We start from the raw sequence: 112254 nt of genomic DNA on the forward strand, positions 1-112254 counted from the left end.
GTAATTTTGGGGGCCCCTGGTTTAAAATATATACCCCCCCCCCCCCCCCCGGGCGGTTACCGACCCTTTTGATGTTACCCGCCCGTCGTCGTTGCCCACCCCATCCATTGCTCCGTTGCTGCCCTTCTGACCGGTCAAAAGGGCACATACAGAGCAGTCAATGGGGGGGTTAAAGTGTAGGTGCGCTGAACGTGTCGCACTGGTTGATGTCCCCGGTCTTGTAGCCCTGGTAGAACCACTTCTGCCGCTGCGCGCTGGAACCGTGCGTCCAGCCCTCAGGGTTCACGCGTCCTGTGGCGGCCTTCTGGATCCGGTCGTCGCCGACCGCGGAGGCTGCCGAAAGCGCGTCGTTCAGGTCCTGCTGCTTGAGCGGCTCAAGGAAGGGCTTGCCGGTTTTCGGGTCCTTCTGCGTGGTGGCGTACCGGGTCCAGAGCCCCGCGTAGCAGTCGGCCTGCAGCTCCACCCGGACAGCGCCGGACTCCGCACCCTGCGGATCCTGCTGCGCCTTGTCCAGGTCGCCCAGGAGGTTCTGCACGTGGTGGCCGAACTCATGGGCCACCACGTATTCCTGGGCCAGCGGGCCGCCTGATGAGCCGAAGCGGGTCACGAGGTCCTGGAAGAAGCCGGGATCGAAGTAGGCCGTGGTGTCTGCCGGGCAGTAGAACGGGCCCACCTCGGACGTGGCCGTGCCGCAGCCGGTGCGCGTGGCACCCTGGAACAGCACAGCCTTCGGCCGCGGGTACTTGACTTTGTAGTCGGCGAGATACGCCGGCCAGAACGCGTTGAGGCTGTTCACCGTCCCGGCAATCCGGCAGTCGAGGTCCCTGTCGGCGTCGGAGCCAAGCTTGCACTGGGTGAGGGGTGTTCCCGTGCTCTGGGCGGGTTGCTCCTGCCCGCTGCCCAGGAGCGGGCCAAGCAGCTGCGGGTTGATGCCGAACAGCGCCGCCAGAAGCAGGACCACTCCGCCCCCGATGCCTCCGCCGATCTTCGTGCCACGGCCCATTCCGCCGCCGCGCCGGTCTTCTACCTGTGATGGGTCCAGCTCGACCCCGTCATTGAAGCTCATGTTGTCACAATAGCCCCGGCCACAGGGCAGCGCCGGGTTTTGGCCGGTAAAGTTGATCCGATGCCTTTTCTCAACAATCTCCAGCGTTGGGCCGATGAACGCCCCGACGACACCGCCGTCGTCGTGGCCGGAAAACGGCTCAGCTGGGCCGAACTGCGCGACGGAGCGCAGGCTGCCGCAGCCGCCAGCACGGCTCCGATTACGGTCCTCGCCCAGCCCAATTCCACGCGCTTTGCGGTGGACTTCGCCGCCGCGGTTGCCGGTGACCGTGAGTGCGCGGTCCTTGACCCCGCTTGGCCGGAGCAGCTTCGGGACGAGATCGTCCAGCGCCTGGGCAGCGGCGTTGATCCGGTTCCGGGGGATGCCGGCATAGAACTGGCGGATGGGGACCCGGCGTCCGCGTTCCTCATCGGCCTGACCTCCGGCACCACCTCCGTGCCCAAGGCGTTCACGCGTTCGAGGCGCTCCTGGCAGCAGTCCTTCGATGCGTCGACGGAGTTCTTCGGGCTCAGCCAGCAGGACAGGACTCTCGCACCGGGCCCTCTGGCCGCGAGCCTCAACCTGTACGCCCTGGCCGAGTGCCTCTACGCCGGTTCGGAATTCCACACGCTTGAATCGTTCGACGTCGGCGACGTCCACGCGGCCATCACCCACGACGGCATCACCCGCCTGGTGCTGGTTCCCACCATGCTGCGGCTGCTCAGCGAACGCGGGCTCCTGGGATGCGTGGACGCGTCGGGCGTGCGGACCATCATCTGTGCCGGCTCGAAGCTGGACGCGCGCACCCTGGAGGCCGCCCGGCGGTGGGCGCCGCATGCCACCATCTACGAATACTACGGCGCGTCGGAGCTGAGCTTTGTCTCCGGCGCCGGCCTGGCAGCGGGGGAGCCGTTCGCCGCCGGCAGCACCGCGATCGGCAGGCCGTTCCCGGGCGTCGAGGTGCGGATCCTGGATGACTCCGGCACGGAGCTTCCCGACGGGGCTGCCGGCAACATCAGCGTCCAAAGCGGGATGGTCAGCAACGGCTACCTCTGGGGCGACGACGGCCAGGCGCTGCGATGCTTCGACGGCTGGTTCACCGTGGGCGACCAGGGCTACCTGGCCGACGGCGTGCTGCACATCCTCGGCCGCCGCGCCGACATGATCATCACAGCAGGCAAGAACGTTTACCCGCATGAGGTGGAGCTGGCCCTCTCGTCGGTGCCCGGGGTCGCCTCAGCCATTGCCGCCGGTATGGATGACGACCTCCGCGGCCAGCGCGTGGTGGCCGGCATTGTTCCCTCGCACGGCGGGGTCACCGCGACGCAGCTCAAGACCGGCCTGGAGGACGTGCTGGCCAAGGACAAGCGGCCGCTGCAGTACTATGCCCTCGACGAGCTTCCGGTGACGGACCGCGGGAAGGTCAGCCGGCGCCTCCTGCTCGACTGGATCGCGGCCCGTGACAGCCGGGTCCGGCACCTTGTCTAGCGTGTCATCCGGGTCGGTGCCCGGGCATCCGGGACTCCGGCTGCCGGACGACCGGCAGCCGGTAATCATTGCGGCGCTGCGCACACCCGTCTGCCGGGCCAACGGTGCGCTGAAGCACCTCCGCTCCCACGAACTCCTGGCTCCGGTCCTGACGGCGCTGCTCGCCGAGGCGAGGGTAGAAGCCGGCGAGGTGGCGGACGTGGTCATCGGCAACGCTGTGGGCGCGGGCGGCAACGTCGCGCGCCTCGCGGCCCTCGAGGCCGGACTGCCCGTCACCGTCCCGGGCCTCACCGTCGACCGCCAGTGCGGCTCCGGCCTGGACGCCATCGTCCTCGCGTCGCGGCTCGTCGCGGCGGACGGCGGCACTTACCTGGCGGGCGGCGTCGAAAGCATCAGCACCGCGCCGCTGCGTGCGCACCGGAATGACGACGGCGAACCGGCCTTCTTCAGCCGCGCCCAGTTTGCGCCGCACACCCATGGCGACCCGGATATGGGCGTCGCGGCCGAGAACGTTGCCCGGGAGTACGGCATCAGCCGCGCCCGGCAGGACGAGTTTGCGCTGCGCAGCCACCGCAGGGCGGTGACCGCACAGGCCGGCGGGGCGTTCGCCCATGAGACGGTGCCGCTGCCGGGCGCGTCAGGAACGGTTCCTGAGACGGTGACGGCCGACGACGGTCCCCGGCCCAAACTCAGCGAAGCCCTGATGGCGCGGTTCCCCGCGGCATTCGTGGACTCCGGCACAGTCACCGCCGGAAACTCGTGCTTCGACGCCGACGGGGCCGCCGCCGTCGTGATCACCTCACTGGCCAGGGCCCGGGATCTGGGTGCTGCCGACGGGCTGGCCGTGCTGGGCACTGACACGGCTGGGGTGGAACCGCAGCTGCTGGGTATCGGTGCGGCGGCAGCCGCTTCGCGCCTCCTGGCCGCGCAGTCGGTGGACGCGGCGGGCGTGGACCTCGTGGAGTTCAACGAGGCTTTCGCTTCGCAAACCCTTGCGTGCCTGGACCTTCTGGGGATCGATCCGCTGCGGGTCAACGCCGACGGCGGGGCGCTGGCTTTGGGTCACGCGTATGGCGCGTCCGGCGCGGTGCTGGTGACCAGGCTTCTGGCGCAGGCCCGGGAGGCACCAGCCGCGGCTTCCGATGGAAAGCTGGCCTTGGCCATGATCAGCATCGCGGGCGGCATGGGCACTGCGGCGCTGTTCCGCCACGTCCGGCTGTAGGCAGGACGAACCTCGTTCTCCCGACGCTCTATCAGCTGCTGCAGGTTTTCCTCCAACGCTTCCTCAGTTCCTGCAAGTTTCCCGCGACGCTCGATCAGCTCTTGCCGCTTGGGGCGAAACCCTCTCGCAGATCCTTCCGATCGACGTGATCGTGGTCGCGCTCTATATCGTGAGCAGCCGCGAGAAAGAATGAAGCAATTGGGCTACCGCGGCGCACGCTGACGCCCGGTGACTGACAGATCCACACCAGAAGAGCCACCTGGCATGTGTCCAGGAAGAAATTTAGAACGGGATCGAAACAACCACTGCAAGCACTGCAAGAACTCCGACGGCGGCTGCAGGCATGTTCCAGGTTGACGTGACGCGGGCCTGGCCGCGGGCGATTCCGGCATGGCGCGCGTTCTGCCAGGTGGCCACAATGGCGTCACGCCCGGTTTGCGCCTCCGGCTGGCTGATCCGCTCGTTGCTCGGCAGGATGGTGTACGGGCGGCTCTTCAAGTCGCTGAGCTGCTGGAACCCGGACCCAACTATGGACGGGGGCGTGGGCGCACCCCAACTGACATACCTTTTGCCGGCGGCACAGATGACCGTGGTGTAGCGAACCTCGATGTCCTCTATCGCTCCGAACGGTATCCGGTGATCGCGCATCCCGTTGATCACTTCGAAACCGTGGCCGTCCACGCGCAGACACGGCCGCCACTGGGAGACGTAGGCCAACCAGGAAACAAGGACCAGCCAGGGCGTTGCGTCCGCAGTGGGTTTGGTGGCGCCGGCAACCAGCAGCCAAGCGAGCGTGCCGGCGGCAAACAGCCACAGGGCCACAGCCAGTGGGCGGGCCGATGCACTTCGGTGGGTGACGGCCGGGCGCTCCTCCCGGGTCCCCGGAACCCGGCCGTCAGGACGAGCCGGGCGCACCGCAGAAGTATCCTCTAACGCCATGACGGTCCCGAACCTTCCCCGTCGGTCCGCCCCTTGGCCATCCGCAGAATCCAGCGGGCGATGAAGACCACCGCGACGACGGCAACTGCCACTAACACCAACGCCAAAAACACGACGACGTGCCAACCCTCAAGCCTCATCGGTTCCCCCATTCCCAATCCGACGCTTGCACCGACCCTACCCCTGCCGAGGTCCATCTCGTAGCCTTTGTTGAATGACGGGGGAGAACGCGGGCCGGGTAACAGTGGGCGGCGCGGAAATCTACTGGGAGACGTCGGGAAACCCAGAGGGGATTCCCGTGCTCTACCTCCACGGCGGCCCCGGCGCTTCTCCGGGCCAGGGCTACCGGACCCGCCATGATGCTTCACGATTCTGGACCGTCGGCCTGCACCAGCGCGGCTGTGGGCAGAGCACGCCAGCCGTCCGGACGACCTTGCTTCCCTGCCGGCCAACACCACCCAGGCCCTGATCGAGGACATCGAGGCCGTGCGCCAGCATCTCGGCGTAAGGAAATGGGTTGTCATAGGGGCGTCGTGGGGGAGCACCCTCGCCTTGGCATATACCCTTCAGCGGCTGCCCTCGCATGGGACCGGTGGGAATCGACGCACGTCTCACTGGATCCGCTGTGGCAGCCCGGCCTGATGTTCGACGACGACCGCATGGCCGGAGAGACGTGAGCGGGCCCGTGATCACGCCCTGGACGCTTCATCAGCGCTGGGAAGGGAGCCGACTCATCGTCGTCGAGAACGAAGGGCACGGCGGCCCAGAATCGCTGGCCGCACTGGTCGGCGCCGTCGAAGACATCGCGGCTGGGCTGTCCTGAGCGGGTAGACGGAGGGCATGAAAGCGGGGCATACCTAGAAGCGCACATCGTGCTTTAGGCTTACTCCACATCTCGCTGCCGCCCGTCGCCAGCTGAGCATGGAGCTGAATGAAGGGAGGCAGGGCCAATGCAGCCAGACCTCGGCCAGCGCGCCGCGAACGAGCACGCCGACATCGCCCGGTCCCTGCTCGCCGCTGCAGAGCAAGCACTTTCAGGCGCCGATGTCGACGCCGAACTCCAGATCAGGCTGGCCCAGGCCCATGCCACCCTAGCCCTCGCATTCGAAACCCGCGCCGCCGCCTACGACACCCGGACGGCCGCGTACGTCGCATATCTGGCCACGCTCAAATCGGAAGCCCGCGCGGACAAGAACCAGCACGCCGCCGTCGTCGCGAAGCTTGTCCGCGACCGCCTCGGCTTCGAAGCCGAGTAGGCGGAAAAGCAACAGAGGCCCCGTCAGCTCCACCGCTCCCAGTAATCGTCTGCGGCCTGCAGGAATCTGCGCCGTCGGACTTGTTCTCCCAGCAGCGGGTAGCTGTCGGCCCTTCCAAGCGGTCCTGAGGCATCACCTACGGGTGAAAAGCTGATCGCGGCCAGCACGGCCAGTGCGGGCAGGGAGCCAAGATTGCCGGTGGCAAGCGCCAGGCCATACCTCCGCCCCGGCGCCTGCCGCCGCCGTGTCCGGAGACGGAAGCCGCCGAGATACGTGCCGAGCGTCATACCGCGGGAATAGAGCGCCCAGTTCAGTGCCCAGAAAACCAGCACAATAGCGATGGTGGCAGGGACCTGGTGTCCGGGCACGAGGTAGTAGACGGCGGCTGCCGGCCCCCAGACAAGAACAGAGTCGCTAAGGAAAGCGAAGAGAAGCGAAGGCCAACCGACTAACAAGACCTCCGGATCGTTCATCCGCCGATTCTTGCATGAGGGGCCGGCGGGGTTCCGGGCCGTGCCGTTTGTTACTCGTCGATGCCCGTGCTGAGGCTGAGGTCGCGCCACCGGTCCAGTTCTGCGCGCTGCGCGTCAGCGACGGCGGCAAACGCGCTGTAGGCGTCCTGGCCGAGAACCAGCAGCGACGGCGGGGTGGGGCTTTCGACGACGGCGATGATCGCCTCCGCTGCCTTGACCGGGTCGCCGGGCTGGGTGCCGTGGATGGTGTCGTGCTCCTTGCGGCGCTTACCGGCCGTCTCCGCGTAGTCCGGAATCGCCGTCGCCGATTGGGTGAGCGAACGTCCGGCGAAGTCGGTGCGGAACGCGCCGGGTTCGATGGCCGTGACACTGATGCCGAGCGGCTGGAGTTCCTTGTGCAGCGAACCCGAAAGGCCCTCCAGGGCGGCCTTGGTGGCGGAGTAGTAGCCGGAACCGGCAGGCGAGATGCGGGCGCCAATGGAAGAGATGTTCAGGATCGTGCCCGCCCGCTTTGCACGCATGTCCGGCAGGACTGCTTTGATCATGTCGACGGCGCCGAAAAGGTTCGTGTCGAACAGTTGCCGGATATCGGCGTCGTCGGCTTCTTCCACGGCGGCACGGTAGCCGTAGCCGGCGTTGTTGACGAGGACATCGATACCGCCGAACCGGGCCTGCGCCTGCTGCACGGCCGAGCTGATCTGTTCCTTGTCGGTCACGTCGAGGGGGAGTGCCAGTGCAGTGTCCGGGTAATCGGCCGCGATGTCCTTCACTGCGTTGACGTTCCGTGCGGTGACCACCGCGTTGTGGCCATGGGCGAGTACGGCCTGGGCCAGGGCGCGGCCAAGCCCGGTGGAGCAGCCTGTGATGAGCCATGCGGTCATTTCGATTTACCTTCCGTCGGTCATTCGGGACTAGCGAGTCACATGTCCAGAAAGCCGTACTGCGGGCGGGCATGGCAGTGGCTGCTGGTACAGGTAACGCCAATGCCTCCCAAGGCGGCCCGAACGGACGGATTGCCTAAGTCAAACCGTCAGGACACGCCGAGCGCGGTCAGGACGATCAGCACGCAGTTCAGGCCGACGATGAGCGTGGCGCTGGTCCAGCCTGCGATCTTCAGCGGCGTCGAATCAGTGTGGATGCCCATGACTTCGCGCTTGCCGGTGAGCCGGATCAGCGGAATCAGCGCAAACGGGATGCCGAAGCTGAGGAGCACCTGGCTCAGGACCAGGGCCAGCGTCGGCTCGATGCCGGCTCCGAGGATCACCAGCGCCGGAATCAGGGTGATCACCCGCCGGGTCAGCAGCGGAATCCGGACCTTCAGCAGACCGCCCATGATCGTGGCGCCGGCGTAGCAGCCGACGGAGGTGGAGGCCAGGCCCGAGGCGAGCAGGCCGATGGCGAATACGACGCCGATCGCCGGGCCCAGTGCCTGCGTCACCGCTGCGTGCGCACCGGCAATCGTGTCGGTCCCTTCCACGCCGCGCAGGCTGGACGCTGCCAGCAGCAACATCGCGATATTAACGACGCCGGCCAGCAACAGGGCTCCTGCCACGTCAAACCGGGTGGCCCGGATCAGGCGGGTCCGCACGGCGGGGTTTTCGGAGAAGCCGTGCCGGTCCCGGGCCAGGGCGGAGTGGAGGTAAATGGCGTGCGGCATCACCGTGGCGCCGAGCATGCTCGCTGCGAGCAGGATGGTGTCCGTTCCTTCGAAGCGCGGCACCAGGCCGGTCAGCGCGTTGCCGGCGTCCGGCGGATTGACGAACAGGCCCGACACAAACCCGACGGCGATGACGCCGAGAAGGGTCAGAATGGCCACTTCGAAGGACTTCTGGCTCCGGTTCGACTGCAGCGAGAGGAGTGCCATCGACGCGAGGCCGATGATGATCCCGCCTGCCAGCAGCGGAAGTCCGAACAACAGGTTCAGTGCGACGGCACCGCCGATTACCTCGGCCATGTCGGTCGCTCCAGCCACGATTTCCGCCTGGGCCCAGTACGCGCGCCGGCGGCGGGTCCCCAGGCGCTTGCCGAGGATCTCGGGAAGGCTCATGCCGGTGGCCAGTCCCAGCTTCGCGGACTGGTACTGCACCAGCACGGCCATGGCATTGGCTGCCACGAGCACCCAGACCAGCAGGTAGCCGTAGCTGGCCCCGGCTGTCAGGTTCGCCGCAACATTGCCCGGGTCGACATAGGCGATGGCCGCCACGAACGCCGGCCCCAGCAGCAGCAGGCGCGACCACACCCGTGCCGGTGCGGTGCGTTCTGAAAGGGTCGAAACAGCCATCATTCATCCTCGTCATTGGGGGTACCGATAAGACGAGGATAACCGAGATTTAGGTGTACCGAAAAGTAGGGATTAGGCGGACAGCTGGACGCGGGTTCCGGTCAGTAGGCAGCCCCTTCCATTGACCTTAAGAGGAGAGTGCCCCGCACACCTCGTGAGAGGCGGTGCGGGGCCTTCCTAGCGGCAGTCCCACGAATCTGCGTGGCAACTGGGGACAAGGTTCCAGAGCAATCCTTCGGACAGGCTTGTTAACGACTGGGAATTCCCTGGGAATCACGCAGCCGCCAGGCCTAGGCGGCTCCAGTTGCGGAAAGCCCCGGCAGGGCCGGCCGTTCGAAGTGGATTGCCCCCCTGATCTGGGGGAGGTTGTTGCCGCCGCAGGGTCGAAACCCCCCTGTAAGCACCGGGCGCATGCCTCGCCTGCGGTGCAATCGGCGTCTTTACCGGCAAAAACGGCCCAAGGTTTCCGCAAGGCATCCTCCGCAATCTTGCACCGTCCAATGCAACGTTCAATCAGAGCGTTCAATCAACAAAATAGGCAGGTACGTCATGAAAGCGTTCCACCCAATAAAAGCCATCGGAGGTGATCGGACGGCATCCCGTGGAGCGCCTCGGCGCCCGAAGCAGGCACATGGGAGCCGGCGGCACCTCTTCGGCGCCCCTAACCGCGTCGTCGCGGCCGGCGTGGTCATCTCCCTGGTGGCGGCCATCGGCCAGTCAGCAACCATCGCGGCCAACGCGGTGACCGCCCCGGTGGGCCAGGGCTTCACCGTCACGGCATCGGACCTGGCGTTCATCCTCAAGCAGATCAAGATCGCGGAAGCCCATGTGGCCAACACGACGTCGGCCACCGGACCCTGTGGCGCCCTCATCGGCACCGGTCCCAACCAGATCCCGGACGCGCTGACCTCGTATGGCCTCCGCACTGTCGACGGCTCCTGCAACAACCTCCTGGCCGGGCGCGAAACCTACGGCGCCGCTGATCAGAAGTTCCCCCGCTACACCACGCCGGTCTTCAATGATGCAGACCCCGTGCCCGCCGGTTTCGGTCCCGCCGGCCCCACCTCTTACAAGCAGAAGACCGGCAACGTTTTCGACAGCAAGCCGCGCGACATCAGTAACCTGATCGTGGACCAGACCTCCACCAACCCTGCAGCCGTGGCTGCTGCCGGCTTCCCGGTCCGCACCCAGGGCAACGTGGGCGTCCACCCCTGCACCACCGACCCGGATCCGCTGGCCACCCCGCCGGTGGCGGGTGTTCCCGCCGGCTGTGTGCCGTCGCACAACACCCTCTTCATCCCGAACGTCACCACCGACGTCGGCCTCTCGCCACCCTACAACTCGATGTTCACGCTGTTCGGACAGTTCTTCGACCACGGCGTGGACCAGACCGTCAAGAGCGGCGGCAACGTGTTTGTGCCGCTCCGCTCTGACGACCCGCTGGTGGCCGGACGGGACCACATCTTCGGCAACGCCGACGACCTGCCCGCCAACCAGCGCTTCATGGTGCTGACCCGTGCGCAGAACCTTCCCGGCCCTGACGGCATCATGGGAACTGCAGACGATGAGCAGAATGCCTCCAACACGGACTCCCCGTACGTGGACCAGTCCCAGACGTACACGTCGCACCCGTCTCACCAGGTCTTCCTGCGCGAATACGTCAACGACCCCGACGGCAAGCCGGTTTCCACGGGCAAGCTGCTCGGCGGTGTTGCAGGCACCAACGCGGAGAAGGGCATGGCCAACTGGGCCAACGTCAAGGAACAGGCCAAGACCCTGCTCGGCATTCAGCTCCTGGACAAGGACGTCCTGAACGTGCCGCAGCTCGCCGTCGACCCCTACGGTAAGTTCATCCCCGGTCCGGCCCGCGGACTCCCGCAGTTCGTCACCGCTGGCGGTCTCGTCGAGGCGAACCGCGCCGACAACGGCGGGCTCGGCACCCTGGTCCCGTCGAACGTCCGGTACTTCGACACCCCGTTCCTCACGGACATCGCACACAATGCGGACCCGTCCCCGCAGGACACGGACCACAACCCGTCAACCCCGCCGGTTGCGCCGACCCCGGACGCCGACACGGTCGCCTCGGCTGACTTCGCCAGCCAGCCCCCGGGCACCTACGACGACGAAATGCTGAACGCGCACTTCATCGCCGGCGACGGCCGTGTCAACGAGAACATCGGCCTCACCACCATCCACCAGATCTTCCACTCGGAACACGACCGGCTGGTGGACGATTTCAAGAACACCCTGACCAACGACACGTCGGTCGCCGGCATCGCCGCACTGGCCGAATGGAAGCTGGCCGCCGGCGCAGACGGATGGAACGGCGAACGCCTCTTCCAGGCCGCCCGGTTCGTCACGGAGATGGAATACCAGCACCTGGTCTTTGAGGAGTTCGCACGCAAGGTCCAGCCCGCAGTCCAGCCGTTCCACGTCTACCACACGGACGTCAACTCCGCGATCCATGCCGAGTTTGCGCATGCGGTGTACCGGTTCGGCCACTCGATGCTGACCGAGACCATCGCCCGCACCAACCCCGACGGAACGGACAACTCGATCCCGCTGCTGAACGGCTTCCTGAACCCGCCGTCGTATACCGATGACGGCCACGGAAACCAGCTCACCTCCGAGCAGGCCGCAGGCGCCGTCGTCATGGGCATGAGCGACCAGACGGGCAACGAGCTCGATGAGTTCGTCACCGACACGCTCCGCAACAATCTGCTGGGCTTGCCGCTTGACCTCGCGACGATCAACATGACCCGTGCACGTGAAGCCGGCGTTCCGCCGCTGAACGAGGTGCGCCGCCAGCTCCACGACTCCACCGGTGATGGACAGCTTGCCCCCTACACCAGCTGGGCTGACTTCGGCCAGAACATCAAGCACCCCGAGTCGCTGATCAACTTCGTGGCCGCCTACGGCACCTACCCGTCGATCACCAGCGCCGCCACCCTGGCGGACAAGCGGGCAGCCGCGAAGGCCATCGTTGATCCGGGCCCCGGGGCCACGCCTCCCACGGCGGACATGATCGACTTCATGAACAGCTCCGGCGCCTGGGCGAACCAGGAAACCGGCCTGAACAAGGTTGACCTGTGGGTCGGCGGCCTGGCGGAGAAGACCAACCTCTTCGGCGGCCTCCTCGGCAGCACGTTCAACTACGTGTTCGAGAACCAGCTGACGGACCTCCAGAACGGCGACCGGCTGTACTACCTGGCCCGCACGCCCGGCATGAACCTGCGCACGCAGCTCGAAGGCAACAGCTTCTCCGAGATGATCATGCGCAACACCGACGGCGTGAACACGCTCAAGGCCGATGTGTTCGCAACGGCTGACTGCAAGTTCCAGCTGGGCAACCTCTCCGGCACGCCAGCCGGGTTCACGTCATTCGGCCCGACGGTCGCAGACGACACCACGACCACCGACTGCAACGAGAACGCGCTGCTCCTGCGGAAGCCTGACGGCACCATCCAGTACCAGGAGAAGAACACCGTCGATCCCTCCGGCATCAATGGCCAGTCCGTGTACAACGGCACTGACGGCGTGGACCGGGTGACCGGCGGCAACGACAATGACACGTTCTGGGGCAACGCCGGAAACGACGTCATTGAAGGCAACGGCGGCGACGACGTGGCGCTCGGCGGCGAAGGCAACGACAGGATCACTGACCTGTCCGGTGCCGACGTGCTCAAGGGCGGTCCCGGCAACGACTACACCAATGCCGGCATCGGCGACGACATCATGATGGGCGGCGACGGCCAGGACTTCATGAACGGCGGCGCCAATGACAACGAGACGTTCGCAGGTCCCGGCAACGACTTCGTCCGGGCCGGCGACGGTGCAGACGCAGTGTTCGGCGACGGCGGCGACGACTGGATCGAAGGCGGCTCGGGGCAGGATCTGCTCCAGGGCGACCACGGTGCTCCGTTCTTTGATGACCCGGCACAGACCAAGCCGGGCAACGACATCATGGTCGGCCAGGTCGGTGAGAACGACTACGACGCTGAAGGTGGCGACGACCTCATGGCTGCCAATGCGGCGATCGACCGGTTCGCCGGTGCGGCCGGGTTCGACTGGGCCATCCACCAGTACGACACGGTGGGCGCCAACGATGACATGAAGATCAACCAGAACCTGGGCGGCCTGCCGCTTCAGATCGTGGTCAACCGCGACCGCTGGCAGGAAACGGAAGCCAATTCCGGATCCGCGTTCGACGACGTGATCAAGGGTGATGACCGGGTGCCCAGCACCGTGGGCGGCGCCGGCTTCAGCGGCTGCGACGTCCTCGACCAGGCAGGCATCGACAGGATCGCCGGCCTGGGGAACATCCTCCCCGCACCCAGCACCCCGCTGGAACCGATCGCGGCAGCTTCGGCAATGGGGGCCTGCCCCCTCACCGGACCGGTCTGGGGCGACGGCAACATCCTCCTCGGCGGCCTCGGCAGCGACCGGCTGGAAGGCCGCGGCGCCAACGATGTCCTCGACGGCGACCGCTACGTCCAGGTCCGGATCAGCGTCCGTACCAACCCGAGTGACCCGGCAACCGAAATCGGCAGCACCGACCTCATGGAGCACACCTACCAGGCGGGCAACCCCCACACCCTGGAGGCCGACGTCGCCGCTGGCGTCATCGACCCGGGCAACCTGGTGGCAGTCCGTGAAGTCATCACGCCGACGGCGGCCCAGACCGCGGGCAACGTCGACACCGCAGTGTTCTCCGGTCCGACGGCCAACTACACCGTCACCACCACCGGCGGCGACGGCACCCTCGGCTCACCGGGTTCGACCACGACGGTAACCGACAACGTCGGCGCCGACGGCACCGATACGCTGCGGAATATCGAGCAACTCGCCTTCGCCGACACGGTGGTTACCAGCGCTCCGGTCATCGGCGTCGCAACCGCCGGCAACGCCCGGGCCACGGTTACCTGGACCGCGCCGACCGTCGGCATCGCCAGCAGCTTCAATGTGAAGACGCTCGATGTGACGACGAACGCGGCCGGTGTCCAGGTGGGCGGACTGCTCACGGCACTGGGTACGGACACCAGCCTCGTGGTGCCGGGCCTGACCAACGGCAACAAGTACGTGTTCCAGGTTTCGGCAACGAACGCCCAGGGCACGAGCCCGTTCTCGGCAGCATCCAACGTGGTGATTCCTTCGGCAACCGTCGAGGTTCCCCCGCCGCCTGCGGCCACCGCGCCCGGTGCTCCCACGGGACTGACCGCCACGGCGGGCAACGCGGCAGCCACGCTGGCCTGGACCGTTCCGGCCTCTGACGGCGGTGCGCCGATCTCCGGCTACGAGGTCCGCACGTTCATCGGTTCCGCAACCACCCCGACACGGACGCTGAGCGTCGGAACCGGAACGGGCGCCGTTGTGGACGGCCTGATCAACGCCACCGGCTACACGTTCGACGTGGCGGCGATCAACTCGGCCGGCACCGGGACCAGGTCGGCCCGGACGGCGGTGACCACCCCGCGCACGGAGTTCGTTGCCCCGACCATCACGGCACGGACCCCGGCAGCCGGAGCGAAGTCGGTCAGCCAGGGCAACAACCTGGCTGTCACCTTCAGCGAGCCGGTGGCCAACGTCACCAGCGGTACAGTGGTCCTGCGGCTCGGTACCACCGTCATCCCCGCCGCGGTCACGTACAACAACGCGACCCGGACGGCAACGGTGAACCCGAACGCGAACCTCCTGGCTGACCGGACCTACACCCTGGCGGTCTCCTCCGTCCGGGACACGGCCGGAAACTCCATGGCGTTCACGTCGTGGCAGTTCACCACAGGGCCCGCCCCCACACTGGTCTCGCTAAGCCCCGGGATCTCGGCACGGGGCGCGTCCCGGACGGCCAACGTGACGGCGCGCTTCAGCGAACCGATCACCGGCTTCGGCACGGGAACGGTGGTGCTGCGGCTCGGCACAACGGTCATTCCCGCAGCGGTGAGCTACAACAACGTCACCCGTACGGTGACGCTGAACCCAACGGCCACTCTTTCGGCGAACCGGACCTACACCATGTCGATCTCGTCCTCGATACACGACCTGGCCGGCAACCCGTTCGTCGCCCGGAGTTGGACCTTCACCACGGGAACGCGGTGATCGAGACTAGCCACTAATCCGCAATAACCAAGGAGCGGGGACCGTCTGTTGCAGACGGTCCCCGTTCCGCTGTGCTGCGCTGGTGAGCGCCGGGCTGTGGAGTGTCGTGCCTTTCTTCCCGGGGGATCAGCGTGACTGATTCCTCGGGCGCCAGCGGGGGCCGCCGTCGTTCTTCTGGAACGTGCGTCCTGTGTGTTGCCGGTGGAACCCCTGACCATCAGGCGGTAGTTTTCCTGCGGGCAGCCATCGGATCTACGCGTGCTTGCCGGCCGATACCTGGGCCGCTTTGATCTTTGCCCTGATGAAAGACTGCTCCGCCGCTGACAGCTGGTGTTCGCCGTGCTGGTCCTGGGCGAGGTGACCGCCTGAGGCCTGGTGAACCACGTTTGCCACGGTCCGCGGAAGAACCACGCAACCGGGATTTTCGATAAGCCACTTCTTCGTGACTTCATCAAGCTCATCCCACCACTCAACAACCGGCCGTTGGCCCATGAGGTGCTCCTCGGATTTGAGACCCTACATACATTGAAAGCGGCCGCCGGAGTCAGCGCCTCGGTGCACCGCAGAACTCGCCAAACGCACACAGCCTAGGTATTCATGCCCACCTGCCCCCAATCGCGGCACCGGCCGGTCAACACCCTGCTCCGGCCACGGCGCCGTGCATGGGGTAGTACTGGCAGGAATTCACGAATCTCTAAATTGTTAATCAGTAATGAGTGTGGTCCCGATGCCGGGAGGGGTCAAGAGGCACCCGTGACCTCGCACGAGCGGGGGCAAAGGGCCTTCCTGATGCTCAAACACTATGCGGGTGAAGTGGCCGTGGAGTACCTTTTACACGCCCGGACGGCCCTGCGGCGTCCACCGGCATCGACGCTGCCCCCGGCGCAAGGAGGATCGGATGACAGGCGGAACAACCCGTCCCCTTGGCGACTTCGGCAGCGGGGACCTTGCGGCCGCCGGAGGGAAGGGCGCAGCACTGGGCGAACTGTTGCGGCACGGGTTTCCGGTGCCTCCGGGATTCGTCGTCACCACTGACGCCTACCGCTCGCTCCTCACCGAGACAGGACTAGGAGCGGCCCCGGACGGCATGGATCAAAACATGCCCGACGGCGGCGCCCTCCGTGCGCTGTTCGCCCGCTTTGGCATGCCGGCTGCCGTGCGGACGGAGATTGGCGAAGCGTATGCGGCCCTGGGCGGGGGAGCCGTGGCAGTCCGTTCCAGCGCCACCGCCGAAGACCTGCCCGGGGCGGCGTTCGCCGGCCAGCAGGACACGTTCCTGAATGTCGTCGGCGAGGAAGCGGTGGCCCAAGCGGTCGCCGACTGCTGGGCGTCGCTCTGGACGGACCGGGCCATTGCCTACCGCCAGCGCCAGGGGATTGACCCCCGCGAGGTGGCGATCGCCGTCGTCGTCCAAAAGATGGTGCCGGCCGACGTTGCAGGCGTTCTGTTCACGGCGAACCCGGTCACGGGTGAGCGCGGCGAGATCGTGGTGGACGCCAGCCCGGGCCTGGGTGAGGCGGTGGTCTCGGGGCGGGTGACGCCCGAGCACTACGTGCTGGACAGCGTAGGCAAGGTCCGCCGCTTCACTCCCGGCGGCGGCGAGCTGGTGGTCAGCCCGGACGCAGGCGGCGGTACGCGGCAGCAGCCCGGCAGCCGGTCATCCGTAGCGTCCCTGGCCGGGGCGCACCTGCGGGAGTTGGTTGACCTGGGCCGCAGGGCGGAGGAACACTTCGGCCGGCCGCAGGACATGGAATGGGCGCTGGCCGGCGGCCTGATCCATGTCCTGCAGTCCCGGCCCATGACGGCGCTGCCGCCGCAGCCGTTGCGGCTCAATGCGGTGCAGCGGCGGGTGGGACCGTTCTTCGTCGAGATGTTCCAGGAGCGGCCCTACCCGCTGGATGTATCCGGCTGGATGGAGCGGGGGATTCTCGCCATGCTGCACCGGATGGCGGGCAGCGTCGGAGTGCGGTTCCCCCGGGTCGGGGATCTGCTGCCCGAGGAGGACGGGGTGGTGGTGCAGCTGGTGCCGCCGGTCCCGCGCCCGACCCTCCGTACCCTGGCTGCACCGCTGACCTTGGCCCGCCTTGTGAGGCAGTTCAGAATGGCCGACTGGAAGAACGATCCCCGGTTCATCACCTTCCTGGAGCAGGTGGACCAGCTGGACACACGGGACCCGGGAGCCTTGCGCTGGTCCGAAATTGTGGGCGTAGCGCGGGAGTCCTTCGCCACGATGCAGGGCATCACCGACCTGCGAAGCTCTTACATGCCCGGCATATTCCTGCCCGTGCTTCGGCTGCGCCTGATGCTTCTGCTGCTGGGGCGCCTGAGGCTGGCGTCTGCCCTGGTGGCGGGTGCGGAAACCATGACGAGCCGCGCGAACCGGTCCTTGGAGCAGCTGGCCGTAATGGTCCGGGCGGATCCCGGTCTGGCGGAAGCCTTCGCGTCATCCGACGGCCCGGCCCTGCTGCGGCTTGTGGAACAGGACCCTGCGCATGCAGCCTTCCGCGAGGCGTTCGCCGGGTTCCTGCGCGAATATGGAAACCGCGAAACTGTCAGCGTGGTGTTGAGCAGTTCGCCCACTTGGTCCGACGCCCCAGAGGTTGTGCTGGGTTTGGTGAAGGCGCTGCTGGGCCAGCGGCCAGCCACGGCTGACCAGACCGGCGCAGCGCTGGCGGAGCTGAGGGGCCACCCGTTCCTGCGCATCGGGCCTGTCCGTCGCCAGGTGCTGGCCGCGGTCAACGACGCCCGGGCCGGCATGGCGTTCCGCGAGGACAGCCACTTCTACGCCACCAAGGTCATCCCGCCCATGCGCCGGGCGTACCGGGAGCTTGGCCGCCGCCTCGCCGCCGTCGGCGTGATTGACGACGTCAGGGACATCTACCACCTGCGGTTCGAGGAACTGGAGGCGATAACGGACGACGGCGGCGCGCTGCCGGCTTCCGTCCGGAAGCGTTACCGGCCACTCGTGCGGGCCAGGGCCGCCAAACGTCGTGAGCTCGAAGGGCTTCCGCTGCTGGACACGGCGTTGCTGTTCAAGAACCGCCGCCACGCGGAGGGCGTTCTGGTTTCCGGCACGCCGGCCAGCCGCGGCCGTGCGGAAGGGCCGGTGCGGATCATCAGCGGCCCCGACGGGTTCGGCCGGCTGCGCAGCGGCGACGTCCTCGTCTGTCCGTACACGAACCCTTCCTGGACGCCGCTGTTCCAGCGCGCGGCCGCCGTCGTCGTCGACATGGGAGGCCTTGGCTCCCATGCGGCAATTGTGGCTCGGGAGTACGGAATCCCCGCCGTCATGGGGACCGGCACAGGCACCGGCATCCTGGCCGAGGGGCAGCGCGTCATGGTGGACGGCAATGCCGGAACTGTCGTGGCGGCAGCCGCCGACTGAGTGCGCACCCCCAGTAGAGCCGCTACTGGGGCCTGAGCTGTCATACTTTCGCTATGCAGGTGACGGGGCGGCTTGCTATAGGTGAATGGGATCTCGGCAGCAGCCCGTCCGCGGCTGTGAGCCTTGTGTATGGTCCAGGCGAATCCGGCCCCATGGTCCAGGTCACGACCACTAGTGAGGATCGAAGTATGGCGCGAAGCCGGCCGCTGGTGGGCCGCCGGCCAGCATGACCGCAAGAGCCTGGTCCTGGAAGGGACGACGTTACTGGACGTCAGCACGGTCTCGCTGCGCCGCGTTTCTGAGATTGAGCCGTATCTGCGGGGGCGCCGGGCACAGTTCCGCGCGGTTGGCGGCGGGCTGTAGCCGACGGTAGCTGGTGACAAGTCCTTCGCCGATCTTGCCCGAAACTTTCGCCGATCTTGCCCGAACGGGGTGAGCATAAAAACGAGGCTGAAAGGGGTGAACATAATGGCTGACGACAAAGAAATGCTGGACTGGGTCTCTCCCCGCAGGCAGCGGGAAATCGACAACCAAGCCGCCTTCCTGCGCTTCCTTCTGGAGCGTGAAGAAACGATCGCCCAAGGGGGCGAGAAATTGTATGGGTGATTGCCTGCCCCAAGGCGGTCGCCCGCTGTTTCCATAAATCCGCCGACGGGGGATGACGATTTCGGCCGAGTAACTGTGGAGCCTGTGATCTTAATGGCGTTGATTTTTCCGCGCTGCTCGTGCGCCGTGGAGCGGAGACTTACTCATGTGGAGGCGCACAATTGCCGCGGGCAAGCTAATCGCCGGCCCCGTCGTTGTGCCTACTGGCTGCACTGCAACCACCCATCCAGGTAACCGCCCGCCGCCTAGGCACTAGGGCACGGGCTCCGCGACCAAGCCCGCGGTAGAGCCGGTGCCTGCCAGGGATCTTTAGGGCAGACTGGTGGCGTGAGCGGAATCCCGTGGGTACTGCACGTCGATCTCGACCAGTTCATCGCGGCGGTCGAGGTGCTTCGGCGGCCGGAGCTTGCTGGCAGGCCGATCATTGTCGGCGGCCGGGGCGACCCCACGGAACGGGCTGTGGTGTCCACGGCGTCCTACGAAGCCCGGGCATTCGGCGTCGGTTCCGGCATGCCCCTGCGAATCGCGGCCCGGAAAGTGCCGGACGCAGTGATCCTGCCCGTCGACCATGAGGCTTACCTCGCGGCGTCTGAAAGCGTGATGGCTACCCTGCGGGAACAGCCCGGCGCCACAGTGCAGGTGCTGGGCTGGGACGAAGCCTTCGTAGGCACTGAAACAGAGAATCCTGAGGCCTACGCACGGCAGGTGCAGGCCGCTGTCCTGGAGCGAACGCAGCTGCATTGCAGCGTGGGCATCGGCGACACCCTGGTCCGCGCCAAGGTCGCCACCGGTTTCGGCAAGCCGGCCGGCGTGTTCCGGCTCACTTCAGCGAACTGGCTCGACGTTATGGGCACCCGGCCCACCAAAGAACTGTGGGGCGTCGGAACGAAGGTGTCCGGCCGGTTGGCCAAACTCGGCATCAGTACAGTGGCTGAACTCGCTGCGACCGACCCCCAGGACCTGGTCCCGGAGTTCGGCCCCAAGATGGGCCCTTGGTACGCATCGCTCGGACGAGGGGACGGCCCGAGCGTTGTGGACGACACCCCGTGGGTTGCCCGCGGGCACAGCCGGGAGACCACCTTCCAGCGGGACCTGACCGAGCCTGCCCAGGTGGACGACGCCATGAGGGAGCTGACAGCGCGCGTTCTTGAGGACGTTGTGGCCGAAGGACGGCCCGTGATTGGGCTGACCCTCAAGGTTCGGTATGCGCCGTTCTTCACCACAACCCACGCGAAGAAGATCCCCGAGACATTCGACCGAAGCGAAATCCTCGCGAGGGTCTTGGACCTCGTAGCCACAATCGAAGCCGGCCGCCCGATCCGGCTCCTGGGCCTGCGGGCCGAAATGGCCATGCCCGACGATGCCCGAAAGGGGCATACGCCAACACGCGGCGGTTGGTGACGCCCTCGTTAGGGGAGTCCGAATGCCTGATGGTGGTGGACAGCACCCTTGCGCGTCGGGTTAGGTTTTGAAAAAAGGAGATTTGAATGAGCGAGAAACTGCGTTGGGGCATTCTGGGCACTGCCCGCATCGTCCGCAAGACAATTCCGGCGTTGCAGGAAACCAAAAACGGCGAGGTCGCAGGCATCGCTTCCCGCACCGAGGAAAAGGCCAAGGAATACGCGGACAGGTACGGCATCCCACAGGCGTTTGGCTCTTATGAGGCGCTGCTGGCATCCCCGGACATCGACGCCGTCTACGTTCCGCTGCCGAACGCACTGCATCTCGAGTGGATTCTGAAATCCCTGGACGCAGGCAAACACGTCCTCTGTGAAAAACCTCTGGCGATGACCGTGGCCGAATGCGAGGTGATTGCGCGCAAGGCCGATGAGACTGGCCTCAAAGTCCTTGAGGGTTTCATGTACCGTTTCCACCCGCGGTTCGAGAAGCTGCAGGAGCTGCTCGCGGCTAATGTGCTGGGGAAACTGACCTTCATCCATGTCGCCCACTCCTTCGACGCCGGCGGGGACGACAACATCCGCTGGTACACCGGGCTGGGCGGCGGCGCGCTGTTCGACACCGGCGGCTACTGCGTCAACATCAGCCGGATGGTCACGGCACAGGAGCCGGCGCATGTCGCGGCCTTTGGCAACTACCGTGACGCCAACGACAGCGGTCAAGTCGACACCAGTATTGCGGGCATGCTGCGCTTTCCCGGCGGCGCCACCGCACTGTTCGATACCGGGGTGAACCTCGAGCGACGCAACTTTTTGGAAGTCACGGGCACTGAGGGCCGCTTGTACCTGGACAATCCGTTTGGGCTCCTGGAGGAGGACTCGGTCCTGGAGGAGCACCACTTCGGGCAGGACACGATCTATCACAAGGTCAGGGGCGAAAACCACTTCGTTCGGATGGGCGAACACTTTGCGGACAGTGTCCTCAACGGTACGCCTCTGCGCTACGACCTCGCGGATGCGGCCAACAACACGAAGGTGCTGGAGGATCTCGACGGCGAGGCACGGGCACACGAGCGCCTGCCGGGGGAGTGAAACGACATCGAATCGAACCGGAAAAGTCGGGTGCGGGCCGAGGCTGATCAGCAGACTTAATGCTGAAAGGGAAAACCGTGATCGCAGTCCTCAACCGGCTCGTCGAAGTCATCGAGGCCCATCTATCGCAGAGCAACCGGCGTTCGGCTCGTCGGCCACTCTGCCCGCGTGCCGCTCATCCACCATGGCGTCAATCCGCACATCCAAACACAATCGCCTCGATCCCCGAGGCCGAACGCCTGCGCCTTAAAGACTTGAGCAATACCGAGCCGGCGGGCCTGCTCCAGGTGAGTGCCGACGTCGACCCCGACTATCCGACATCGTCTCGGGACCTTTGCGCGGAAGGATGGCATCGGCGAGGATGAACGCAGACCTGCTGGTGTGAAGAAGGAGTCGACGCGATGACCAAGTATCTGATCTCGTTTCCGAGTGCCGCCATGGTCCTCCCTGAAGGAGACCTGCAGGCCGTTTCGGATGCGACGCACGCTGTTGTTCAGGAGGCGAAGGACGCCGGTGTCTGGGTGTTCGGCGGCGGCATCGACGAGAGCATCCCGCCCGTGATGGTCGACGGCGGTGGGACAGTCAGCGGCGGCACGTATCCACAGACCGCGCACCTCGAAGGTGGTTACTCGGTGCTGGAGCTTCCTTCCTACGATGCGGCTGTGGAGTGGGCCGCAAAGATCGCGGCAGCCTGCCGTTGCGCACAGGAGCTGCGCGCTTTCGCATACGATCCCGCGAGCTAGGTCATGGCGGGATCAAATTATGGGCTAGCCGGGCTCGTCGCGCCCGCGACAGACATCACAGGAAGCATCCGCTCCCCGCCGCGGCAACCCGCGGAAGCTTGACCCCGGTATACCCGCCAACGCCGGCCGCTGCAGGCCTCTTCGACCCGCTTGGCGGGGGGCATGCCAAGCCTTTTCTTAGTCCTTCTTCAATTCCTCGGCAAGCATCACGAGGATCCCGCTGGGACCGCGGACGTATGTGAGCTTGTAGATGTCCTTATAAGTCGCCACGCCGCGAAGCGGATGGCAGCCGTGTTTGGCGGCTATCTCCAACGCTTTGTCGATGTCGTCGACTGAGAACGCGACGCGGTGCATGCCAATCTCATTGGGAAGAGTGGGCTCCGTTTCGATCGCTTCCGGGTGAATGTACTCGAAGAGCTCCAGACGGCCTTGCCCGTCTGGAGTCTGCAGCATGGCAATGTTGGCGTGATTGCCGTCAAGGCCGACGGCAGTGTCGGTCCATTCGCCACTAACGGTGTCCCGGCCGACAACCGTGAGACCCAGATCGGTGAAGAAAGCGATGGTTGCTTCGAGATCACGAACCGCGATGCCGACGTTCTCCAGTCTGATGGTCATGGGTTGCACGCTACCGAGGTGGTCGGTCCAGGTCCAGCGGCGGCAGGTATTCGGCTACTCACAGCCCGGGCTATCAGGACGCCACGCTGCTTCCTTGACACCTCATTGTTGCAAGCGAATAGTTCGTTTATGCATTCGAAGGGATGGCGACAGGTAAGGAATGTTCTCAAGCCTTTTTTGGTGGGCATCCTTGGATTGCTCTGTTGCCTGTCGGGTTGCGCAAGTCCGGACAGATTTGCAGGCTCTGGGGGAGGATCGCCCCAGGAAACGCTCGAAATGAACAAGCCTGTCCGCATCTACACGGATCCTGTCTACACGGGACAGGCCAGCGGCGAGCTGAATGAAATTGGTAACAAGATTTACCACTACGTTGCCGCCCATCCGGACACTTTCTCCGGGGCCTACTTCTCCTCGGATTCCTCCAAGATTTACGTCGGCGTTGCAGAGCCCGGCGACGAGGCCACCTCAGTTTTCGAGAGGCTGGCAGACAGGCTTGATCCCGGGCGGAAACGGGTTGTCACAACGGACGCTCACTGGTCTTGGTCCGAGCTCGACGCGGTGAAGAAGATTTTGGTGGTGGAGTATCTCAAAGAGTCCAAAGGAGGTATTTGATTCCGTCGGGTTAGACACATCCCGGGACACCGTGGTCATATCCGTCCTGGTCCAACGCGGGGACCCAGGGTTGGCAGACAATCCGACAGTTATTGAAATCGCTGGACGCTACGGGGACGTGGTCATGTTCCGGGTGTCACCGGGCCCGGTTTCGTTGAACGCAAAGTAGGACAGGCCGCAGATGAGCCGAATGGAGCTCGATCCCGCTAAAGGCGGCATGCCTGGCCGCGCGCGTTTCTTGTGCCCTGAGCCGAACGACCGCCGGAGACTGAGATCGCTGGCTAGTCGACTCCTCCTAGGCATGGCTCTCTGAGCAACGCCAACGCCTTAAGCTTCCATCCACAGTATGTTTGGCGGGGCGATGAGTCGTATCCTGGTCGCATGTCCATCCTTGCGGAGGTCATCGGGGCCGTAGTTCAGGCCGTCCTGGAGGCTGCAGGCGATCTTCTCTTCCACCGTCGCTCGGAAGATCATCAGGACGAAGGCCCCGGGGAATAGCCCGCCAGCATAGTAGTCTCTTTTTGCTGGGAAGGACGGAAGGCCGGAGGGCGGCTCGGTGAATCGCCATCGAGCTGGTCACGGTCACGATTTTAGGAACGCTCTCTGGGATCGCTCCGCATTGAGAACCGCAAGGGAAGGGCAACCCCGCCGTCTGGTTATTCCCATCAGGAAACTCTAGGGTGGCGGCATGACGCCTAGATGGCTTGGAATCGCCTTACTATCTGTGGGTGCCGTGAACGCCCTCATCGGGACCATCTTGGTCCTTCAGTCCACATTGAACAACATCTGGGCGTACTTAGTCGTGCTCGGTGGCGTCTTCCTAATGTTCTGCGGCTACTTCATCGGAAAGCGCAAAAGCTGGAACTAACGCCTCTGGCGAACCCCCTGTGGGGACAGTCCGGCACCGCCTGTCCTTGCTGTAAATCCGGTGATACGACGTGTTAAGGGACGGGTAAAAGCGCCGATTCCACGGCGACAATTTTCTCGCCATAACGCCGGTCCATCTTTTTCTGGATGCTCCCGTCGTCGTAAATGACCTTCAAAAAGACGTAGCCGTTTTCGGCAAGCGCAGAAAGCATTGTCGGCTCGGCGGAGTTCAACAGTTCAGTTTGGATCTTCCTCAGCTGGACCGCTGTGCCACCACCTCGATGCGCTGCATCCCGGCGTGGGTCACTTGGCCCGCGGAGGACATATTCATTGCGGCCGAGCGGCCGTGGAGGTGTTTGCCCGAGTGTGAACGTTTTACCGTCCCACGTTCCCTGCAGCAGGTAATCCCCATGCGTGACCGTCCCTACGGTCGTCGATCCGGTGACCGAGTCCCAGTTCCAGCCGTCGATGACTGGACCCCTACACATGGGAGGATCAGACGCCGCTATGTAGCCCAAGCAGAATTCGGGCCCTACGGGTCGCCGTTGAAGCACTGTTCCCTGGCCCATAAGTTCCATTCCCGCGATGGGGGACTTCGACGCCTCGACCGAGACGGTGGTACCGTCGCCTGGTTGAACAGTTGGGGCGCAGCCCGCAAGCACAACGGCGAGGCCGCCAATTAACGCGCTTCCGGCAATTCCGCGCCTCCTCATGCCTAAAGTATCGCTCTTGCGTTCCTGAGGAACCACGGACAGATTACGGGTCGAAGGCCCACAAACCCCACCCGGTTCGGGCCGATGCTTCAGCCTCGTGAACTGACGGCTCCTCGGCTCTTGCGGGGAACCTCAGTCGGGCCAGTTTTTCTTGGTCTACTCCAAATGCGGTAGCTGGAAGTCGGATGGCTGAGCCACGGGACAGCCAGCGGGGGACGAGGGACTCGTGATCGGCGGAGGGCATGAAGTCCTCAGCGGCCATCATGCAGTCTTGATCTAAGCTCTTCCGCACGGGAGGCGATGGCCTGACGCTGTTCTCGGGTGAATCTTCTGGCTTGTAGGTCGAGGACTGCCCGGCTGCCCAGCTCTCCCACATTCAGCAGCCCACCCACCCGGCCGATTGCTTCGTCCATGTCCTCTGAATCCTCAATCATCTGGAAGACCTCGTCACGCCGATCCATCGCCTGCAGCAGGGCATCCATGATCATCAGCTCCTGTCGTATCTGCCGCTCATCCGCGTCCATGCGGCGATTCTTGCACACGCACTCGTTGGGGCATGGCGTCCCGTTGAAGAACCGCGACACCAACACTGAACGGGAGGTAAGAGCCCAGGCGCCCGGAGACGTAGACAGTAGCTACCTCTCCAGATAGCTTCAGGTCATGGGCATGCTTTCGCGGCCAGTGACGAAGCTGGCGGTAACGGCGGTCAGCACCGTCATGGCGCTGGCGGTGGCAGGTTGCACTGCAGGGCAGTCGGCACCGTCCACATCGGAAAGTGCGTCCCTGCCGGGAAATATCCCGGCTAACCTCTGGAACGCGGGAAGTCCAGATCCTCTCCGGCCAGTGGGTATAGCCGGGCTCAAGCCAACGGAACCGCTGGTCGCCACCTCCTACGATGCAGGCACCGACACTATCGGGGACTGGCGGCTGATGGACATGAATGACGACCGGACGAAACTGGTGATCCAGTACTCCCAAGGCGGACCGTGCGCGACCGCCAAGGGCATCCTCACAGCCGAAACTTCCACCGCGGTCGCCCTTGTTCCCCTCTACCAGAACGGACCTGCAACACCTTGCGCCGCAGTCCTGTCCACCCCCGTCAGCACTGTGACCCTGGATGAGCCACTGGGCGACCGCGAGCTGCTACACCTCGCTGATCACGGAACAATGCAAAGTCCGACACCGGCACCTACCCGGTGAACCCGTGGGCCAGCACCGCAATAATTGGTTCTCTCTGCCGCTGGGCGGAGAGAACCTCCGCTAGATAAGTGAGGGGACAAATCGTTCTATAGCGGTTCGCTAGAACTAACACCGTGCGGCACACTTCCTGGATGCTGCGGATTTTTTAAGGGGACAAGCGTTGGCCGAATCGGACAAATCGCTCATGATTTGAGCAGACGACGAGGCTAGCCGATTATGACGGTCCCACTGTTGCACTTGCGGAAGGAGCATCATGGGCGGAATTGAAAACTTGGCTGCCGACTCCGACGACCCGTGGGCAAAAGCCACCAGACGGTCTCAGGGGCTGGTGGATAAAGGCCTCGGCCAAGCCGTCACGGCATACTACGCGCGCTACCTCCCACTTGGATTGTTCCTTCTGGTTGTCGCCGTCGCTTTAGTCGCATTCTTCACCTCCAGAGGAACTGAAGGGGACTGGCCTCTGTACCTGATAATTGGCTGTGGCCTCGCCGTGGTTGCTGTATTGACCGGAGGCCTAATCTACAACTCAAAGCACGTGGTCCCAGCGGCCGAATACGGCAATGTCGATGTGCTGCTTTCCCTGGAATCTGAAGAGCGAAAACAGATCAGGCAACAGATTGCGGGAAAAATCCCTGCTGAGCGGGAACATCTTGCGGTGGCCCGGGGTGCGGCGGCGCAGATGCGCAAGGGGTTAGCCACGCAGCTTCTGTTCGCTCCGATATATCCGCTTGTCTTCCTTCCTCAAGCGCTTCGACTCGCTATGCGAGGTGATGACTTGTTCGCTTGGTTCATGTTCATCGCTGTCGGTCTACTGACAATCGGGATTGCATTCATCGTCCGGGACTTCCGACGTGCCGGCCGCTTTCTCACCCGTACGACAGGGCAACCATTACCAACGAAGACAGAAGAACATCGCGCCTGAGGAACCCTTATCGGGTCAACTGCTGACCAGTCATGTGATCGTCGACGTACGGGCCGGGCCGGACTGCGGAGGCAAAACCGGGCCTTCAATCTTCATGAGAGCTTGTTGAACCCGAAGTTGTACAAGTCAGAACAACGCGGTTCCGCTTCTCTCATTTCAGTGACGAGGGCACCAAACCTCTGCTTCGTCATCGGATATTCGGCAGGCAGGCCATCCCGGATTGTCTGCGCCTTTGCCACAATCTGCTCGAGCAGCCCCTCTACGTTGATGTTGGGCCAGAAGGACAGCCCGCCCACAAACTCCTCCTGGATCATGTACATGTCGTCCAAGAGCTGTTCGCTGCCGATCTCATCGGATAGGTAGCCGTCGGGCGTTTCCATGTCGAAGGGAGTTCCCGTGTACATGGAATCCAAAGTCACTGCTAGTCGTCGCAGCTCCCCAATGCACTTCCTGCGGGCAACAAGCCGCCGGATGGCCACTGGCAAAATCATGAAGTCTCTTTCGCTTGCCGGAAGTGATGGATGCCGAGACGCCAACACCCGGCTCGGTTTCCGGCAGTCTACGCTGACACCAGGAAGCTACCGGTAAAGCCTCATGAGCCCAACGTCTAGTGGGGCTTTCTTCTCAGCAGGGCGGGAAGGCCGCGGAGTAGTAGCGGAGACATCTATCGCTCGCGGTTGTATGCTCCGAGCATGTCGGATCTAAGCGAGCCAGAGGCTGCCCCCCGGAAAAAGCGTCAGTTCCCGACTATTGGCGGTGTGTATGCCGGGATCCTCGTTTTAGTCATGGGGATCATTGCGCATTTTTCTAACCCTCAGCCATTCTGGGCTGCCGTCAACGCAGTGGTGATTGTTCTGAGCGTCGCATTCACGTTAGCTAACCTAGTTGGGCTGTTTGTGCTGAGAAAACGCCAGCAAAGCTAGCCCCGGCGTTCATTCACCCATCTGACTGAGGAACCCTTCACGGCACATGTGGTTAGGTCTAGTCCATTTCGGCTTCGGCAAGCGGCGGGGATGACGGGTGTCTACCCGAATTGCGGGAGGAGGCTTACAGTCAGAGCAATGGAATTGGGGGACATGTGATGGAGAAATTGACCAGCCCGGATAAGAAAAATTCAGGATCAACGCTTCAACCGGGATCGGCCGTTCCTGTCGTCGTCGCTTTGGCTGGTTCGGTGCTCGTTATTCTCCTAACTGGGTACCTGACGATGCAGCTACAGGCTGCCTATGCCAATGCTGTTCTGGGCTTCAACTTCAGGGTTGTAGGGGTCTCGGGAGAATGGTTGCCGTATGTTTGGCGGCTAGGTTTCGTCCTGCTCGCTGTCGCCGCAGTCCTCATCTACCGCCTCACAATTCGCGGTACTGCTGCGCGCCTCGCGACTCTCACAACCCTGGCGGTCTTTGCCACCGTCGCCAGCCCGATCGGGTCGGGGCTTCCCTTGGACGAGGATCAGTATCCGCTCATGCTGTACATCGGCATAGAGGGTGCAAAGTCGTCGCTTACACTCGCACTTATCGGGGCAATTGTCGTCGAGCTAATCATCGTGTCCCGGAAGGGACGAAAGTGACTGCGTCTTTCGGTCAACAGTGACTTTCGGCTCGGCGGAATCTAGAGCACCGCTCGGTTTCCGCGCAGGATTCGTTTCCGCAGGTACTGGTTGGATTGCGGGAGCCACATGGTTATCGTGCCGATCATGAAGAGTACGTACGCCCACACCGATTCCAACGCTGGAGTCGTGAGGACGGCCGCTGTGAAGCAGATGGCTGCCGCAGTGAGGGCGACCCTGGCTATGCGGAGCCGGTAAAGCATCAGGATTGGGACGCCCATGACGAGCGCCGTATAGATGGCGAGGACGGCCAGCGTGCCGGATCCGAACCAGCCTGAGTCTCGAATCTCCGCCGGAGCGAAAAGGGACGGGACGAGCGTGCCGAGGCCTGACCAGGCGCCGGGAATAAGCCAGCACAACGCACTGATAGCCAGCGAGACAGGCACGTAGCGAGTGCCTATCCGTATCTGCTTTATTGCACCGCCATTCCAGCGCTTCCCCATGGCTTCATTCAACCACCCAATCTCCAGAGGAATCCGATCCGGGTTTGAGAATCCCTCTGCGCGAACCTTGTACGGCACAGTTAGGTAGGTCTAGTCCAACCTTCCCCTTGAGAACGCTCATCCGACAGCTGCGACAGAGTTCGAGCCACCGCAACTCAGTGCCGCGTTCTAACGCGCCAACGCCTCACCCAGCCGAGGCAGCGTTGAAGTATGCCGGGGCCAATTCCGGGAAAGTGCGCATACATTAAGGCTTTTGCCTTATCCCCGTCGAACCAGACGATCTTGAAGGAATCGAGCATTTCCTCCATCTCGGACTCGTCTCCGGCAAAGAATGAGTAGTCAGTGTCCTGGATTTCCACCATGCATTCCGGTCCGGCAAACTCGAGGAGATACCACGCCGGCGTAGCTGAAGGCTGGGAGTAGTAAAGAACGAAACATCCAGCATGCGATCCCGCATGGCACAGTCCAATGGACGCCCGATCCTTGCCTCCGGGGCCGACGGACAAGTAGGGACGTGACGAATCACGTGAACCGGAAATCATATTTTGATTATGAGGCCGTGCCCTTCGGTGTCGAATCCGAGCCCTTCACGGCACATGCTGTTGGGTCTAGTCCATTTACAGCTGCGGAGCCACTTTCGGGCTTGTCTTGACCGCTTGTGCGTCACCTTCAACTTTTGCTCTGAGTAGGAGGGCCTTGTCCTCTCCAGCGTTTTGGGCGCTCCCTGAGCACGACTTTCCATAGGACCGCCAACATGAGCGCTGTCGCGATAACAGCAATACCGAGGACAACCAATATCCAGGGCTCGGGTGTGGGGAACAGTACGGAAAGGGAAACCGCCATCAGGGAGACGACCATGAGTAAAATGACGACGCGGACTTCGCTCTTACTCATTCCGCAGTCTAAACATGCTGTTGCTCCAGATGTATAGGCCCGGCTGGCATCAGGGTAGATTGCCCACGTCGGGAACCCTGAACGGCACATTCAAGCGTTGTGTAACGAGTAGAGATTCACTCAAGCCATGTCTGTCTCGTTACAGTTCCAACTGGAGGGACTCAGTAGTGCACGTTTTCGACTGCGCGTAGCTTCATGGCATTGGGGAAATATGTATCGCTGGCGCTGGCTGGGCTCTTGGTTGTTGTACTTGGATCGGGGTGCGGCACTGGTCCAGGCAGCGGCGCCGAGACGTGCGTGGATTGGGTCCGGTTGGAATCCCCTCAAGACCAATACGACCAAGCCGGCATGGTCCTGATCGGTAGGTCTGTCGGCGAGGACAGTGAAACCAGCCTTTACGGTTACAGGGCCACGATCCACCGGATAGAAGTCGAACGTGTACTTAAGGGCAACCCTGGTGCCGGAAGGCTTCGCGTCTCCTCCACACCCCAGACGTGTACTGGGGGCGAGTCCTACCCGGACGGCGACCCACTCGCTACCGATCAGCGAATCATCATTTTCGCCACCCTGCAGGGCACTGAGTGGTTCACCCTTACACCCGTTCAAGGAGTCCTGCCCTTTCAGCAGGGGAAAGAACTTCCCTTTCAAGCATCCGTTACTCCACCTGCAGCACCGCCGGCTAAGACGAGCCCATCTATCCATGCCATTATTCCACGTTCGAATCGACTCCCAACGGACAGCTCGCAGGCTACGGCACCTTCAGGAGACGCCGACGGAAATCGTTATCGGGGTCACCGGCCCATCGTCCGGTAGCCCATGCACCGCGCAGAAAGTGACCCTCGTCGGTTACGTTCAGCTCAACGGCCCGGTCGACGGACGTCGAATAGTGGGAAACACGGCGTAGGAGGAGGGGCCGTTATGCTCACCCCAAGTCTCCTTGGCGAACCCTTTACGTGACAGTCCATACCGCAAGCAGCGCGAATGCTATATCGGCTACCTATATGGCCTCAGTGCTGATCGCACCAGGATGAGGCCCGCCCCGTATTTGCTGTCCAGCTCTCGCTGAATATCGCCGTTATCGTAGGCAACCAATATGACGAGGTAACCATTCTGGATCCCGGATATAAGGATGGGCTGGCCACCGGCAGATTCGAGATCGTGTTGAATCTGCATGAGCCGTGTCTTGTTCCCCGTTCCCGGCTTCCCCGTGACGGGCCGTGCGGCGTCAGGGATACCTGTCTCCGTGGGCGAGACTTGGGCACGCTCGCGGGTTCTGACGAATTCGCCCCTGTCCCAGGTTCCCGTGACGGTGTAGCTCCCCCAAGTAACGCCGGCTACCCTTTCGTATCCAGTCACAGCAGACCAGTCCCAGTTCCTGAGTACAGGTCCGCCGCACGATTGTGGCGGATAGGAAGAAGTCATGGCCCCCAGACAGAACACCGGCGGGTTGTCGCCTTTCTGCAAAACCGTCCCACTGCCCGTCAGCTCTCCCCGCAGGGACGGTTGTACAGCAGTCTTGGTCGGCTTGGTAGCAGGCGGGTCTGAGGAAGCGCATCCGCTCAATAACGCGGCCACTGCCGCAACAACACAGGTCACACGCCTATTCATAGGGATATGGTCTCCTGCTGTTCCAGTTAGGAGAATGACTCGGGCGATACTGACGCGCGGTCGTGACCTGTCATCGGCACTGGCTGCTAAAACTTTACAAGCACCTAATGAGCATCTGACGTGAATGCAGGAACCCTTCACGGGACGGTCTTGGGGGTTTTCCCTGTTTGGGCGTGGTTTTGTTCTTTCTGCCGGTGTTTGTGACGAGGATGGACCATGAAGTTAGACACAGTCCTTGACCGATCTGATAGTTCCAGTCTGCTAAGCGAGATCGTGGCTTTGAGAACGCATACTTCCGTGCGGGCGAAAGGTGTCAGTCAGTTCCGCGGGAGCCATTATCAGTTTGTTGCGGAGTTGGACGCGGAGGCAGAGGAATGGCACATGGTTACCGACCAAGGGCAGAGGTGGTCGGCGGTTGACGGCATGCTCTCGGTGGAATCTGACCCTCCGAATGCAGTTGCATTCCCTCGCGGCATGCCGACCGAGGTCAAAATGCTTCACCCCGAGGCGTTTCTAATGTGGGGTCGTGGCGGCGAGAGCTTCTACCCGATGCTCATCCAAGAGATTGGCCGGCAGTCATTACTGATTACCTTCGAGCATGTAGAAGACCCGGCTTTCCGCGCCACTGCCGTGATCAATGGCAAAACAGGCATCGTCGAGAAGATGGCCATGCTAAGTGACGTCACTATTCTGACGGAGGTGGAGTTCGGAACGCCGCTTGATCCTGGCCGCCAGCTCGAGTTCCTGCCAATTACGACGGATTGGATTCCACCCAATTACTGATTGACAGTGTTGTCAGCTTGCTCGTCAGAGGCAAATCGGGGTCAGGCCGAGGGAAGCGACTAGCCGTGATGTTATTGCGCGGGTTGGCCTGCATGGGTTGTTGTTGATGGAACCCGCCACGGGACAGTTAGCTAGGTCTAGTCCATTTGCCCTTCGGAAGCCGTCTTCACCTCACCCGACTCTGAAAGACTCTGAACATGACCCGTGACATCAAGGCCATGCTCGATCGCGTCGTGGACGAGGTCTTCGATGATGACTTCGTCATTGTGAATCTCAGCTCCGACGATCCAGCCCGCTCATCCAGTGTCCAGGTGAGCAGCCCTTCCTATGAGTCTCGTCAAGCAGTCATTCGAGTCGACCCGGTGTGGGTGGAGGGCTTTATTCCTGAACTGAATGTTCAGACGGCCCTACTAGTAGACGACTATGGTGATGAGGACGACGACGAGTTGGAGGCCGATAGGGAGGCTGAACTGATGAAGCTTTGTCGTGTCATGCGTGCATACCTGCAGGGAGGTGGGCAGGTCACGATGCGGCGTCGTATGTTCGGCCGCGGTAGCACCTTCGTTCTCAAGATTGAGGTGGACGGCTTCGAATGGCGCTTGGGTCAAAACTACTGGGCTGGTCCCAAGCCGGTATAACTGACGCGTCGGCTCACGGACATGAGAGTGCTTTCGTGGTCCGTTGAGCGATTGCCGAACCGCTACCGGAATGGTTTTGATGGACTAGCCGGAACGTCGACTCCGTCCACTCCAGTTCGTTCCCAACGAACGTCAGCGAGCTGATCAGTTTCTCCACAAATCTAGTTTCCCAGCTCTGAAGCCAGCGCTGGCTCTGACAATGTCCCCGCTGTGGGAACGTTGAAGGGGGCAGAAATTGGATGGCCCGATCAGTAGAGTGACTGCATGGATGAAACGCCGCGATTCCGTTCACCGCGATGGTGGCCCTGGGCCCTCGCCATCCTGCTTGTGATCATCGTGAACATCGCGTTTGTGGGGTACAAAAGCGGCGAGTGCGTTGGCCCCACAATCGATGGCGCGTGTACTAGCGGCCCCGCGCTCAGCGCGGATGGCACGTGGATTTTGGTGGTGGTGGTGAGTGTGGCCGCCGTCATCTACTTGGCGCGGCGCCTTATGCAGGCAGTTAGAGCCCGGAGGGCCTAAGCCTCGCACTGGCGGGGCTTTCCCATTTAACCGGCGTGGCGGGGGTTTCCCTGCCAGCTGACAGCGGGCACTGGCGATACCGTGGAAACCATGACAGCCCCTTCCACGGTGAAGCCCACAAATCGCCAGTGAAATAGCCCCAGGCCCACACCAAAGCCGAAGGATGCCAGCTATAACCGTAAGCCGGTGATCGCCCGGCCCTTCGTTGCTTCGGGGAACCGCTAGCGGAATGATCAGTAGGACTAGTCCAATCGGAGCGAATCACCCGAGCGCTAAGGCCCGCATGCCACCAGGGACCGGCACTTTTGCCACGGACCTCTACATGCTGGAACGCCCCTTGTGGACTGCCGGCAGCAGAACTCGCCTGGGAATTTTAGGGATCGGTTTGATTTCGGAATTGTGCGATTTGCTCGTCTCGCTTCACCTTCCGATTAATAAAGATTGTTGAGGCGCCTGCAATTGCTCCGCCCGCTACAAGGAAGAGAACGCCAAGCCATCCGAGGACCTGGTAGGCGATCCAACACATAAGTACGAACCAAACCACCCATATCGCGCGCTTCGTCGTCTTGCTCATGCCTCATCCTATTGACGCCCGCGTCCCCCCGACAGGCCACCGATCCTCGCTGCCCGATGCTTCACAGATCGTTCTCTTCGAGGAAGCCGAACGGTAACGGAGCGGTTCCGGCCGTATTAGCCCAATCGAGGTCGGTTTTCAGGCTCTACCGCGCGACAGTGAGGCGGCCGGCCAAGATCAGCCGACCACGGTCCAGGATCTCGGTAATAACGCGCTGCTCCTGGTCCTCGAAATACGGGCTGTAGTGCTCACCCGGGGGAGTGATGCTGGGGAGGTTATTGCCGTAGAAAAGTTTGTCGTAGCACTTGTCCGCCTCTGGTCCTCGGTCATCAAGTGATGCATTCACGCTGCGTGCAATGTCGCCGAGGAGATTCCACGCATTCAGCAGCTGCGCGCAGATGTCATCCGATGCCGGCAGCCGGAGCAGTTCCTCGATCCCGTCAAGGTTTTGAGGTTCCTCGTTGCCTGCTTCCAGGGTGAGGTTGTGTTGCCGGGCCAACTCGGCAAATTCCTCTTGCGTGCGGGCCCATACGATCTGGCCCTTAGAGACGAGAACACCGTCCTTATCGCCTTCACCGCCGGCCTCGTCGTCCGTTTGCCACACGAGGCCAAGCTCTTGACCTTGAAATTGGATCCAGTGCGGGTACGACATCCTCATCCGCGCATCTTATCTTTCGGATTCGCTTCTCTGACGGTCGGCTTACCAGGAGCCGAACCCCTCAGGGCACAAGTTGTAAGGTCTAGTCCAAGTTTCCCCCTCGGGACCATCAGTGGCGCAATCACGATGTGCTTGCCCAGTTTCATATCGGTGTGTGCCTTTCTGCTGTTAGTCACTAGGGTGAGACCCAAATGGCCAATGCGGCACTCAGAGATTCGGAGCGGGAAATGACGGTAACTCTGACCCCTGCCAACTCCATCTTTCCCGCCGACTGGCTAACTCGTGAATTTTCCGGGCCGCCGCTTTTGGTAAACACATTCGTACCGGAGACTTTTCCAGCAGTCATTCGTGTTCTGAATCCCTTCGTCGGCGCCGGCGGAAGGAAACTCAGCTGGTCGGCCGTTGCGCAGGAACTGGGCATCCCCTTGGACGGATCCGCCAATGGGGAAAACCTATGCATGGAGTACGAGGCCAGCACGGGCGAGAAGGTCAACATTAATTTCGGCACCCTCGACCCTGAAACCGCGTCTGCCCTGGCAGACGTCCTCAGCCAGCACACGGCCACGCCGGACCAATGCTACTTCGCCGTCTGGATAGGCTACTCCGGCATCAGGGGCCATCTGACCAAGGCGCCGGTGGTGCTCCTTCCCCCCGAGCGGCAGATGTACCTCCTTGAGGGACCCGTACGAGCTGCGGCCGAGGCGATCGATGAGCACCAATCCAGACGAAGCATCCGGTGGTGGCCAGCAGATAAAGCCTGGTGCGTGGGAAACGACCTCTACGCTGATTCGGTTTACGTGGCCGGTTCCAAAGAAGCCACCCAGGCACTGGGGGACGATCCACGTTTGGAGACCTACGTTGTTCACGGCTCCGATGTTCATCCGGGAATCTACGCCTCTGACAGATAGCAACCTGCGATGTTTATGGGGAACGTCTATCGGGGAGTGGGACCGTCGCTATGCCAGTTCTCCTAGGCATCGTTCTCTAAGCAGAGCCAGGCTTGCGGGACTTGCAGCCAACTCAACGACGCCTTTGTCGGTGTTCAGCGCGACAATTCTTCCCTTTGGTAATACTGCCCAAGGCGCCTTTATGGGTTCACCAAAGGGGGTTGGAGCCGAATACACTTCAACAGAGCCGGCCAGAGGGCCAGTCACGCCGGTTTTGGCTTGAAATAGGAGTCTGCCGGGTTCTGCCTTTGCATATCCCTGAGCCCCTCTCCCTTTGAGAACTGATCCCTTCTCGCGATGAGCGCATTCGAAGATACCGCGTTCGGCGTCCAATGCTATGCGCCGCTTTTTGGCCGCAAGTAGAGGCATTGTGAGGATTATCGTTAGGGCCAGGCTGGCGGCGATCGTGACGGTAAGGCCCAGCCAGAATCCGAAATCCTTCATCCAGGAGTTCATTCCCGCGGCTACCACGACTACCGGGGGAAGGATAGCCAAAAAATTTGGGTCCAGAATCTTCTCGATCCGGCCGCGTGGTGTTGGTTCCAGTTCTGGCTCGTTCATTGTCCTGTGCCTGGCCTTCCAAATTTATGACGTCACCCTACACGCCTTTCTGAATCGACCACACCTATTCTCTCAAGCGCCGGTCGGTTCCACACCTTCGGCGTAGCGCCGAAGAAAAGCTGCAATCCTCCCGTAAGGGCAATCCCGTATAGAGCCTTCGTATCGTCCCGTAAGCCGGTCACCTAACGGACACACCGCCCCTTGATCTGCGGTATTAGGTCTTGGCGGATGCGACTGTCCCGCATCACTGGTCCGGTGATATGTCCGGTGACGGGCGCCTATATGGCGCACTGCTACCCCTATGGCGGACACTCCTGTTCATGGGCGAAATAAGGGTTGGCTACGCAAGGGTTTCCACCGACGAACAGGACCTCACCGTCCAGCGGGATGCCTTGGCTGGCATGGGCGTCGAACCTGATCGTATTTATGTCGATCATGGCCTCACTGGCAGCAACACGAACCGCCCAGGCCTGCGTGAAGCCTTGGCCGCGTGCCGGAGCGGCGACACCTTCATGGTGACGAAACTCGACCGGCTGGCCCGGTCCGTCCGGGACGCGCATCAGATCGCCGACGACCTCGCCGCGCGCGGAGTGAAGCTGAGCATCGGTGGTTCGTTGCATGACCCTGCGGACCCGATAGGTAAGCTGCTCTTCAACGTCCTAGCGATGGTTGCCGAGTTCGAGGGCGATCTCATCCGGGCACGCACGCGCGAAGGCATGAAGATCGCCAAAGCCAGGGGGCGGCTGCGTGGGAAAAGGCCCAAACTGCCGGCGAAACAGGATGCCCTCCTGGTCCAGCTGCATGACGCCGGCGAACACACCATGTATGAACTGGCCGAACTGTTCTCCGTCGGCCTCCACCGTCTATCGTGCCCTCGAACGGGTACGCCAGAAGGCCGAAAAGACGGCCGGCCCCTGACACCGGGAGCCGGTTCACCCCGGCGTCGCGCACGCCCCAACGGGTCTCAGCGTGCCCGCACAAGCCCCAGGCAGGCCGCTGCCGCCGCGACTGAAACCACCGTGACGATGCCGAACGGGAGTGCGTTGTCCGCCCCGCCAATCCCCACAAGCGGTGCGGCCACGCCGCCGAAGGCGAACCGGGCCAGTCCGAGCAACGACGACGCTGTCCCGGCGATGTCCGGGTAGCCCTTCAGCGCCAGCGACGTCGCGGACGGACTCGCCGTCGCCACTCCGCCCACCATCGTGAAGAGGGACAGGATGACCGCAATCAAAGGCAGGTGCTGGAGCGCGGTGATGAGCAGGCCAACGGAGCCGGCGGTGGCCATGGCCAGGCCGATCGCCAGCATGGCCTTCTCCGACCACCGTTCGGCCAGCCGGCCGCCGAGGAAGCCAAAGATCATGAAGCCCAGCGAATTCAGGCCGAAGGCAAACGAGTAACCCTGCGGCGACAGCCCGTAAATGCCCTGCAGGACGAACGTGGCGCCGCTGAGGTACGCGAAGATCGCCGAGTACGTAAAGCCCGTGATCAGCACGGCGCCGACGAACACGCGGTCCGCAAGCAGGCGCCTGAAGTCGTGCAGCGTATGGGCAAAACCACCGGTTGCCCGCCGCTGCGCCGGGAGGGTCTCCTGGAAGATCACCAGGCAGGCCACCAGAATGGCCACGCCGACGCCGGCGAGGAACAGGAAGACGCCGCGCCAATCGGTGACGGTGGCCAGCTGGCCACCGATGACCGGACCCACGATCGCCGCCAGTCCGCCCAGCACCGTCAGGCGGCCGTAGTACCGCAGGAGCTTGGCGCCCTCGTACACGTCCCTTCCGGCGGCCTGCGCAATCACGATGCCCACGGCGCCGGCCAGGCCCTGGGCGAACCGGGCGGCGATTAGGGCCTCGACCGTCGGGCTAACGGCGCAGAGAACAGATGTGACCGTGTAGGCGGCGACGCCGATCAGCAGCGGGAGCCTGCGGCCAAAGCGGTCCGACAGCGGGCCCGCGATGACCTGGCCGATCGCTAGTCCAAGCAGGCAGGCCGTGATGGTCAGCTGCGCGGTCGAGGTGGAACTCCGCAGCTCCGCCGTCAGGGCCGGCAGCACGGGCAGGTACAGGTCCATGGAAATCGGACCGAAGATGGTCAGCACGCCAAGGACAATGGCCAACGGCCGTCCGACTGCCTGTTCGCGCGTGGTCACCGGAGCGTCGGTCACAGTCACGCTGCCTCCGTTCAAGGGGTAAAGGGCTGCCGCGAGTTCGACGGCGGGTGATTGGGGGTGCGGTTCCACCTAACCAGCGTTTACAACGCGGTGGGAGACCCTGCTGGTACCCCTTACGGCAGAGCCTCCCTTCTGCCGCGGTGCCCCCAGCAAGCCCCCGTCCCTCAGAACGCGTAGCGGATGCGGCAGTACGGCGCGATGCTCTCGATGAGCGCAGCCAGTTGCCGCACGTAACCCGCCTTGGTTCTTGACCGGTAGCGGACGTTGGTGAAGCCGTTGGACGAGACCTTGGATTCCTGAAGGTCGGGCCGCCACAGCACAGTCTCGGCCTGCGGATGCCACCCCAGGTTCACCTCGTGGAGCCGCTCGTTATGGGTCAGGAAGATGATTTCCGCCGCGAGCTGAGCCTTGGCAGCGGCCGTGAGGGTGGCATCAAGTTGGCGCAACAGCCGCTCCCAATCGCTGAGCCAGGTGTCCGTAATGATGACGGGGGAGAAGTTCACGTGCACTTCGTAGCCGGCCTCCACAAAGTCGTTAATGGCAGCCATGCGCTCGGCAACCGGCGAAGTCCGAACGTCAATCGATTTCGCCAGGTCCGCGGGCATCAGGGAAAAGCGAATCCTGGTATGACCGCCGTGGTCCCAGCCGAGCATTGCCGGGTTCACGAATTTGGTGGCAAAGGACAGCTTGGCGGTGGGCAAGTCGCGGAAAAGCAGGACGAGATTCTCCACATTGTCACTGATCAGTGCATCCACGGAACAGTCGCTGTTTTCACCGATGTCGTAGACCCAGAGTTCAGGGTCGCATTGGTTGGGCTCCAGCTTCATGCCTTGGCGTGTGACGTGGCGTGCCAGCGCCGATGAAATCTGTTCGATGTTCGCGAAAACGGTGACCGGATTGCTGTACCCCTTGTGCCGGGGCACATAGCAGTACGCGCAGGCCATTGCGCAGCCATTCGCGGTAGAGGGCGCAATGAAATCCGCGGACCGGCCGTTCGGCTTGACGGTCAGCGATTTCTTGACGCCAAGGACCAGCGCTTCGGTCTTGATCCGGGACCAGCGCGGCACGTTCGTTTCATCACCATGCAACTCCGGGATGTTCCAGTGGTTGTCGACAAGCACAACGTCGGCGTCCGGCCAGCGTTCGATGATCTCCTTGCCCCTGGAAAGCTCCAGCGCCTCAGGTTGCGCGTAGATGCGCCGGATCTGCAGCAACCGGTTGAATTCCATGGATCCATTCTCACAGGGCGCCAGAACCTGCTAACCTCAGTCCTCCGGCTCGCCCAGTCCGCGGGCGGCCAGCGCTTCGCCGGTGTGGCGGGCATAGGCGACGGTGGTGATGAACACCGGCAAGACCAGCGCCCGCGGGTTGCGTTCCAGTCCCCGGGCGCGCGCCGAGTCCCTGACGTCGGCGAAGGCTCCGGCGATGAAGGGAATGCTCCGCAGCATGATGGCGATAGTCAGGGCAAACCGCTCGGGGTCGGCGCCGAAGCGCCGGAACGGGCGCGCGAGGGACACGACGCCGTCGAGCAGCCGGTGCAGCGGGGTGGTGGCGGTCAGCAGCGACGCCGCCACGACGCACAGCAGGATGTTCAGGACGATCCGCGCAGCAACGGGCCCGCCCAGCTGCCACCACTGGAACGCGCCGATGACCAGCAGGATCGGCAGCAGCGGCCGCACGGCGCGGAAAAGACGCACGGCTCCTGCGCCGCTGAGCAGAAAGAGCGCGCACATCACAACGAGGGCCCCGGCGGCCAGCCGCCAGTCCACGATCAGGAACGATGCCATTCCGCAGGCCAGAACCAGCAGAAACTTCAGCCACAGCGGCATGCGGTGGATCAGGGACGTGCCGGGCACGTAGTTGGCGAGCAGGAGGCCGTGGCCCCTCACCGGAAGTCCCCGCCTGACAGGCTCCGGGCGGAAAGCGAGCGGTAATGCTCGACGGCGGCGGCAGCACCGCCGTCGTACGCTATCCGTCCGGCTTCGACCACCAGAACCCGGTCCATGTCCAGGGCCAGCTCGAGATCGTGGGTGGACATGACGATCTGCTGGCTCAGGCCGGCCAGGGTGCGGCGCAGCAGTTCGCGGTTCCGGAGGTCGAGAAGCGTCGAGGGCTCGTCGAGCACGAGTACGCCGGGTTCCACCGCCAGCACGGAAGCCAGGGCAAGGAGCTGCCGTTCGCCGCCCGAGAGTTCGTAGATGCTCTGGTCAGCCAGAGGGCGGAGGCCGAAGCGGTCCAGCGCGGCCGTGGCCTGCTCCCGGCGTTCCTTGCCGTTCCGCACCGAACGCCGGAGCGAGAGTTCCACGTCCTCACGGCCCGTGGGCATGACCAGCTGGGAGAGGGGATCTGTGAACACGAAGCCCACCTGCTGGCGCACGGCGCGCACATTGCGGACGGTGTCGGCGCCGTTGACCGTCACGGTTCCTGCGGTGGGGGCCACGAGGCCGTTGAGAAGGCGGAGCAGCGTGGACTTGCCGGAACCGTTGGCGCCGATCACACCAATCCGCTGCTCAGTGAGCTCCAGCGAAATGTCCTGCAGCAGGACTTTGGGGTCAGGGCGGCCGTCCACGGCCACGCTGACCCCTGCCTTCCTGAGGGAGACGGTGCTCACTGCTGGGTGGTTGCTTTCGGCTCCGTGGCTTCCCGTGTTGTTGCTTCGGGCGTGGCGGGCTGCTGCGTGGCGGGCTGCTGCGGGAGCTTCCGGACGCGGCGGACCAGCAGGTCGGGGAACGCCTTGTGCAGGGCAATGGCCACCGCAACGGCGAGGACGTTCTTAATGATGTCGCCCGGGTAGAAGGGGAGATCGGCCAGGAACGCCTTGGCGAAGTCCAGCTTGGCGTTGACCATCATGCCGGCAATGCCCAGTCCGTGGATCAGCACAATGCTGGGCACCATAGCGGCGGCGAACAGGAACACGGCGCGGAACCTTACGGTGCGGCGGATGACGACGGCGGCCAGCCAGCCCACCGCTGCGGCTGCAAGGGGGAAGGCGATGATGTAACCGGCTGACGGTCCGGCCAGGATGCCCAGTCCGCTGCGGCCCCCGCTGAAAATGGGGAGACCGGCGAGCCCAAGCAGGGTGTGGAGGCCGACGGCGGCGAACGCGCGGCCGGGGCCGAGAGCAAGGCCGGTCAGTATGACGGCGAGCGTCTGGAGCGTGATGGGGACGCCGAGGCCGCCCACGGGGATGGCGGCCACCAGGGCCGACGCCGCCACGAGCGCGGCGAAGACCGCGATGAGTCCGAGGTCGGTGGCGTTCCAGTGGCTGCGCTTTGCCGGCTGCAGGGTGCCGGCGGAATGGGTCTGGGTCATGGGAGGTCCTGTCGGAGGGGTACAAACAATTATCAGCTGTTCTCGACGTTACCGGCCCGGGAATAGCCGCATTTTGTTGCTGTTCTACAAGAGGGACTGCCCGGGGTCTGGTGCTGGGCACAAATACTCCGCTGTGCTTGGCCGGGAAGGCGCTCCACCGGGTGGCTTGGGAAGGCGCTGTTCCGGGCGGTGAAGGCGTGTTCTGGCCGGGTTGCCCCGGCCGGTAGACTTGGACAGGCCGTTCTCCGGCCGGCATCCCCGGCGTTCCATACTTTGCGCCGCGCGGCATGCAACCCGCCGTGCTGCGGCATTCCCTGTTGTGAAAGGCCTTACCTGCTGTGATTACCGTTCAGGAACTTGAACTCCGTGCCGGCGCCCGCCTGCTCATGGACCAGGTGAGCTTCCGCATCGACAAGGGTGACAAGATCGGCCTCGTGGGCCGCAACGGCGCCGGCAAGACCACGCTGACCCGCGTGCTGGCCGGCGAAGGCCTGCCTGCCGCCGGCAAGGTGACCCGCAGCGGCGAGATCGGTTACCTGCCGCAGGACCCGCGCACGCCGGACATGGAGCAGCTGGCGAGGGACCGCATCCTGTCCGCCCGAGGACTGGACGTCGTCGTCGGCAAGCTGAAGAAGGCGCAGGCGGACATGGCCAGCGAGGACCCGGAGGTCCAGCGCAAGGCGATGGGCCGGTATGACCGGCTCGAGGCCGAATTCCTTTCCGGCGGCGGATACGCAGCGGAAGCCGAAGCGGCCGCCATCTCCTCCAACCTGGCGCTGCCGGAGCGGATCCTCAACCAGCCGCTCAAAACCCTGTCCGGCGGCCAGCGCCGCCGTGTGGAACTGGCACGCATCCTCTACTCCGGCGCAGAAACCATGCTGCTGGATGAGCCCACCAACCACCTGGACGCGGATTCCATTTCCTGGCTCCGCGACTTCCTCAAGAACCACCAGGGCGGCCTGATCGTGATCAGCCACGACGTGGAACTGCTGGAGGCCACCGTCAACAAGGTGTACCACCTGGACGCGAACCGGGCGCAGATCGACTTCTACAACATGGGCTGGAAGCGCTACCTCCAGCAGCGCGAGACCGATGAGCGTGCCCGCAAGCGCGAACGCGCCAACGCAGAGAAGAAGGCACAGGTCCTGATGGACCAGGCCAACAAGATGCGCGCGAAGGCCACCAAGGCCGTCGCCGCGCAGAACATGGCCAAGCGCGCCGAGCGGCTGCTCAGCGGACTCGAAGCCGTCCGCGAGCACGACCGCGTGGCAGCACTGCGGTTCCCGGACCCGTCGCCGTGCGGCCGGACCCCGCTGACCGCCGAGGGCCTGAGCAAATCCTACGGTTCGCTGGAGATCTTCACCGATGTGGACCTCGCCATCGACCGCGGCTCCAAGGTGGTCATCCTCGGGCTCAACGGTGCCGGCAAGACCACGCTTCTGCGGATGCTCGCGGGCGTGGACCGGCCGGACACCGGCGATATCGTTCCCGGGCACGGGCTCAAGGTTGGCTACTACGCCCAGGAGCACGAAACCCTGGACCACGACCGGACAGTCCTCGAAAACATGCGCTCCTCCGCACCGGACATGAAGGACGCCGAGGTCCGCGGCATCCTGGGCTCGTTCCTGTTCTCCGGTGACGACGTCGACAAGCCCGCCGGCGTCCTCTCCGGCGGTGAGAAGACCCGCCTGGCACTGGCCACAATCGTGGCCTCCAGCGCCAACGTCCTCCTGCTGGACGAGCCCACCAACAACCTCGACCCCGCCAGCCGCGCCGAGATTCTGGGCGCACTGCGCAACTACACCGGCGCCGTCGTCCTGGTCAGCCACGACGAAGGCGCCGTCGAGGCCCTCAACCCGGAGCGCGTGGTGCTGCTGCCCGACGGAGTTGAGGACCTCTGGAACGAGGACTACCTGGACCTCATCACGCTGGCCTAGTTTCGCCGCTGCCCTCGGCGGCTTGTTTGCTGCTGGGTTCGCTGGAAGCCGTTAAATGTCAGACCCCCGCATCAGACTGGTTCTATGGAAGCCATTGGGGGATTCACCGGGCACGGGGCCGGTCGGCCGGGTGCCGGCGGGTTGGTTTCTGTTTCCGAGGACGACGGCGGTAGCCGGTTCAGCGGCGGGGTTTCCGACGGCGGGGCTGTTAATGTCAGACCCCCGCATGAGACTGGTTCTATGGAAGCCATTGGGGGATTCACCGGGCACCGGGCCTTGCGGCCGGGTGCCGGCGGGTTGGTTTCTGGGCGGGTTTCAGTGGGTGCCAACGCTCTTCGGAGCGTTCCTGCCGGGGCGTACGCCCGCGTCCATGAGGGGGACGCGGTTGATCAGGCGCTGGCTTTGCTGGAACAGGACGCGATCAGCGCCGAGGACGCCGCGTTCTGGGGTTTCGGGCAGGCCGCGGATTTCGCCGACCGGGTCGAGCGGCTCTCCCGGAGGGTGGAGCGCCTGCAGGTGATCGCCGCCGGGGCGGTGGACCGGTCCCGCACGGCCGCACTCACCGCCGCCGCTTCACCCCTGGTCCCCGAACCCGTCCCCGAGGCCCTCACCGGGCCCGTCCCCGGGCCCGGGCCTGGCCCCGCCGCGGTGTCTGAGCCTTCGCCGGGGGATGATGGGTCCCGGAGCAGCGTCGAGTTCCTCCGGGACAGGCTGCGGATCAGCTCCGCCGAAGCCCGCCGCCGGCTCGGGCTGGCCGACTCGGTCCTGCCCCGGACCGGGTTCGGCGGGCAACAGCTCCCGCCCCGCTACGAAGAGCTCGCCGCCGCGGTCAACACCGCCCAGATCAGTTCCCGCGCCGCGACCACGATCACCCTGGCCCTGGACCGGGCACGGCATTTCACCACCCCGGGCCACACCGCCGCGATGGAACACGACCTGACCCGCGCCGCGATAGAGAACGACGCCGACTTCCTCACCCGCGTCGCCAAACACTGGGCCGAGGCCATTGACCAGGACGGCACCGAACCCTCCGAAGCAGCCCTCCGGCAAATCCAGGGCGCCTTCATCCGCCGCCCCAAACACGGCCTGCAGCACCTGGAAATCTTCGCGACCGCCGAACAGTTCGAAACCATCACCACCGTCATGAACACCGCCACCAACCCCCGCACCCCACCCCGCACCCCACCCCGCACCGACCGCCAGGCTGCCGGCGGGAACGGGCCCGGCGGAACAGGCGCCGGCGGAACAGGGCCCGGCGAAACGGACAGTGGCGGGGCGGGCAGTGGCGGGGCGGACAGTGGCGGGGCGGACAGTGGCGGGGCGGGCAGTGGCGGGGCGGGCAGTGGCGGGAGCGGCGCCGAGCCGGCCAGCCTCGCCGGGTGGGACACGGCGGACCCGCCAGAGGTCTCCCTGGACCACCGCTCACAGGGGCAGAAGCGGCTCGACGGGCTCGTCGGCGCGTTACAAACAGTGCTCACCACCGACACCCTGCCCGCCAACGGCGGGCACCGGCCCCAGATCCTGGTCACCATCAACTACCGCGACCTCCTCGCCGACCTCCAACACCGGCAAGACGCACAATGGGCCCACGGCGGCGTTCAGGGCCCGCGGCCAGCTCACCTTCGCGGGACCGGCACCGGCACGGCCCTGTTCGCGTTCGGCGGCCCGGTGAACCCGGCCACGATCCGCAAAATCGCCTGCGACGCCGACATCATCCCCGTCGTCCTCGGCAGCCAGGGCCGGATCCTGGACATCGGCCGCGCCTCCCGCGTCTTCCCGCCCCACATCCGCAAGGCCATCACCGCCCGCGATCAAGGCTGCGCGTTCCCCGGCTGCACCATCCCCGCAGCCTGGTGCGAAGCCCACCACATCACCTACTGGTCACGCGGCGGACCCACCAGCACCGGCAACGGCGTCCTGCTCTGCAGCCATCACCACCACCTCATCCACAAAGAACACTGGACCATCCAAATCACCAACCAGGTGCCCTGGTTCAAACCCCCACCAGAACTCGACCCCCAACGAAAACCCCGCCGCAACAACTACTTCCACTCACGCCCCCAACACGAATGAACCGGCGGCCAGCACTCAGTGCCTGTAAAGTCTGGCCTTCGATAATGCGGCATCGGGTCGGTGGGGTTGCGCCGCACCACGGCAGAGATCGAGGCGGTGGGTTTGCGCCGTACCACGGCAGTGATCGAGGCGAACGGGCGACGGCGGAACAGGGGACTCAAGCCGTCATCGTCAACCTGCCCGGCCACGCCGAGGCTCCGCGGAAGCCCTCAACCCGGAGCCCATGCTGCTGCCCGACGGACTTGAGGACCTCTGGAACGATGACTATCCGGACCTCATCACGCTGGCCTGGTTTCACCGCGGTTCTGGCTGGCGTGCCAGTGCCCCGGGACCTCAAGGCCGCCGGGCAGCCTGGTGTCGAGACTGCCACGCGCGCTGTTGAGCTGTGGCTGCGTTAGGTACAAGGCACCCCTAAGGTCGGCGCCCTCCAGCCGCGCATCCCTGAGATCCGCGCCCAGGAGGTCCACCGCCGTAAGGTCGGAGCCGCGCAGGTCTGCCGCGATGAGGCAGGCGCCGCGAAGGTCGGCGCCGCAGAGTCGTAGCGGCCGGAGGTCACTGCCCGCCAGGTCCGCCCCCGGCTGCAGCCTTCGATCCAGCTGGTCAACGGACGCAAAGTAAGCGGCCCGGCCTTCCTCGCTGACGTCCCTCAGCACCTGGCGCACCCGGTCGTGCAGTGCTCCCACGTCAAGGGCCAGCACTTCATGCACTGTCCCATCTGCGACCTTGCCGATGGCGAGACTAAGCTCCAGTACATCGTTCCCGGTCTCGGCGTCGAAGGCGCGGTCCTGCGCCTCGGCCAGATACCAGAGCATCTCATGGAGCTGTCGCATGACTTTGAAGGCCGCGAACATGGCGGACCTGCTGTCCGGCTGATCGCGCCAGCTGAGGCCACCGAACAGTCCTTGCGACACAGCCTGGCCCGCGCCGAAGCAGTCGAAAACGGTGCACCCGCGGAAGCCGCGGGGGCGCAGCCGGTCGTGGATGCCGCAGGAGAAGTCAGCGCCGAGATTGGGGCACGGCGTACCCGCCGGCTTGTCTATGGCAAAGTCCGCGGATCGGGAAAAGCCAAAGGCGGTGCAGCACAGCGCGAAGCAGTTGCTGCACTCGGGGCGAAGTCCGTCCCGGCCGGGAACGGCAGTAGAACGAAGAATGGATGAAGTGCTCAAGTGATCTCCAAGGATGATGCGGATGTGTACGTCGCACAGGGAACTCGTCGTCGAGTTCCCTCAGCGGACACACCGAATCACCGCTCCATGAAGGAGCGAGGGAGCGCTGCCGCCGGAGGGCAGCTGCTGCGGGCTAGCGAGAAGAATGAAAAATCACTGGCTCCAGAATACCCCCACGTCGGCACTGATCAGCCCTGTGGTCATCCTCCGCTTCGGTGGCTAAGCTCTTCCCGCTGTGACATCTGCATTCCCAAACCCGATGCCGAACTCGAGGAGAACAGCATGAGCGCCACCTACACCTTCGACGTCTTTTCCAGCCTCGACGGCTTCGGCTCGAACCGCGGCAACTGGGGCGGCTACTGGGGCAAGCAGGGTCCCGAACTGCTGGAACACCGCGTCGCCTTCTATGGGGAGCAGCAGCGGATGGTCTTTGGCGCCAATACGTATCGGGCCTTCGCGCGGATGCTGGCCTCCAGCAGCGAGGGCTCCGAGGTCCGTGACCCCTGGGTCACGCACATGACGAACCTGCCGGCAACGGTGGTGTCGCGAACGCTGCAGGAACCGCTCGACTGGCCGGCCCGCAGCTGTCGTGAGTGGCGACGCCGTCGACGTCGTCGCCCGGCTCAAGGAGAAGTCAGATGTGCCGCTGCGCTCCCACGGCAGCCTGTCGATGAACCGGGCACTGATGGCCGCCGGTCTGGTGGACCGCGTCCAGGTGACCGTCTTCCCAGTGATCACCGGCCAGACCGGACAAGAACCGATCTTCCAGGGTGCCGCAGACTTTGACCTCGAACTGATCGAGAGCCGGACACTCGACGGCCACACCCAACAGCTCATCTACCGGCCCACCCTGCACGTCTGAGTCCGGGGAAACCGTAGGTCAGCGCACGGAAAGCAGTCAGCGCACCCGAAGCGCGTGGGCGTCAGTAATACGTTGCAGTTCCCCGTAGCTGATCGAGAACATGGAGTGGTGGTCGCCCGCCCCGGCCCAAAGTGTCGAATGCTCCTGGAGCGAGGCATCCAGCAGGGTGCGGATCTTGGCGGGATGCCCTACCGGTGCAACCCCGCCGACTTCCTGGCCCGTGTGGTGCAGCACGAAGTCCGGTGCCGCCCGGCGGATCCGCCCGGTGCCCAGCTGGGAAGCGACCAGCCGGACGTCCACTTTCGCGGCGCCGCTGGCGAGGATCAGCAGGGGAGTGCCGTCCACTTCAAACACCAGGCTGTTGGTGATGGCCGCGACGTCGCAGCCGAGCGCGTCAGCAGCGGCGGCCGCCGTCGGAACTGCACCGGGCAGAACCGTGACGGTGTCGCGGGCGCCTGCTGCGGTGAGGGCACGGCGCACGTTGGCTACCGGGTCGGCAAGCATGTCAGTGCTCCTGTCGTCAGTAGCCCTGGGCATCCAGGATCGCGTCTTCCTCTTCTTCCGCCGTCGGACGCTTGCGCTTCCGTGGTGCCGGCGGACGACGGCGGGCTCCCGCGGCGGTGAGCGCAGGCTCGCCATCCAGCGCTTCCGCGTCCTCGGCATCCATGGCGGCGTTGCGCGCCTGCTGCCGGGCCGCGTACCCAAAGCCCACGAACATGAGGATGCCGAAGGCGAACCACTGCAGTGAGTAGGACAGGTGCGTCCCCTCGTCAACCGAGGGCACGGGGAACGGCTGCGGCATGTCCGCCACCGGCGGCGTCTCCGAGGCGAGCTGCCCGTAGGCTCCGGTCAGCAGCGGATAGCCGAGCTCGGCGGCGTAGGTCGGCAGGTCAATGGAGGCCAGCTGGCCTTCCGGCGCGCCGCGTTGCAGCGTCGGTTCGCCGTGTTTGAGGCGCACCACGGCCGTGATCTTTCCGGACGGCGGGGCCGGAATGGAGTCCGGCCGGCCGGGGGTCTTGTTGCCGATCGGCAGCCAGCCGCGGTCAATCACCACGGTCTCGCCGGACACGAGCTTGAACGGCACCACCACTTCATAGCCAGGCTGCCCGTTAAGTGGCCGGTTACGCACAATCCGCTGCCCGTCGACGTCGTAGGTACCCTCGAGCTTAACCTGGGTCCATTCCTTTGAAGGCTCCAGCTGGTTGAACTCTTCGCGGGCCTGCGCGAACGTGATGGGAGGGGCGGAGTAGTTGGACGTGACACGCTGGATTTCCGCCAGCGTCTCAGCCCGGCGGTCCATCTGCCAGCGGCCCAGGAACACGCAGCCGGTGGCGAAGATCGCGGCCAGCAGGAGGTAACCCAGCCACTTGCTGGAAAACAGGAACTTGTACATTCAGCTGTTCCTGCCTGTTCCGGCGGCCTCCAGCGGCACGGTTTCCTTCCAGAGCCCGCGCGTCTGCAGGTAGTCCTCCAGCCAGGCCTTGTGGTCACCGCACGCCAGCCATACCTTGCGGCGTTCGGGCGTGTGGATCTTGGGATTGTTCCAGAGCAGCTGCCAGGACGCATCGGCCCGGCAGGCTTTGCGGGAGCACGTGGCCGCGGATGCCGGGCCGGCAGGCTCGCCGCTGCCGTCACCCAGGTTGAAAATGTTCATGAAGCTTTCTGTCCCCGGCCGTCGTCGTCTTCTTCGTCGTCAGCAATGAGTTCGCCCTGGAGCACCGTCGGCTCGTCGGCCATGTCGGCGCTTTCCGCAGTCCCGGACTCCTCGGCAGTGCCCAGCTCAGCGTACGGCGTGTAATCGAGCAGCGCGTCGCTGTGGATCTCCGCCTTGTCCGAACCGTTGGCGATCACCACAGCGATCCACGGAAGAAATACCGCGCCCGCCACAGCGACCAGCTTGAACCAGCCGTCCACCACGAAGATCAGAATCAGGCACACCATGCGGATACCCATGGCGAGGGCGTACTTGATCATGCGCTCCCGCATGTCTTCGGAATGCGCCGCGGCGGCGTCCGTGATGCTGATTACTTCCGGATGGCCGGCGGCTGCGTCACGCTTCCCGGGCGTCTGCTGTCCGGGTTGGGGTTCAGGTATCACGACTGTCTCATCACGCTCCAATGGCTACCCCAATTCTCTCACCATCCGAAGTTGGCTCCCAATCGGGCGATAAGATCGGAGGCAGTCAAAATTCCAGCCACCACAGCGGAGCCATGCTCCGCGGAAATCCGGAGCACACATGTCTGAAGCAGCAACCGCGGCCCGCAGCGTCCTCATCACCGGCGGAAACCGCGGCATCGGCCTCGCCATTGCTGAGGCATTCCTGGCCAACGGCGACAAGGTGGCCGTGACCTACCGCAGCGAATCGAAGCTGCCGGAGGGTGTCCTGGGGGTCAAGGCCGACGTGACCGACGAGGCCTCCATTGACGCCGCGTTCGCCGAGGTTGAGGCCGCCCACGGCCCGGTCGAGGTGCTGGTGGCCAACGCCGGGATCACGAAGGACACGCTGCTGCTGCGCATGAGCGAGGACGACTTCACCTCCGTCATCGACACCAACCTGACCGGAGCGTTCCGCGTCATCAAGCGGGCCTCCAAGGGCATGATCCGCCTGCGCCGGGGCCGCGTGGTGCTCATCTCCTCAGTTTCGGGCCTGTACGGCGCGCCGGGCCAGATCAACTACTCCGCCTCCAAGGCCGGGCTCGTGGGCATGGCCCGCTCCCTGACCCGCGAGCTCGGATCGCGCGGAATCACGGCGAACGTAGTGGCTCCCGGCTTCATCAACACGGACATGACGGCCGAACTGCCGGAGGCAACCCAGAAGGATTACCTGTCCGGTATCCCCGCCGGCCGCTTCGCCGAAGCCTCCGAGGTGGCCAATGTGGTGCGCTGGATCGCCAGTGACGAGGCTGCCTACATTTCCGGCGCCGTCATTCCCGTCGACGGCGGCCTCGGCATGGGGCACTAGGCCCCACCGGCACCGGCACCGGCACCGGGCGCGGCGCCGGCACAACTTTGCCCACGCGGAGACCGCCGGTTCTTTGTGGTGTTCCCACAAAGGAAACCGGCGTCCCCGCTGGCATGATGGACTTCAGGCCATCAGCAATTAGACGTTTTGAACAAATTGAGACAAGGGAGCCCACATGGGACAGCTGGACAACAAGACAGCCATCGTCACCGGTTCTTCGCGCGGCATCGGCGCCGAAGTTGCCAAGATCCTCGCGGGCGAGGGCGCCGCCGTCGTCGTTAACTACCGCCAGAAGGCGCCGCGCGCCAACAAGGTGGTGGCCGGGATCGAGGCCGACGGCGGCCGTGCCGTCGCCGTGGGCGCGGACCTGACCACCCTCGAAGGCGTGCAGGCGCTGGCCAGCGCCGCCATGGAAAACTTCGGCTCGCTCGACGTGCTGGTCCTCAACGCCTCGGGCGGCATGGAATCCGGCATGGAGGAGGGCTACGCCCTCAAGCTCAACCGCGACGCCCAGGTCAACATGCTCAACGCCGCCGTGCCGCTCATGAAGGAAGGCTCCCGCGTGGTCTTCGTGACCAGCCACCAGGCCCACTTCATCAACTCGGTGGCCACCATGCCCGAGTACGAGCCCGTGGCCCGCAGCAAGCGTGCCGGCGAGGACGCCCTGCGCGAACTGCTGCCGAACCTGGCGGACAAGGGCATCTCCTTGGTGGTCGTATCCGGCGACATGATCGAAGGCACCGTCACCGCCACGCTGCTGGACCGCTCAAACCCGGGCGCCATCGAGGCCCGCCGTGCCGAGGCCGGCAAGCTGTACTCCGTGGAGGAATTCGCCGCGGTGGTTGCCAGCATGGCCACCGCCGACGTCGAGTCCGGCCACACGGAATACGCCGGCGGCGCTGACTACTTCGGCAAGAACGCCGGCTAGCCACCCCGGCTTTTGGCTCCGCGGGCTTCAGACGCGGTGCATGCACCCCGAAGGCCCGGCGCAGCAGCGCCGGGCCTTCGGCGTGCCTGGTCTTCGCCGTGCCTGCAGCCTCACCGTCGCTGGGTCTTCGTGCCCAGCTCGGCATTTCGCTCCCATCCTGGACTGAAGCCACGCCCGCGCAGGCGTTGTCCGGACGCCCCATCGCGCCTAGGGTCGTAGCCATGGCAGAGGACGCGGGAGTACAGAAACGGACCTATCCGGCCGGCGTGCCGTGTTGGGTGGACAGCCAGCAGCCCGATGTTGAAGCGGCCCGGGCGTTCTACGGGGGACTGCTCGGGTGGGAGTTCGACGGCGGTACGGCGCCTCCCGGAGATACTGGCAGTTATGTGATCGCCCGGCTGGGCGGCCAGGAGGCGGGCGCCATCACCGGCTTGGGCGCCGGTCCCCACGGCGTGCCCGCATGGAACACGTACATCGCGGTTGACGATGCAGAGGCGGCCGTGCGGCACCTACTGTCGGCCGGGGCTACCCTGAAGTCAGCTCCCGCCGATACCGGCGTGGGCGGCGTCCGGGCATCGCTCGCCGACCCCGAAGGTGCCGAGTTCCGCATCTGGCAGCCGGGGGAGCGGCCGGGCGCCCAGTCCGTCAACCTGCCGGGAGGCTGGAACTTCAGCGACCTCCACACTGCGGACACGGAGGCCGCCGCGGACTTCTACGCCAGGGCTTTCGGTTGGGAGTTCGACCATCTCGACTTCGGCATCATGATCCGCCGCCCCGGCTACGGCGACCATCTGGAAGCCACCGTCGACCCTGGGATCCGGGCCCGGCAGTCCGGGGACATGGTGCCGGGCGGCTTCGCGGACGCCGTGGGCTGGCTCGCTCCGGTCGCCGCAGGGGAGCGGCCGCACTGGCATGTCACCTTCACCGTGGCGGACCGGGACCGGGCGGTGCAGGAGACCGAGCGCCTAGGCGGCCACGTCCTGGGGCAGGATGACACCATGTGGACCCGGACCGCCCTGGTCCGCGATCCCGGCGGTGCCGTGTTCACCGCAAGCCAGTTCACGCCGCCGTCGGGCTTCTAGGTGCGTCAAATCAGGCCCGCCGTCGGGCCACTGGCTCCGCTCGGGTTTCCAGTTCTGGCCGCTCGAGTTCAGACTGTTCAGACGCCGGCGATGTGCCGCACCGCGTCGAGGTACGGCATGTTGATGGCGGCGTCAGCCACGGCGCGGACGGCCGGCTTGGCGTTGAAGGCCACGCCGACGCCCGCGGCGCCGAGCATGTCAAGATCGTTGGCGCCGTCGCCCACCGCGATGGTGTGCTCCAACGCGATGCCCTCGGCGGCCGACCATTCGCGGAGGTACTTTTCCTTGGCGGCACGGTCGATCACGGCGCCGAGGACCTTGCCGGTCAGGGCACCGTCCACGATCTCCAGCTCGTTGGCGATCCAGTAGTCCATGCCGAGCTCCTCGGCGATGGGGCGGAGGATCTGGTTGAATCCGCCGGACACCACGGCCACGGCATGGCCTGCGGCCTTGAACGCGGCCACCAGTTCGGCGGCACCCTCGCTTAGCTTCACTTCCGCGCGGACCGAGTCGACGACGGCGGCCGGCAGCCCCGCGAGGACAGCCACCCGGGCGTGCAGGCTTTGCGCGAAGTCGAGCTCACCGCGCATGGCAGCTTCTGTGACGGCCGCGACTTCGTCCCGCTTTCCGGCGTAGGCGGCAAGGAGTTCGATGACCTCCTGCTGGATCAGGGTGGAGTCGACGTCCATGATCAGCAGCTTGCGCTCGGCGTTCCGCAGCTCGGCAGGAACGATGGCAGTGTCTACGCCGGTCCGCTCCGCGTTCTCCTTCGCGACGGCGATCGCGTGCCGCAGGCCGGCGAGGTCCGCAGCGGAGCCCGAGGGTACGGAAAAGTCCACGGTGCAGACGTCGAAGCGTCCGTTCCCGGCGCTGGAGGCTTCTCCGAAGGTGGCGCCGGAGCCCGCCAGCAGTGACCGCAGGATTTCCGGTTCCGAGGGGGAGAGTTTCAGGCCATAGCTGACCGCAGTCACGTTCGAAGTCATGGCTGCAATCTTAGCCAGCGCTGCGCCGCCGCCCGAAACCGTTGCGCGGGATCAGCCATGGCACCACAGCAGCTGCCCCCAGCCGGTTCCCAGCAAACGTCCGGCCAACCCGGAGGCCGGTCCGGCAGAATGGCCCGATGCTCTTTGCCCTGATAGCGCGTCTGCGCCCGGCGCCCCTGCTGAGAGCGTCGCAGCAGGTCCTTTTCTGCTGGGCCGGGGCTCTCCTGGTGGCCGGTGACGCTGTTTTCTGGCTCATGTTCGCTGCCGTCCAGTCGGATTCGGGGCTTGCAGCGCTGGATGGTCCCGTGCACAGCCTGATGGTGGATTCCCGGAATCCCCCGGCCACCGTGCTCCTGGCGGCGCTGACCACCGTGACATCGCCGGAAGCACTGACCGTCATCGGCGGGGTGTTTGCCCTGGCGTGGGCGCTGTGGAAGAAGGAACTGTGGCGTCCGGCCGTGCTGATGGGTGCCATGGTGCTGGCCGTTGTGCTGACAACCCTCATCAAGCAATTCGTGGCCCGTTCGCGCCCGCCCACCTCCGATTTCCTGCTCGGACCGGACGACGCCCTCTCCTTCCCCTCGGGCCACACCGTAGGCATAGGCGTGTTCACTGTTGTGCTCGCCTACCTGGTCCTGTCACGGTCGGGGACGCGTACGACGGCGGCACTCGGGTTCTCCGCCGCCTTTGCAGTCACGGCGCTGGTTGGCTTAAGCAGGCTGTATTTGGGCTATCACTGGCTCACCGACGTCGCGGCTTCCTTCGGAGTGGCTCTGGTGGTAGCGGCGGTGGCGGTGTTCACCGACGCAGCCCGGCACGGCACTGCCAAGCACGGTTCTGCCCGGCACGGCACGGCGAAGAATCGTTCCGCAGCGCGCACCGGCCGGACCCCAAGCAGTTTGCGGGTTTCTGATCCCTCAGCCCTGGACGCGCAGGCGTAGCAGCGCCGCGGCTGCGGCGGCGACCACCGCGGCCGCCAGGGCACTTACGCCGGAGTAGCCGGTCAGGCCCATGATGGGCCCTGCTGCCGCGCTTCCCACTGCCCCGGCCAGGGACATCGTGGCGTCCGAGAACCCCTGCACCGGGACACGTTCAGCAGGTGTGAGCGACGCGATCAGCAGGGTGGAACCGGCAACGGTGGTTGCCGACCACCCCAGTCCGAGAAGGATCAGGCCGACTGTGACCGAGCCCATGTTCTGGGACACCAGTCCGGTCAGTGCCACAGCCGCGAGCAAGGTGAGCAGGCCTGCGAGCGCAGTGGTGCGCGGCCCGAGGCGGTCGGTGAGGACGCCCATCAACGGCGACAGGGCGTACATGCCCGCGATGTGCAGGGAGATCGTCAGGCCGATCAGTGCGATGGTGTCAGTGCTGCCCGCATCGTGTCCGGCGTGGTGCTGCATGTGCAGCGGTGTCATGGACATCACGGCGACCATTACCGCGTGGGCCGCAACGACTGCGACCACGGCTCCGCGGGCTGTAGGGTGCTGCCTGACGATCCGCCATCCTTCCTGCCAGGAGCCGGAAAGCTTCGCAGCAGGTGCAAGGTCCACCCGGTCGAGGGCGCGGCGGGTCAAGAGCGGGTCCGGGTGCAGCGACAGTGCCACGATGGCCGCGCCCACCACCATCCCCAGCGCGGAGATCAGGAAGGGGCCGGCAGCAGGCGGAATGTCCAGCCAGCCGGCCAGAACCGCTCCCGGGGAAACCATATTGGGCCCCGCGACGGCACCGATGGTGATCGCCCACACCACCAGGGACAGGTCCCGTCCCCGGTGGGCCGGCTCGGCCAGGTCCGTCGCAGCGAAGCGGGCCTGCAGGTTGACCGCCGAAGCCAGGCCGACGAGGAAGGATCCGGCCAGCAGGACCACGAACAGTTGCAGAGTCACTGCGGTCACCATCAGGAACGTGCCGGCGATCGCCGCGGCCAGGCCGGTGGTCAGAGCCACGCGGCGGCCCCGCTGCAGGGCCAGCCGCGAGAGCGGAATCGCCGTAGCCGCGGTGCCCAGCGTGAGGGCGGTGTTGACGGACCCCGCCCATGCCTCGGAGCCGGACAGGTCAACGGCCAGGATGGAGCCCAGGGCCAGGGTTGAGCCGTTGCCCAGGCCGGAGAAGATCTGCGCGACCGACAGGGTCCGCACGATTCGGCGCTGGGTGGAACGGGTTGCTTCGGCGGTGCTGGTCAAGTTGCGTGGTCCCCTCGGGCAGGTGCTCGTCGTGGAAAACTCCACACATCAACTTTGATGTCATGGGTCTATGCAGTTCAACCATGACAATATGCACGGAGTGCGGCTGGCGGAATCCTTGGTCAACATGCTCGCCGACGGCCCGTGGGACGGCGGTGCACTGCAGGACCTCCTGGCGAGTCACCTGTTCCGCTCGCCCCGAATCACGCCCGCAAGCCAAGATGAACTGCGTGTGCGGGTGGCGGGACTGCAACCGCGTGTTTGCCGACACGAGCCGCGGCGGAAACCGTGCGTACTGCTCGGCCCGGTGCGGAAACGCCGACGCCGTCCGGCGCTACCGGGGCAGGGGGCGGTCAGGCTGACCCTGGTCGGGCGGGCACTGATCGGGCTGACACAGGTCCGGTTGACGCGGGCACCGGGGTGAGAGTCATCTCGGCGAGCTTGGGCAGGGCGTGGCGGAGCCGGTGCCCGGCCTCGTGCACGGTCTGTTCAGCCAGCAGAAGGCTGGCTCCGCCGTCGAGGGCGATGGTCGCCGCACCCTGAAGGCGGTGCCCTACCCACCGCAACTGCACGCGTTTCACATCAACGACTCCGGGTGTGCCGTCAAGGGTGCGGCGGGCGCGGTCCACGAGTTCCGGCTCGATTCCGTCCATCAGCCGGCGCCCGATGCTGCGGACGGTTCCCCACAGCAGGACGATGATGGCCGCCGAGATCAGCAGGCCAACGATGGGGTCCGCCAGCGGGAAGCCGAGCATGACGCCGCCCGCGCCAAGCACCACGGCCAGTGAGGTAAAGCCATCCATTCGCGCGTGGACGCCGTCGGCCACCAGCGCAGCCGAGCCTATCCGGCGTCCGATCCTGATGCGGTAAATCGCCACTGCCTCGTTTCCGGCGAAGCCGATCAGCCCGGCGCCCATGACCCAGCCCAGGTTCTGCAGCGACTGCGGGTGGATGAGCCGGTCCACCGACTGCCAGGCAGCCAGTACGGCCGAAAGAGCAACGACGGCCACGATGAACAGTCCTGCCAGATCCTCGGCCCTGCCGAAGCCGTAGGTGTAGCGGCGGGTGGCCGCGCGGCGGCCGAGGATGAAGGCGATCCACAGCGGAACGGCGGTCAGGGCGTCCGAGAAGTTGTGGATGGTGTCAGCCAGCAACGCCACCGAACCGCTCACCAGGACCACGAGGAACTGCAGGACAGTGGTCCCGAGGAGCATGAACAAGCTGATCTTCAGCGCCCCGATGCCCTGCTCGCTGGCCTCGAGAGCGTCATCGACCGAGTCGGCGGCGTCATGAGTGTGCGGGACGAAGAGCTCGAAAAGCCAGCCTAGGCCCTTGTGATGCGTGTGGCCGTGGTCGTGGCCGTGTGAGTGATCGAGCCCGTGTGAGTGATCGAGTCCGTGCGTGTGGCCATGATCGCCTGCGTGGCCATGCGGGTGGTCGTGCCCGTGCTCGGGGTGATGATGCACACTGTGCGCCACTGTCCCCTCACTCCCAGTCCGGTCGCTCGGAGTCCGGTCATTCACACTCCGGTCGGTCACACTCCGGTCGGTCACGATGCTGCTCCCATGCGGTGATGGGCCGGCTGCCCGCCTAGCGCATGCTCGGCCTGGAAGATCGCATCCGCGACGAGCTGGCGTGCGTGCTCGTTTTCTAGCCGGTAGAGGACCCTGGTTCCGTCCTGGCGGGTGGACACCATGCGTGCCAGGCGCATCTTGGCCAGGTGCTGGGACACGGCCGCCGGCGACTTTCCGACCACTTCGGCCAGGGTGCCCACGGCCATCTCACCCTCCCGCAGGGCCAGGATAATCCGCACCCTGGTGGCGTCTGCCAGCATGGCGAAAATCTCCACCGCGAGCTCCACGTACTGGCTGTCGACGTCGAGCCTGCAAGGATGCTTATCTGCGTTCATACGCATATATTGTCATAAATGAAGATGGCGGCCCGACGGCCGGCGTTACCGGTTATCAGTCCCACCGTGTTTTGTCCTAGTGTCTACTTCTATGAGTGATGTTCTTGAAATGGCCGCCGTCAGCGTTGTGCGCGGAGCCAAGACGCTCCTGAGCAAGGTGGACTGGCAGGTCAGGGAGGGCGAACGGTGGGTCATTCTGGGCCCCAACGGCGCCGGCAAGACCACTCTGCTGCAGATCGCCGCGGCACGCCTCCACCCCACCAGCGGCATCGCAGGCATCCTGGATGAAAGTCTCGGAAAGGTGGACGTCTTCGAGCTGCGGCCACGGATCGGCCTCTCCTCTGCTGCCCTGGCCAACCAGATCCCCGAGTACGAGAAAGTGCTCAACGTCGTCGTCACCGCGGCCTACGGTGTGACCGGCCGCTGGCGCGAAGGCTACGAGAAGGACGACGAGCGCCGTGCCTTCGCCCTCCTGAACGACTGGGGGATGGGCCCGCTGCTGAACCGCAAGTTCTCCACGCTTTCCGAGGGTGAACGCAAGCGCGTGCAGATCGCCCGGGCCCTCATGACCGACCCGGAACTGCTGCTGCTCGACGAGCCCGCCGCCGGCCTGGACCTCGGCGGGCGCGAAGACCTGGTGCACCGTCTCAGCCAGCTGGCCCTGGATGAGGACGCGCCGGCGATCGTACTGGTCACCCACCACCTCGAGGAAGTACCCCCCGGCTTCACCCACGCCATGCTCATGCGCGACGGCGAAGTGGTGTCGGCCGGGCCGGTTGACGAGGTCCTCACCTCGGGCAACCTGAGCGAGACGTTCGGCCTGCCCCTGGACGTTTCGGTGAACGCCGGCCGTTACACGGCAACCGCCCGCCGCTAACGGGGCAGCCGGCACAGCGTGGAGTTTTTCAGCGGCATCCTTGTGTTCTTCGCCGGCCTCTGGGCCGGCACCATCAACAGCGTCGTCGGGTCCGGAACCCTGGTCACATTCCCGGTGCTGATCGCCCTGGGCATCGCGCCGGTGACGGCATCCATGAGCAACGCCATGGGCCTGGTCGCCGGCGGCGCGGCCGGGGCGTGGGGTTACCGCCGGGAGCTGAAGGGCCGCGGCCGGCAGCTCCTGCGGCTGCTCCCGGCGTCCCTGCTGGGCGGCATCAGCGGCGCCTGGCTCTTGCTTCACCTGCCGGAGAAGGTCTTCCACTACGCGGCGCCGGTGCTGATTGTCCTGGCCCTGCTGATGGTGGTGTTCCAGCCCCGGCTCCAGCAGTGGGTGCGGACCCGTGAGGAAAACCCCGAGCACGCCCTGCGGGACAAGCACCACGGCCTATTGCTGGTGGTCCTCGTCTTCCTGGCCGGCGTGTACGGCGGCTACTTCGTCGCGGCGCAGGGAATCCTGCTGGTGGGCATCCTCGGCGTGTTCATGACGGGCACCATCCAGAACGCCAACGCCATGAAGAACGTCCTGGTGCTGGGTGTGAACCTGATCGCGGCCGCGTCCTATCTGCTATTTGCCTTCGACCGGATCAACTGGGCGGTGGTGGCCATCATCGCCGTCAGCTCCCTCATCGGCGGCCTCGTCGGCGCCAAGGTCGGCCGCCGCCTGTCGCCGCCCGTGCTGCGCGGCGTTATCTTTGCCCTCGGCCTGGTGGCGCTCGGCTTCCTTGTCGCGAACCTGCTCAAGTAATGACTGAGATGACTGCCCGGTGACTTTCCACTATCTCGAGTCGGCTGCCGATCCGCGCGTCGCGGACTACACCCAGCTGACGGACGTGCACCTGCGGAAGCTCCGCGAGCCCGCCGAGGGCATGTACATCGCCGAATCCTCCCGCGTCCTGCGGCGCGCCCTCGCCGCCGGGCACCGGCCGCGGTCCTTCTTCCTCGCCGAAAAGTGGGTTGCGGACCTCGCGGACATCTTCGAGCAGTACCCCGACGTGCCGGCATACATCGGCAGCGCCGGACTCCTGGAGGAAATCACCGGCTTCCACCTCCACCGCGGAGCCATGGCGGCCATGCACCGCCCGGCCCCGGTCCCGCTGCCGGAACTGCTGGCCGGAGCCCGGCGCGTGGCGGTCCTGGAGGACATCGTGGACCACACCAACGTTGGCGCCATCTTCCGGTCGGCGGCGGCGCTGGACGTCGACGCCGTCCTGGTCTCGCCCCGCTGCGGCGATCCGCTGTACCGCCGCAGCGTCCGGGTCAGCATGGGCACCGTCTTCCAGGTGCCGTGGGCCAGGCTGGAAAGCTGGCCGCAGGACCTCACCGTCCTCAAGGAGCAGGGCTTCACGGTGGCGGCCATGGAACTCACCGACGATGCCATGGACCTGGACGCACTGGCGGCAGGAAACCCGGAGCGGCTCGCCCTGGTGCTAGGCACGGAAGGTGCCGGCCTGAGCGCGGACACGCTTGCCGCCGTCGACCTCGCCGTGAAGATCCCGATGCGGGCGGGTGTGGACTCTCTGAACGTTGCGGCGGCGTCCGCCGTCGCCTTCTGGGAGCTGCGGCCGCGGGACTGAATCGGCCGGTAGGGCGGGTTCGTTAGTTCCGCCGCGATCCGCTATGATTGACAGCTGGTTCCCGTGTGTTTTTCACCGGCCTCGCGGCTGGCCGAAGCGCGGACGGAAGCCATCCCATTCATACCTGGCAACTGGCAAAATCCAGCTGCGTGAACAAAAGGTCCCATTATGAAGTCTGATATCCACCCGAAGTACGAAGCTGTTGTTTTCAACGACCTGGCCTCCGGCACGAAGTTCCTGACCCGCTCCACCGTGTCTTCTTCGAAGACCATCGAGTGGGAAGACGGCAACACCTACCCGGTCATCGACGTCGAAATCTCCTCCGAGTCCCACCCGTTCTACACGGGCAAACAGCGCATCATGGACTCCGCTGGCCGCGTCGAGCGCTTCAACGCTCGCTTCAAGGGCTTCGGCGGCAAGAAGTAATTCACTTCTCCCCAAGGTTCTTTGGAAAGCCCGCACCGGCAACGGTGCGGGCTTTTCGCGTTTGTGGGGCAGGATGGAAGGCATGACTGCCACACCTGGTTCTGCGATAGAGGAGGCGGCCCCGCGGCTGCACGGTGAGTACAAGGTCCCGGGCGGCAAGCTCGTGGTGGTGGACCTGGACGTCGAGGACGGCGCCTTCACGGACGTCTCCCTGAGCGGCGATTTCTTCCTGGAACCGGACGAGGCCCTCCTGGCCATCAACGGAGCCTTGAAGGGGCTGCCGGAAAGTTCGACGGCGGCCGAGATCGCCGCCGCTGTGGAGGCCTCACTTCCGGAGGACACGGTGCTGTTCGGGTTCTCGGCCGACGCCGTGGCCGTCGCCGTCCGCAGGGCGCTGGCCAAGGCCACCGCCTGGACGGACCACCACTGGAACATCATCGCGCCCAGCGTGCTGCCCACACACCTGAATGTGGCGCTGGACGAGGTGCTCACCGAGGAGGTTGGCGCCGGCCGCCGCAACCCCACCATCCGCTTCTGGGACTGGGAGGAACCGTCGGTGGTGATCGGCAGCTTCCAGTCCTACCGCAACGAGGTGCATCCCGACGGCGTGTCCCGGCACGGCATCACGGTGGTGCGGCGCATCAGCGGCGGCGGAGCGATGTTCATGGAGGCGGGCAACTGCATCACATACTCGCTCTACCTGCCGCAGACCCTCGTGGACGGCATCAGCTTCGCCGACTCCTACGCGTTCCTCGACGCCTGGGTCATGGCGGCCCTGAAGAAGCTCGGCATCGACGCCTTCTACGTCCCGCTCAACGACATCGCCACCGGCCAGGGCAAGATCGGCGGCGCGGCCCAGAAGCGGCTCGCCAACGGCGGCATGCTCCACCACGTGACCATGAGCTACGACATCGACGCCGACAAGATGGTGGACGTGCTCCGGATCGGCAAGGAGAAGCTCTCGGACAAGGGAACCACCAGCGCCAAGAAGCGCGTGGACCCGCTGCGCCGCCAGACCGGCCTGGCCCGCGCGGAAATTGTGTCGGCCATGATGGAGGTCTTCGCCGAACGCTACGGGGCCACCCCGTCGGAGATCACGGACCAGGAGCTTGCGACAGCCCGTGACCGTGTCGCGTCAAAGTTCGGCACGGACGCTTGGCTGCACCGGGTGCCCTGAGCCCCATCGAGTGCTCCCCACCGGCCCTTCTGACGGGTCTGAAGGGTGTCTACGGAGCAGTCGATGGTGTTCCTACGCCGACACTGCCTGGGCGGCCAGCGACCGGTGCAGCTGGCTCCGCTGTTCGACGATGATCCGCCGCAGGGCACGCGGCGCGTCCGGGTGCTCTGCGAGCCAGCGGTCGGTGCGGGCCAGCACGGGGTGGTCCTCCGGGTTTCCGGCCGTGCCCAGATCCTGGACGCCCGGGTAGAGTCCGCGGACGATCCGGCTGGCGATTTCGATGCTCCGCTCCGCCCACACCGTTTCCAGGCACTCGAAGTACGGTTCCACGAACGGGTCCAGGAGTTCTACGGATGCGGTGTTGAACCCGGCGATGGTGGCGCTGAGCAGCTGGTTGGAAAGCTCCTTCCCGCGCACTGCGGCGTCCCAGGCCGCCGCCTTCACCGCCGGTTCAGGCCGGGCGGCCAGCGCCGTGGCATGGCCCGCCCGGCCGGACGCCGTGGTGTCCCCGGCCAGTTCCGCGTCGAGCTCCTGCACCGTGGCCAGGCCAAGGGCCGCCAGCGCGTGCCGCAGGCTCCAGCGGAGCTCCGCGTCCACAGCCAGTCCGGGCACCCGCGCACTGCCGTCCAGCAGGCCGCGGACCAGTGCCGCCTGGCCGCCCTCGGTCCTGCTGACCGCGGCAAGCGTCCTGGCCCAGGCGAGCTGCTGGTCCGAGCCCGGCTCCGCAGCATACAGTTCCCGTGCCGCGCCCTCGGCAAAGGACTTCCGCAGCGCTTCGCGCTCCACGGCCGGAACGTACTGCTCAATGGCCAGCGTGGCGTTGCCCAGGATGTTCAGCAGTACGCCGATGCCGGTCTCGGCGGCGGCGAAGCGGAGCACAGCGTCTACATACCGCGCAGCCGGCGTGATGCCGTCGCGGGCCGAATTCCACAGCGCGGACCAGCTCAGGGCGCGGGCCATGGGGTCGCTGATCCGGTCCAGCGAGGATCGGACGGTGCCCTCGGAGACGGGGTCGAGCCGGACCTTGGCGTATGTCAGGTCCTCGTCATTGACCAGCAGCAGGGCCGGCCGGGACTTCCCGGCGAGCTGAACTATTTCCTCGGCCCCGCCGGCCAGGTCGGTCTCCACGGAATCAGTGCGGGCCAGCGTGCCGTCGTCGCCGAAGTTGTACAGCCCGATCCGCAGCCGGTGGGGGCGCGGCTCCTGCCGCCCGGTGACGGGATCGGGGGCGTCCTGCAGCAGGGTGACCCGCTCGAGGATGGCGGTGCCGTCGGCCGCCTCAGCGGTCTCCAGTTCGGCGCTCAGCGTTGAGATGCCGGATGTCTGGAGCCACCGCCTCGCCCAGGTGGTGAGGTCGCGGCCGGAGGAAGCGGCCAGGGCGCCGAGGAGGTCAGCCAGCGTGGTGTTGCCATACTCGTGGTCCCTGAAATACTGCCGGGAGCCGGCAATGAAGGCGTCGAAGCCGACGTAGGCCACGAGCTGCTTGAGGACGGAGGCTCCCTTCGCATAGGTGATGCCGTCGAAGTTCTGCTTGGCCGCCTCGAGGTCCGGGATGTCGGCGACGATCGGGTGGGTCGTGGGCAACTGGTCCTGCACGTAGGCCCAAGCCTTGCGGTTGTTCGCGAAGTTGACCCAGGCGGTGTCCCAGTCCGTGGCGCGGTCCACGCCGAGGGTGCCCATGTAGTCCGCGAAGGATTCCTTGAGCCACAGGTCGTCCCACCACTGCATGGTCACGAGGTCGCCGAACCACATGTGCGCCATCTCGTGCAGCAGGGTGTTCGCCCGCCCCTGGTACTGGGAATCGGCGGCCCGGGAGGTGAACACGTAGTTTTCCGTGAACGTGACCAGGCCCGGGTTCTCCATGGCCCCGAGGTTGTATTCGGGCACGAAGGCCTGATCGTACTTGCCCCACGGATACGGGTAGTCAAACAGCCCGTTGAAGAAGTCCAGCCCCTGCCTGGTGAGCCTGAACAGCTCGGCGGCGTCGAACGAGGGCGCCATGGAAGCCCGGCAGTAAAGGGCCAGCGGCACGTCAAGGCGCGTCCCGCCGTCGTCCGTCCTGCTCCAGTGGTCCTCGGCCTTGAAGTAGGGGCCGGCCAGCACGGAGGTGATGTACGTGGACATGGGCAGCGTTGGTACGAAGTCCCAGCGGGTAGCCCCGGCGTCCTCCGCCAGGGCCAGCCGCGCCGCCACGGCGCCGTTGGAGGCCACCTCCCAGCCGGCCGGGGCGGTGACGGAGAACGTGAACCTGGCCTTGAGGTCGGGTTGTTCGAAGTTCGCGAAGACCCGGCGGGCATCGGCCGGCTCGTACTGGGTGTAGAGATAGCATTGGCCGTCGGCCGGGTCGAAGAACCGGTGCATGCCCTCGCCCGAGCTGCTGTAGAGGGCAGTGCCGGTGACGGTCACTCTGTTCTCGGCCTGCAGGTTGTCCAGCCGGATCCGTGCCCCGTCCAGCACGTCCGCGACCGGCAGTTCCACGCCGTTGAGGACCACGCTGTGCACGTCACCCGCGATGAAGTCCAGGAACGTGGACGCTCCCGGCTGCGCCGCCGAAAAAGCGATGGTGCTGCGGCTGGTGTAACCGGGCTTCTCCGGATCCGGTGCGCTGCGGACGTCGAGCGCGACGTCGTAGCTGTGGGTGGTGATCAGGGCGGACCGCTCTGCCGCTTCGCTGCGCTGGAGATTCTGGTTCGGCACCCAGCTATTGAACCATGCGCGTTATGGCACCATCAGCAGCGCGGCGGCCAGGCCCAGGACCGCGATCAGCAGCCACGCCGCGAGGGCGGCCAGCACGGCGCGCGCCCCGGTGTGCAGCAGGGTGCGGATGCGCACCGCCGAGCCCAGGCCAAACAGGGCAGCTCCCAGCAGGACGTCCTGCAGGCCGGCCGCGGCCTCCAGCCACCCGGCGGAGAGCCAGCCGCTGGAACGCAGCGCCACCATCGCGATGAATCCGGTCACGAACAGCGGGATTATTGGCGGCCTGCCTTCGGCTGGCCTGCCTGCGCTGCCTGCCTCGCGGCGGTGCCGGATCCGCTGTTCTGTGCCGGCCATGGCCACCATGGGTGCCAGCAGAATCACCCGGGTGAGCTTAACGACGACGGCGAGAGCCAGTGCCGCCGGACCCGCGGTTTGCGCCGTGGCCACCACCTGCCCGACGTCGTGGACCGAGGCACCTGTCCACGCACCAAAGGCCCCGGTACTCAGCTTCAGCGGATGGACCAGCAGCGGGAGCACACCGATGGCCAGCGTCCCGCACAGTGTCACGAGCGCGACCGGGAGGACCGTGTCCCGGTGGCCGATCCGCCGCACCGCCGCCATCGCGCCGATCGCCGAGGCGCCGCAGATGGAAAACCCGGTGGCGATCAGCAGGGCCGTATCGGACGGAAGCCTGAACAGCCGGGAAATCCCGTAGGTGCCCGCGAAGCTGGCCACCACCACCCCCGCGATGAGCAGCAGGGCCAGCCAGCCGAGTCCCAGCACGTCGGAGACGCTCACCTTCAGGCCCAGGAGCACAATGCCGCCGCGCATCAGGTGCTTGCCGGCGAAGTCGAGCCCGGGCCGGGCCCGCCCGGCCGTCCACACGGCCGTGCCGGGCAGGTTGGCTGCCAGCAGGCCCAGGACCACGGCCAGGGTCATGGCCGGCAGCGCGGGCACGGCGGCATGGATGGCGAACGCGAAGGCCAGGGCGACGACGGCGGTGAGCAGGCCGGGCAGAATCCGGGTAAAGTTCTGATGCGTCATCCCGCGCAACTGCGACGGCAGCGGCGGCGGGAGTCGGAAGTCTGGCACCTCCCAACCTTGCCGGACGTCGACGCCAAAGACCAACCGGAAGTCCCGCCAACACGCCAGGGCGGGACGGGAAATGAATTCGCAACAAAAAGGTGGTTGGCTAATGACCATGTCTGACCTATTCCAGGATTACTCCGAGGCTGCCGGCCGCACCGGCGCCTACGACGAGATGTTTGCCTCCGGGCAGAAAGCGCGCCAGTCGTATGGCCAGGTTGCGGGTGCCCTGCGGGAGCTCTCCCTGGCCGACGTCAGTGCGCGGGCGGACTCGATGGCGAGGACTTTCCTGGACCGCGGCGTGACCTTCGACTTCGCGGGGGAGGAGCGCCCGTTTCCGCTGGACATCGTGCCGCGCGTCATCCCCGCCAGTGAGTGGGACGTGCTGGAACGCGGCGTCGCCCAGCGGGTGCGCGCCCTGGAGGCGTTCCTGAACGACGTCTACGACAAGATGACAGTGGTGTCCGACGGCGTGATCCCGCGTCAGCTGATCACCACCAGTGCTCACTTCCACCGCGCCGTGCACGGCTTTGAACCTGCCGGCGGGGTCCGGGTGCACATCTCGGGCATCGACGTGGTGCGGGATGCCGCCGGAACCTTCCGCGTGCTGGAGGACAACGTCCGCGTGCCGTCAGGCGTGAGCTACGTGCTGGAGAACCGGCGGGCCATGGCAAAGGGCCTCCCGGAGGCCTTCGGCCAGCAGCTCATCCGCCCGGTGGAGGAGTACCCGCGCCGGCTGCTCTCCGCCCTCCGCAAGACGGCGCCGTCGGGCGTGGACGACCCCACCGTGGTGGTGCTGACCCCCGGCGTCTTCAACAGCGCCTACTTCGAGCACACCCTGCTGGCCGGCCTGATGGGCGTGGAGCTCGTGGAGGGCCGCGACCTCATCTGCCGCGGCAACCGCGTATACATGCGCACCACCGCCGGCGAGCAGCGCGTGGACGTCATCTACAAGCGCATCGACGACGACTTCCTCGACCCCCTGCAGTTCCGTTCCGACTCCATGCTGGGCTGCCCAGGCCTGGTCAACGCCGCCCGGGCCGGGGGTGTCACCATCGCCAACGCCGTGGGCAATGGCGTCGCGGACGACAAACTCGTCTACAGCTACGTCCCGGACCTGATCCGGTACTACCTCGGCGAGGAACCCGTGATCGCCAACGTGGATACCTTCCGCCTTGAGGAAAAGGAAGCCCGCGAGCATGTCCTGGACCGGCTGGACGAGCTCGTGGTCAAGCCCGTGGACGGCTCGGGCGGCAAGGGCCTGGTGATCGGCCCGGACGCGTCCAGCGACGAACTCGAGGCGCTGCGCAAGCGCATCATCGCCGATCCCCGCGGCTGGATCGCACAGCCCGTGCTGCAGCTGTCCACCGTGCCCACGCTCAGCGGCGACAAGTTCGGCCCCCGGCACGTCGACCTCCGGCCGTTCGCGGTCAACGACGGCGACGACGTCTGGGTGCTGCCGGGCGGACTCACCCGCGTGGCCCTGAAGGAAGGGTCGCTGATCGTGAATTCCAGCCAGGGCGGCGGGTCGAAGGACACATGGGTGCTGGCCGGTTCGCCGCAGGTGCCGGTGGAACGGCTGCCGCGGCAGTCCGTCACCGTCCGCGAGCGGGTCTCCGTGTGGCCGGTCGAGAGCAACTGGCGCGACCGGCAGTCGGAACAGCAGCAGCAGCAGATTTCTGACGCGCAGGAGGTACCCGCGAATGCTTAGCCGAATTGCCGAATCCCTGTTCTGGATCGGCCGCTACGTCGAACGTGCCGACGGCACGGCCCGCATCCTCGACGTCCACCTGGAGCGCCTGAACCACCTGCCCACCGAGGAACGGCGCAGCGTTGCCCGCGAACTGCTCGGCGTCATGGGTGCGCGCCCGCAGAGCGAGGACTTCGGGCTGGAGGAACTCCTCCACGCCCTCGCCTACGACAAGCACAGCGCCACCTCCATCGCAGGCTCCCTCGGCGCCGCCCGCGAGAACGCCCGTCGTGCCCGCGAAACGGTGTCGTCCGGCCTCTGGGAGAGTCTCAACACCACCTACTACGGGCTGAACCAGCACCGCAAGGACGTGGTGGGCACCTACCGCTTCTGCCACTGGGTGCTTGAACGCACCGCCATGGTCAGCGGCCTGGCCGACACCACCGTTAGCCACGACGACAGCTGGCTCTTCCTGGCGCTGGGCCGTTCACTGGAGCGCGCCGACATGACTGCCCGGATGCTCTCCACCCGTGACGTCCTCTCCGCAGGCATGTCCTGGGTGAACATGCTCCGCTGCGCGGGCGCCTACGAGTCCTTCCTGCGGACCCGCCGCGCCGCGTTCGGCGACCAGCATGCGGCCGAGTTCCTGCTGCTGGACCGGCTGTTTCCGCGCTCCATCGTCTACGCGCTGCGCGACGCCGACGACTGCCTGGCCAAGCTGGACCCCTCGGCCCAGCGCGTCGGCTTCATCAACGACGCCCGCCGGATCGTGGGCCAGGCCCGCACCTTCCTGGAGTTCCACCGCACGGACGACCTCATGTCCGAGCTTCCGGAGCACATGGAGCGGGTGCAGAAGGCCGTTGCCCAGGCGTCCGACGCCATTTCCCGTAAGTACTTCAATCAGGCGGATGAACTGGCCTGGGTGGGAGAAGTTTCATGACTCGGCTGAGCATCGTCCACCGGACCGGCTACAAGTACAAGCGGCGCGTTACGCTGTCCTACAACGAGGCGCGCATGACCCCGCTGACGGACCCGCAGCAGGTGGTGCTGGAGTCCTCCATGAAGGTAACGCCGTCCCAGGCCGCCGTCAGCAGCTACCGCGACTACTGGGGAACCCGCGTCACCGCGTTCGACATGCAGATGCCGCACGAGCACCTCGAAGTCCTGGCCACCACCACCGTGGAGGTCCATCGGGCGGTGCGTGTTCCGTCAGAGGCAGACATCGTGGGCTGGGACGACCTTGCGTCCCCCGAGACACTGAACCAGTTCAGTGACTGGGTGCCGCAGTCGCAGCTCACCGGCCCGGGGGAGGAGGTCCTCGGCATCATCCCCGGCGTGGTGGAGGGCAAGAACCCGCATGAGGCTGCCATGGCCATCTTCGCGTGGATGCGCGGCGAGATGACCTACATGAAGGGCACCACCGGCGTGACCACCAGCGCCGAGGAGGCCTGGACCCAGCGCCAGGGCGTGTGCCAGGACCTGGCTCACCTCGCCATCGGCGCCCTGCGCAGCCGCGGCATCCCGGCCCGTTACGTCTCCGGTTACCTGCACCCGCGGTCCACGGCGGACATCGGCGAGACGGTGGCCGGACAGTCCCACGCCTGGCTGGAATGGTGGGACGGCGAATGGCGCAGCTGGGACCCGACCAACCACAAGCCGGCCGGCGACTTCCACGTGACAGTGGCCCGCGGCCGCGACTACCGGGACGTGCCTCCCCTGAAGGGCATCCTGTCCGGCGGCGGCGGCTCGAACCTGAGCGTGAGCGTGGAGATCACCCGCCTGGCATAGGCCGCCGGGCTGATTTCCGCCGGGTTATTCCGGCGAGGCCTTCACCGCGCCGCTGAGCTGGGTCCACCAGGTGAGCGGCGGGGTGACCTTGAACCGCCTGCCGGTGACCGAGTCCGGTGTGATGCGGACGAAGTGGTCCTTCTGCCCTGCCTGCCACGGGAAGAGGTAGAGGGAGGCGGAATCGAGCACTTCCTCGGTCCCGGTGATCGGCGCGGCCTTGCCTTTGACCACCACGCTCCAAGCCATCCCGGATTCGGCATCCACGCCGTCGGCCTCCAATGCGACCGGTGCCTCGCCGAGAGCGCCGCCGAGCTTGGTGCCTTCACCCGTCCGGAACACCAACGTTCCGTGGTCCACGGTGTAGTTGAGCGGGAAGATGTCCGGGTGCTCGTCGACCCAAACGGCGAGCCGGCCCACCGAAACCTGCCGCAGCAGATCCCAGCACTGCCGGGATTCAAGATGTTCCACCGGCTCCTGGGCGGGGCCGGCTGACGTGTCAGCTGCCATGGACCCGAGCCTACGCCGCAGCCACCCGGCCTGCCAGAGTGCTGTTTACCAGGGGCTGGCCTTGTAGTCCTTCAGGAACACCCCGTACTGGTCTTCTCCGTTTTCGCCCATGACGATGGGGTCGTAGACGCGGGCCGCGCCGTCCACCAGGTCCAGGGGCGCGTGGAAGCCTTCCTCCATCAGCCGGACCTTGGTGAAGTGCGGGCGTTCGTCGGTGATCCAGCCGGTGTCGACGGCGGTCATGAGGATCCCGTCGGTTTCCAGCATCTCCTGGGCGCTGGTCCGGGTCATCATGTTCAGGGCCGCCTTGGCCATGTTGGTGTGCGGGTGGCCGGGTCCCTTGTAGGCCCGTGAGAACTGGCCCTCCATGGCGGAGACGTTGACGATGTACTTGCGGCGCGCAGTGGAGCGCTTCATGGCGTCACGCAGCCGGCTGACCAGCAGGAACGGCGCGGTGACGTTGCAGAGCTGTACCTCGAGCATCTCCAGCGGGTCCACCTCGTCCACCACCTGCGTCCAGCTGTTGATGGTGGCGAGGTCCGGGACCAGGCCGCCGGCGTCGATGGCCGTTCCGGCCGCGATCCGTTCCAGAGAGGCCGAACCCGTGGACAGGGCAAGGGACGTGACGGCGTCGCCGGCCAGGACCGGGTGCTCGGTGACGCTGCTGGCGATCGCGAGCGGGTGCTTGTCGTGGGCGTGGCCGAAGGTGACCAGTTCCGGGCCGCCGTTGGCCGCCTCAAGGGCAGCGGGGAGCGGCTCGTCCTCGGCGTCCACCAGCGGCTTATAGGCATTGCCCGAGCGGCGCACCGTCTGGGCGGCATTGTTGATGATGATGTCCAGCGGCCCGGCGGCATTGAGGTCATCGGTCAGTGCCATGACCTGCGACGGGTCGCGGAGGTCGATGCCCACGATCTTCAGCCGGTGCAGCCAGTCCCCGCTGTCCTCCATGGCGGCGAAGCGGCGCGCGGCGTCCTTGGGGAAGCGCGTGGTGATGGTGGTGTGCGCGCCGTCGCGCAGCAGCCGCAGGGCGATGTACATGCCGATCTTGGCGCGGCCACCGGTCAACAGGGCGCGCCGGCCGGTGAGGTCAGTGCGGGCATCGCGCTTGGAATGGCTGAACGCCGCGCATTCGGGGCACAGCTGGTGGTAGAAGGCGTCCACCTGGGTGTAGTGCTGCTTGCAGATGTAGCAGGGCCGGGACCTGATGAGGTGGCCGGCCACCTTGCCAGTGGCGGACGGGGCGAGCTTGTTGCCGCGCGTCTCGTCGTCGATCCGGTCGGGCGCGGCGGTGGCGGTCTGGGCCAGCACGGCGCGGTCCGCTTCCGCGATCAGGTCGCGCTTGGTGACACGGCGGTGCCGCTTGACCGCCTTGAACATCTTGCCGGTGGCGCGGCGCACCGAGACGTAGTCAGGGTGCTCCTCGTCGTAGACGTGGATGGTGTTCAAAACCTTGAGGCAGGCCTGAATCTCTTCAGGCGTCAGATCGGCGGAGCTCATTGATCTGATTTTACAGCCTGCGGAGGGTTAGGCCTGCCTCAAGGAAATCCCTTGAACAGGGGGGTCAGGAACGGACGGCCTGCTGTGGGGAGTCCACGCCGGCGGCGGCTGCCTGCACCTTGCCCACGTGCTCGACTGAGCTGCGGATCTCGGGCCAGTTCTCGGTTGCGGCCTTCACAGCGTCCGGAACCAGGTGCAGGTTTGCCGCGGACAGCGCACGCTCGGCGTCGTCCGGCTCGGGCACGGTCTGGTGCTTGGAGAGCACCGTGATGCCGGAATCGGTCACCTTGAAGCCGCGGGCGCGGTCGAGCTCCGGGTCCAGGCCGATCGCCGCTCCTGCCGGGACCTTGACGTTCTTGTCGATGATGGCCCGGCGCACTACGGCGCCTTTACCAATCTGCACCTTGTCCATGAGCACGGAATCGATGACACGGCTGGCCGAGCCGACGTAGACGTCGTTGGAGAGCACAGAGCCTTCCACGATGCCACCGGAGATCACCACGCCGCTGGCCACGATTGAATCGAGGGCGGTTCCCACGGTGTTGTTGTCGCCACGGACGAACTTGGCTGGCGGGGCAATGCTTTGCCGGGTGTAGATGGGCCATTCGGAGTTGTACAGGTTGAACACCGGCAGCGGCGAGATCAGGTCCATGTGGGCGTCGTAGAACGAGTCGATGGTTCCGACGTCGCGCCAGTACGTCCGGTCCCGCTCCGTGGAGCCGGGAATGTCGTTCAGGGTGAAGTCATATACGCCGGCCTGCCCCTGGTTGACGAAGTAGGGGATGATGTCACCGCCCATGTCGTGCTTGGTGTCGAGGCGTTCGGCGTCCACGTGGAGGGCATCCACCAGCGCGTCGGCGTCGAAGACGTAATTGCCCATGGACGCCAGGAACTGGGTGGGATCCGCGGCCAGCCCCGGGGTCGAGGCGGGCTTCTCCACGAAAGCGGCGATCTTCTGGGGGTCGTCGGGGTCCACCTCGATGACCCCAAACTGGTTGGCCATGTTGAGCGGCTGGCGCACGGCCGCGACCGTAGCCTTGGCCCCGCTCTTGACATGCTGCTCGACCATTTGGAAGAAGTCCATCCGGTATACGTGGTCCGCGCCCACCACCACGACGATGTCCGGGTTGGCATCGTGGATCAGGTTCAGGGACTGGTAAATCGCGTTGGCGCTGCCCAGGAACCAGCTCTTGCCCACGCGCTGCTGCGCCGGAACAGAGGCAACGTAGTTGCCGAGCTGGGTGGACATCCGCCACGTCTCAGAAATATGGCGGTCAAGGCTGTGGGACTTGTACTGCGTCAGGACCACGATCTGGAGGTACCGGGAGTTGACAAGATTCGACAGCGCGAAATCGATAAGCCGGTAACTGCCGGCAAACGGCACGGCAGGTTTGGCCCTGTCTGCCGTCAGCGGCATGAGCCGGTTTCCCTCGCCTCCGGCGAGGACAATGGCCAGGACTTTCTTCGTTGACGGCATGGTCACTCCTGTACACCTTCGTATCTCCCCAAAAAATCCGGTTTGTCCGGACTTTCTTCACACTAGAACAGTTCAACCGTAACGACTACCTTGGGTAACGTGCGAATAGACATTGTGACTAAAGAATTCCCGCCCGAAATTTACGGCGGTGCGGGCGTCCACGTTGCCGAGCTGAGCCGGGTCCTGGCCCAGCATGTCGACCTCCAGGTGCGCGCCTTTGGCGCGCCCCGGGACGCCGACTATCATGGCGCGGCCGTGACCTCCTACTCGGTGCCCGAGGATCTGGGGGCAGCGAACGCTGCTGTGCAGACCCTGGGCGTGGACCTGCGGATCGTCCCGGACGTTGCCGGCGCGGATCTGGTGCATTCGCACACGTGGTACGCCAACATGGCAGGCCACCTGGCCTCCCTGCTCCACGGCATCCCGCACGTGCTCAGCGCCCACAGCCTGGAACCGCTGCGGCCCTGGAAGGCAGAGCAGCTGGGCGGCGGCTACGCCCTGTCCTCGTGGGTGGAAAAGACCGCGTACGAGGCTGCAGCCGCGATCATCGCCGTGTCCGAGGGCATGCGCCAGGACATCCTGCGCAGCTACCCGGACGTGGACCCGGCCAAGGTCAAGGTGGTGCACAACGGCATCGACGTCGACCTGTGGAACCGCGACGAAAACGACGACGTCATCCGCACCCTGGGCATCGACCCCGCCCGTCCCAGCGTGGTTTTTGTGGGCCGCAACACCCGGCAGAAGGGTGTCCCGTACCTGCTGCGGGCGGCTGCCAAACTCCCCGCGGACGTGCAGTTGGTTCTTTGCCTCGGCGCAGCCGATACGCCGGAACTCGCAGCCGAGACCGCCCGGCTGATCGAGGAGCTGCAGAGCCAGCGCAGCGGTGTGGTGCTGATCGAGCGCATGCTTCCCCGCAACGAGCTCATCCAGGTCCTGAGCCACGCCACGGCGTTCGCCTGCCCCTCCATCTATGAACCGCTCGGCATCGTGAACCTCGAAGCGATGGCCTGCGGCGCCGCCGTGGTGGCCAGCGCGACCGGCGGCATCCCCGAGGTGGTTAACCACGGCGAGACCGGCCTGCTGGTGGAGCTCGAGCAGGTGACCGACGGGACCGGCACGCCGCTGGACCCGGAGAAGTTCGTCAGCGAGTTCGCCGCGGCCCTGACCGAGGTCGTGTCGGACCCGGACCGAGCCCGCGCCATGGGCCAGGCAGGCCGCAAGCGCGCCGAGGAGCACTTCTCCTGGGAGTCGATCACCCAGACCACGCTGGACGTCTACCGCTCCGTCCTCAGCTAGCGCCTGCTGAAATAACGCAATAAAACGCCCGACGGCGGTGCCCCCTTTCGGAGGCACCGCCGTCGGACGTTGTGCTTGGAGCCCCTACTTGCGGGGCGGCAAGGACTTCTCCGGCACGGGGGCGGTGCCGCTGGCACGCTGCACGCGGTAGTAATCGCGTGCCTCATCCTGGCGGACCTTTTCAGCGCCGGTGGCGATGGCGGCGCGGAGGTGGGCCTGGCCGTAGCCGAAGGCGTCCACGAGGTCCAGCGCATGCGGGCGCAGCTTGACCAGGAGCCGGTTGATGTACCCGCCCACGGTCCGTGCGCGCTGCATCGAGAGCCTGCCGTTCATGAGGTACCACGAGAGGTTGTTCTCTATGAGGGACAGCCCGAACAGGTCCCGGAGCCAGGTCAGCACGGTCCGGGTTCCCGGGTCGGTGATCTTGCCCAGCGCCTCGGTGAAGGCCTCCCACTGCAGGAGTTCGGCGTGTGCACGCGCAGCGTCGATGAGCTCGTCCTGGTGCTGGTTGAACAGGGCCGACGCCTCATGCTGCGGCAGCCGGCTGGCTCCCCTGAGTGCTGTGGCTGCTTCAGCAACCATGGTCTGGACCCGGTCCGTGAGGAGGGCGCGCTGGCTCTCCTCGTCGCGGAGGGCAATGGCGGCCTTCTGGACGGAGCCGTTGTCCGCCACGAACTGGGCCACCTGGCGCAGGCCGGTGCGGTGGACTGCAGTTCCGGCGGCCTGGTTGACGACGTACCGAGCCAGCACCCCGAACGTGGCGCTGCGGAATTCCTTGGCGTAGTCGGCCAGCAGACGCTTGGCCACGAGCTGCAGCAGGACAGTGTTGTCACCCTCGAAGGTGACATAGACATCCAGGTCGGCGCGGAGCGAAGCGAAGCGGTTCTCGATCAGGAACCCGGCTCCGCCGCAGGCTTCGCGGCATTCCTGCAGCGTGTCCAGTGCGTGCCAGGTGCTCAGCGGCTTCAGCGCGGCGGCCAGGGTTTCCAGGTCCTGGCGGTCCTCGTCTGTGTCGTGGGCGCCGGAAAAGACGTCGTCCAGCTTTTCGAGCAGCTGGTCATGCGCGAAGCCCGCGGCGTACGTGGTGGCCAGCCGGGTGAAGAGCCGGCGCTGGTGCCGCTGGTAGTCCAGGAGCACCTCTTCCTCGACGGGGGAGGACGCGTTGAACTGCCGCCGTTCGGTGGCGTAGGTGATGGCCGTTTTCAGCGCGATCTTGGACGCTGCGACGGCGGCACCGTCCAGGCTCACGCGGCCCTGCACCAGCGTGCCGAGCATGGTGAAGAACCGCCGTCCCGGGCTCGCGATGGGCGAGGTGTAGTTGCCCCCGGCATCGACGTCGCCGTAACGGTTGAGCAGGTTAGTGCGCGGGACACGGACATGGTCGAAGTGCAGCCGGCCGTTGTCGATGCCGTTGAGCCCGCCCTTCACGCCGTCATCCTCGCCGCCGATCCCCGGCAGGAACGCCTTGGTGACGGAATCGCGCAGGTCCACGTAGAACGCGTGCACACCATGGTTGACGCCGCGCGTCACCAGCTGGGCGAACACCACGGCGCCGAGGCCGTCAACGGCCGCGTTGCCGATGTAGTCCTTCCAGGCGGCGCGGAACGGGGTGTGGATCACGAACTCCTGCGTGTCCGGGTCATAGGTTGCCGTGGTGGCGATGCTGGCGACGTCCGAGCCGTGTCCGGTTTCGGTCATGGCGAAGCAGCCCGGGATGTCCAGGTTCATGATGCCGGGCAGCCACTTCCTGTGGTGTTCGGCCGTGCCCAGGTGCATCACGGCCGAGCCGAACAGGCCCCACTGCACACCGGCCTTGATCTGCAGGGACGGGTCTGCCGTGACGAGTTCCTCAAAGCCGGCGATGTTGCCGCCGTGGTCATCGGATCCGCCGAAGGCGGCCGGGAAGGCGCGGTGAACGGCGCCGCTGTCCACCAGGTGCTTCAACTGCCCGAAGGTGCGGGTCCGGTGCTCGGTGTGCGTGAGCCCTTCCGTCTTGTGAAGCTCCTCGCGTGCTGCCAGGTCCCGCGCCTGCCGGCGGACGTCGGCCCACTTGCCCAGGAGCAGCTCGCCCAGGGCGGCGACGTCGACGGCGGGCGGCGGACCGGCCGTCCCGGTCGAAGCTGCGCGGGTGGTTGTGCCCGCCGGGCGGTCGGCTACTTCAGTCATGTCGCTTCCTTCGTTGGTAATGACAGGTTCGGTGCTATTGCATGTCCGTGAGTTCCGGCGCGATGCCGACGCACAGCCAGTCGGTGATCTGGCGTGCCATGGTTTCCTGGTCCGGTTTCGCGGCGGATTCCGGGCTGGCCAGCCATTGCTCGCCGGCGTTCCGGACCAGGCCGATGGCGGCGTTGGGCCAATAGCCGACGACGGATTCCCTGCCTTCGCCGAGGTGTGCGCGCATCGGCGTGGCGATCATGTCCGCGATGGCGTCAAAGAAATGGCCCAGGGCGCCGGCGGTCGTGATGGAGGTGGGACCGCCGTCGGACTCCGCGGCGGAGTATCGGGTCACGAACGTGTAGACGTTGGGGCTGGTTTCAGCCATCTGCAGGTACGCCGAGACCATGGCGAACAGACCCTCGCGCGGCGTCTGGGCGCTTTGTGCCGCCTCCTTGATGCGCTGCTGCATCTGGCCCAACACCATTTCCCCCACGGCCTGCTGCAGTCCCGCCTTGTCGCCGAAGTACCGGTAGAACACGGATTTTGAGGTGCCGGCCGCCGCGGCAATGTCCTCCATGGACGCATCGCTGCCGAGCGTGTGCACTGCCCGCCGGGCCGCCTTGATGAGTTCGCGCCTGCGTTCTTCCCGGTGCCCCTGCCAGCGCGAGGCGCGGCCATCCACGGCTTCTGACGGGGAGCCGGCGGACGGGGGAGGAGGGGCCAAGTTCACGATACCCAGCGTATCAGGTACGCTGGGTATCGATAACCAGCCGGATCAAAGGAGATAGCAGATGCCCGTGGATCGTCAGCCTCAAACCGTGCGGAAAGCCGTGGTGGTGGGCGGCAACAGAATCCCCTTCGCCCGGACAGGCGGTGCGTACACCAAGTCGTCCAACCAGGACATGCTCACCGCAGCACTCGACGGCCTGATCGCCCGCTTCGGCCTGCAGGAGGAGCGCATCGGCGAAGTGGCCGCCGGCGCCGTCCTCAAGCACTCCCGAGACTTCAACCTGACGCGCGAAGCCGTCCTGGGCTCCGCACTGTCGCCGGAAACTCCCGCCTATGACCTGCAGCAGGCCTGCGCCACCGGTCTGGAAACAGTGCTGGGCCTGGCCAACAAGATCAGGCTAGGCCAGTTGGACTCCGCCATCGCAGGCGGCGTGGACTCCGCCTCGGATGCCCCCATTGCCGTCAGCGAAGGCCTCCGCGAGGTCCTGCTGGACCTCAGCCGCGCCAAGACGCTCCCGCAGCGGCTTCAGATCCTGGCCCGTCTCCGCCCCAAGGACCTGGCCCCGGACGCACCGAACACCGGAGAGCCCAGGACCGGCCTCTCGATGGGTGAGCACCAGGCCCTGACCACGGCCCAGTGGAACATCTCCCGCGAGGCACAGGACGAGCTCGCCCTCAACAGCCACCGGAACCTTGCGGCCGCCTATGATGCCGGGTTCTTCGACGATCTCCTCACGCCGTACCGCGGGCTCACCCGGGACTCCAACCTCAGGCCCGATACCAGTTCCGAAATACTGGCGTCGCTGAAGCCCGTTTTCGGCCGGAACCTCGGTTCGGAAGCCACCATGACGGCCGGCAACTCCACGCCGCTCACGGACGGCGCCTCAACGGTGCTGCTCGCGTCGGAGGACTGGGCGGACCAGCACGACCTGCCCAAGCTCGCCACCGTTCTCGATGGCGAGGCAGCCGCCGTCGATTTTGTCCACGGCAAGGACGGGCTGCTGATGGCACCGGTTTTCGCTGTCCCGCGCCTGCTGGCGCGCAACGGCCTCACCCTGGACGACATCGACTTCTTCGAGATCCACGAAGCCTTCGCCGGTACGGTGCTGAGCACGCTCGCCGCGTGGGAGGACGAAAAGTTCGGCCGCGAGCGCCTCGGATTGGATGGTGCATTCGGCAAGGTCGACCGGTCCAGGCTTAACGTCAACGGATCATCGCTCGCAGCCGGGCACCCGTTCGCTGCCACCGGCGGACGCATCGTGGCCACACTGGCCAAGATGCTGCATGGGAAGGGCAACGCCGCTGGACGCCCCGCCCTGGGGCTCGTGTCCGTCTGCGCCGCCGGCGGCCAGGGCGTCGTTGCGCTGCTCGAGGCATACACGGAAAGGAACACCCCGGGGGACATCCATGACTGACACCTACGCCCGGCTGGTGAACCGCGGCCTCGGACGGGATCTCGCCCGGAAACTCGGTCTGCCGCAGCCGGCCGAACTGCGGCGCTACCGGCCTGGCCAGCCACTGATCGACGGGCCGGTCCTGGTGGGCGGCTCCGGCCCCGGTGCCGACGGTGTCGCCGCGGAGCTGCTTTCCTGGGGACTCGACGTCCGACGCCACGCTGTGCCCAAGGAAAAGCTCGGCGCAATCGTGCTGGTCCTCGACACCCTCGAAGCCCCCGGCGACATGGAGCGCCCGGTCCTTGCGGCAGCTCCGTCACTGCGGGATCTTGCCCCCGGCGGACGGGTGGTGACTGTCTCACGCGTGCCCGGCGGAACCCCGGCCACTGCCGCCGCCCGGCAGGGCGTGGACGGCCTGCTGCGGTCGCTGGCCAAAGAACTGCGCGCGGGAGCCACCGGAAACGGCATCCTGCTCGGCGAGGACGTCAGTCCCACCGCCCCTTCGGCCCTGGGGGCCTTCCGTTTCTTCCTCTCGGGCCGGTCAGCGTTCGTGGACGGCCAGTTCGTCCGCGTCACTTCCGGGGAAGGCAGCCTGCCCGACGACGCCGACGCACCGCTCGCGGGGAAGGTGGCGGTGGTGACCGGCGCGGCCCGCGGTATAGGCGCGGCCATCGCCCGGACACTGCACCGCGACGGCGCCACCGTGGTGGCCGTGGACGTTCCCGCCGCCGGGGACCATCTGGCGGGGGTTGCGAACGGGATCCGCGGCACCGCACTGCAACTGGACATCACCCGCGACGACGCCGGGCAACGAATCATCGACCACGCCGTGCACCGCCACGGCCGGCTCGACATCGTGGTCCACAATGCCGGCATCACCCGGGACAAGCTGCTGGTCAACATGGACCCGTCCCGGTGGGGTTCGGTCATCGAGGTGAACATCGCCGCCCAGCTGCGCATCAATGAGGCGCTCCTTGCCTCCGGGCACTTCCGTTCCGCGCCGCGCATCGTGTCGGTGGCCTCCACGAGCGGAATCGCCGGCAACCGCGGGCAGACCAATTACGCGGCGTCCAAGGGCGGGGTCATGGGCATGGTCCGGGCCACCGCTCCGCTTTTGGCGCAATACGGCGGCTCGATCAACGCCGTCGCGCCCGGATTCATCGAGACAGAGATGACGGCGCGGATTCCGTTCGCCACCCGGGAGATTGCCCGGCGGCTGAATTCCCTGCAGCAGGGCGGGCAGCCGGGGGACGTTGCCGAGGCCATTTCCTTCCTCGCGGGCGATGCCGCCGGGGGCATCTCCGGGGAGGTGCTGAGGGTATGCGGACAAAACCTGGTGGGGGCATGACCGCCAGCCAGCCCCTCATCCTGGGGGAGATGCCGTCCCTCTCCAAGCTGTACGTGAACGCGGCGGCCGCGGCCGCCCGCCGCAGAATCCTGGGCTCCCATGCCGACGGCGTGCTGCCCGCCGTGGGCCACGAAGTCCGGGACGTCCGGCCCGACGTCGAAATCCTCACGGCATACCAGCACCTGCTGGGCGAGACTGCCAGCGACGTGCTGCCGGCAGGGTTCATCCATGCGCTGGCCTTCCCGGTGGCGATGAGCGTCATGAACCGCGACGACTTTCCGCTGCCCCTGCTGGGAATGATCCATCTGCGGAACGTGATTGAGTACCGCAGGCCGGTCAGGTTCACCGAACCGCTGGACATTGTGGCCAGGGCGGAGACGCTCAGGGCCCACCGTGCCGGAACCCAGGTGGATATTGCGGTGGAGGTGCGCGCCGCCGGTGGCAGCGCCGTGTCCTGGTGCGGCGCGTCCACCTATCTTGCCAAGGGCGTGTTTCTGCCCGGCATCGACAAGGCCTCGGCGGCAGCGGCGCCCCAGGGGTTCTCGGCACCGGATCCCACCGGACTCTGGGAACTTGGCGTGGACACCGGCCGCGCGTACGCCGCCGTGTCCGGGGACTTCAACCCGATCCACCTCAGTGTCCTTTCCGCCAAGGCCCTGGGCCTGCGCCGGTCCATCGCCCACGGCATGTACCTGGCGTCGCGGGCGCTGGCGGACGTGGGCGCGGCCAAGGGCGACGCCTTCCGCTGGGACGTGGTGTTCGAGGCACCGGTTTTCCTGCCGGCGCGGGTGGCGCTGGAGATTTCGACGGCGGAGTCCGTGGACGGCGGCTGGCTTCGGTCCGACTACGTGGCCTGGAGCCAGCGGTCCGGCCGGAAGCACTTCAGCGGATCGGTGGCTGCCCTGTAGCGGTCCGCCCTGTTGCAGTCTGCGCCGCCCCGCAGGGATGGCGTACCGGGCTACTTGCCGTTCGGGTTGGCGACCCGGAGAATGCGGTGCAGGCTGAGCAGGATTGAGCCTGCGGCGCTCGGCGTGCCGGCCCCGTTCCCTTCGGCGGCGGTGCGGTCCTCGAGGGAGGCGACCGCCGCATGCGCCGCCTCGAACAGCTCGGCCTGCCGGTCGGCGTCGTCCTCCTCGGCCGAACGGAGCACCTCACCCACGGCAGAAAGAGCCTCGGCGAGCGGCTCGCTGTACGGGAGGGGGATGGTGAAGGGCATATCCTCACTCCAGATGACGTCGGCCAGCACCTCGGTCATGTCCTGGATGTGGAAGGTGATCTGCTCCAGGTCACGGACGCTGCGGTAGTCCTTGTCCACGTCGCGGGGGTGGAAGCGGCGGCGCGGATTGGCCTCCCTGCTGGCGTCAGCCTTTTCCACCGCCGCCCGGACTGAGCGGGCCGACCGGGCCAGGTCCTCGGACCGGCGAGACCAGTCCTCGTGTTCGGGCGGCCATTTTTCATGCATGGCGGCCCCCATATCCTGCAGCTGGCGGGCAAGCGTCAGGCGCAGCTCCGCGAGGCTGAGGGCGGCAGCGTTGAAGTGCAGGGGCGGGAACACCAGGAGGTTGACGGCGATGCCGACGGCGACTCCCACGCCCATCTGCAGCAGATAGCCGAACGAAAACTCATCCGGGTTCTGTCCGCCGACCAGCAGCACCAGCAGTGCGGCCGTCGGAATCCAGTCCCGGCCCGCGCCCAGGCGCGGCAGCCCCGCCAGCAGGACACCGAGTGCCACGACAGCACCCACAGAAATCGGCGTGGCACCCAGACTGAACAGCACAAAGGCCAGGGCTATGCCCACGCCTAAGCCCACGAGGGTCTGGAGGCCCTGCCGCATGGATCCAGAAACGTTCTCGTACATGGCCACCAGCGCTCCGAGCGGGGCGTAGTAGGCGTAGTGGGCGGCGGCAGCCGGCATCAGGGGTGCGATCCAGAAGGCAATGCCCGCCGCGAGTCCCGCCTTGGCTGCCAACTGAAGGCGCGGCGCTGCGAGCGCGCGCTTAACACTGGTGGCCACGGAGCGCCAGATCCTCCGCGGCAACGGATCGCGTGCCATCATTCTTTCAGCCATGGCCGCGCCGGCTAGGCGGCCCCGTGTCCGGCCGCCACTTCCTCGCCCGCCCTGACCGGTCCCGGCGGAGTGCCCCCGCCGAAGGGGCTGCCGCCCAGGGACTCCCTGCGGTGTGGGGTCAGCCAGCCGGACAGCTCGGGGCCGGCCGGGACGATCTGCGTGGGATTGATGTCCTCGTGCACGATGTAATAGTGCTGTTTGATCTGCACGAAGTCGATGGTGTCCCCGAAGCCGGGCGTCTGGAACAGGTCCCGGGCATATCCCCATAGTGCCGGCATTTCGCTGAGCTTGTTCCGGTTGCACTTGAAGTGGCCGTGGTAGACGGCATCGAAGCGTGCGAGCGTGGTGAAGAGCCGGATGTCCGCCTCGGTGATGGAGTCGCCCACCAGGTATCTCTGGCCGGTCAGCCGCTCCTCGAGCCAGTCCATGGCGTCCCACAGCCGCGTGTAGGCAGCATCGTAGGCCTCCTGGGACCCCGCGAAGCCGCACCTGTACACACCGTTGTTGACCTCGGTGAAGACTCGCTTGTTGACGCTGTCGATTTCCTCGCGGAGGTGCTCCGGGTACAGCTGCGGAGCGCCGGGGCGGTGGAAGTCGGTCCATTCCGTGGAGAAGTCCAGCGTGATCTGGGGGTAGTTGTTGGTCACCACCGCGCCGCTGGCGACATCCACGACGGCGGGAACCGTGATGCCGCGGGGGTAGTCCGGGAAACGGCGGAAGTACGCTTCCTGCAGGCGCTCGATGCCCAGCACGGGATCCTTGCCGTCCGCGTCCAGGTCAAAGGTCCAGGACCGGGCATCATGGGTAGGGCCGGGCTGGCCGAGGCTGATGACGTCCTCGAGGCCCAGGAGCCGGCGGACGATGACGGTGCGGTTGGCCCACGGGCATGCCCGCGCGGCGATCAGCCGGTAGCGTCCCGGCTCCACCGGCCAGCCCGGCTCACCGTTCGGCCCGGGGGTGCCGTCCCGGGTGATGCGATCCTCGATGTAGTGGGTGTCCCGGTTGAACTCGCCGCCCGTGACATAGGCGCCCTTTGTACTAAGTTGCTCGGTGCTGTCCTGGCCCGTGCTTTGTTGACCCGTACTGTCCTGGCCCGTGCTTTGTTGACCCGTACTGTCCTGGCCCGCGCTTTGTTGATCCGTGCCTTGTTGTTCCGTGCTGCGGGGCTCCGCGGCGTGCAGTTCCCTGCTGCGCGGTTCCCCGGCATGGCGTCCCCTGTGTGCTTCGACTGTGCTGGCCTTCTCACTCATGGCACCAGCCTATGTTGCCGCCCCAAAGACCCGCGACATCGGCAGCCAGGCAAGCACCCAGCAGCCCGCCACCACGAAAGAGAACAGGGCGATCCAGACGCCGGACGGTACGGCGGTGGCGCGGTACAGGATGTAGGCATCGGAGGACCCCAGCTGGTCACGCCGCCGAAGGTGGACATTGGTCAGCTTGAAAAGGTCGCGGACGGCGGCAACCAGGAGGGCCACGCCCAGGATGATCGCCACGTGGCCGGTGAACGCGGCGGGCACATTGATGATCATGGCCGCCACCGCCACCACGGCCCCGAGGAGGATGAGCACGCCGGCGGCGTTCCGGATGAAAATCAGCGATGCCAACAGGATCAGCAGACCGGCCGACATGGCGGCCGGGCCCCAGCCGCTGAAACCCGCCCACACCAGGGCGGCGCCGGTCACGCCGGGAACGGGATAGCCCCAAAAGCCTGACCACACGGCGGCTGCGCGTCCCCGGGTATAGGACGTGGTGGTGCCGCCGTGATTGAGCTGCAGCCTGATGCCGCCCAGCCGCTGTCCGCTGGTGAGGGCGGCAAAGGCGTGCCCCAGTTCATGGGTCACCGTGGCGAGCAGGCCGAAATAGCGCCACGTGGCACGGGGGACGGAAAGGACCGCCGCGATGAGTACGACGGCCAGGAGCTCGGTGACGGAGACTGCGGGAACAGCGGTCTGGGTGAATCCGGCAACCACCCGGTCCCACCATTGTTCGGGCAGCGACGGGCCGGGGACTTGCACATAAACCATAGGTATCAAGGCTACAGGGGCGGTGCCCTTCGGGCCCGGCTCACAGGCCGGGCAGCGTGGGCGGATCTTCCATCAGCGATGAAGCGTCGTCCGGAACCACCAGATCCAGCATGCTCACCACGGGGGCTTCGCCCATCGCGACAAGGAGCTCATTGATTGACATCTGCCCGGCAAGTTCACCGGGATGTTCCTCTTCCATACCTAGAACATATGTGCGAGTGGCGCCGAGGGCCGCGAAGGACACGCGGCAACAGCCGATCCCGGGCGCTGTGGGGTCCCGGGCGCTGTGGGGCCCCGGCAGTGTGGGGTCCTGGCAGTGTGGGTTCTGGCAGTGCAGCCCGGCCGGGTCCACGATTGAGGTACACACCGATCCCGAGAGAAGGACATCATGGCCACGCTGAAGGAACGCCTCCACGGGGACGTCGTTGCACATCTGAAGGAGCACAACAAGGTGGCCCTGGGCACCGTGCGCAGCGTCCTGGGCGAGATCGAGACCCGGGAAAAGTCCGGCAAGACGCCGGTGGAGCTCGACGACGCCCAGGTGACGGCGCTGCTGCAAAAGGAGGCCGCGAAACGGCGCGACACCGCCCGCATCTACACGGAGGCCGGGGAACCGGAGCGGGCCGCCGCGGAAGTCGCCGAAGCCGAAGTTATCGAGGCTTACCTGCCGCAGGCTCTCTCCGCCGCCGAGGTGGAAAGCATCGTGGACGAGGTCATCGAGGGCCTGCGGGCGGACGGCACGGAGCTGTCGGTGCGGCACATGGGCGCCGTGATGAAGCCGGTGACAGCCCGGGTTGCCGGCCGCTTCGACGGAAAGGCCGTGAGCGACATCGTCCGGCAACGGCTCGCCTGAGCAGCACAGTTTCCTGTCAATCGACACCGCCCCCTTGAGGCGGACCGTCCCCTCAACCGAGACCCTCGCTGAACCGAGACCTGGCTCAATCGACACTGTCCGGTAATGGGAGGACGATTAAGCTACACCAACTGTTAGGAGGTCGGTGATGTGCTATTCATCGTGTGAGGGATGGCGGAATTACAGGAAGGAAGCGGCGAAGGAGGCCGAGGGACGTCCGGAAGCAAGGCCGGCCGACACCCCCGAACCCCAGGTGCAGGCAGAGGAAAGCAGAATGTGGGCCTACCTCGCCCGGCTGGAGGAAGCCGCTGACCGCGAGCCTGACCGCATCCGCGAGAACGCGTAGGCACAACAAGGAAAGGCCCCGCCGGCGCGGGGCCTTTCTTTGCGGCTTCTGCCCGTCGCAGCTTCCGCTCTTCCTCCTGCTACAGGATGCCTGCCCCTATGTCGCGCCCGATCCGGCGCAGCAGGGCGGCGGACAGCCCGGGGTCCCTGGCGGAGTCCCGGTCCGTGTACTCCGCCAGCGTGTAGACCCGGCTCAACGACATCTCGGACCAGCGCTCCTTCGGGAGCAGTGACCTGCCTGCGACGGCGATGACGGGTTGGCCGCCCGAGCGCCGGGCGACGGCGGCAGGGAGTTTGCCGCCCAGGGTCTGTTCGTCGATGCTGCCCTCGCCGGTGATGACGACGTCGCAGCCCTCCTTGCGCGTGTTGAAATCCAACAGGTCCAGGAAGTAGTCCGCGCCTGACACCTGTCTTGCCCCCAGGAGCAGGCAGGCGAAGCCGAGTCCGCCCGCGCTGCCGGCCCCGGCGTGATCAGCCAGCTTCCGGGCGTCGGGGATGCCGTACTCCGACAGCTCGTCGACAAAGCGCTTCAGACCGTCCTCAAGAACCCCGATTTCCCTGGGCCCCGCACCCTTCTGCGGCCCGAAGACGGCGGGAGCGCCCTGGCGGCCAAGCAACGGATTGTGCACATCGCTGGCCATGACGAGCTCGACGCCCGCCAACCCCGGACAGCTGGTCCACTCGATGGACCGGATCCGGCCCAGTGCTTCGCCGGTGCCGTTAAGCTCATGTCCGGCAGCGTCAAGGAAACGGAAGCCCAGAGCGGACAGCATGCCCATGCCGCCGTCGGTGCTGGAGCTGCCGCCCAGCGCCAGCACTACCCGGGCCGGCTTGAGGCCAAGGGCGAACCGGACTGCTTCCCCGAAACCGCGGCTGGAGGCATTCAGCGGGTCCAGCTCGCCGTGCGGCAGCAGAGCGAGGCCACAGGTGTTGGCCACCTCGACGACTGCCGTGGCGCCGTCGAAAGCGATGTCCGCCTGGACGGGCCGGCCGGTAGGACCGGCCACGGTGACGCCGTACCGGGCAAAACCGGAGGTGACTGCGGCATCCACACTGCCATCCCCGCCGTCGGCCAGGGGCAGCAGTTCACAGTGGACCCCGCCGGGCCTGCCGGCGCGGTCAGTCGCCGAGCGGAGCCCTGCAGCCAGGGCATCGGCCACCTCAGCCGCGGTGAGGCTGCCTTTGAACTTGTCGGGTGCGATCAGGGCCCTCAGGGGAGCCGGCGCGGTGGAGTGGTCCATGTCAGATAGATTCCGAGTAGGCGGGGCTGCGGTCATGGGCGGGGTCCGCCGGCCGGTGTTTCGCGTCGCCGTGCTGACCGGTGTGGTGGCCGTATTGGCTCAGGTTCTCGTCAATGGAAGTGACCTCGCCGGCCTGCACGGGATCCTCGGCAGCCAGCGGCTCGACCGTCTCCCCGGCGAAGACCCGGCGGGCCCGGTCGGCGTCGAGGGTGCGGTCCCACCAGGCGATGAAGAGCGTGGCGACGGCGTTGCCGGTGAAGTTCACCAGGGCGCGGCATTCGGACATGAACTTGTCGATGCCGAAGATGAGCATGATGCCGGCGGCAGGAATGGTGCCGAGCGTGGTCAGCGTGGCGGTCAGGGCGATGAAGCCGCCGCCGGCGACGCCGGCAGCACCCTTGGAGGTCAGCAGCATCACGGTGAGCAGGCCCAGCTGCTGGCCGATAGTGAGGTTCGTGTTGGTGGCCTGGGCGATGTAGAGCGCGGCCAGGGACAGGTAGATGGCGGCGCCGTCGAGGTTGAAGCTGTACCCCGTGGGGACAACGAGGCCCACGGTTTCCCTCTTCACGCCGGCGTGTTCGAGCTTGCGCATCAGGCCCGGCAGGGCCGGTTCTGCGGTGGAGGTGCCCAGGATGAGCATGTATTCCTCTTTGAGGTGGCGGATCATCGTGAAGATGTTCAGCTTCAGGAAGGCCATGACCGAGCCGAGGACCACGACGACGAAGAGGATTGAGGTGATGTAGAAGAGGGCGATGAGGCCGCCCATGCTGGTGAGGGACGAAACGCCGAACTTGCCCACGGCGTAGGCCATGGCTCCGAAGGCGCCGATCGGGGCGGCCTTCATGATGAAGCCCAGGATCTTGAACATCACCGCGGTGAGGCGCTGCACACCGTCCAGGACGGGCGCACCCACCTTGCCCATGGCGTTCAGGGCGATGCCGAAGACAACGGCGATGAAAATGATCTGCAGGATATCGCCGTCAACGAAGGGCCCCACGATGCTGTTGGGGATGATGTGTGTGAGGAACTGCCACCACTCCTGGTGTTGGCCGGCGTCGATGAGCTTCGCAGCGGATTCGGAGGTCTTGATGGTGGATGCGTCGGCGTTGACGCCGTCCCCGAGCCGGAAGATGTTGATGGCCACCAGGCCGAAGGCCAAAGCGCAGATGGTGCCGATCTGGAAGTAGGTGAGCGCTTTCAGCCCGGTCATCCCCACCTTTTTCAGGTCGGCGACGCTGGCGATGCCGCCCACAATGGTCAGGAACACGATCGGGCCGATGAGCATCTTCATTGCACTGACGAAGGTTGTGCCGATGGGTTCCATGGCGATGCCGGCGGCCGGAGCCAGCCAGCCAAGCAGAATGCCGAAGACAATGGCTGTCAGCACCCAAAAGTACAGCTGCCTGTACCAGCGTGTCTTGCGGGCCGGCGATGCCTGGCCTGCGGTGGTGGTGTGGTCCATGATTCCTACCTCGTTGTGGAATGTGGTGGTCCCTTCCCAACACTCGCAAGCTCGTGTCGGGGCCCTCGGGACGCAGCTTATGGCTAGGGGGCGTCCGACGGCGGCGGGCCGGCCGCCGTCGGACGCTTTAGCAGGTGGGGCGTTAGGTCAGACGGCGGCGAGCGAGTGGGTCAGCGCCGCGATGATCGCTTCGGTGACGTCGTCGGTGCTGGATGCGCCGCCGACGTCGCGGGTCAGGTGGCCGGTGCCGGTGGTCTGTTCGATGGCGGCCTCGATGCGGCGGGCTTCCTCGTGCAGGCCGAAGTGGTCCAGCATCAGGGCTGCGCTGGCGATCGCGCCGATGGGGTTGCTGATGCCCTTGCCGGCGATGTCGGGCGCTGACCCGTGGACGGGTTCGAACATGCTGGGGAAGCGGCGCTCGGGGTTCAGGTTGGCGCTCGCGGCCAGGCCGAGGCTGCCGGCCAGGGCGGAGCCGAGGTCGGAGAGGATGTCGGCGTTCAGGTTGGATGCGACCACGACGGAGAGGTCCTCGGGGTGCAGGATGAACTTGGCGCTCATCGCATCGACGAGGACGCTTTCCGTCTGCACATCGGGGTAGTCCAGGGCCACGCGGTTGAAGGTTTCGTCCCAGAGGACCATGCCGTACTGCTGTGCGTTGGACTTGGTCACCGAGGAGACCTTCTTCACGGTGCGCGTCCGGGCGAGGTCGAAGGCGAACCGCATGATGCGCTCGCAGCCCTTCTCGGTGAACAGCGCGGTCTGCAGGGCCACCTCATTGCCGGGGCCGCGGCCACTCAGGTTCCGTCCGCCCAGGCCTGCATATTCGCCCTCGGAGTTCTCGCGGACAACGATCCAGTCGAGTTCGGTGTTGTCCGCCTTGCGGAGCGGGGACTGGATGCCGGGGAGGAACTTGACCGGGCGGACGTTGGCCCACTGGTCGAAGTTCTGCGTGATGTTCAGGCGCAGGCCCCACAGGCTGATGTGGTCCGGGACGTTCTCCCAGCCGACGGCGCCGAAGTAGATGGCGTCGAAGTCCTTCAGTGCGTCCAGGCCCTTGGGGTCCATCATCTGGCCGGTTTTTTCGAAGTAGCCACAGCCCCACGGGAATTCGGTCCATTCGAAGGCGAATTTGCCGTCGGAGCCCGCTGCCAGCGCGTCCAGGACCCGGCGGCCGGCGGAGACGACTTCCTTGCCGACGCCGTCTGCGGGGATTGAAGCGATGCTGAATGTCTGGGTGGCGCTCATTGCGTTTCTCCTCGTTGAGTGTGTTGGCAGGGTCACACTGCCTTTCCTCTTCAAGTAGAGGCCACGCCGGTTGGATGCGTCCAAGACCAAGATTCGATCCGGTAGATAGGTTCAGCCTATGAGTCGGCGTCTGCGCCCTCCTGGGCCACGTGCCGTTTCGCTACGTCGAGGAAGGCGCGGGCAGCGGGTGTCAGGCCGTCCTTCCGGCTCAGGATAGCCACATCCAGGTGGGAGACGGGTTCGATTTGCAGGGTGCGAAGCCCGGCCTTGTGCGCGGTGGGCGCCCACGACGATGGCATGACGGCGTGTCCGACGCCGGCAAGCACCAGTGGCAGGATCGAGGTCCGGTGCGCAACCTCGACGACGATTTCAGCTTCGACGCCGTGGGCCAGTGCATCGTCCACGAGCCAGCGCATCAGGGATCCGCGCTGGCTGGCGATGAGCCGGTGCCCGTCCAGGTCCTCCCGCTGGATCGTGCTTCCGGCGGGGAATGTGTCCGCCTGGGGGTTGACGATGAGGATGAGCGGCTGGCGCTCCACGTCCAGCACGTTGACTCCCGGGACACGGATGGGGCTGGACGAGCCGGCCAGTCCTATTTCTGTGCTGCCGCTGCGGACGGATTCGATGACCTCCTCCGGAGTGAACGCGGCGCTGACGTTGAGGCGGACCTCCGGGTGCAGCCCGGTGAACGCAGCGGTCATGGACGTCAGCGGCTCGATGCCGGGGGAGGGCATGGTGATGATGTCCAGGCGTCCGCTGCGCAAACCGCGAAGTGCCTGCACGGCGGATTGGGCGGCATCCAGATCGCGCATGACCAGCCGGGCGGGACCCACGAGTTCCTTGCCGGCCTCGCTGAGGACTGCCCGGCGCCCGATGCGGTGGAACAGCGGCACGCCCAGTTCCTTCTCCAGGCTGGCGATGGTCTGTGACAGGGACGGCTGGGCGATGAGCAGGTGTTCGGCCGCGCGGTTGAAGCCATCGTGGTCCACTACCGCGAGGAAATACTTCAGCTTGCGGGTGTCCACGCTGGCTCCTCTTCCGGTCCGCTGTGCTGTCCGTCCCGGACCTGGCCCCGCAGCGCGCCCCGGGGTGGGGTGGCCTGCCGGAGCCCTGATAGTTTACGCCTATCAGCGGCCGAGGGCCGTGAGCTGACAGAGTTCCGCGCAGTGACTGCTGGCATACTCTGAGCATGGCCGTCACTTTTACAAGCACCACACGGACAACCATCGGGATGACCGAGCTGTTCGACCTCTCCCGAAGCATCGATGCCCACAGGAACTCTATGGCCCGCTCGCGGGAGGAAGCCGTTGGTGGCGTCACTTCCGGGCTGATCTCTCTGGGGGAGGAAGTAACCTGGCGCGCCTGGCACTTCGGACTGCCGATACGGATGACGAGCCGGATTACCGAGATGCAGCCGCCCCACTACTTCGTTGACGAGCAGGTCCGGGGGCCGTTTCGCCGCTTTCGCCACGTCCACGAATTCAGTGCCGACCGGGCCGGAACCGTCATGGTGGACAGGATCGACTTCGCGGCGCCGTGCGGGCTCCTGGGGCGCCTGGCGGAGAAACTCTTCCTGGCCCGTTACGTCCGCCAACTCATCGAGACGCGAAACCTGCACCTGACCGCGGGAGCACGGGCTGAGTGATGCTTCCGGCGGTCAGGCGCAGGAGTGCGCTACTGGACTATGCCTGCCGGGCTGCAAGCTCCTGAAGGGCGTGCTCCTGTTCTGCCGCTTTCCGGGTTTTCCTTGACTGGGCGAACCGCAGGTAGAGCGACGGCACAATGAACAGGTTGAGCAGCGTGGACGTCAGGAGCCCGCCCAGGATGACCACGGCCATCGGGTATTCGATCTCATGGCCCGGGACGTCCCCCATGACCACCAGCGGCACCAGGGCAAGTCCTGTGGCAAGGGTGGTCATGAGGATCGGGGAGAGCCTTTCGCCGGCGCCTCTCAGCACGAGCGAGCCGCTGAACGGAACCCCCTCGATCCTTTCCAGATGCTGGCAGTGGCTGATGAGGAGGATGCCGTTCCGGGCCGCGATGCCCATGACCGTCAGGAAGCCAACGAGCGAACCCAGTGACAGGACGCCGCCGGTAAAGTACGCGGCAAGGACCCCGCCCACGAGCGCGATCGGCAGGGTCAGGAGGGCGAGGATGGCCAGCCGCCAGCTGCGGAATGACGCCTGCAGCAGCACGAGGATCAGGATCAGCGCCGCAATGGCGAAAATGGTGAGGCGCTCCGTGGCTGCCTGCCGTTCCGTGTATTCACCCAGAAGCTGGACGCTGTAGCCTGCCGGCAGATTCAGCGTTTCCAGGCGCTCCTGCAGCTTTGTGACCACCGCGCCCAGGTCCGCTTTGGGGTCGATGAAGGATCCAACCTCGACCCTGCGGGACCCGTTCGTGCGGTCGATGAGGTTCGGGGTGGACTGCACGTTGACGGCGGCGACGTCGGCAAGCCGCACGCGCTGCCCGCTCGGCGTATCGATGGGCAGGTTCTGGATGCTGGTGACGCTGGCCCGCGTCTCCGGTGTGCTCCACACCTGGACGTCGTAGGCGCGTCCGTCCCGGAAGACGTCGCCGACTTCCTCTCCGGCCACGAGCGTCGCAGCAGCGCGCCGCACGTCCCCGGGCTTGAGGCCGTACCGTTCCGCCGCGGCCAGGTTCACTTTAACCGTGATCTGCGGGACATCGACTTCCAGGGAAATGTGGGGGTCATCGGTCCCCTCAATCTCGCTGAGGACCTGCTTGACCCGCTGGGCCTGCTCACGCAGCACGTCAAGATCATCACCGTAAACCCGGACCAGGATGGGTTCACTGGCGCCCGTCAGGACCTCTTCGATCCGCTCTTTCAGGTACGTCTGCACGTCCCGATGCAGTCCCGGGTATCCGTCCACGACCTCCTGGACGGCCGCGACTGTCTTTTCGTAATTGGCGTGGCGGTCAATGCTGATCCAGTGCTCTCCGGCGTTGACGCCGACGATTTCGTCTGCCTGGAACGCCTGGCCAATGTGTGTTCCGCAGTTCAGGACTCCAGGCACCTTGAGGAACGCCGCGCAGCCCCGCTGCGCAATGCGGTATTCCTCCGCTGCCGAGGTGCCGGGTTCCGAAACCCAGTGCATCAGGAAGTCACGTTCCTTGAACGTGGGGAACAGGGACTGCCCCAGCAGCGGGGCAATCGCCAGACCGACCAGCGCAAGCGCCCCGAAACCGGCGTAGCCGTAGCGCGGCCGGTTCATGATCCGGGACAGGAGCGCGTGGTACCCGCGTTTGAGCACGCGGACCAGCGGGGGATCGAGTTGCTCCAGCTTCGCCCTGGACAACAGGATCAGGGCCAGCGCCGGCGTGACAGTCAGCGCCACGAGCATCGAGGCGAGGACTGCCAGGGTGTAGGAGACGGCAAGCGGTCTGAAGAACACTCCCGTGAGCCCGTCAAGGAAAAAGATGGGCAAGGCGGCAACCACGATGATCAGCGTGGCGTAGACGATCGGACTGCGCATTTCCAGGGAGGCTTTCAACACCACGGATGCGGTCGGTTCACCCCCGCCGTAGGCGCGGTGCTGCCGCAGCCGCCTCATGATGTTTTCGACGTCGATGATTGCATCGTCGACGACGACCCCCACCGCGATGACCAGCCCGGCCAGGATCATGGTGTTGACCGAGCCGCCGGTGAGGTAGAGCACCATGACGGCGGTGAGCAGGGACAGCGGAATGGCGATCAGGCTGATCAGCGCTGTCCGCCACTGGAACAGGAACGCGCTCAGGATCATGACCACCAGCAGGCATCCGAGCAGGAGGGCGAGGCTGAGGTTGGAAATGGCCTCCTCGATGAAGCTCGCCGGGCGGAAGATCGTGGTGTCGAAGGTGACACCACTCAGTCCGGGCTGGAGTTCGTGGAGGGCTTCCTCAACGCCCTTGGTCACGTCGAGAGTGTTGCCCCACGGGAGCTTCTCGACAATCAGCATCAGTCCGTGGCCGTTGTTGATGACGGCGTCACCGATCAGCGGCTGGTGGTCCTCCACCACCCGCGCCACGTCACCCAGGTGCAGGGCGGTCCCGTGGTCCTCACGGATCGTCACCTTGGCCAGATCCTCGGGGCTGGTGATCGGCTGGACGTGGCGGATGCTCATCCGCTGGTTCGGGCTGCCCACGAAGCCGCCGGTGCCGATGAATTTCCCGGGTGAGTACTGCAGCAGGCCGGCGTCCACGGCCCCGGCCGTTACCTCCATCACCTGGTTCAGCGAGACATTCTTGGCCTTGAGCCGCTCCGGCTGGACCTGGACCTGAAGCATCTGGAGCCGCTCGCCCCAGATGGCGACGTTGGCCACCCCCGGCACCCGCAGCAGCCGGGCGCGGATGGTCCAGTAAGACAGCATGGACATCTCAATCAGCGACCGTTTGGACGACGTCATGCCGATCTTCATCACACGGCTGGTCGAGGATAGCGGCTGCAACATCACCGGGGGAGCTGCCCACGTGGGCAGGGCCGCCGTCACGGCGGCCATCCGCTCGGATACCTGCTGCCGGGCGTTCAGCAGGTCCGTGCCCTGTTTGAAGATCAGGATGATCGAGGACAGCTGGGGCACCGATTTTGACCTCAGCTCATCCAGGCCCGGCATTCCGGAAAGGGACGCCTCGATCGGCACGGAGACCAGCTCCTCAACCTCCTGGGCTGTAAGCCCCAGGCATGCGGTCTGGATCTCGACCTGCGGGGGAGCGAACTCCGGGAAGACATCCAGGGATGCCTTACTAAGCTGGACCGATCCCAGCAGCATCACCACGCACGCGATAGCTACGACGATCGTCCTGAACCGGAGGCTGATTCCTACGATCCACCGCATGTCAGCTCGCCACATCCAGTTCAGCGCCGAAGAGTTCTTCGGCGCCCAGGGTGACCACGGTCGTGCCCGGGGCCGGACCGTCGCTTAGCGTGGCCACGTCCCCGTCGATCCGCTCCACCGTGACGGGCTGGCGGACGTAGACCCGCGGACCGGCAATCGTGTAAACCCAGGTTTTGCCTTCGCTGTCATAGAGGATCGCCAGGTAGGGGACGGTGAGCTTTCCGCTCTTGGCATCCCGCTTCGTCGCCGACGTCTCGAGGCCAATATTCCCCGCGGCGTGTTCGTTCAGCGTGATCCGCTTCAGGTTGGTTCCCGGTACCTCCTCAAGGCTCGCGGCAACGTCGCCGGCTGCAGCGGTGTCCTGCGACGGCTGGCTGCAGGCCGGCAATGCCTGGGTCAGGAGGCCCAGGACGGTAAGGACCATCAGGCCGCGCATCCGCGGCGACGTCTGTGTCATGATGCATTCCGGCTTTCACAGGCCCATTTGGGCTTCGGCTACTGCGGGATCTGTCGCGGGTTGTGTTCCGCCCTGTCCGCGTTCGAAGCGGAGCAGGATGGCGGGGAGCACAAAGAGGACGAAAAGGGTGGTGGTCAGCAGGCCGCCCCAAATGATGATGGCGATCGGCAGGATGACCTCGGTGCCTGTCACACCGCCCAGGAGAACAAGCGGAACAAGTGCGACGGCGGTGGTCACCGCGGATGCGAGGGTCGGCTTGAGCCTGTCCCGGGCGGCGCGGATCACGAGGGCGGGCACGGCGGCTTCGCTTTCGGCGGCTCGGAGGTTCCTGACCTCGCCGGCGAGCAGCAGGCAGCTGCGGACCGCGATGCCCAGGACCGCAGAGAATGCGGCAAACGCCGCCAGATAGTTGGCTTCGCCGTCAGCCAGGGCCGCAATGACGGCGCCTGACAGGGAGGCGATCAGTCCGAGGAACACCGCGGCTGCGAGCCGCCACCCGCCGAGCGCTGTCTGCAGCAGCACCAGGATGCCGAAAGCAGCTACGCCTGTAAGCAGCCACAGCCACTGGAAGCTGGACTGCTGCTGTGCAAACTGGGTGAGGATCTCCGCGTGGTACGCCACCGGGAACTGGATCTGCTGCAGGCCCCTGTCGATGTCCTGCTGCACCTCGGCCAGCCCGCGCCCCTGGATGTCAGCCGTGACATCCACCCGCCGCGAAGTGTCGTCATGCAGGATGACGGCATCGTTGGGAACGACGGTCACCTCGGCCACGTCGCCAAGTCGCACATGCCCGCCTGTGGGGGTGTCGATCAGCAGTTCACGGACGCTGGTGAGGCTGTTCCGGGTTGCAGGCGTTCCCTTGACTACTACGGAGAAGACCTTCTGCTGTTCGTAGACGTTGCCTACTTCGATGCCCTGCAGCAGCGCGGCCGCCGCACGCCGGACATCGCCAGGTATGAGGCCGGCCTTCTGTGCTTTCGCTAGGTCCACCTTGACCTGGACGGTGGGCTGTTCAACGGGGGCATCGACTCGGGGATTCACCACACCGGCCGTGTGCGCCAGTACCTGCCGCACCTCCTCGGCCTTCGCCCGAAGGGTGGCCATGTCCACGCCGTAGACCCTGACGCCGAAGCCGGAGTCGGCAGCCGCCCGGATCTGGTCAATTTTCTGCTGGGGGTAGGTGGAAACTGTTGCCCTCAGGCCCGGGTACCCGGCCACGACGCGTTGCACGTCCTCGAGGGTGCTGGAGTACGCGGCATCCTTCGCCACGCCCACCCACAGCTCCCCGGAGCTGATGTCTCCCACCTGGTCGGAAGTAACGGCACGGCCAACCTCGGCCGCAACATTGGAAACGCCCTGCACGGCGCGCAGTTCGCGGGCCGCGGCGTCAGTGATCCGGACCATCTCCTGGTCAGAGGTGCCGGGAGCGGCACTCCACTGGACCACCAGTGTATTGTCTGCCAGTACCGGCACCACTGGATGGTTGGGGACCAGTTGCGGTGCAAGCGCCAGCGTGGCCAGCGCCATGACTGCCGCGGCGGCGAAGACAAGCGCGGGCTTGCCGGGCCGGCGGGACAGCGTCCGCCCATACCGTACCCGGAGGCGCTGCATGGCCTGGCGCTCGCGGCCCCGGGCCGCAGATGCCGGCGGCAGGAAGAATACCAGGGCCGCCGTCACTGTAAGCGCCACGACCATGGAGACGGCCAGGGCGAGCAGATACGTCAGCACCAGGGGTCCGAACATGGCCCCGTTCTCGCCGGGGACAAAGAGCATGGGGAGCACGCTCAGTGCCATGATCAGCAGCGCGTAGAACAGCGAGGTGCGGACAGGCCGCAACGCCTCCGCAAGCATGGCGCCCCTGGAGTCCCCGGCATCCGTTCCACGGGAGGCGCGGTACGCCCGGGCGGCGCAGTTCAGGTCTTCCGCCACGTCCCCGATGATGACGCTGAGGGCGAGGATCATGCCGGCGAAGACCAAGGTGTTCAACCCGCCCCCGCGGAGCGTAATCAGCAGGGCCGCCGCAATCAGCGAGAGGGGAATGCTGATCAGGCTGATGAGTGCGCTGCGCCAGGACCGGAAGACCACTCCGAACGCCACAGCAACCAGCAGCAGCGTGACGAGCAGCGCGACGCCAAGGGTGCCCATTTCCTGCTCTACATACGACTCCTGCCGGTACACGTTCGTGTCGACGGTGACGCCCGGCAGTCCGGACTGGAGCTCGCGCAGGGTCTCGTCGAGCCCACGCGTCACATCCGCGGTGTTCGTCTCCGGGAACTTCTCAATCACCAGCAACAGCTCGGCATCCTGGCCCTGCTGCGCATCACCGATCAGCGGCTGATGATCCGTCTGGACCTTGGCGACGTCCCCCAGGAGCAGTTTGCTGGAGGTACCCTGGAGGCTGACTTTGCCGAGGTCCTCGGGTGTGGTGATAGGCAGGACGTGCTGGACTCCCAGCCGCTGGTGTCCCGTCTCCAGGAAACCGCCTGTGCCGGGCGTTGAGGCCTCAAGGTAGCTCAGCGGCGACACCCACACGGAGTTGCCGGTGGTCCTGATGACCTGGTCCAAAGTGACGCCCTTGGCTTCCAATTGCTTGGGGTCCACGAGAACCTGCAGCTGCTGGTCGCGCTGGCCCCAGATCGAAATGTTGGCCACTCCGGGAACGGCCAAAAGTGCGGGCTTCATGGTCCACCGCGCCAGAACGGACATGTCGATGGGGGACATGTCCTTGGACGTGAGCCTGACCATCATCACCCGGCTGGTGGAGGACAGCGGCTGCATGAGTACAGGCGCTGCTGACACGTTGGGCAACGCCCTGGCCTGCGTCAGGCGCTCGGCGACGAGCTGACGTGCACGGAACATGTCTGTCCCCGGCTGGAAGACCAGCTGGATGGAGGACAGTCCGGGAAGCGACTTGGAACGGATCGCCTCCACCCATGCCACGCCGTTCAGCAGGTCGGCCTCCATGGGCGACGTGACGAGCTGTTCGACTTCGGCCGCGGAGAGGCCCAGGGCCTCCGTCTGTATTTCGACCTGCGGCGGGGCGAACTCGGGGAAGGCGTCAACCGGCATGCTGGGCAGCGCGGTGAAGCCGTATCCGAGGACGCCGGCAGCCACTACCAGGACCAGGATCCTGAACTGCAGAACCCAGCTCAAAACCGCGCCCATCATGGTCTGTTCACCGCCAACGTCATTCCCGCTGGGTTTGGGGTGAACGAAAGGCCGGGGGTGCAGCCGAACCGGTGGCGATGTCGGTGTTTGCCGGGCAGTTCGGAGGGTTTTGGCGTTTCAGGAAGGACTGCTTGGGGGTTCACGTTCAGATCTGCTCTGGCGTGACCGGGAAAAGACGTCTCAACTGCAGAATAAATGCTCACGGCGCGGCTCCATTGCGTTTGCCATAGCGCCCCCCAAACGTCTAGCAGAATGATGGTCCTCGCAGAGGGCCACGTCAATGGCATCGGCCGGAGTCCTTTTCCAGGGCTCAGCGGCCCGCAATAAGCTCTGCGACCCGGACCAGCTCTTCCTCGAGGTTGTAGAAATGGGTGGCCAGCCGAATGCTGCCGGCCCGGACGGACACAACCACGTTCTCATGGCGCAGCCGGGCCATGACGGCGTCCGGATCGTTCACCGGAACGGAGATGATGGTGGAGCGGTGCGGTTCGGGGAAGGACCGGAAGCTGACACCTTCCGCCTCCAGCGCGTTCCGCAGGTGAAGGGCAAGCCTCGCGTTGCGTTCGAGGACCGGGCCAATGCCGAACCGGTGCAGGACAGCAAGCGCCGCCTGGTCGGCCAGCGCGGGGAACCAGGCCAGTGACGCGTCCAGCTTCGACGCCGTCGGCGACAGGTCCATGTCCGGCCCAATGAAGCTTTCGAGCGGCAGCCGGGCGGCTTTCCAGCCCGGCACGACGGGTCGAAGACGGTCGATCAGTCCGGGGCGGACGTAAAGGTAGCCCATGCCGCGCGAGCCGAGCAGGAACTTGTGGCTGGCGGTGGCGAGGAAATCCACTCCGTCGCGCGCCACGTCAAGGGGCACGGCACCGGCCGCCTGGCACGCATCGACGAAAAACCACGCGCCCGATTCGGCTGCTGTGCGGCTGATGGCGGCCAGGTCCGCCCGGAACCCGGTGACGGGGTGCACGGCGCTGACGGCGATGAGCCGGGTCCCGCCGTCGGCCGCCCGGGTGAGGGCCTCGGCCGGCACCACATCCCCCTCTGCTGCAACAGCACGGATGTCGTAGCCACGCTCCCGGAGGAGGAGCCAGGGGTAGTAGTTCGACGCGAATTCGTTCTCCGCCACAACGATGTTCTCACCGCTTCCGGCGGGCGGCAGATTGGCGGCCACAATCCCCGCCGCGGTGCTGACGGCCGGGACGATGGCAATGTCTGCCGCGGTGGCTCCGATGATCGCTGCGAACATGCCGCGGGCGTCTTCGCCCGCCTGCTCTGCTTCCATCCAGTCGAACCGCCCTGCGGACCAGCGCCCGAGGGCCAGTTCATAGGCCTCCCTGGCAGGCGTGCAGCCGGCGCACATGGTTGCGGTATTGAGGTAGATGGTGTTCTTGAGCCCGGGGAAAAGCCCGCGGATGTCGGTGACGTTCATTGCGTGGACCTTCAGAGTCACTGCTAAGCCACCGGTGACGGTCCACCTGGTTCAACGAAGCGCTGGGTCCGCTCGATCTCGGCAACCTTCGGGTCCGTTTCATCGGCGCCGTAATCAGACCGGCGCGTCTTGTCCTCGCCCTGGGGGACCTTGAGCGCGCGCAGCACCAGGGTCAGTACGACGGCGACAAGCAGGTTGAGCACGAACGCCGACACGGCGATGTACACGGTGAAGCCGGTCCCGGGGACGGGAGCAATGGAGCCGCCGAAGTGCGCATGCGTGATTGGGTTGATGACGTTGTAGGCCGAGGCGATGCCGAACGCAATGCCCACAGCCCATCCAACCAGCAGCGCCCAGCGGTCAAACCAGCGCGTGTAGAGCCCTGCCACGACCGCCGGGAAGGTCTGCAGAATCCAGATGCCGCCAAGCAGCTGCATGTTGATGGCCGCGGACTGGTCCATGGCGATGACGAAAATCAGCGCACCCACCTTCACCACAAGCGAGACAATCTTGGACACCTTCGCCTCGGTCTTGGGGTCGACTTCAGGCCGAAGGAAGTCCCGGTAGATGTTGCGGGTAAACATGTTCGCCGCGGCAATGGACATGATGGCTGCCGGCACCAGCGCCCCGATGGCGATGGCTGCCAGGGCCACCCCCGCGAACCACGCAGGGAAGTGGTCCAGGAACAGCTGCGGCACCACGAGCTGGGGGTTGACCGACCCGTTGAGGTCGATCGGCTTGGTGCCGGCCTTGATGGCCACGAATCCCAGCAGCGCGAGGAAGCCGAGCATGAGGGAGTACAGCGGCAGAATCGCGGCGTTGCGGCGGATCGTATTGCGGCCCTTGGACGCAAGCACGCCGGTGATGGAGTGCGGGTACATGAACAGCGCCATGGCTGACCCGAGTGCCAGTGTCCAGTACGCCGAGTAGTTCGCGGCCGAGGGAATGAACACCCCGTTGGGCTTCCCTGTCGCATCGTTGACGGTGTCCAGCTTCGTCTTCGCCGCCCCGAATATCGCGTCCCACCCGCCGAACTTGATCGGCAGGTAGATGACCGCGACGATCACCGCCAGATAGATGAGCAGGTCCTTGACGACGGCGATCATCGCCGGCGCCCGCAGCCCCGAAGTGTACGTGTATGCGGCCAGCACAACGAATGCCAGGATGAGCGGCAGGTCAGTCAGCAGCACGTTCTCGGAGCTTCCCAGACCGAGCACGGTGAGGACGGCCTTGATGCCCACGAGCTGCAGGGCGATGTACGGCATGGTTGCCACAATGCCTGTGACGGCGATGGCGAGGGACAGCCACCGGCTCCCGTAGCGGCCGCCCACGAAGTCCGCCGAGGTGACGTAGCCGTGCCGGTGGGACACCGACCAGAGCCGGCTCATGATGATGAAGATGATGGGGTAGAGGACGATCGTGTACGGGACAGCGAAGAAGCCGCTGACGGCGCCCGTGGCCCACATCGCCGCCGGAACGGCAACGAACGTGTAGGCGGTATAGAGATCGCCGCCCAGCAGGAACCACGTGATCCATGTCCCGAAGCCGCGGCCACCGAGGCCCCATTCGTCGAGGCTGTGCAGACCCTCGGTGTCTGCCGTCCGGCGCCACCGGGCGGCCAGGAAGCCCATGACGGCGACGACGACGAAGAGCAGCACCACGATGATGAGGGCGATCCAGTTGATCTCACGCCCGTTCATGCCCGCTCATCTCCATCCAGTGAATCGCTGTCCGGTGCCTCGCCGTCGCGATCGGCAGCGCCCGCGCGGGCTGCTGCCCGCCGTCGTCGGTCCTCTGTGTTCACGAGCCAGTACGCCACGCCGCTCAAGGCGGCGGACAAGGGAACCCAGAGCAACTGGTACCAGTAGAAGAACGGCATGCCGCCCAGGGCCGGCGCGTTGAAGGAGTAGGTCTGCGGCATGAGCGGGAGCAGGATGGCCGCGGACAGCAGTACGCCGGCGAGGGCGTACCGCCCGCGCCGCGCCGGCCCGCGGGTTGCAGTGTTGCGGGTCGGCAGTCCGGCACCCGGGAGAGGCCCCGGCACGGGGCGCTGCTTCGGGTCAGGACGATCTTGATGGGACACCCGACGACCTCCTTGTCAGCCCGTCTCCCTGACTCCGGGTCCCGGGGCGCGGGTCCCCGGAGTGCGGTGAGGCGCAGGTTACAAACGTTGCCCTCCAGTTCCTTTGTACGCCCGTCAGCGGCGCTCGGGAAGAGCGTGGACAGTGCCGTAACAGTCGGTAACGCGCCTGTCTTGCTTGGTCATCTTCAGTGCGTTTTCCGGGCCGCCGGTCCGGGCACCAGCACGGGCGCCCGGCCAAGTCCGGCACCGCCGGGTCCAGGTGTGGGCTCTACATGACGGGTACATTCCCGCCGCTCTGAGCGAAACGAAAAAACCCCGGGAATCCATTGGATTCCCGGGGTTTTCCCTTTGTGCGCGGAGGGGGACTTGAACCCCCACCCCCTTTCGAGGACTAGCACCTCAAGCTAGCGCGTCTGCCATTCCGCCACCCGCGCAGGTGGATTTCGAAGGTCTCTCTCCGCCTTTCAGCGGTTCGCTTCTCTCCGAAGCAGCGAGAAAAACTCTAACACGAACTTTCCGGAAAGTTGGAATCGAGCCGACTGGGTAGGCTGAACCAAGGTGTTCCGGCAGCCAAAAGCCGCCACAACCCGCAAGAACCCGCGTTTCCCCAGCTATAAGGAGTGATCAATGTCTCACGTTCGGCCAGAGGATGAAGTCGTCACCATCTGCCAGGAGCTCATCCGCATCGATTCATCCAACTACGGGGATGGCTCGGGTCCCGGCGAACGTGCGGCGGCCGAATACACCGCAGGCCTGATCAGCGAGGTGGGCCTGGAGGCGGAAATCTTCGAATCGGAGCCGGGCCGGGCGAGCGTGGTCACCCGGATGGCGGGCGAGGACCCCTCCGCCAGCGCCCTCGTGGTCCACGGCCACCTGGACGTGGTGCCCGCCCTGCGTGAACAGTGGTCTGTGGACCCCTTCGGCGGCGAGCTCAAGGACGGCCTGATCTGGGGCCGCGGCGCCGTGGACATGAAGGACATGGATGCAATGATCCTGTCCGTCCTGCGGAACTTCGCCCGCACCGGGCGCAAGCCCAAGCGGGACATCGTCTTCGCGTTCTTTGCCGACGAAGAGGCGGGCGGCGTGCACGGCGCCCAGTACGCGGTGAAGCACCGGCCCGAGCTGTTCGAGGGTGCCACCGAGGCCATTTCCGAAGTGGGCGGCTTCTCGACCACCATCGGCGGCCAGCGCGCCTATCTGCTGCAGACGGCCGAAAAGGGCATCTCCTGGCTGCGGCTCGTGGCGCACGGCCGCGCCGGCCACGGCTCGCAGATCAATACCGACAATGCCATCACCCGGCTCGCCGGCGCCGTGACCCGCATCGGTGAGTACCAGTGGCCCATCGAGCTGACCGCCACCACGCGCCAGTTCCTGGACGGCGTGACGGAAATGACCGGCGTCGAATTCGATCCCGACAATCCGGAGCTGCTCCTAAAGGAACTGGGCACGGTGGCCCGCTTCGTGGGGGCCACGCTGCAGAACACATCCAACCCGACGCTGCTGGGCGGCGGTTACAAGCACAACGTCATCCCGGAGTCCGCCGAGGCCCTCGTGGACTGCCGGACCCTCCCGGGCCAGCAGGACCAGGTCCTGGAGATCGTCAAAGAGCTGGCGGGAAGCGGCGTCGACGTCAGCTACGTGCATAACGATGTATCCCTTGAGGTGCCGTTCGCCGGCAACCTGGTCGACTCCATGATCGATGCCCTGCACTCCGAAGACCCGGGCGCGAAGGTCCTCCCGTACACCCTGTCCGGCGGCACCGACAACAAGTCGCTCAGCAAGCTCGGCATCACCGGCTATGGCTTCGCACCCCTTCAGCTGCCGGACGACCTCGACTTCACCGGCATGTTCCACGGCGTCGACGAACGGGTTCCGGCGGAATCGCTGAAGTTCGGGGCCCGCGTCCTGAACACTCTGCTCACCAACTACTGAGGCTCGCGGTGGAACCGGAACAGCTGCTGCCCGACAGCCTGCTCGAACGGATCCGGGGGCGGGCTGCGGACTACGACCAGCAGAACCGCTTTTTCACAGAGGATCTGGAAGAGCTCGCCGCCGCCGGGTACCTGAAGCTTTTCGTGCCGGAGTCCGACGGCGGGGCGGGTCTTGGCCTGGAGGCGGCGGTCAGCTGCCAGCGGCGGTTGGCGACGGCGGCTCCAGCCACCGCGCTGGCTGTCAACATGCACCTGGTCTGGACAGGGGTGGCCCGCGTCCTCGCTGCACGCGGCGACTCTTCCCTGGACTTCGTGCTGCAGGAGGCAGCGGCGGGGGAGATCTTCGCCTTCGGCAACTCCGAGGCCGGCAACGACTCCGTTCTGTTCGATTCGCTGACGGAGGCAAGGCCCCTGCCGGACGGCGGGTACTCGTTCACGGGCACCAAGATCTTCACGAGCCTCTCGCCGGCCTGGACGCGCCTGGGCATCTTCGGGAAGGACCCTGCCGCACGCGACGGCGACGGCGAACTGGTGCACGGGTTCATCCGCCGGGACACGCCCGGCTACCGGATCCTGGAGGACTGGAACACGCTGGGCATGCGGGCCAGCCAGTCCAACACCACCGTCCTGGACGGTGCCGTCGTCCCGCCCGGCCGCATCTTCCGCAAGCTCCCGGTGGGTCCCAACGCGGATCCGCTGATCTTTGCGATCTTCGCGTGCTTCGAGACGCTGCTTGCCGCTGTCTATGGGGGCATCGGCGAGCGGGCCCTCGTGCTTGCCGTGGAAGCCGCCAGACGCCGGACATCGTTCAAGAACGGTGGCCGGAGCCTGGCGCAGGATCCCGATATCAGGTGGAAGGTGGCCGAGGCCGCCCTGGCCATGGATGCGCTCTACCCCCAGCTTTCGGTCGTGGCCGGCGATGTGGACCGCGTGGCGGACCACGGCAGCCAGTGGTTTCCCAAGCTCGTAGGCGTCAAGGTCCGGGCCACGGAAACGGCGCGGACAGTGGTGGACCTTGCCATCCGGGTCTCCGGCGGCTCCAGCTACTTCCGCGGTTCGGAACTGGAGCGGCTGTACCGGGACGTCCTGGCCGGCATGTTCCACCCCTCAGACGACGAGTCGGCCCACAACACCGTGGCCAACGCCTGGCTGGGCCCGCTGGACGACTAGCCGGGGCAACACAAAGCGGGCGCGCACCATCGCGGTGCGCGCCCGGGAGGCCGGAGCGGCCTAAACGGTGCGCTGCACGTGCGTGACCCGGCGGCGCAGCCAGAAGCGCCTGCCTCCGCCCACGTACAACCTGCTGCGCTCGAGTTCCCACTTGCCGTACTCGGAATGTTCCACGAGCCTGCGCCGGGCTTCGGGCAGGGAATCCTCAGGACCGACGGTCAATACGAGGTACTCGTATTGCCGTGCGTAGTCCCGTTCCCGCCGGACCGAGCTGGTCAGAAAATGTTCCTTCATTGCTCTCCATTTTCGTCCATTTCCCGCTAACGTGAAGGCATGAGCATCGATCCGCGTGTCGCGCTTCAGTCCTTGACTGCCGCTTTGGAAGAACACCTTGCAGCCGCCTCGGCCCGCCGCGGGGATGGTGACCCCTCAGTGGAGACGGCATTCTTCGCAGTTGCCGATGCCTTCGAAGTCTATGAGGACGCCCTCTATGAGGCCTACAACGAAGTGACGCCGCTCCAGGTTTTCGATGACGAGGAAGACGAAGAGGAAGAGGGCGAAGTCGACGACGAGGATCTCGAAATCGTCGAAGAGTAACCCTAGGCCAGGCTGCTGGAGACATCCTCGAGCGCACGTGCTATTTCCGCCGGCAGCGGCGTGAGCTGTGCGTCCAGGATTTCCTTGAGCTGGACCGGCGTGCGGGCACCCACGATGGCGGTAGCCACTCCGTGTTGGGACAGCAGCCAGCTGAGCGCCACGTCCAGCGACGAACGGCCCAGTCCGCGGGCGGCCATGGCAACAGCCTCGACCACCTGCGACGAGGGCTGCTCAAGGTAGGGCTCCACGTAGTTGGCCAGCCGGGTGCCGGCCGCCCTGGAATCGGCGGGCACATGACCGCGGTACTTGCCAGTGAGGACGCCGCGGCCCAGCGGCGCCCAGGCCATCAGCCCCAGGCCCGCGTCCTCAATGGCCGGCACCAGTTCCGCCTCGGGCCTGCGGCGCAGGAGCGAGTACTCTGACTGGTTGGCCACGAGCGGGACTCCGGCGATGGCGGCGGCCTTGGCGGTCTGCCAGCCGTTGTAGTTGGCGATTCCCGCATAGCGGGCCCGTCCGCTGCGGACGGCGAAGTCGAGGGCGGACAACGTCTCCTCAAGCGGGACGTTGGGGTCCCATGCCTGGGCGAACCAGAGATCCACGTAGTCGGTGCCGAGCCGCGCCAGGCTGGCATCCAGTCCGGACAGCATGGCGTTCCGTGACGCGTCCACCCGCTGCCGCCCGTCCGACGGCGACACCCCGGCTTTGGTGGAAATGACCACTTCCGTGCGGGAGACGACGTCGCCCAGCATCGACCCGAGCATGGCTTCAGCCTGGCCGTCCGCATAGGAGGCCGCAGTGTCCACGAGCGTCCCGCCGGCTTCCACAAAGGTGCGCAGCAGCTCCGAGGCGTCCTGCTCGTCCGTTTCACGGGACCACGACATGGTGCCCAGGGAGAGGGAGGAGGCGCGGAGCCCGCTGTTGCCGATGTAACGCTGCTGCATAGCAGCTAGCTTACGGGGAAACCACCCGCCACATGACGTAGGGTCTTAGCGTGAACTGGATTGAAGCGGCCCTGCTGGGTCTTGTGCAGGGACTGACCGAATTCCTACCGATTTCATCGAGCGCCCACCTCCGGATTGTGGGCTCCTTCCTGCCGAATGCGGCGGACCCCGGCGCGGCCTTCACCGCCATCACGCAGCTCGGCACCGAGACAGCCGTCATCGTCTACTTCTGGCGGGACATCGTCCGGATCGTGAAGGCCTGGTTCGGCTCCCTGACCGGGCGGGTCCCGCGCCAGGACCCGGACGCCCGGATGGGCTGGCTGGTGATTCTGGGCAGCCTGCCCATCATTGTCCTCGGCCTGCTGTTCCAGGACCAGATCGAATCAGTCCTGCGTAGCCTGTGGATCGTTGCCACCATGCTGATCGTCTTCGGCCTGATCCTCGCCGTGGCCGACGCCGTCGGCAAGCAGGACCGGGACCTCTCCAGGCTCACCTACAAGCACGGCATCCTCTACGGCTTCGCCCAGGCCATGGCCCTGATTCCTGGTGTTTCCCGCTCCGGCGGCACCATCACCGCCGGGCTCCTCATGGGCTACACGCGTGAAGCCGCCGCACGCTACTCCTTCCTCCTCGCCATCCCCGCGGTTTTCGGCAGCGGCCTTTACCAGCTCTTCAAGGTGGTGGCCAAGGACGGCGTGAGCGGCCCCTTCGGCCTGGGGGAGACAGCCCTGGCGACGGTGATTGCGTTTGCGATCGGCTACGTCATCATCGGCTGGTTCCTGAAGTTCATCTCAACGCGCAGCTACCGGCTGTTTGTCTGGTACCGCATCTTCCTGGGCCTCGCCCTGTACCTGCTGCTCGGTTTCAATGTCATCAGCGCCTAGCACTAGGCTTGGTCTGTGAAGTCCTGGATCTCCCGCCCCGTGCCTGTCCTGCCGGGGGAAATGCCCGCGGTCCGCTTGTTTGATACAACCGCAGGCCGCGCTGTAACCCTGAATGCCGATGGCGAAAAGTCGATGTATGTCTGCGGGATCACCCCGTATGACGCGACCCACATGGGGCACGCTGCCAGCTACATAGCGTTTGACCTTCTGAACCGCGCCTGGCGCGACGGCGGGCAGCAGGTTGAGTACGTCCAGAACATCACCGACGTCGATGACCCGCTGCTGGAGCGTGCCGAGGCCACAGGCGTCGACTGGCGCGAACTGGCCGAGAGCCAGATCGAGCTTTTCCGTACCGACATGGAAGCCCTCAACGTCATCGCCCCCGACCATTACGTGGGTGCCGTCGAAGCCATGCCGCTAATCGTGCCTGCGGTTGAACGGCTCCTGCACCAGGGGCTCGCCTACCGCGTCACCGGCACCCCGGGTGAGCCCGACGGCGACGTCTATTACGACGTCGAAGCTGCCAGCAAGCACGCCGTCGGCGTGGACGCCTGGACGCTCGGCGCCGTCTCCGGACTGCCCGAAGCCGAGATGCTGGAGCTGTTTGCCGAGCGGGGCGGCGACCCCGGCAGGGCAGGCAAGCGCCAGGCCCTCGACCCCCTGCTGTGGCGCGTCGCCCGCGACGGCGAGCCCAGCTGGCCCGGCGGCGAGCTGGGGGAGGGCCGCCCCGGCTGGCACATCGAGTGCACCGTGATAGCCCAGAAGTACCTCCCCGCTCCATTCACCGTGCAGGGCGGCGGCTCGGACCTGGTCTTCCCGCACCACGAAATGGGCGCCGGGCACGCCTACTCACTGTCCGGTGTTCCCCTCGCCGAGCACTTCGCCCACGCCGGCATGGTGGGCCTGGACGGCGAAAAGATGTCCAAGTCCAAGGGCAACCTGGTCCTCGTCTCCAGGCTCCGCGCTGCCGGCGAAGAACCCGCGGCCATCCGCCTTGCCATCCTGGCGCACCACTACCGGTCCGACTGGTCCTGGACGGCGGAAGGCTTCGAGCAGGCGAAGGCACGCCTCGAACGGTGGCGTTCAGCGCTGGCCGCCGCGCCCGCCGGAACCGCCCCGGAACTGGTCGGGCACATGCGCGAAGCCCTTGCCAACGACCTGGATGCCCCGTCAGCCCTGGCGGCCGTCGACCAATGGGCAGACGCCGCGCTTGGCAACACTGCCCCTAATGCCACGGGCAACGCATCTGAAGCAGACCAGGCTTTGGTGCGCGACGCCTTCAACGCGCTCCTCGGCGTCGAACTCTAACGCCCGTTTCGACGGTTCCCTGCCCGCACGACGTTCCGCAACGTCTAACGGGCAGGGAACCGTCGAAACGGCGGAGCCCCAGCCGTGCGGGCCCTCAGGGCTTGTCCTTGCCCCGCCGCTTCAGGTAGCGCTCAAACTCGCGCGCAATGGATTCACCGCTGGCCTCGGGCAGGTCGGCGGTGTCCTTGGCCTCCTCCAGCTGGCGCACGTACGCGGCAATTTCGGGATCCTCGGTGGCCAGTTCGTTGACGCCGCGCTCCCACGCCTCGGCCTCCTCGGCCAGTTCGTGCGTGTCCAGGGGAACCTGAAGCAGCTCCTCGATGCGGTGCAGCAGCGCCAGCTGTGCCTTGGGCGACGGGGCCTGGGCTACGTAGTGCGGCACCGCGGCCCAGAGCGAGACCGTGGGGATGCCGGCGAGCAGGGACACCTCGGACAGTACGCCCACGATCCCGACGGGCCCTTCATACTGTGAGGCTTCGAGGTTGAGCCGTTCCCGGAGTGCACTGTCGTCGGTGGAGGTGCTGACCGGGATGGGGCGGCTGTGCGGCACGTCCGCCAGGAGCGCTCCCACCAGGACCACGTAGTCAACGTGAAGCGCCTCGGCGTGAACCAGCAGTTCCGCCGTATACGCGCGCCACTTATAGGACGGTTCGGTTCCCTGGATGAAAATCACGTCCACGTTGGTGCCGGGAGCGCTGGCCTTGTAGATCCGCGTGGACGGCCACTTGATCTTGCGTTCGCCGGAGGAAGTGCGGCGGACGGTGGGCCGGGTGAACTGGAAGTCGTAGTACTCGTCGGCGTCGATGGACGCTACCTTCTTCCCGCCCCACAGCTTGTTGAGATAACGGAGCGCATCACTGGCGGCTTCCCCCGCGTCATTCCAGCCCTCGAACGCTGCCAGCATCACAGTAATGCGCTGACCTTCGGGAACAGGCTGCAGCAGCTGCTCCGTCTCAGGCGCGGTGCCCGGTTCGTTGGTGTCTCCCTCGAAGCTATTCATCCCTTCACCCTACGTCCACAAGTGTTGCTGTTGCATAGAACGAACCGCCGCAGATCCGGACAAACCCCTGTACCCACGGGCATTCCTGCGGGTCACCCACTCGGTCGCCCCTGCAGGCGCGGCGCGGATATTCGCCGACGGCGTACGCGCGGGGCCCGCGGCAGGGCTCCGCCGGGCGGCCCGGTACAGTGGAACGTATGGAATCTGCCGCCACCCAGCCCTTGCTCAAAGCCGTTTTATGGGACATGGACGGCACCATCGTTGACACCGAACCGTACTGGATCGAAGCCGAGCACAACCTTGTCGAAGCCTACGGGGGGACGTGGTCGCACGAACAGGCCATGCAGCTCGTCGGGCAATCGCTGGTCCACTCGGCCGGCATCCTCCAGCGCGCCGGCGTGCGGCTGGAGATCCGCGAGATCATCGATACCCTCACCACGCAGGTGATCAGCCGCGTCCGGGAGAATGTGCCGTGGCGTCCCGGGGCCCGCGAACTGCTGGATGAACTTTTCAGCGCCGGCGTGCGTTGTGCCCTTGTGACCATGTCAGAGGCACCGCTGGCCCGCGAGATTGTGGCCAGCCTTCCCCGGTCCTACTTCGAGTTCCTCGTCACCGGCGACACCGTGACCAAGGGCAAGCCGCACCCGGAGGCGTACCTCAAGGCTGTGGACCTGCTGAAGCAGCAGGACCCCGACCTCACCGCCGACCACTGTGTGGCCCTGGAGGACTCGGGGCCAGGTGTTGCCGCTGCCGTGGCGTCGGGTGTCGTCACGGTGGCCATTCCGCACCTGGTGCCGCTGCCGGAGGACGCCCGCAGGACCACCTGGGATACCCTCGCGGACCGCTCGGTGGCCGAACTGGAGGAACTGGTCCGTCTCCGCCTCGGCTCGGGCGAACCGGCGGCAGCTTTCGAGAACGTCAGCTAAGGAGCCCGGAACGTGTCTGAGCCCGCGGGATCCGGTCAGCAGTCCCCGAACGTGCAAGCCCCCGCCAGCCGCCGGGAGGGAATCCCGCTCGGCCGGATCGCCGGCATTCCCATCATCCTGGCCTACTCATGGTTCATCATCGCCGGCTTCACGGTGATCGTGTATGGACCCGTGCTGCAGCACGGCACCCCGTCACTGGGCATCGGGGCGTACTACGTAGCGTTCGCCTACGCGCTGTTGCTCCTGCTCTCGGTGCTCGTCCACGAACTCGCGCACGCGCTGACGGCCAAGATCTACGGCTGGCCCAGCGAGAAAATCGTGCTCAACCTTTGGGGCGGCCACACCCAGTTTGAAAGCTTCACCGCCACCCCAGGACGATCCGTGCTGGTGGCCATGGCCGGGCCCGCCGCCAACTTTGTGCTCGCAGGGGCGGCCTGGCTGGTGATCTCCTCGGGCGGACTGTCCGGCGTGGCGGACACCCTCCTGAACATCTTCTTCTGGGCGAACCTCGTGATCGGCATCTTCAACGTGCTGCCCGGGCTGCCGCTGGACGGCGGCCGCCTAGTGGAATCCGCCGTCTGGAAGGCAACCGGCAGCCATGCCAAAGGCACCGTCGCCGCGGGCTGGGGTGGACGCATCATCGTCATCGCGCTGGGCCTGTGGTTCTTGGTCCGGCCGCTGCTCAGCGGGGACGTTCCGGACACCAGCATGCTGCTCATCACCGTCCTGGTCGGCGGTTTCCTGTGGATGGGCGCCTCCGCATCGATCCAGCAGGGCCGCCTGCGCGGCAGGCTCCATCTGGTGAGCGCCGCTGCGCTGGCCGAACCCGCCGTCGGCCTTCCCGAAACGGGCAGCGTCAGCGACGTCCTGGGGGTATCAGCAGGCGGCCGAAACGCCGTCGTGCTGTGCGCTCCGGACGGCAGGCCCAACAGCGTGGTGGACCCCGCGGCCTTGGCCGCCGTACCGGCCCAGGTAGCCGGCAGCACCCCCGCCGGAGCGGTCGCCTACCCCCTCGGAGCCGGCGCCTACGTGCCGGAATGGTCCAAGGGGCAGGAGTTGCTGCAGTACCTGGCGCAGCTCGAAGGACACGACTACGCGGTGGTCGACCACAACGGCCGGGTCACAGGACTGCTGCGGCAGTCCACAGTGGTGACGGCCATAACAGGCAAGGCCCCCCGCTAAACACGCGCCGGCACGGCCGGAACCGGTAGAGTTACGTGCCGGTCGTGAAATCGGCAGCGGGTGCACGGCGCCCTGCCTGACCGCCACGGTGCACGCCAACACAGCTTTCACAGGAGCGAGGACACAGTCATGAGCAGCGAATCTGCCGCCAACGGAACCAGCACGGGCCTTTCCTCCGGCACTGCAGCCGGGACGGCGGACCAGCCGGTGGGCGCTGCCCGGCGGCGCGGCCCCTTCCGCGAAGGCGAACGGGTCCAGCTGACGGACGAGCGCGGGCGGATGAACACCATCAGCCTCGAGTCCGGCGGAGCCTTCCACACCCACCGGGGCTTCCTCAACCACGATGACATCATCGGCAAGGTGGACGGCTCGGTGGTGGTCAACAACGTCGGCCAGCAGTACCAGACGCTCCGCCCGCTGCTGTCCGACTTCGTCCTGTCCATGCCCCGCGGCGCGGCCGTGGTCTACCCCAAGGACGCGGGCCAGATCATCACCATGGCCGACATCTTCCCCGGTGCCCGCGTGGTGGAAGCAGGCGTGGGCTCAGGCGCACTCTCCATCTCGCTGCTGCGTGCGGTGGGGGACCAGGGCTACCTGCACTCCTTCGAACGCCGCGAGGAATTCGCGGCCATCGCCCGCGGCAACGTGGAGACCATTTTCGGCGGCCCACACCCGGCGTGGCAGATCTCCCTCGGGGACTTCCAGGAGGAAGTGGTCCGCGCTGAAGAGCCAGGCTCCATCGACCGCGTGGTCCTGGACATGCTGGCACCCTGGGAATGCCTCGACGCCGTGGCCACCGTCCTGGCCCCCGGCGGCGTGTGGATCAACTACGTCGCCACCGTCACCCAGCTCTCCCGCACGGCGGAGGCCATCCGCGCTGACGGCCGCTTCACCGAACCGGACGCCTGGGAATCCATGGTCCGCGGCTGGCACCTCGAAGGACTCGCCGTCCGCCCGGACCACCGCATGGTGGCCCACACCGGTTTCCTGCTGGTCACCCGGCGGCTCGCCGACGGCGTCACCGGCATCTCCGTTAAGCGGCGCCCCTCCAAGACCGACTTCAACGAGGAGGACGTCAACGCCTGGACACCCGGCGCCGTAGGGGAGCGCCTCGTCTCGGACAAGAAGCTCCGCCGGGCCGCGCGGGACGCCATCGCCGGCACCAACGTGAAGGACGATCCGGAGATCACAAACTAGTCCGTATTTCGGATGTCGTCGGCTCTACCAGCCAACTTGGGGCTATGGTCTTAAGAGAAGCGCAGGAAGGGGCTGATGACCATGGAGACTCCAAACAACGACTCCGTGCCAACGCCGGCTGAACAGGCTGGCGCCAACGAACTGTCTTTCGCGGACCGGCAGGTCAATATCCTTAGGGACAAACTGAGGCATATCGACCGCCAACTGGCAGCTGCCACGCAAAACAACACCAAGCTCGTGGCGATGCTGGAAACTGCCAAGGCCGAAATACTCCGGCTGAAGAACGCCCTGGACCAGGAGGGGCAGCCGCCGTACAGCTTCGGCACCATCCTCCAGCTGAACCCGCGGCGGCAGCCCACAGGCAGCGGCCAGGCAG

105 protein-coding genes, 2 tRNA genes and 3 pseudogenes (1 of these 110 only partly in view) are annotated in these 112254 nt (G+C 65.8%); 55 read left to right on the forward strand and 55 right to left on the reverse strand.

The genetic code is table 11. From position 1 onward, the window contains the following. Positions 1-169: 169 nt before the first annotated feature. Positions 170-1066 carry a neutral zinc metallopeptidase gene (locus tag ACFTSA_RS09165; protein WP_377950965.1) on the reverse strand — a complete coding sequence of 299 codons (897 nt, stop codon included), beginning with the start codon at positions 1064-1066 and terminating at the stop codon, positions 170-172. Positions 1067-1126: 60 nt separating this feature from the next. Between ACFTSA_RS09165 and ACFTSA_RS09170 the strand changes: the two genes are divergently transcribed. Beyond that, positions 1127-2533: a class I adenylate-forming enzyme family protein gene (locus tag ACFTSA_RS09170; protein WP_377950966.1), complete on the forward strand. Its 1407-nt coding sequence runs from the start codon at positions 1127-1129 to the stop codon at positions 2531-2533. Position 2534: 1 nt separating this feature from the next. Further along, entirely contained in the window at positions 2535-3755 is a 1221-nt protein-coding gene (locus ACFTSA_RS09175) for a thiolase family protein (RefSeq protein ID WP_377950967.1), read from the forward strand. 282 nt (positions 3756-4037) lie between these two features. Here the strand turns inward: ACFTSA_RS09175 and ACFTSA_RS09180 are convergent, their stop codons facing one another. Together ACFTSA_RS09180 and ACFTSA_RS09185 are read right to left on the reverse strand one after the other, a co-directional pair. Next, complete coding sequence (locus ACFTSA_RS09180; RefSeq protein ID WP_377950968.1) at positions 4038-4694, reverse strand: hypothetical protein; 657 nt, start codon at positions 4692-4694, stop codon at positions 4038-4040. After that, on the reverse strand, positions 4685-4834 hold the full coding sequence (locus tag ACFTSA_RS09185; protein WP_377950969.1) for a hypothetical protein: 150 nt from the start codon (positions 4832-4834) through the stop codon (positions 4685-4687). Before ACFTSA_RS09185 ends, ACFTSA_RS09180 begins: the two co-directional genes overlap by 10 nt. Before the next feature lie 393 nt (positions 4835-5227). Between ACFTSA_RS09185 and ACFTSA_RS09190 the strand changes: the two genes are divergently transcribed. Together ACFTSA_RS09190 and ACFTSA_RS09195 are read left to right on the forward strand one after the other, a co-directional pair. Continuing rightward, the gene (locus ACFTSA_RS09190; RefSeq protein ID WP_377951138.1) at positions 5228-5371 is read left to right on the forward strand and encodes a hypothetical protein; all 144 of its coding nucleotides are present in this window, start codon (positions 5228-5230) and stop codon (positions 5369-5371) included. Positions 5372-5644: 273 nt separating this feature from the next. Beyond that, positions 5645-5950, forward strand: a complete 306-nt coding sequence (locus ACFTSA_RS09195) for a hypothetical protein (protein ID WP_377950970.1) — start codon at positions 5645-5647, stop codon at positions 5948-5950. Positions 5951-5973: 23 nt separating this feature from the next. Here the strand turns inward: ACFTSA_RS09195 and ACFTSA_RS09200 are convergent, their stop codons facing one another. From ACFTSA_RS09200 to ACFTSA_RS09210, 3 genes are all read right to left on the reverse strand, one after another. Further along, the gene (locus ACFTSA_RS09200) at positions 5974-6423 is read right to left on the reverse strand and encodes a hypothetical protein (protein ID WP_377950971.1); all 450 of its coding nucleotides are present in this window, start codon (positions 6421-6423) and stop codon (positions 5974-5976) included. A 50-nt stretch (positions 6424-6473) separates the two neighbouring features. Beyond that, positions 6474-7304, reverse strand: a complete 831-nt coding sequence (locus tag ACFTSA_RS09205; RefSeq protein WP_377950972.1) for an oxidoreductase — start codon at positions 7302-7304, stop codon at positions 6474-6476. Between the two features lie 149 nt (positions 7305-7453). Then, entirely contained in the window at positions 7454-8704 is a 1251-nt protein-coding gene (locus ACFTSA_RS09210; RefSeq protein WP_377950973.1) for an Nramp family divalent metal transporter, read from the reverse strand. A gap of 549 nt (positions 8705-9253) precedes the next feature. Here ACFTSA_RS09210 and ACFTSA_RS09215 point away from each other — a divergent pair. After that, on the forward strand, positions 9254-14800 hold the full coding sequence (locus ACFTSA_RS09215; protein ID WP_377950974.1) for a peroxidase family protein: 5547 nt from the start codon (positions 9254-9256) through the stop codon (positions 14798-14800). Positions 14801-15052: 252 nt separating this feature from the next. Here the strand turns inward: ACFTSA_RS09215 and ACFTSA_RS09220 are convergent, their stop codons facing one another. After that, positions 15053-15292, reverse strand: a complete 240-nt coding sequence (locus tag ACFTSA_RS09220) for a hypothetical protein (RefSeq protein WP_377950975.1) — start codon at positions 15290-15292, stop codon at positions 15053-15055. Positions 15293-15698: 406 nt separating this feature from the next. On the opposite strand from ACFTSA_RS09220, the gene ACFTSA_RS09225 reads away from it, so the two are divergent. The 7 genes and pseudogenes from ACFTSA_RS09225 to ACFTSA_RS09255 all read left to right on the forward strand — a co-directional run bounded on the left by ACFTSA_RS09225 (position 15699) and on the right by ACFTSA_RS09255 (position 22023). Beyond that, the gene (locus ACFTSA_RS09225; RefSeq protein WP_377950976.1) at positions 15699-18185 is read left to right on the forward strand and encodes a PEP/pyruvate-binding domain-containing protein; all 2487 of its coding nucleotides are present in this window, start codon (positions 15699-15701) and stop codon (positions 18183-18185) included. Positions 18186-18359: 174 nt separating this feature from the next. After that, positions 18360-18548, forward strand: coding sequence for a hypothetical protein (locus tag ACFTSA_RS09230; protein WP_377950977.1), 189 nt, complete (start codon positions 18360-18362; stop codon positions 18546-18548). A 105-nt stretch (positions 18549-18653) separates the two neighbouring features. Beyond that, the gene (locus ACFTSA_RS09235; RefSeq protein WP_377950978.1) at positions 18654-18791 is read left to right on the forward strand and encodes a hypothetical protein; all 138 of its coding nucleotides are present in this window, start codon (positions 18654-18656) and stop codon (positions 18789-18791) included. A 327-nt stretch (positions 18792-19118) separates the two neighbouring features. Beyond that, the gene (locus ACFTSA_RS09240) at positions 19119-20192 is read left to right on the forward strand and encodes a DNA polymerase IV (RefSeq protein ID WP_377950979.1); all 1074 of its coding nucleotides are present in this window, start codon (positions 19119-19121) and stop codon (positions 20190-20192) included. A gap of 86 nt (positions 20193-20278) precedes the next feature. Further along, positions 20279-21280, forward strand: coding sequence for a Gfo/Idh/MocA family protein (locus ACFTSA_RS09245; protein WP_377950980.1), 1002 nt, complete (start codon positions 20279-20281; stop codon positions 21278-21280). A gap of 144 nt (positions 21281-21424) precedes the next feature. Beyond that, a pseudogene (locus tag ACFTSA_RS09250) lies at positions 21425-21594 on the forward strand (AraC family transcriptional regulator); the annotation flags it as partial. A gap of 87 nt (positions 21595-21681) precedes the next feature. Beyond that, complete coding sequence (locus tag ACFTSA_RS09255; protein WP_377950981.1) at positions 21682-22023, forward strand: YciI family protein; 342 nt, start codon at positions 21682-21684, stop codon at positions 22021-22023. 177 nt (positions 22024-22200) lie between these two features. Here ACFTSA_RS09255 and ACFTSA_RS09260 read toward each other — a convergent pair whose 3' ends face one another. After that, on the reverse strand, positions 22201-22638 hold the full coding sequence (locus ACFTSA_RS09260; RefSeq protein WP_377950982.1) for a VOC family protein: 438 nt from the start codon (positions 22636-22638) through the stop codon (positions 22201-22203). Positions 22639-22914: 276 nt separating this feature from the next. On the opposite strand from ACFTSA_RS09260, the gene ACFTSA_RS09265 reads away from it, so the two are divergent. Beyond that, on the forward strand, positions 22915-23250 hold the full coding sequence (locus ACFTSA_RS09265) for a hypothetical protein (protein WP_377950983.1): 336 nt from the start codon (positions 22915-22917) through the stop codon (positions 23248-23250). A gap of 941 nt (positions 23251-24191) precedes the next feature. Here the strand turns inward: ACFTSA_RS09265 and ACFTSA_RS09270 are convergent. After that, complete coding sequence (locus ACFTSA_RS09270; protein WP_377950984.1) at positions 24192-24866, reverse strand: hypothetical protein; 675 nt, start codon at positions 24864-24866, stop codon at positions 24192-24194. 215 nt (positions 24867-25081) lie between these two features. Next, positions 25082-25354 (reverse strand): DNA gyrase subunit A, encoded by a 273-nt coding sequence (locus ACFTSA_RS09275; protein WP_377950985.1) that lies wholly within the window; start codon positions 25352-25354, stop codon positions 25082-25084. Positions 25355-25673: 319 nt separating this feature from the next. Between ACFTSA_RS09275 and ACFTSA_RS09280 the strand changes: the two genes are divergently transcribed. Together ACFTSA_RS09280 and ACFTSA_RS09285 are read left to right on the forward strand one after the other, a co-directional pair. Further along, a complete protein-coding gene (locus ACFTSA_RS09280; protein ID WP_377950986.1) occupies positions 25674-26030 on the forward strand; it encodes a hypothetical protein in 357 nt (118 codons plus the stop codon). A gap of 253 nt (positions 26031-26283) precedes the next feature. Continuing rightward, a complete protein-coding gene (locus tag ACFTSA_RS09285) occupies positions 26284-26952 on the forward strand; it encodes a hypothetical protein (protein WP_377950987.1) in 669 nt (222 codons plus the stop codon). Positions 26953-27044: 92 nt separating this feature from the next. Here the strand turns inward: ACFTSA_RS09285 and ACFTSA_RS09290 are convergent, their stop codons facing one another. Then, on the reverse strand, positions 27045-27443 hold the full coding sequence (locus tag ACFTSA_RS09290; protein ID WP_377950988.1) for a hypothetical protein: 399 nt from the start codon (positions 27441-27443) through the stop codon (positions 27045-27047). A gap of 201 nt (positions 27444-27644) precedes the next feature. Between ACFTSA_RS09290 and ACFTSA_RS09295 the strand changes: the two genes are divergently transcribed. After that, complete coding sequence (locus ACFTSA_RS09295) at positions 27645-27875, forward strand: hypothetical protein (protein WP_377950989.1); 231 nt, start codon at positions 27645-27647, stop codon at positions 27873-27875. A 158-nt stretch (positions 27876-28033) separates the two neighbouring features. Beyond that, on the forward strand, positions 28034-28519 hold the full coding sequence (locus ACFTSA_RS09300; protein WP_377923062.1) for a hypothetical protein: 486 nt from the start codon (positions 28034-28036) through the stop codon (positions 28517-28519). Between the two features lie 41 nt (positions 28520-28560). On the opposite strand, the gene ACFTSA_RS09305 is transcribed toward ACFTSA_RS09300, so the two are convergent. After that, positions 28561-28944: a hypothetical protein gene (locus ACFTSA_RS09305; RefSeq protein ID WP_377950990.1), complete on the reverse strand. Its 384-nt coding sequence runs from the start codon at positions 28942-28944 to the stop codon at positions 28561-28563. Between the two features lie 2940 nt (positions 28945-31884). On the opposite strand from ACFTSA_RS09305, the gene ACFTSA_RS09310 reads away from it, so the two are divergent. Continuing rightward, positions 31885-32286: a hypothetical protein gene (locus ACFTSA_RS09310; protein ID WP_377950991.1), complete on the forward strand. Its 402-nt coding sequence runs from the start codon at positions 31885-31887 to the stop codon at positions 32284-32286. Positions 32287-32483: 197 nt separating this feature from the next. After that, positions 32484-32924 (forward strand): hypothetical protein, encoded by a 441-nt coding sequence (locus ACFTSA_RS09315; RefSeq protein WP_377950992.1) that lies wholly within the window; start codon positions 32484-32486, stop codon positions 32922-32924. A 1241-nt stretch (positions 32925-34165) separates the two neighbouring features. On the opposite strand, the gene ACFTSA_RS09320 is transcribed toward ACFTSA_RS09315, so the two are convergent. Beyond that, positions 34166-34678 (reverse strand): hypothetical protein, encoded by a 513-nt coding sequence (locus tag ACFTSA_RS09320; RefSeq protein ID WP_377950993.1) that lies wholly within the window; start codon positions 34676-34678, stop codon positions 34166-34168. Positions 34679-34905: 227 nt separating this feature from the next. Here ACFTSA_RS09320 and ACFTSA_RS09325 point away from each other — a divergent pair, with 227 nt between their 5' ends. Beyond that, a complete protein-coding gene (locus ACFTSA_RS09325) occupies positions 34906-35586 on the forward strand; it encodes a hypothetical protein (RefSeq protein WP_377950994.1) in 681 nt (226 codons plus the stop codon). Between the two features lie 48 nt (positions 35587-35634). Here the strand turns inward: ACFTSA_RS09325 and ACFTSA_RS09330 are convergent, their stop codons facing one another. Next, the gene (locus ACFTSA_RS09330; protein WP_377950995.1) at positions 35635-36186 is read right to left on the reverse strand and encodes a hypothetical protein; all 552 of its coding nucleotides are present in this window, start codon (positions 36184-36186) and stop codon (positions 35635-35637) included. A gap of 320 nt (positions 36187-36506) precedes the next feature. Here ACFTSA_RS09330 and ACFTSA_RS09335 point away from each other — a divergent pair. Next, a pseudogene (locus tag ACFTSA_RS09335) lies at positions 36507-37104 on the forward strand (recombinase family protein). Between the two features lie 46 nt (positions 37105-37150). Here ACFTSA_RS09335 and ACFTSA_RS09340 read toward each other — a convergent pair. From ACFTSA_RS09340 to ACFTSA_RS09360, 5 genes are all read right to left on the reverse strand, one after another. After that, complete coding sequence (locus ACFTSA_RS09340) at positions 37151-38350, reverse strand: multidrug effflux MFS transporter (RefSeq protein WP_377951132.1); 1200 nt, start codon at positions 38348-38350, stop codon at positions 37151-37153. 170 nt (positions 38351-38520) lie between these two features. After that, positions 38521-39585, reverse strand: coding sequence for a spore photoproduct lyase family protein (locus tag ACFTSA_RS09345; RefSeq protein WP_377950996.1), 1065 nt, complete (start codon positions 39583-39585; stop codon positions 38521-38523). A 36-nt stretch (positions 39586-39621) separates the two neighbouring features. Then, positions 39622-40245, reverse strand: coding sequence for an energy-coupling factor transporter transmembrane component T family protein (locus tag ACFTSA_RS09350; RefSeq protein WP_377950997.1), 624 nt, complete (start codon positions 40243-40245; stop codon positions 39622-39624). After that, positions 40242-40967: an energy-coupling factor ABC transporter ATP-binding protein gene (locus tag ACFTSA_RS09355; RefSeq protein ID WP_377950998.1), complete on the reverse strand. Its 726-nt coding sequence runs from the start codon at positions 40965-40967 to the stop codon at positions 40242-40244. Before ACFTSA_RS09355 ends, ACFTSA_RS09350 begins: the two co-directional genes overlap by 4 nt. Further along, the gene (locus ACFTSA_RS09360) at positions 40964-41668 is read right to left on the reverse strand and encodes a biotin transporter BioY (protein ID WP_377950999.1); all 705 of its coding nucleotides are present in this window, start codon (positions 41666-41668) and stop codon (positions 40964-40966) included. The genes ACFTSA_RS09355 and ACFTSA_RS09360 overlap by 4 nt, the downstream gene beginning before the upstream one ends. 338 nt (positions 41669-42006) lie before the next feature. On the opposite strand from ACFTSA_RS09360, the gene ACFTSA_RS09365 reads away from it, so the two are divergent. Then, positions 42007-43605: an ABC-F family ATP-binding cassette domain-containing protein gene (locus ACFTSA_RS09365; RefSeq protein ID WP_331568882.1), complete on the forward strand. Its 1599-nt coding sequence runs from the start codon at positions 42007-42009 to the stop codon at positions 43603-43605. Positions 43606-43845: 240 nt separating this feature from the next. After that, the gene (locus ACFTSA_RS09370; protein WP_377951000.1) at positions 43846-45678 is read left to right on the forward strand and encodes a DUF222 domain-containing protein; all 1833 of its coding nucleotides are present in this window, start codon (positions 43846-43848) and stop codon (positions 45676-45678) included. A 278-nt stretch (positions 45679-45956) separates the two neighbouring features. Here ACFTSA_RS09370 and ACFTSA_RS09375 read toward each other — a convergent pair whose 3' ends face one another. Beyond that, positions 45957-46844, reverse strand: coding sequence for a pentapeptide repeat-containing protein (locus ACFTSA_RS09375; RefSeq protein WP_377951001.1), 888 nt, complete (start codon positions 46842-46844; stop codon positions 45957-45959). Between the two features lie 589 nt (positions 46845-47433). On the opposite strand from ACFTSA_RS09375, the gene ACFTSA_RS09380 reads away from it, so the two are divergent. After that, positions 47434-47706: a dihydrofolate reductase family protein gene (locus ACFTSA_RS09380; RefSeq protein WP_377951002.1), complete on the forward strand. Its 273-nt coding sequence runs from the start codon at positions 47434-47436 to the stop codon at positions 47704-47706. Between the two features lie 36 nt (positions 47707-47742). On the opposite strand, the gene ACFTSA_RS09385 is transcribed toward ACFTSA_RS09380, so the two are convergent. Genes ACFTSA_RS09385 through ACFTSA_RS09400 form a run of 4 tightly spaced genes read right to left on the reverse strand, consistent with a single transcriptional unit; the run spans position 47743 to position 49824 of the window. Beyond that, on the reverse strand, positions 47743-48210 hold the full coding sequence (locus ACFTSA_RS09385; protein ID WP_377951003.1) for a YbaK/EbsC family protein: 468 nt from the start codon (positions 48208-48210) through the stop codon (positions 47743-47745). 16 nt (positions 48211-48226) lie between these two features. Beyond that, the gene (locus tag ACFTSA_RS09390; RefSeq protein WP_377951004.1) at positions 48227-49099 is read right to left on the reverse strand and encodes an SURF1 family protein; all 873 of its coding nucleotides are present in this window, start codon (positions 49097-49099) and stop codon (positions 48227-48229) included. Further along, the gene (locus tag ACFTSA_RS09395; protein ID WP_377951005.1) at positions 49100-49360 is read right to left on the reverse strand and encodes a hypothetical protein; all 261 of its coding nucleotides are present in this window, start codon (positions 49358-49360) and stop codon (positions 49100-49102) included. Further along, on the reverse strand, positions 49357-49824 hold the full coding sequence (locus ACFTSA_RS09400) for a DUF3099 domain-containing protein (RefSeq protein ID WP_377951006.1): 468 nt from the start codon (positions 49822-49824) through the stop codon (positions 49357-49359). The genes ACFTSA_RS09395 and ACFTSA_RS09400 overlap by 4 nt, the downstream gene beginning before the upstream one ends. Positions 49825-49942: 118 nt before the next feature. Here ACFTSA_RS09400 and ACFTSA_RS09405 point away from each other — a divergent pair, with 118 nt between their 5' ends. The 3 genes from ACFTSA_RS09405 to ACFTSA_RS09415 all read left to right on the forward strand — a co-directional run bounded on the left by ACFTSA_RS09405 (position 49943) and on the right by ACFTSA_RS09415 (position 52678). Continuing rightward, entirely contained in the window at positions 49943-50668 is a 726-nt protein-coding gene (locus tag ACFTSA_RS09405) for a beta-ketoacyl-ACP reductase (protein ID WP_377951007.1), read from the forward strand. Positions 50669-50843: 175 nt separating this feature from the next. Further along, positions 50844-51596 (forward strand): SDR family oxidoreductase, encoded by a 753-nt coding sequence (locus ACFTSA_RS09410; protein WP_377951008.1) that lies wholly within the window; start codon positions 50844-50846, stop codon positions 51594-51596. A 221-nt stretch (positions 51597-51817) separates the two neighbouring features. After that, a complete protein-coding gene (locus ACFTSA_RS09415; RefSeq protein ID WP_377951009.1) occupies positions 51818-52678 on the forward strand; it encodes a VOC family protein in 861 nt (286 codons plus the stop codon). A gap of 77 nt (positions 52679-52755) precedes the next feature. Here the strand turns inward: ACFTSA_RS09415 and serB are convergent, their stop codons facing one another. Further along, positions 52756-53661, reverse strand: coding sequence for a phosphoserine phosphatase SerB (serB, locus tag ACFTSA_RS09420; protein WP_377951010.1), 906 nt, complete (start codon positions 53659-53661; stop codon positions 52756-52758). Between the two features lie 137 nt (positions 53662-53798). Here serB and ACFTSA_RS09425 point away from each other — a divergent pair, with 137 nt between their 5' ends. Then, positions 53799-54602, forward strand: a complete 804-nt coding sequence (locus ACFTSA_RS09425) for a phosphatase PAP2 family protein (RefSeq protein WP_377951011.1) — start codon at positions 53799-53801, stop codon at positions 54600-54602. Here the strand turns inward: ACFTSA_RS09425 and ACFTSA_RS09430 are convergent. After that, on the reverse strand, positions 54579-55841 hold the full coding sequence (locus ACFTSA_RS09430) for an MFS transporter (RefSeq protein ID WP_377951012.1): 1263 nt from the start codon (positions 55839-55841) through the stop codon (positions 54579-54581). The two genes, ACFTSA_RS09425 and ACFTSA_RS09430, sit on opposite strands and share 24 nt — an antisense overlap. Positions 55842-56062: 221 nt before the next feature. Between ACFTSA_RS09430 and ACFTSA_RS09435 the strand changes: the two genes are divergently transcribed. Continuing rightward, complete coding sequence (locus ACFTSA_RS09435) at positions 56063-56203, forward strand: CGNR zinc finger domain-containing protein (protein ID WP_377951013.1); 141 nt, start codon at positions 56063-56065, stop codon at positions 56201-56203. On the opposite strand, the gene ACFTSA_RS09440 is transcribed toward ACFTSA_RS09435, so the two are convergent. Then, positions 56195-57319, reverse strand: a complete 1125-nt coding sequence (locus tag ACFTSA_RS09440; protein WP_377951014.1) for a cation diffusion facilitator family transporter — start codon at positions 57317-57319, stop codon at positions 56195-56197. The genes ACFTSA_RS09435 and ACFTSA_RS09440 overlap by 9 nt on opposite strands. 71 nt (positions 57320-57390) lie before the next feature. After that, on the reverse strand, positions 57391-57750 hold the full coding sequence (locus ACFTSA_RS09445) for an ArsR/SmtB family transcription factor (protein WP_377951015.1): 360 nt from the start codon (positions 57748-57750) through the stop codon (positions 57391-57393). Positions 57751-57841: 91 nt separating this feature from the next. Between ACFTSA_RS09445 and ACFTSA_RS09450 the strand changes: the two genes are divergently transcribed. From ACFTSA_RS09450 to ACFTSA_RS09470, 5 genes are all read left to right on the forward strand, one after another. Next, positions 57842-58627, forward strand: coding sequence for an ABC transporter ATP-binding protein (locus ACFTSA_RS09450; RefSeq protein WP_377951016.1), 786 nt, complete (start codon positions 57842-57844; stop codon positions 58625-58627). 18 nt (positions 58628-58645) lie between these two features. Continuing rightward, positions 58646-59431, forward strand: coding sequence for a sulfite exporter TauE/SafE family protein (locus tag ACFTSA_RS09455; protein ID WP_377951018.1), 786 nt, complete (start codon positions 58646-58648; stop codon positions 59429-59431). A gap of 19 nt (positions 59432-59450) precedes the next feature. Continuing rightward, complete coding sequence (locus ACFTSA_RS09460) at positions 59451-60260, forward strand: TrmH family RNA methyltransferase (protein ID WP_377951019.1); 810 nt, start codon at positions 59451-59453, stop codon at positions 60258-60260. A gap of 168 nt (positions 60261-60428) precedes the next feature. Next, positions 60429-60686, forward strand: a complete 258-nt coding sequence (locus ACFTSA_RS09465; protein WP_003802336.1) for a type B 50S ribosomal protein L31 — start codon at positions 60429-60431, stop codon at positions 60684-60686. An 82-nt stretch (positions 60687-60768) separates the two neighbouring features. Continuing rightward, positions 60769-61863: a biotin/lipoate A/B protein ligase family protein gene (locus ACFTSA_RS09470; protein WP_377951020.1), complete on the forward strand. Its 1095-nt coding sequence runs from the start codon at positions 60769-60771 to the stop codon at positions 61861-61863. A 72-nt stretch (positions 61864-61935) separates the two neighbouring features. Here the strand turns inward: ACFTSA_RS09470 and ACFTSA_RS09475 are convergent, their stop codons facing one another. Together ACFTSA_RS09475 and ACFTSA_RS09480 are read right to left on the reverse strand one after the other, a co-directional pair. Beyond that, the gene (locus ACFTSA_RS09475) at positions 61936-62280 is read right to left on the reverse strand and encodes a hypothetical protein (protein WP_377951021.1); all 345 of its coding nucleotides are present in this window, start codon (positions 62278-62280) and stop codon (positions 61936-61938) included. After that, a tRNA-Pro gene (locus tag ACFTSA_RS09480) sits at positions 62238-62335 on the reverse strand. The genes ACFTSA_RS09475 and ACFTSA_RS09480 overlap by 43 nt, the downstream gene beginning before the upstream one ends. Before the next feature lie 5 nt (positions 62336-62340). Between ACFTSA_RS09480 and ACFTSA_RS09485 the strand changes: the two genes are divergently transcribed. Continuing rightward, complete coding sequence (locus ACFTSA_RS09485; protein ID WP_377951022.1) at positions 62341-63174, forward strand: hypothetical protein; 834 nt, start codon at positions 62341-62343, stop codon at positions 63172-63174. Positions 63175-63252: 78 nt separating this feature from the next. Here the strand turns inward: ACFTSA_RS09485 and ACFTSA_RS09490 are convergent. Further along, a pseudogene (locus tag ACFTSA_RS09490) lies at positions 63253-64224 on the reverse strand (M1 family metallopeptidase); the annotation flags it as partial. A 34-nt stretch (positions 64225-64258) separates the two neighbouring features. Between ACFTSA_RS09490 and ACFTSA_RS09495 the strand changes: the two are divergent. After that, entirely contained in the window at positions 64259-64444 is a 186-nt protein-coding gene (locus tag ACFTSA_RS09495) for a hypothetical protein (protein WP_377951023.1), read from the forward strand. Between the two features lie 137 nt (positions 64445-64581). Here ACFTSA_RS09495 and ACFTSA_RS09500 read toward each other — a convergent pair whose 3' ends face one another. Beyond that, complete coding sequence (locus ACFTSA_RS09500; RefSeq protein WP_377951133.1) at positions 64582-65604, reverse strand: YeiH family protein; 1023 nt, start codon at positions 65602-65604, stop codon at positions 64582-64584. A 157-nt stretch (positions 65605-65761) separates the two neighbouring features. On the opposite strand from ACFTSA_RS09500, the gene ACFTSA_RS09505 reads away from it, so the two are divergent. Genes ACFTSA_RS09505 through ACFTSA_RS09515 form a run of 3 tightly spaced genes read left to right on the forward strand, consistent with a single transcriptional unit; the run spans position 65762 to position 69124 of the window. After that, positions 65762-67357: a circularly permuted type 2 ATP-grasp protein gene (locus ACFTSA_RS09505; RefSeq protein ID WP_377951024.1), complete on the forward strand. Its 1596-nt coding sequence runs from the start codon at positions 65762-65764 to the stop codon at positions 67355-67357. Next, the gene (locus ACFTSA_RS09510) at positions 67350-68276 is read left to right on the forward strand and encodes an alpha-E domain-containing protein (RefSeq protein WP_377951025.1); all 927 of its coding nucleotides are present in this window, start codon (positions 67350-67352) and stop codon (positions 68274-68276) included. The genes ACFTSA_RS09505 and ACFTSA_RS09510 overlap by 8 nt, the downstream gene beginning before the upstream one ends. Then, a complete protein-coding gene (locus tag ACFTSA_RS09515) occupies positions 68273-69124 on the forward strand; it encodes a transglutaminase N-terminal domain-containing protein (protein WP_377951026.1) in 852 nt (283 codons plus the stop codon). Before ACFTSA_RS09510 ends, ACFTSA_RS09515 begins: the two co-directional genes overlap by 4 nt. Positions 69125-69148: 24 nt before the next feature. Here the strand turns inward: ACFTSA_RS09515 and ACFTSA_RS09520 are convergent, their stop codons facing one another. The 3 genes from ACFTSA_RS09520 to glgC all read right to left on the reverse strand — a co-directional run bounded on the left by ACFTSA_RS09520 (position 69149) and on the right by glgC (position 72611). Then, positions 69149-69631, reverse strand: a complete 483-nt coding sequence (locus tag ACFTSA_RS09520) for a pyridoxamine 5'-phosphate oxidase family protein (RefSeq protein WP_377951027.1) — start codon at positions 69629-69631, stop codon at positions 69149-69151. 45 nt (positions 69632-69676) lie between these two features. After that, positions 69677-71128 (reverse strand): SDR family NAD(P)-dependent oxidoreductase, encoded by a 1452-nt coding sequence (locus ACFTSA_RS09525; protein ID WP_377951028.1) that lies wholly within the window; start codon positions 71126-71128, stop codon positions 69677-69679. A gap of 64 nt (positions 71129-71192) precedes the next feature. Beyond that, positions 71193-72611, reverse strand: coding sequence for a glucose-1-phosphate adenylyltransferase (gene glgC, locus ACFTSA_RS09530; protein ID WP_377951029.1), 1419 nt, complete (start codon positions 72609-72611; stop codon positions 71193-71195). A 93-nt stretch (positions 72612-72704) separates the two neighbouring features. On the opposite strand from glgC, the gene glgA reads away from it, so the two are divergent. Beyond that, complete coding sequence (glgA, locus tag ACFTSA_RS09535; RefSeq protein ID WP_377951030.1) at positions 72705-73901, forward strand: glycogen synthase; 1197 nt, start codon at positions 72705-72707, stop codon at positions 73899-73901. Positions 73902-73985: 84 nt separating this feature from the next. Here the strand turns inward: glgA and ACFTSA_RS09540 are convergent, their stop codons facing one another. Both ACFTSA_RS09540 and ACFTSA_RS09545 read right to left on the reverse strand, forming a co-directional pair. Continuing rightward, positions 73986-76067, reverse strand: a complete 2082-nt coding sequence (locus ACFTSA_RS09540) for an acyl-CoA dehydrogenase (RefSeq protein ID WP_377951031.1) — start codon at positions 76065-76067, stop codon at positions 73986-73988. Positions 76068-76101: 34 nt separating this feature from the next. Then, a complete protein-coding gene (locus ACFTSA_RS09545; protein ID WP_377951032.1) occupies positions 76102-76788 on the reverse strand; it encodes a TetR family transcriptional regulator in 687 nt (228 codons plus the stop codon). Between the two features lie 61 nt (positions 76789-76849). On the opposite strand from ACFTSA_RS09545, the gene ACFTSA_RS09550 reads away from it, so the two are divergent. Genes ACFTSA_RS09550 through ACFTSA_RS09560 form a run of 3 tightly spaced genes read left to right on the forward strand, consistent with a single transcriptional unit; the run spans position 76850 to position 80437 of the window. Then, positions 76850-78202 carry an acetyl-CoA C-acetyltransferase gene (locus ACFTSA_RS09550; protein ID WP_377951033.1) on the forward strand — a complete coding sequence of 451 codons (1353 nt, stop codon included), beginning with the start codon at positions 76850-76852 and terminating at the stop codon, positions 78200-78202. Further along, a complete protein-coding gene (locus ACFTSA_RS09555; protein ID WP_377951034.1) occupies positions 78195-79529 on the forward strand; it encodes a 3-oxoacyl-ACP reductase in 1335 nt (444 codons plus the stop codon). Before ACFTSA_RS09550 ends, ACFTSA_RS09555 begins: the two co-directional genes overlap by 8 nt. Beyond that, on the forward strand, positions 79526-80437 hold the full coding sequence (locus ACFTSA_RS09560) for a MaoC family dehydratase (protein WP_377951035.1): 912 nt from the start codon (positions 79526-79528) through the stop codon (positions 80435-80437). The genes ACFTSA_RS09555 and ACFTSA_RS09560 overlap by 4 nt, the downstream gene beginning before the upstream one ends. Before the next feature lie 50 nt (positions 80438-80487). Here ACFTSA_RS09560 and ACFTSA_RS09565 read toward each other — a convergent pair whose 3' ends face one another. From ACFTSA_RS09565 to ACFTSA_RS09580, 4 genes are all read right to left on the reverse strand, one after another. Continuing rightward, positions 80488-81543: an aromatic acid exporter family protein gene (locus ACFTSA_RS09565; RefSeq protein WP_377951036.1), complete on the reverse strand. Its 1056-nt coding sequence runs from the start codon at positions 81541-81543 to the stop codon at positions 80488-80490. Between the two features lie 65 nt (positions 81544-81608). Continuing rightward, the gene (locus ACFTSA_RS09570; protein WP_377951037.1) at positions 81609-82847 is read right to left on the reverse strand and encodes a glutathione S-transferase family protein; all 1239 of its coding nucleotides are present in this window, start codon (positions 82845-82847) and stop codon (positions 81609-81611) included. A gap of 9 nt (positions 82848-82856) precedes the next feature. Beyond that, a complete protein-coding gene (locus ACFTSA_RS09575) occupies positions 82857-83621 on the reverse strand; it encodes a M50 family metallopeptidase (protein ID WP_377951038.1) in 765 nt (254 codons plus the stop codon). Positions 83622-83661: 40 nt separating this feature from the next. Then, positions 83662-83820, reverse strand: a complete 159-nt coding sequence (locus ACFTSA_RS09580; protein WP_331568787.1) for a hypothetical protein — start codon at positions 83818-83820, stop codon at positions 83662-83664. A gap of 189 nt (positions 83821-84009) precedes the next feature. Here ACFTSA_RS09580 and ACFTSA_RS09585 point away from each other — a divergent pair, with 189 nt between their 5' ends. Continuing rightward, a complete protein-coding gene (locus tag ACFTSA_RS09585) occupies positions 84010-84474 on the forward strand; it encodes a GatB/YqeY domain-containing protein (protein WP_377951039.1) in 465 nt (154 codons plus the stop codon). 148 nt (positions 84475-84622) lie between these two features. Further along, positions 84623-84820, forward strand: a complete 198-nt coding sequence (locus ACFTSA_RS09590) for a hypothetical protein (protein WP_377951040.1) — start codon at positions 84623-84625, stop codon at positions 84818-84820. A gap of 79 nt (positions 84821-84899) precedes the next feature. Here the strand turns inward: ACFTSA_RS09590 and ACFTSA_RS09595 are convergent, their stop codons facing one another. From ACFTSA_RS09595 to ACFTSA_RS09610, 4 genes are all read right to left on the reverse strand, one after another. Continuing rightward, positions 84900-86060 carry a glycerate kinase gene (locus ACFTSA_RS09595; protein WP_377951041.1) on the reverse strand — a complete coding sequence of 387 codons (1161 nt, stop codon included), beginning with the start codon at positions 86058-86060 and terminating at the stop codon, positions 84900-84902. A gap of 1 nt (position 86061) precedes the next feature. Beyond that, the gene (gene dctA, locus ACFTSA_RS09600) at positions 86062-87522 is read right to left on the reverse strand and encodes a C4-dicarboxylate transporter DctA (RefSeq protein ID WP_377951042.1); all 1461 of its coding nucleotides are present in this window, start codon (positions 87520-87522) and stop codon (positions 86062-86064) included. 147 nt (positions 87523-87669) lie between these two features. Continuing rightward, positions 87670-88767, reverse strand: coding sequence for a tartrate dehydrogenase (locus ACFTSA_RS09605; protein ID WP_377951043.1), 1098 nt, complete (start codon positions 88765-88767; stop codon positions 87670-87672). Between the two features lie 116 nt (positions 88768-88883). Next, positions 88884-89792, reverse strand: a complete 909-nt coding sequence (locus ACFTSA_RS09610; protein ID WP_377951044.1) for a LysR family transcriptional regulator — start codon at positions 89790-89792, stop codon at positions 88884-88886. A gap of 164 nt (positions 89793-89956) precedes the next feature. Here ACFTSA_RS09610 and ACFTSA_RS09615 point away from each other — a divergent pair, with 164 nt between their 5' ends. Continuing rightward, positions 89957-90412 carry a cyclase gene (locus ACFTSA_RS09615; RefSeq protein WP_377951045.1) on the forward strand — a complete coding sequence of 152 codons (456 nt, stop codon included), beginning with the start codon at positions 89957-89959 and terminating at the stop codon, positions 90410-90412. A gap of 37 nt (positions 90413-90449) precedes the next feature. Here ACFTSA_RS09615 and ACFTSA_RS09620 read toward each other — a convergent pair whose 3' ends face one another. The 7 genes from ACFTSA_RS09620 to ACFTSA_RS09650 form a co-directional block, all read right to left on the reverse strand. Further along, entirely contained in the window at positions 90450-93605 is a 3156-nt protein-coding gene (locus ACFTSA_RS09620) for an efflux RND transporter permease subunit (RefSeq protein WP_377951046.1), read from the reverse strand. Between the two features lies 1 nt (position 93606). Next, entirely contained in the window at positions 93607-94062 is a 456-nt protein-coding gene (locus ACFTSA_RS09625; RefSeq protein ID WP_377951047.1) for a hypothetical protein, read from the reverse strand. Positions 94063-94077: 15 nt separating this feature from the next. Then, on the reverse strand, positions 94078-97230 hold the full coding sequence (locus ACFTSA_RS09630; RefSeq protein ID WP_377951048.1) for an efflux RND transporter permease subunit: 3153 nt from the start codon (positions 97228-97230) through the stop codon (positions 94078-94080). Between the two features lie 310 nt (positions 97231-97540). Beyond that, positions 97541-98659 (reverse strand): aminotransferase class V-fold PLP-dependent enzyme, encoded by a 1119-nt coding sequence (locus tag ACFTSA_RS09635; protein ID WP_377951049.1) that lies wholly within the window; start codon positions 98657-98659, stop codon positions 97541-97543. Between the two features lie 23 nt (positions 98660-98682). Further along, positions 98683-100359, reverse strand: a complete 1677-nt coding sequence (gene mctP, locus ACFTSA_RS09640; RefSeq protein WP_377951050.1) for a monocarboxylate uptake permease MctP — start codon at positions 100357-100359, stop codon at positions 98683-98685. Beyond that, on the reverse strand, positions 100356-100742 hold the full coding sequence (locus ACFTSA_RS09645) for a DUF3311 domain-containing protein (RefSeq protein WP_377951051.1): 387 nt from the start codon (positions 100740-100742) through the stop codon (positions 100356-100358). Before ACFTSA_RS09645 ends, mctP begins: the two co-directional genes overlap by 4 nt. Before the next feature lie 351 nt (positions 100743-101093). Next, positions 101094-101176, reverse strand: a tRNA-Leu gene (locus ACFTSA_RS09650). Between the two features lie 193 nt (positions 101177-101369). On the opposite strand from ACFTSA_RS09650, the gene ACFTSA_RS09655 reads away from it, so the two are divergent. Next, positions 101370-102674 carry a M20/M25/M40 family metallo-hydrolase gene (locus ACFTSA_RS09655; protein ID WP_377951052.1) on the forward strand — a complete coding sequence of 435 codons (1305 nt, stop codon included), beginning with the start codon at positions 101370-101372 and terminating at the stop codon, positions 102672-102674. Between the two features lie 8 nt (positions 102675-102682). Continuing rightward, positions 102683-103843 (forward strand): acyl-CoA dehydrogenase family protein, encoded by a 1161-nt coding sequence (locus ACFTSA_RS09660; protein WP_377951054.1) that lies wholly within the window; start codon positions 102683-102685, stop codon positions 103841-103843. A 60-nt stretch (positions 103844-103903) separates the two neighbouring features. On the opposite strand, the gene ACFTSA_RS09665 is transcribed toward ACFTSA_RS09660, so the two are convergent. Continuing rightward, on the reverse strand, positions 103904-104137 hold the full coding sequence (locus ACFTSA_RS09665) for a DUF5703 family protein (RefSeq protein WP_377951055.1): 234 nt from the start codon (positions 104135-104137) through the stop codon (positions 103904-103906). A gap of 39 nt (positions 104138-104176) precedes the next feature. Here ACFTSA_RS09665 and ACFTSA_RS09670 point away from each other — a divergent pair, with 39 nt between their 5' ends. Then, on the forward strand, positions 104177-104440 hold the full coding sequence (locus ACFTSA_RS09670; protein WP_331568753.1) for a hypothetical protein: 264 nt from the start codon (positions 104177-104179) through the stop codon (positions 104438-104440). Positions 104441-104442: 2 nt separating this feature from the next. Here the strand turns inward: ACFTSA_RS09670 and ACFTSA_RS09675 are convergent, their stop codons facing one another. Continuing rightward, entirely contained in the window at positions 104443-105381 is a 939-nt protein-coding gene (locus ACFTSA_RS09675; RefSeq protein ID WP_377951057.1) for an aldo/keto reductase, read from the reverse strand. A 50-nt stretch (positions 105382-105431) separates the two neighbouring features. Between ACFTSA_RS09675 and ACFTSA_RS09680 the strand changes: the two genes are divergently transcribed. Together ACFTSA_RS09680 and mshC are read left to right on the forward strand one after the other, a co-directional pair. Next, positions 105432-106265, forward strand: a complete 834-nt coding sequence (locus ACFTSA_RS09680; protein WP_354259890.1) for an undecaprenyl-diphosphate phosphatase — start codon at positions 105432-105434, stop codon at positions 106263-106265. 15 nt (positions 106266-106280) lie between these two features. Further along, on the forward strand, positions 106281-107573 hold the full coding sequence (mshC, locus tag ACFTSA_RS09685) for a cysteine--1-D-myo-inosityl 2-amino-2-deoxy-alpha-D-glucopyranoside ligase (protein ID WP_377951058.1): 1293 nt from the start codon (positions 106281-106283) through the stop codon (positions 107571-107573). A 94-nt stretch (positions 107574-107667) separates the two neighbouring features. Here mshC and ACFTSA_RS09690 read toward each other — a convergent pair whose 3' ends face one another. Then, positions 107668-108573 carry a PAC2 family protein gene (locus ACFTSA_RS09690; RefSeq protein WP_354259885.1) on the reverse strand — a complete coding sequence of 302 codons (906 nt, stop codon included), beginning with the start codon at positions 108571-108573 and terminating at the stop codon, positions 107668-107670. Positions 108574-108770: 197 nt separating this feature from the next. Here ACFTSA_RS09690 and ACFTSA_RS09695 point away from each other — a divergent pair, with 197 nt between their 5' ends. From ACFTSA_RS09695 to arc, 4 genes are all read left to right on the forward strand, one after another. After that, on the forward strand, positions 108771-109499 hold the full coding sequence (locus tag ACFTSA_RS09695) for an HAD family hydrolase (protein ID WP_377951059.1): 729 nt from the start codon (positions 108771-108773) through the stop codon (positions 109497-109499). A 12-nt stretch (positions 109500-109511) separates the two neighbouring features. Beyond that, positions 109512-110681, forward strand: a complete 1170-nt coding sequence (locus tag ACFTSA_RS09700; protein WP_377951060.1) for a site-2 protease family protein — start codon at positions 109512-109514, stop codon at positions 110679-110681. Positions 110682-110810: 129 nt separating this feature from the next. Further along, the gene (locus ACFTSA_RS09705; RefSeq protein WP_377951061.1) at positions 110811-111878 is read left to right on the forward strand and encodes a tRNA (adenine-N1)-methyltransferase; all 1068 of its coding nucleotides are present in this window, start codon (positions 110811-110813) and stop codon (positions 111876-111878) included. A gap of 81 nt (positions 111879-111959) precedes the next feature. Continuing rightward, a protein-coding gene (gene arc, locus ACFTSA_RS09710) for a proteasome ATPase (protein ID WP_377951134.1) crosses the window boundary here: on the forward strand, positions 111960-112254 show its 5' portion. 1451 nt of this gene lie beyond the right edge of the window; only the first 295 of its 1746 coding nucleotides appear in the window; it begins with the start codon at positions 111960-111962; its stop codon lies off the right edge, out of view.

This window comes from Arthrobacter sp. NPDC057013, from assembly GCF_042674585.1.
GTDB lineage: Bacteria > Actinomycetota > Actinomycetes > Actinomycetales > Micrococcaceae > Arthrobacter.

Excerpts from the sequence above, each read along its gene's own strand:
- ACFTSA_RS09555 (WP_377951034.1), top strand. The coding sequence starts at position 78,195 with ATGACTGACACCTACGCCCGGCTGGTGAACCGCGGCCTCGGACGGGAT.
- ACFTSA_RS09385 (WP_377951003.1), bottom strand. The coding sequence starts at position 48,210 with ATGCTTGCCGACCCGGTAGCCAACGTGCGCCGTGCCCTCACCGCAGCA.
- ACFTSA_RS09445 (WP_377951015.1), bottom strand. The coding sequence starts at position 57,750 with ATGAACGCAGATAAGCATCCTTGCAGGCTCGACGTCGACAGCCAGTAC.
- ACFTSA_RS09560 (WP_377951035.1), top strand. The coding sequence starts at position 79,526 with ATGACCGCCAGCCAGCCCCTCATCCTGGGGGAGATGCCGTCCCTCTCC.
- ACFTSA_RS09585 (WP_377951039.1), top strand. The coding sequence starts at position 84,010 with ATGGCCACGCTGAAGGAACGCCTCCACGGGGACGTCGTTGCACATCTG.
- ACFTSA_RS09225 (WP_377950976.1), top strand. The coding sequence starts at position 15,699 with ATGACAGGCGGAACAACCCGTCCCCTTGGCGACTTCGGCAGCGGGGAC.
- ACFTSA_RS09690 (WP_354259885.1), bottom strand. The coding sequence starts at position 108,573 with ATGAATAGCTTCGAGGGAGACACCAACGAACCGGGCACCGCGCCTGAG.
- ACFTSA_RS09185 (WP_377950969.1), bottom strand. The coding sequence starts at position 4,834 with ATGAGGCTTGAGGGTTGGCACGTCGTCGTGTTTTTGGCGTTGGTGTTA.
- ACFTSA_RS09165 (WP_377950965.1), bottom strand. The coding sequence starts at position 1,066 with ATGAGCTTCAATGACGGGGTCGAGCTGGACCCATCACAGGTAGAAGAC.
- ACFTSA_RS09170 (WP_377950966.1), top strand. The coding sequence starts at position 1,127 with ATGCCTTTTCTCAACAATCTCCAGCGTTGGGCCGATGAACGCCCCGAC.
- ACFTSA_RS09525 (WP_377951028.1), bottom strand. The coding sequence starts at position 71,128 with ATGAGCTCCGCCGATCTGACGCCTGAAGAGATTCAGGCCTGCCTCAAG.
- ACFTSA_RS09325 (WP_377950994.1), top strand. The coding sequence starts at position 34,906 with ATGACGGTAACTCTGACCCCTGCCAACTCCATCTTTCCCGCCGACTGG.
- ACFTSA_RS09695 (WP_377951059.1), top strand. The coding sequence starts at position 108,771 with ATGGAATCTGCCGCCACCCAGCCCTTGCTCAAAGCCGTTTTATGGGAC.
- ACFTSA_RS09395 (WP_377951005.1), bottom strand. The coding sequence starts at position 49,360 with ATGAACATTTTCAACCTGGGTGACGGCAGCGGCGAGCCTGCCGGCCCG.
- ACFTSA_RS09260 (WP_377950982.1), bottom strand. The coding sequence starts at position 22,638 with ATGACCATCAGACTGGAGAACGTCGGCATCGCGGTTCGTGATCTCGAA.
- ACFTSA_RS09505 (WP_377951024.1), top strand. The coding sequence starts at position 65,762 with ATGTCTGACCTATTCCAGGATTACTCCGAGGCTGCCGGCCGCACCGGC.
- ACFTSA_RS09300 (WP_377923062.1), top strand. The coding sequence starts at position 28,034 with ATGGAGAAATTGACCAGCCCGGATAAGAAAAATTCAGGATCAACGCTT.
- ACFTSA_RS09360 (WP_377950999.1), bottom strand. The coding sequence starts at position 41,668 with ATGACCCAGACCCATTCCGCCGGCACCCTGCAGCCGGCAAAGCGCAGC.
- ACFTSA_RS09500 (WP_377951133.1), bottom strand. The coding sequence starts at position 65,604 with ATGACGCATCAGAACTTTACCCGGATTCTGCCCGGCCTGCTCACCGCC.
- ACFTSA_RS09625 (WP_377951047.1), bottom strand. The coding sequence starts at position 94,062 with ATGACACAGACGTCGCCGCGGATGCGCGGCCTGATGGTCCTTACCGTC.
- ACFTSA_RS09200 (WP_377950971.1), bottom strand. The coding sequence starts at position 6,423 with ATGAACGATCCGGAGGTCTTGTTAGTCGGTTGGCCTTCGCTTCTCTTC.
- ACFTSA_RS09345 (WP_377950996.1), bottom strand. The coding sequence starts at position 39,585 with ATGGAATTCAACCGGTTGCTGCAGATCCGGCGCATCTACGCGCAACCT.
- ACFTSA_RS09285 (WP_377950987.1), top strand. The coding sequence starts at position 26,284 with ATGGGCGGAATTGAAAACTTGGCTGCCGACTCCGACGACCCGTGGGCA.
- serB (WP_377951010.1), bottom strand. The coding sequence starts at position 53,661 with ATGACTTCGAACGTGACTGCGGTCAGCTATGGCCTGAAACTCTCCCCC.
- ACFTSA_RS09315 (WP_377950992.1), top strand. The coding sequence starts at position 32,484 with ATGACCCGTGACATCAAGGCCATGCTCGATCGCGTCGTGGACGAGGTC.
- ACFTSA_RS09210 (WP_377950973.1), bottom strand. The coding sequence starts at position 8,704 with ATGGCTGTTTCGACCCTTTCAGAACGCACCGCACCGGCACGGGTGTGG.
- ACFTSA_RS09265 (WP_377950983.1), top strand. The coding sequence starts at position 22,915 with ATGAACAAGCCTGTCCGCATCTACACGGATCCTGTCTACACGGGACAG.
- ACFTSA_RS09575 (WP_377951038.1), bottom strand. The coding sequence starts at position 83,621 with ATGGTTTATGTGCAAGTCCCCGGCCCGTCGCTGCCCGAACAATGGTGG.
- ACFTSA_RS09670 (WP_331568753.1), top strand. The coding sequence starts at position 104,177 with ATGAGCATCGATCCGCGTGTCGCGCTTCAGTCCTTGACTGCCGCTTTG.
- ACFTSA_RS09665 (WP_377951055.1), bottom strand. The coding sequence starts at position 104,137 with ATGAAGGAACATTTTCTGACCAGCTCGGTCCGGCGGGAACGGGACTAC.
- ACFTSA_RS09450 (WP_377951016.1), top strand. The coding sequence starts at position 57,842 with ATGAGTGATGTTCTTGAAATGGCCGCCGTCAGCGTTGTGCGCGGAGCC.
- ACFTSA_RS09580 (WP_331568787.1), bottom strand. The coding sequence starts at position 83,820 with ATGGAAGAGGAACATCCCGGTGAACTTGCCGGGCAGATGTCAATCAAT.
- ACFTSA_RS09470 (WP_377951020.1), top strand. The coding sequence starts at position 60,769 with ATGACTGCCACACCTGGTTCTGCGATAGAGGAGGCGGCCCCGCGGCTG.
- ACFTSA_RS09705 (WP_377951061.1), top strand. The coding sequence starts at position 110,811 with ATGAGCAGCGAATCTGCCGCCAACGGAACCAGCACGGGCCTTTCCTCC.
- ACFTSA_RS09370 (WP_377951000.1), top strand. The coding sequence starts at position 43,846 with ATGGAAGCCATTGGGGGATTCACCGGGCACCGGGCCTTGCGGCCGGGT.
- ACFTSA_RS09615 (WP_377951045.1), top strand. The coding sequence starts at position 89,957 with ATGGCCGTCACTTTTACAAGCACCACACGGACAACCATCGGGATGACC.
- ACFTSA_RS09590 (WP_377951040.1), top strand. The coding sequence starts at position 84,623 with ATGTGCTATTCATCGTGTGAGGGATGGCGGAATTACAGGAAGGAAGCG.
- ACFTSA_RS09635 (WP_377951049.1), bottom strand. The coding sequence starts at position 98,659 with ATGAACGTCACCGACATCCGCGGGCTTTTCCCCGGGCTCAAGAACACC.
- ACFTSA_RS09390 (WP_377951004.1), bottom strand. The coding sequence starts at position 49,099 with ATGTACAAGTTCCTGTTTTCCAGCAAGTGGCTGGGTTACCTCCTGCTG.
- ACFTSA_RS09215 (WP_377950974.1), top strand. The coding sequence starts at position 9,254 with ATGAAAGCGTTCCACCCAATAAAAGCCATCGGAGGTGATCGGACGGCA.
- ACFTSA_RS09675 (WP_377951057.1), bottom strand. The coding sequence starts at position 105,381 with ATGCAGCAGCGTTACATCGGCAACAGCGGGCTCCGCGCCTCCTCCCTC.
- ACFTSA_RS09320 (WP_377950993.1), bottom strand. The coding sequence starts at position 34,678 with ATGAGGATGTCGTACCCGCACTGGATCCAATTTCAAGGTCAAGAGCTT.
- ACFTSA_RS09295 (WP_377950989.1), top strand. The coding sequence starts at position 27,645 with ATGTCGGATCTAAGCGAGCCAGAGGCTGCCCCCCGGAAAAAGCGTCAG.
- mctP (WP_377951050.1), bottom strand. The coding sequence starts at position 100,359 with ATGAACGGGCGTGAGATCAACTGGATCGCCCTCATCATCGTGGTGCTG.
- ACFTSA_RS09520 (WP_377951027.1), bottom strand. The coding sequence starts at position 69,631 with ATGGCAGCTGACACGTCAGCCGGCCCCGCCCAGGAGCCGGTGGAACAT.
- ACFTSA_RS09465 (WP_003802336.1), top strand. The coding sequence starts at position 60,429 with ATGAAGTCTGATATCCACCCGAAGTACGAAGCTGTTGTTTTCAACGAC.
- ACFTSA_RS09655 (WP_377951052.1), top strand. The coding sequence starts at position 101,370 with ATGTCTCACGTTCGGCCAGAGGATGAAGTCGTCACCATCTGCCAGGAG.
- ACFTSA_RS09605 (WP_377951043.1), bottom strand. The coding sequence starts at position 88,767 with ATGAGCGCCACCCAGACATTCAGCATCGCTTCAATCCCCGCAGACGGC.
- ACFTSA_RS09485 (WP_377951022.1), top strand. The coding sequence starts at position 62,341 with ATGGCCCGCCCGGCCGGACGCCGTGGTGTCCCCGGCCAGTTCCGCGTC.
- ACFTSA_RS09290 (WP_377950988.1), bottom strand. The coding sequence starts at position 27,443 with ATGATTTTGCCAGTGGCCATCCGGCGGCTTGTTGCCCGCAGGAAGTGC.
- ACFTSA_RS09435 (WP_377951013.1), top strand. The coding sequence starts at position 56,063 with ATGAACTGCGTGTGCGGGTGGCGGGACTGCAACCGCGTGTTTGCCGAC.
- ACFTSA_RS09515 (WP_377951026.1), top strand. The coding sequence starts at position 68,273 with ATGACTCGGCTGAGCATCGTCCACCGGACCGGCTACAAGTACAAGCGG.
- ACFTSA_RS09220 (WP_377950975.1), bottom strand. The coding sequence starts at position 15,292 with ATGGGCCAACGGCCGGTTGTTGAGTGGTGGGATGAGCTTGATGAAGTC.
- ACFTSA_RS09550 (WP_377951033.1), top strand. The coding sequence starts at position 76,850 with ATGCCCGTGGATCGTCAGCCTCAAACCGTGCGGAAAGCCGTGGTGGTG.
- ACFTSA_RS09510 (WP_377951025.1), top strand. The coding sequence starts at position 67,350 with ATGCTTAGCCGAATTGCCGAATCCCTGTTCTGGATCGGCCGCTACGTC.
- ACFTSA_RS09425 (WP_377951011.1), top strand. The coding sequence starts at position 53,799 with ATGCTCTTTGCCCTGATAGCGCGTCTGCGCCCGGCGCCCCTGCTGAGA.
- ACFTSA_RS09570 (WP_377951037.1), bottom strand. The coding sequence starts at position 82,847 with ATGAGTGAGAAGGCCAGCACAGTCGAAGCACACAGGGGACGCCATGCC.
- ACFTSA_RS09255 (WP_377950981.1), top strand. The coding sequence starts at position 21,682 with ATGACCAAGTATCTGATCTCGTTTCCGAGTGCCGCCATGGTCCTCCCT.
- ACFTSA_RS09415 (WP_377951009.1), top strand. The coding sequence starts at position 51,818 with ATGGCAGAGGACGCGGGAGTACAGAAACGGACCTATCCGGCCGGCGTG.
- ACFTSA_RS09310 (WP_377950991.1), top strand. The coding sequence starts at position 31,885 with ATGGTTACCGACCAAGGGCAGAGGTGGTCGGCGGTTGACGGCATGCTC.
- ACFTSA_RS09410 (WP_377951008.1), top strand. The coding sequence starts at position 50,844 with ATGGGACAGCTGGACAACAAGACAGCCATCGTCACCGGTTCTTCGCGC.
- ACFTSA_RS09205 (WP_377950972.1), bottom strand. The coding sequence starts at position 7,304 with ATGACCGCATGGCTCATCACAGGCTGCTCCACCGGGCTTGGCCGCGCC.
- ACFTSA_RS09245 (WP_377950980.1), top strand. The coding sequence starts at position 20,279 with ATGAGCGAGAAACTGCGTTGGGGCATTCTGGGCACTGCCCGCATCGTC.
- ACFTSA_RS09620 (WP_377951046.1), bottom strand. The coding sequence starts at position 93,605 with ATGCGGTGGATCGTAGGAATCAGCCTCCGGTTCAGGACGATCGTCGTA.
- ACFTSA_RS09180 (WP_377950968.1), bottom strand. The coding sequence starts at position 4,694 with ATGGCGTTAGAGGATACTTCTGCGGTGCGCCCGGCTCGTCCTGACGGC.
- ACFTSA_RS09195 (WP_377950970.1), top strand. The coding sequence starts at position 5,645 with ATGCAGCCAGACCTCGGCCAGCGCGCCGCGAACGAGCACGCCGACATC.
- ACFTSA_RS09330 (WP_377950995.1), bottom strand. The coding sequence starts at position 36,186 with ATGAACGAGCCAGAACTGGAACCAACACCACGCGGCCGGATCGAGAAG.
- dctA (WP_377951042.1), bottom strand. The coding sequence starts at position 87,522 with ATGGACCACACCACCACCGCAGGCCAGGCATCGCCGGCCCGCAAGACA.
- ACFTSA_RS09235 (WP_377950978.1), top strand. The coding sequence starts at position 18,654 with ATGGCTGACGACAAAGAAATGCTGGACTGGGTCTCTCCCCGCAGGCAG.
- ACFTSA_RS09595 (WP_377951041.1), bottom strand. The coding sequence starts at position 86,060 with ATGGACCACTCCACCGCGCCGGCTCCCCTGAGGGCCCTGATCGCACCC.
- ACFTSA_RS09405 (WP_377951007.1), top strand. The coding sequence starts at position 49,943 with ATGTCTGAAGCAGCAACCGCGGCCCGCAGCGTCCTCATCACCGGCGGA.
- ACFTSA_RS09275 (WP_377950985.1), bottom strand. The coding sequence starts at position 25,354 with ATGGACGCGGATGAGCGGCAGATACGACAGGAGCTGATGATCATGGAT.
- ACFTSA_RS09630 (WP_377951048.1), bottom strand. The coding sequence starts at position 97,230 with ATGATGGGCGCGGTTTTGAGCTGGGTTCTGCAGTTCAGGATCCTGGTC.
- ACFTSA_RS09540 (WP_377951031.1), bottom strand. The coding sequence starts at position 76,067 with ATGACTGAAGTAGCCGACCGCCCGGCGGGCACAACCACCCGCGCAGCT.